This window comes from Sphingomonas sp. Leaf20, assembly GCF_001421535.1.
In the GTDB taxonomy this organism is placed as follows: domain Bacteria; phylum Pseudomonadota; class Alphaproteobacteria; order Sphingomonadales; family Sphingomonadaceae; genus Sphingomonas.
In genome coordinates this window covers 171,379-285,725 of record NZ_LMKN01000009.1, presented here as the reverse complement: position 1 = coordinate 285,725, position 114,347 = coordinate 171,379, and the positions used below count along the sequence as shown (strand labels likewise).

The following is a 114,347-nucleotide window of genomic DNA, read 5'->3' as shown; positions in this document are numbered from 1 at the left end:
GCGACGAGATGGCCGAGATCAGCGGTATCCGTACCGCCATCGTCGATCCCGGCGCGACCCGCACCAAGATGCGCGCGCGCGCCTATCCAGGCGAGGACCCGAAATCGGTGAAGGATCCGCAGGTCGTCGCCGACCGCATCGTCGCGCTGGCCATCGACGGGTTCGAACCCGGCCATTTCGAACGCGTAGCCTGAAACCTGCCCCTTGCGGGGCAGACCTTCAGCGTCGTTTCACCAGCGTGACCTGCGCGACGTCGATCCCGCCCCCGCGGAACCCGCCTTCGCAATACATCAGGTAATAACGCCACAAAGCGACGAACTTCGCGTCGAGCCGCGCCGGCAGACGGCCCTGCGCGACGACCGCATCGAACGCGACCCGCCACCGCCGGCACGTCTCCGCATAATGCAGCCCGAACCCGCGCCGGTCTTCCCAAACGAGCCCGCGCGCCTCGGCGAGCGCGCGGAACCGCGGCTCGGACAACAGCATCCCGCCCGGAAACACGTAACGCTGGATGAAATCGACGCTTGTCGAATATGCGTCGAAGATCGCATCGTCGATCGCGATATACTGGATCGCCGCACGCCCGCCCGGCTTCAACGCCCGTGCAATCGCGTCGAGATAGGCCGGCCAATAGGCCTCGCCCACCGCCTCGACCATCTCGATGCTCGCCACCGCGTCATAGGTGCCCGTGACGTCGCGGTAATCGGTCAGCGCGACCGTGACGTTCGTCAGCCCGGCGTCCGCCATGCGGGTGTCGACCTGCCGTTTCTGCTCGGTCGACAAGGTCAGGCCGTGGACCGACACGCCGGCACGCGCCGCCAGTTCGGCAAACGACCCCCAGCCGCACCCGATCTCGAGGATCCGGTCGCCGGGCTGCGCCGCGGTGCGATCGAGGATCGCCTGCAACTTGGTCGTCTGCGCCTGTTCCAGCGTCTCCGCCTCCGACACCGGCTCGGCGAACAGCGCGCTCGAATAGGTCAGGCCGGGATCGAGCCAGAGCTCGTAGAAGTCGTTGCCCAGGTCGTAATGCGCCGCGATGTTGCGCCGCGATCCCTCGCGGTGGTTGCGGCGCATCCAGTGCCAGAGCCGCGCCGACAGCCGCGCGACCCCGCCCGACCGCGCGGTACGTCCCAGCGAACCACGGTTGCGCATGAAAAGGTCGAACAGCGGCACGGGATCGGGGCTCGACCAGTCGCCCGCGGTCCAGCCCTCGTACCATCCGACGGACCCCGCGGTCGCGAGCCGGATCAGCGCGCGCCAGCGGTGGAGCGTGACGACGGGGACCGGTCCGGGCGCGCGCCCGCCGATCAGCCGGCGCGTTCCATCGGGCAGGACCGCCTCGATCGCCCCGCTCTCCAGCCCGTCGTCGATCCGGTCGAGCATGCGGTGAAAGATCGGCGCAGCCAGACGCGCCAGCGTCGTCGCCGCGGGGGACTGGGGGTCATCGAAAGCGGGAACGGCGGTCATCGCGGCGCTCCATGCAACAGCGCCGCGACGGTGAAAAGAGACTAGCGTGCGTGGCGACCCGCATCGAGCGCGCGTTCCCGGCCTTCGCGGTGGCCGATGATCTTCGCCGGATAGTCGTCCGGCCGGCATCCGGACTCGTCGGGGTCATGGATCGCATCGCCCTTCAGTCCGGCAAGCTCGGGTACCCACGCGCGGATATAGTCGCCTGCGTCGAATTTTTCCGACTGCGACAGCGGTGCCATGATCCGCCCGAACATGTTCGAATCGACCCCCGTCCCTGCGACCCACTGCCAGTTCACCGAATTGTTCCCGTAATCGGCGTCGACCAGGCAATCCCAGAACCACCGCTCCCCCTCGCGCCAGTCGATCAGCAGATGCTTTACGAGAAAGCTCGCGGTGATCATGCGGACGCGGTTGTGCATCCACCCCGTCGTCCAGAGCTGCCGCATCCCGGCATCGACGATCGGATAGCCCGTCCGCCCCGTCTGCCACGCCTTCAAATCCGCTGCGGCCGCCTTGCCCGTGCGCCACGGCAGCGCGTCGAACTTCGGCCGCCCATTTGCCTTGCCGTAATCGGGCATCGCCAGCACCACGCCGTCGGTGAAGTCGCGCCACGCCAGCTCCTTCAGGAAGGTCGTCGCATCGCCGTGGCCCTCGACCGCATGCCACACCGTCCGCGGCGAGATCTCGCCGTGATGCAAATGCGGCGACAGGCGCGACGTCCCCTCGATCGAGGGCATGTTGCGGTCGACGTCATACGCCTCGACGATCGATGCCATCGCCTTGGCATTCTTCAACGCCTGCGCTTCACCAGGCGTCCAGTCGTCGAACCCGCCCGACCAGTCGGGCTTGGTCGGCAGCAGGTCCCAGGACGCGAGCGTATCGCTCTTCGGCCACGAACCGGGCGCATGGATCACATGGGGGACCGGCTCGGGCTCGGGCGGTGGCATCATCTGGTTGAGCGCCTTCCAGAACGACGAATAGACGCGGAACTGGCCACCCGACCCGGTCTTCACGTCCTCGACCCGCCTGAGGTGATTGCCGTCATGCAGGCACAGCCGATCGCCCAGCGCGTCCTCGGCCTTGCGCCACCAGGGCTCGTAATGCCGGATCGCATGGATCTGCGTCGCGCCTGTCTCCTCCAGCAGCGCCGTCAGAACCTCGACCGCATCGCCGCGACGCAGGATCAGCCGCGACTCCTTGTCCTTGAGCGCCTTGCCGTGCGCCGCCAGGCTATGGTGCAACCACCAGCGCTGCGCGCCGCCGATCGCCCAGTCGCCGGGTGCGTCGTCGTCGAGCACATAGACCGGGATGACCGGGCCCGCCGCGGCGGCTGCGATCAATGCGGGGTGGTCGTGAAGGCGAAGGTCCTGGCGCAGCCAGAGAATCGTGGGTGTCGTCATCGACCGTTCAACGTCGCATCCGATGATCCGGAGCCACGCCCGGCAAAAGTTTCACCGAGCGTCATGATCGCGGTGACGTGACGCTGCGCGATCTCGAGCGCTTCGTCGCCGTAACCGCCCCCCACGGTACTCGCAAGCGGCACGCCGCGCGCGATCGCAAGCCCCGCGATCAGCCGCTCGCGGCGGACCAGTCCGTCGAGCGTGAGCGACAGCCGACCGAGCCGGTCGCCCGCAAACGGATCGACGCCCGCCTGGTAGAGGATCAGGTCGGGCCGGACCTCGTCGAGCAGCGGCACGAGCGTCTGCTGCAGGATGTCGAGATAGCCGGCATCGTCGACCCCGTCGGGCAGCGCGACGTCGAGCGACGACCGCGCCTTGCGGACGGGGAAGTTCTTCTCCGCATGGATCGAATAGGTCGCGATCTCGGGCCGTCCGGCAAGCAGTGCCGCGGTTCCATCACCCTGATGCACGTCGCAATCGACCACCAGAATGCGCTGCGCATCGCCCTGCTCGACGAGCCGGACGGCCGCGACCGCGAGATCATTGAACACGCAATAGCCGGCGCCCGTCTCCGCCAGCGCATGATGGCTGCCCCCTGCGGTATTCGCGGCAAAGCCGTGGAGCAGCGCGAGTTTCGCGGCCAGCCATGTCCCGTCGGGCACCACGACCGCACGCTTCGCCACCGCCTCGGTCACTGGAAACCCGATGCGCCGCTCCTTCAGCGCGGGGACGCGCGCCTCGATCACCTCGGCGACATAATCGGGGTCGTGCACCGCCTCGAGCCACTGCCGCGGCGTCGCCCCGGGTTGATGCCACGACAGCCTGTCGCCGTGTGCGAGCAGCAGATCGCGGATCAGCCCGTTCTTGTTCCAGCGATAGGTCGAGCGCGCCGGTGCGGCTGCGACATAGTCGGGATGATGCACGACATGGATCATGCGGCGCCTATTCGTGGAGGTCGAACCACACCGGCCGCGTGACGAAGAGGTCGGCTGCCCGTTCTCCCGTCGCAAGCCGGGTGTCGCCCCACCAGTCGTCCGCCGCTCCCGCTGCGTCCATGGCAAGCGCTGCCCCGCGCAGGACGATCGCCACGCGCAGCCTGGTCCCGCCCGCGGTACGCTCGAAGGCGAGCACCTGCTCCGCGCGGTCGCCCGTCACCCCGATCGGCGTATAGGACCCTTGCGCAAAGACCAGTGGCTGGCGTTTGCGCAACGCCAGAAGTTCGGCGATCAGGCCAAGCTTGGCGCTTCCCCCGCTCGCCAGAAGTGCCCGGCGTTCGGCGTAATCGACCGGCCGGCGGTTATCGGGATCGACAAGGCTGAGATCGGCAAGCTCGGCGCCCTGATACAGGTCCGGCACGCCCGGAACGGTATAGCGCAGCGCCGTCTGGACGAGCGCGTTGGCCTCGCTCGCACGCTGCGTCGCGTCGACGAGGTCCGCCATATCCCTGAGGAACGCCGCCGACCGTTCGGGATCGAGCAGCACGCCGACGAGAGCGTGGCACCGTTCTTCGTAGGCCTCGTCCGGGTCCTCCCAGGACGAACGCAGCTTGGCCTCGCGCAACGCCTTTTCCTGCCAGCCGATGATCCGTTCGGCAAAACGGCCCAGCCCCGGTGCGTCGTCGGGCAGCAGTGCTTCGGGCCATGCGCCGAACAGCGTCTGCAACAGCATATAGGCATCGTCGGGTGCGATCGTCGCGTCGATGGCGGACACCTGTGCCAGCCAAGGGGTGACGCGCTCGCGCCACAGCGCGGGCACCTCGGACAATACCGCGAGCCGCGCGCGGACATCCTCGCCGCGCTTGTGGTCATGCGTCCCCGACGCGAGCATCGCCCGCGGCCAGTCTGCCGCACGACCGCGCATCAGGGCATGGAATTCGTCGTTGCCCAGCGCGAACGCGGCGGGATCGAACCCGACGTCGTTGCGCGAGAGCAGCCGGCCATAGCGATAGAATGCGGTATCCTCGACCGCCTTCGCCGCGATCGGGGCGGACAATTGCTGGAACCGGCGGACCGCGTCCGCAGCACGCTCGGCATCGCCCGGCCCTTCGCCCGCCAGCCAGTCGAGGATCCGGTCGACGACCACGCCTTCGCCCGGCGCGAGATGGGGCGTGACACGGTCGCGCGCGGTCGCGCGGATCGCGGCATCCGCGACCGGTGCGGCGTCGCCCGTGCCGTAGGTGCGATAGACCGGGAACACCCAGAGCAGCCGCTCGATCGCACGGCGTATCATGCCCGCGGTCAGCCCGTCGCACGCGGGTGTCGACCGGGCGAGTGCGACGAACGCCTCGACGCACCGCTGCAACTGCCCCTCGAACTGCCACGACAGCATTTCCTGCCGCGCGCGCAGTTCCTCGGGCCCGAACGTCGCGGATCGCCCGCTGACCTCCGCCCACAGCGCGGCGAGCGGTTCCGCCCCGGCCGGGTCATGGAGCAACGCCGTGACCTGCGCCATGAAGTCGTACCCGCTCGTGCCGTCGACACCCCAGTCGGTCGCCAGCGGTTCGCCCTCTGCCAGGATCTTCTCGATCACGATATAGGCCGGCCCGCGCCCCGCCTGCGGCTCGATCGCGTCGAACCTCGTGCGCAGCATCCGGCAATAGCCCGCCGGATCGGTCAGACCGTCGACATGATCGACGCGCACCCCGTCGATCAACCCTTCCGCATACAGCCTAAAGAACAGCGCATGCGTCGCCTCGAACACCGCGGGATCCTCCGCGCGCAACCCGGCGAGATCGTTGATCGTGAAGAAGCGGCGCCAGTTCAGATCGTCGTTCGCGGTCCGCCACGATGCCAGCCGGTAATGCTGGCGATCGACGAGCGTCGCGAGATCGTCGGTCGCCGCAGTCGCACGGTCCTCGGATCGCAACGGCAGCCGGTGTTCGCCATAGGCGACGAGCATGGGCGTCCCGTCGATCGTCTCGACCGCAAGCCCGCCCTCGTCGATCACCTGCCGCAGCGGATCGCCGAGGATCGGCAGCACGATCTTCTCGCGCCAGTCGATGTCGAAAAAGGCCGCGAAATCGCTTTGCTCCCCGCGCGCGAGCACGTCATGCCACCAGCGATTCTCGCCGCCCGCAACACCCATGTGGTTGGGGACGATATCGACGATCACCCCCATGCCGTGCGCCGCGAGCTGGTCGGCGAGCCGCCGAAAGCCGTCCTCGCCACCCAGCTCGGGGTTGATCCGCGTCGGATCGACCACGTCATAGCCGTGCGTCGATCCCGTCCGCGCGGTCGTGATCGGCGATGCGTAGAGATGGCTGATCCCGAGCGCGGCCAGATACGGGACCTGCGCCTCCGCATCGGCGAAGGTAAAGTCCTTGTGGAACTGCATGCGATAGGTCGCGCGTGGCGTCATGAGGGTCTCGCGGTATTGAGAAGGGCGACACGGCGTGCGGTGTCGGGATGACGCAGCAGTACGTCGACGGTGGCCGGCATCCGCCGCCGCCAGTTCGGATGTTCGTCGGTCGTCCCCGGCAGGTTGGGCTGTTCGACGAGGCCGAGCAGGTCCTCGAACGGGATGATCGCAAGCGCGCACGGTGTCCGCGCGACGTGCGCGATCGCGGCATCGATCACCGCGGCCGGGTCCTCGGGCGCCGGTTCGGGACCATCCGCACCAAGCGCCGTCCACAGCCGTGACCGATCCAGCGCCCGGTTCGCCCGGTCCGCGGCTTCGTCCGCCGCCTCGGCACTGCGGCCCAATCGCCACGTCCAGTCGATGTCGCGGCCGCGCCACCATCCGGCGATCGTCGGGAGGTCGTGAGTCCCGGTCATCGCAACCGCGTCGCGCGACCAGCGATCCGGCCGGACGAACGCGCCATCGGCGTCGCGTTCGAACCAGAGCACGCGCATGCCGAGCATCGCACGCGCGTCCATGACCGCGCGGAAACCCTCGGGCATCGTGCCCAGATCCTCGCCGATCACCACCGCCTGCGCGCGGTGCGACTCGATCGCGATGATCCGCATCAGGTCGGCAAACGGCATGTCGAGATACGCACCCTCGGCGGCCGAACCTCCGTCGGGCACGACCCAGAGCCGCCGCAGTCCGAACGCATGATCGATCCGCAACCCGCCCGCATGCGTGAGCGCAGCGCGGATCGTCGCGATAAACGGGGCAAACCCCGACCGCACCAGCGCACGCGGGTCGAACCCGGTGATCCCCCAGGCCTGTCCATCGGGGCCGAGCGGATCGGGCGGTGCGCCGATCGACAACCCCGTCAGCAGGTCGCTGCCACGGCTCCAGCCATGGCTGCCACCCGCGTCCATACCCATTGCGAGATCGGCGATCAGGCCGAGCGCCATGCCCCCATCGATCGCCGCCTTCTGCGCGGCGGCCAGCCCGGTCACCGCGCGCCACTGCAGAAAGACGTGGAAGTCACAGTCGGCACGATGCTCGTCGATGAACCGCGCGACCGCATCGCTCCCGCAATCGTGAAACGCCTCGGGCCAGTCCTGCCAGCCTCGTGCCCCCGTCGCCGCGAAGAAATGCGCGTGGATCGCATCATAGGCGGCGTGCCAGCCAAGCGCCTCGCCCCCCGCCTCGCGAAACGCCGCCAGATCGGCGCGCGATTGCTCGGACAGCGTATCGAGCGCATGCCGTAAGGCGCGCAGCTTGACCGGCGAAGCCGACAGCCAGTCGATCAGGTCATCGTCTGCCCCTCCCTCCGACCGATCGCCCATGTCCGTGCTCGCGAGCATGACGTTGACGAACTGCCGGCTCGACGGTGCATAGGGGCTGAAACGGTGCGGATCGCTCGGGAACAGCGCGTGCGTCGGGCTGATCGCGATCATGTCGGCCCCGGCCGCGGCAAAGTCGCCCGCGGCGGCTGCGAGCGAGCCGAAATCCCCGAAGTCGTTCGGTCCCGCATCGCGCAAGCTCGGGATCTGCACCGCCGGGCCCCAGAGCCGCTTGCCGGCGACGCGGTCCTCGACCGAAAAGCAGCGCTCGGGTGCGATCGCCACGCCGATACGACGGTCGCCGATCTCGAGCACATGATAGCCGGTCCGATCGATCGCCGGGACCTCGCCGGCGTCGACGAGGATGTCGCGCGCCCCCCCGTCCTCGAACCGCAGGACAGCGGGCCCGCCGATCCCGGCGATCGTGAACGGCGTTCCGGCATCGGCCGAGACAAACGCCCGCGGCGCGGCGCGCTCCGCCTCGGCCGCGGCGATGCTCTCGGCGATCGCGGCATCGTCTGTGGCCGGCAGCCCCAGCGCGGCGAGGATCGTGCGGAGCGCGTCGTCCGATACGGTTTGCGCGCGACCGCCCGCATCCTGCCACTCGGGCTGCAGCCCCGCGAGGCGCGCGAGCGCGTGGAGCCTGCTCATTGCGACAGCCACACCCTGACGCACGGCCCCGCGTCCGTCGCCCCATCGGCGAACACCACGTCGCCCTCGACCGCGGGAAACACGACCGCCTCGTCGCCCAGGTTGAGCGCGATCGTCAGCACCGCACCATCGCCCATCCGCCACCGCGCCACGACGGCGCGCTCGTCGATCGCCTCGGCGCCCATCGCCACTGCACCGCGCAGCCGCGGCACGATCACGCGGTGCCGAAGCGCCAGCAGGTCCGAATAGAGCGTGCGCCACCGTCCGGCCTCGGGTCCGTCGCGCGGGACCGACGCGGAAAACGTCGCCAGCGCATTGGGATCGGGGATCGCCGCGCGCGCGTCCTCGTCGGCGAACGCCGCGAACTTCGCGAATTCCTTGCGCCGCCCCTCCCGGACCGCATCCGCCAGCTCGTCGTGGAAGTCGGTGAAGAACAGGAACGGGGTATCGCTCCCCGCCTCGTCGCCCATAAACAGCAACGGGATCTGCGGCGACAGCAGCAGCAACGCGGTCGCCGCACGCAGCCGCGCCGGATCGGTGAGCATTGTCAGCCGCTCGCCGAGCGCACGATTGCCGATCTGGTCGTGGTTCTGCAGGAACGACACGAACGCGGTCGGTGGCAGATGCCCGCTCGGCTTACCCCGCGGCCGCCCGTCATGGTTAGGCGACCCCTCGCCCTGGTAGATGAAACCCTCGCCAAGACAGCGCGCGAGCCGCTCCGCGGGTCGATCGGCGAAGTCGGCGTAATAGGCGCTCGTCTCGCCCGTCAGCAGGACGTGCAGGACGTTGTGAAAGTCGTCGTTCCACTGCGCGTCGTACGCATCGGCGCGCAGCCGCTCGGCATCGTTGCGTTCGTTCTCCAGCACGAGGTGGACGGGCCGGTCGCCGGTCGACGCACGGATCTCGCGTGCCATCGCGTCGAGGAACGCATCGTCGTCGATCGCGTGCACCGCATCGAACCGCAGGCCGTCGATCCGGTATTCGTTGATCCACATCAGCGCGTTGTCGATGAAGAACCGCCGCACCGGCTCGCGATCGACCGCGACCGCGCCGCCCCACGGCGTGTCGACATCGGCATGGAAGAACGGGCTTGCATAGCCGCCGAGGTAATTCCCGTCGGGGCCGAAATGATTGTAGACCACGTCGAGGAACACCGCGATGCCGTGCTCGTGCGCGGTATCAACCAGGGCCTTGAGCGCGTCCGGCGTGCCATAGCTTTCGGCGACCGCATATGGCAGCACGCCGTCATAGCCCCAGTTTCGCGTGCCGCCGAACGCGTTGACGGGCATCAGCTCGATCGCGGTGACGCCCATCGCGGCCATTCCGGGGATGTGCGTCGCCACGCCGGCAAAGCCACCGAGCGCGCCGACATGGACTTCCTGGATGACCATCTCCTCCCAGGCGCGCCCCTGCCAGTCGGTCCGCCAGCGATACGCGTCGGGGTCGACGACGACGCTCCAGCCGTGGACGCCGCCATCCTGCTGTCGCGACGCCGGATCGGGGACGACATCGTCATCGTCGAGCCGGAACCGATAGCGTGCCCCCGCCGTGACCGCCGCCTCGACGGTGAACCAGCCTTCCGCATCGCGCCACATCGGCGTGGTGGGCGCACCGTCGATCTCGAGCGTCACCGCGTCGCGATCCGGCGCCCAGAGGCGGAACAGCGTCCCGTTCGCGTCGCGCCGCGGCCCCCACGCACGCTGCGTCACGGCTGCATCGTCCAGGTCAGCAACGCCGCGCCCTGCGCCGGCAGGTCATAGCTGTCGGCAATCGCCATCGGCGCCTGCTCGGGCTTGGCGCTGTCGATCAGCACGGTGCGCTCGACGTCCGCGGGTGGCGGCATCGTAAAGGTCAACGGCCCTTCCGAGGCGTTCAGGAGCAGCGAGATCACCTGTACCCTCCCGTCGGGGCATTGCGCCGCACGACGCATCACCAGCGCGCGCCCGTTGGTGTTTTCCCAGTCCTCGGGGGACAGCTGGACGCCGCGCTCGTCCCACCATTCGATATCCTTCAGGCCTTCCGCGGGCGTGTCGTCACCGTACAGGAAGTTGTTTGCGCGGAGCATCGGATAGTCGCGGCGCAACGCGGTCAGCCGTGCGGTGAAGTCGATCAGCGCATCGCCCTCGGCCGACTTCGCCTGTGTCCAGTCGAGCCAGCTGATCTCGTTGTCCTGGCAATAGGCGTTGTTGTTGCCACCCTGCGTCCGTCCGAACTCGTCACCCGCCACCAGCATCGGCGTGCCGAGCGACGCGAACAATGTCGTCAACATCGACCGCGCGACGCGCTTGCGCGTCTCGGCGATCTCGGGATCGTCGGTCGGTCCCTCGACACCCCAGTTACGCGAACAATTGTTCGAATGGCCGTCGCGATTGTCCTCGCCATTGGCGGCGTTGTGCCGCTCCTCGTACGTCGTCGTATCGGCGAGCGTGTATCCGTCATGCGCACCGAGCAGGTTGACGCTCGCCCAGGGCCGCCGCGCACGCCGGTCGAACAGGTCGCCCGACCCCGTCAGACGCGCCGCCAGATCCGCACGCTGCGCATGATCGCCACGCCAGAACTTGCGCACCGTATCGCGGTACTTGTCGTTCCACTCGGCAAAGCCCGGCGGGAAATTGCCGAGCTGATACCCGCCCGGCCCGATGTCCCACGGCTCGGTGATCAGCTTCAACCGGCCTAGTACAGGATCCTGCCGCAGCACGTCGAAGAACCCGGCACCCGGATCGAACCCGTCATCCGTCCGCCCCAGCGTCAGCCCGAGATCGAACCGGAACCCGTCGATCCCGAAGCTCGTCGCCCAGTAGCGCAGCGAATCCGCGACCATCTGGATCACGCGCGCCTTGGTCAGGTTGAGCGTGTTCCCCGTTCCCGTATCGTTGATCGAGAAGCGCGGCTGATCCTTGACCAGCCGGTAGTAGCTCGCATTGTCGAGACCGCGCCACGACAGCGTCGGCCCCTGCTCGGACCCTTCGCAGGTATGGTTGTAGACGACGTCGAGGATGACCTCGATTCCCGCCGCATGCAGCCGCCGGATCGACCGCCGCAGTTCATTGTGGCTGTCGGTCGCGAAGAACGACCGCTCGGGGGTGAAGAAATTGAGGGTGTTGTAGCCCCAATAGTTCCGCAGCCCCTTCTCCTGCAGGAACCGATCCTGCGTATAGGTATGGATCGGCAACAGCTCGAGCGCGGTGACGCCGAGCCGCTTCAGGTGATCGATCACCTTAGGGTTGCCCAGCGCCGCGAACGTCCCGCGCTCCGACGGCTGGACCTCCTCGAACAGCTGCGTGAGGCCCTTGACGTGCGCTTCGTAGATTACCGTCTCGGACCAGGGCGTGTTCGGCCGCACGTCGCGCGACCAGTCGAAATGACTGTCGGTCACGACGCCCTTGGGCATCGTCAGCGCATTGTCGCGGCGGTCGAAGCTCAGATCCTCGCGCGACGACTTCACCTGATAGCCGTACATCGCATCGGTCCAGCGCAGCTCGCCCGTCATCGCCTTGGCATAGGGGTCGAGCAGCAGCTTGTTGGGGTTGAACCGGTGGCCTTCCTCGGGCGCATAGCGCCCATAGGCGCGGTAGCCATAGGCGAGGCCCGGCTGCGCATCGGGAAGATAGCCGTGCCAGACCTCGTCGGTCCATTCGGTCAGCGGATAGCGCTTCAGCTCGCGCCGACCATTCTCGTCATAGACGCACAGCTCGATCTTCTCGGCGTTGGCCGAATACACCGCGAAATTGACCCCCAACCCGTCGAACGTGGCACCGAGCGGATAGGCCGAACCGGCCTCGAGCGTATCAGGCAGAATATGCAATGCGGACCCCCAGGAATTTTCACCGACACACGGTATTTTAGCCGTAGATCGGCATGTCAGGGCGAGAACCCGCCTGCTCGCGCCAATGTTCCCGCTTCGGCTGCTTTTCGCGCCCACCATAACTGCGCATCGCAGCACGGTCATGGTGGAGCGAATTGGCGGGTCGCGCACCGGCTCCTATTGCAGCGCGGCGCGTTGTCCCGGCGTGTCCATGTCGAAAGGCTCCACCATGCATATCCGTCACTCCGTCGAGGCCATGTCAGCATGAGCGGCCCAAAGCTTTTCACGCCCGCCAGGGTCGGCCAGCTCGAACTCGCCAACCGCATCGTCATCGCGCCGATGTGCCAATATTCCGCAGTCGACGGGTGCATGACCGACTGGCACCTGATCCATCTCGGCAACCTCGCTCTGTCGGGTGCGGCGCTGCTGATGATCGAGGCCGCCGCGGTCACGCCCGAGGGGCGGATCACCTACGGCGATGTCGGGCTCTACGACGATGCCAGCGAGGCGGCGATCGCGCGGACGCTCGACAGCGTGCGGCGCTGGTCGGACATGCCGATCGGTATCCAGCTCGCGCATGCCGGTCGCAAGGCGTCGTGCGAGGTGCCGTGGAACGGCGGCAAGCAGATCGCGCCCGACGCGCGCAACGGGTGGCAGACCGAAGCCCCTTCGGCGACCGCGTTCCTCCCCGACGAGAACCCGCCGGTCGCGCTCGACCGCGACGGCCTCGCGCGGCTGCGCGATGCGTTCGCCGCGGCCGCGGTGCGCGCGGCGCGGCTCGGGATCGACGCGATCCAGCTTCACGGCGCGCACGGCTATCTGCTCCACGAATTCCTGTCGCCGCTCTCGAACCGCCGCGACGACGATTATGGCGGCAGCCTCGAGAACCGGATGCGCTTCCCGCTCGAGGTCTATGATGCCGTACGCGCCGCCTTCCCCGCCGATCGCCCCGTGACGATGCGCGTGTCGGGCACCGACTGGGTCGAGGGTGGCTGGGACGGCGAACAGACGGTCGCCTTCGCCAAGGCGCTCGAGGCGCGCGGCTGCGACGCGATCCACGTCTCGAGCGGCGGTCTGAGTGCGGATCAGGACATTCCGGTCGGCCCCAGCTACCAGGTCCCGCTCGCGCGGCAGGTCAAGCAGGCGGTATCGATTCCGGTCGTCGCGGTCGGGCTGATCACCGACTATGAGCAGGCCGAGGCGATCATCGGAACGGGGGATGCGGACTTCGTCGCGCTCGCCCGCACGATCCTCTACGATCCGCGCTGGCCGTGGCACGCCGCCGCGCATCTCGGTGGCCATGTGAAGGCACCGAACCAGTATCTCCGCTCGCAGCCGCGGCAGTTCAAGGACCTGTTCTCGACCTGATGCAGAAGGGCCGGCGGTCGCCGCCGCCGGCCCCTCACCTCATGCCCACGCCTTGGGGCCGCCATCGTCGAGCGCACGATCGAGATAATAGGCGGCGCTGATCAGCGCGAGATGGCTGAACGCCTGCGGGAAGTTCCCCAAGAAGCTGCCGTCCTCCGCAATCTCCTCGGCGAACAGGCCGAGATGGTTGCCATACGCCATCAGCTTTTCGAAATTCCACCGCGCCTCGTCGAGCCGTCCCGCGCGGGCAAGGCATTCGACATACCAGAACGAGCACGCAACGAACGATCCCTCGCGCCCCGGCAGGCCGTCATCGATCTTGTACCGATAGACATGGCCATCGTCCGACAGGTCCTTGGCGATCGCCTCGAGCGTCGCGAGCCATTTCGGATCGACCGGCGAGACGAACCGCACCAGCGGCATCATCAGCATCGCGCCATCGACCGCGAGATCTTCGGGGGTATCGCCCTTGCTGCGGACGAAGCGGCCGAGGTCCTCGTTCCAGAAGCTGTTCCAGATGTCCTGATGGATCTGCGTCCGCGTTTCGGCCCAGCGAACGAACGGCGCGGGCAGCGAGCGCTTTTCGGCAAGCCGAAGCGCACGATCGACCGCGACCCAGTTCATCAGCCTCGAGTGGAGGTAATGGCGCGGCGGCCCGCGTACCTCCCAGATCCCCGAATCGGGCTGCTCCCACGTGGCGCAGACCTTGTCGACGACATCGACGATCGCCATCCAGCCGTCGTGCGAGACCGTCCCGCCATATTTGCTGCTGAGATAGGTCGCGTCGAGCAGCGCCCCGTAGATGTCGTGCTGGATCTGGTCGTGCGCGTCGTTGCCGACGACGATCGGCGTCGCTCCCCCGAAACCGCCGAGATGGTCGAGCGACTGTTCCTCGGCGATCGCGCCGCCGTCGAGCGCGTACATCACGCCGAGCCGGCCATCGTCCTCGCGCACCCGCCCCATCACCCAACGCGTGAACGCCTGCGCCTCCGCCCCGAACCCCATGCGCAGCAGCGCGTAGACGGTGAACGACGAGTCGCGGATCCACGTCGCGCGATAATCCCAGTTGCGGACACCGCCCTTCGCCTCGGGCAACCCGAACGTCGCCGCCGCCGCGATCGAGCCGTGCCGCCGCGACGTCAGCAGTTTCAGCACCATCGCGGATCGCTCGACGGTCTCGCGCCACCGCCCGCGATAGGTCGACTGCCGGCTCCAGCCGCGCCAATACTCGATATCGGCATCGATGATCGCGTGCGCGGCCTCGGCATCGATCCGCACGTCGTCGGGATTGCTCAGCACGATCGCCGCCCGCTCGCCCGCGGACATGGTGAACCGCGCCGTCAGGTCGCAATCCTCCGCGATCAGCGCGGCATTGGCATGCAGCGTCAGCGCGAGCCCGCTGTCATGGTCGAACTGGCCGCGCGAATAGCCCTCGTCGCTCGGCAGGATCGTGGCCTTGCGCCCTTCGCGACCATAGTCGAACCGTGGCGCACAGCGCATGTCGATCGTCACCGTTCCCCGCGTGCAGATCACCTGCCGCAACAGTCGCGGCGGCGTGTCGTCGTCTTCGACATTGACGGGCATCAGGTCGATCAGGTCGACGCTCGCCTCGTCGTTCATCCACCGCGTCATCAGCACGTTGGTCTCGGGCACGTACATCTGGATGACGCGTGCGTCGGGAAGCTCGGGGCGCACCCAGAAAAGACCCCCCTGACCGGCATCGTCGAGCAGCGCGGTGAAGACGCTCGGGCTGTCGAGGTTCGGCCAGCACAGATAATCGATCGCCCCGTCGCGGTCGACGAGCGCCACCGTCTCGAGATTGCCGATCGCACCATGATCGCGGATCGCCGATGGCTGGCGCGTCTCGGCGGACCGCTCGCCGGGCCGGTCATCCATTGTTGCGGAACCCGGGATAGAGGCTCATCCCGCCGTCGATCGTCAGCGTCGACCCGACGATATAGTCCGCCGCGTCCGAGACGAGGAACAGCGCCGCGCGTGCGACGTCGTCGACATCGCCGATCCGGCCATAGGGGATGAGCTCGAGAAGCTTGTCGGCGTCCTCGGTCGCATCGGCATTGATGTCGGTGCGGATCGCGCCAGGCGCCAGCGCATTCACGCGTATCCGGTCTTCGGCGACCTCCTGCGCGAGCGTCCGCATCAGCATCCCGCTGCCGCCCTTCGACGCGGCGTAATTCGCATGCCCCGTCCAGGGGATCGTCTCGTGGACCGAACTCATGAACAGGATCTTGCCGATCGCCCGGCCGAACCCGCGATCGCCCTGCGCGCGAAACCGCCGCACCGCCTCGCGCGACACCAGGAACTGTCCCGTCAGATTGACGTCGATCACGCGCTTCCAGTCGTCGAGCGACAGGTCGGCGTACGCGGCGTCCTTCTGCATCCCGGCATTGGCGAACACCACGTCGACCCCGCCGAACCGCGCGACCGTCTCGTCGAACATGCCGATCACCGCATCCTCGTCGGATGTATCCGCCCCGATCGCGAAGGCCGTACCGCCGCCCGCGACGATCCGGTCGACGACGTCGTCGGCGGCATCCTTGTTGCTGTTGTAGTTGACCGCGACCTTGGCACCCGCCTGCGCGAACAGCAGCGCGGAGGCTCTGCCGAGGCCCGAGCTCGCGCCGGTGACGATCGCGGCCTGTCCTGTCAGGTCGATGTTCATGAAGCTGGCTTTCGTTGAAGACTAAGCGTGTCCAACGCGTGCTCCGGCTAAATTATCCCACGCATCGCGACCGCTGATCGCGGGGGCGGGCGAACCGCGTTCAGTCGTCGCCATCGTCGACCGAGCGCAGCGCGCGGACATAGCGCAGCGCTGCGGCGCGCTCGGCGGGCGACTTGAACGCTGTTTCGGGATCGGGCGCATCGCCGAACGCCGCGAGCATCGACCAGAGCGCGAACCGCCGCCCGGCGTCGCGCTCGGTCGAAAAGTCGATCAGCACGCGCGCCCTGCCCTCGTCGATCGCGGCCGGCGTCAGCGCATCGACGTCGTCGGCACCGAAATAATGATAGAGCAGAGCGTCGAGATCCATCGCGCCCCGCTGCCCGACGCGGCGCGAAAGCGCAACCGCCACGCCGGGCCGATCATGATGATGGAAATATCGGAGAACAGCCCGGACGGGGTGGGATTCGAACCCACGGTAGAGTTGCCCCTACGGCGGTTTTCAAGACCGCTGCCTTAAACCACTCGGCCACCCGTCCCGGCTGTCGGCGCCCCTACCGCAAGCCGGTTGCGATTGCCAGTCCCTCGCGCGCCCGGGCGTTGCCGCGTTCCCGGGTGGTGGGTTCCTGCCCGGCGACCGGCACCGACCCCCGTGGTGGCAATATAGGATACCGGAAAATCTAGCCCCGACCTTGCTCGTCGACGCGCAATAGCTTCCGAAACGACCGCTTATCATGCCGGCATGGCTCGCCCGCGCCGCAGATCAATCCCCCCGCCTGGCCACGTCTGACGCGCCAAGTTTAATCGCCCGGAAAGCTCAATGTCCCATAATTTGCTATCGATTGAGCACTTTAATCATTTTCACGGGTGTTATTTTCATTCGTTCAGGTCTAACCGCTGCGGCGGAGGGGATCATTTTCATCTTCGAGGATACCGTGTGACTGATACAATCAATGTTGTCGAACTTGCTGCCGAGCTGACCGCCGCCTGGCTTGCGAACCCCAATACGCGTACGACGGCTGAAGACGTACCGGCATTTCTGATGTCGATGCACGCTGCCGTCACCAAGCTGTCGACCGGCACGTCGATGGAGACCGAAGCCACCGACGGCCAGACCTATGAGCCTGCCGTGACGGTGCGCAAGTCGCTTTCGTCGCCCGACCATATTGTTTCGATGATCGACGGCAAGAAGTACAAGACGCTGCGCCGTCATCTGTCGACGCACGGCATGACGCCGGAGCAGTATCGCGAGCGGTTCAACCTCAAGGCGGACTATCCGATGGTCGCTGCGACCTATTCGGAAGCCCGTCGCGCAATGGCCAAGTCGATCGGTCTGGGTCGCAAGGCCGGCTCGAAGGTCGAGGCTGCGGCTGGCGACGCCGTCAAGTCGGTCCGCAAGTCCGGCAAGACCGCGATCGAGGCCGCCAAGAAGACGCTCGGCAGCGAGGGCTGAGGCTCGATGGGGAGGGCACGCCCCTCCCCGTTTCATGATTAAATCCGGCCGGGCTGGCTGCAATCGCCCGTCGTGCGTTACGTCGGTCAGATGACCGCAAACCCGCCGCCCGACATGCCCCCCGCAATCCCCGCTGCGACGCTCGTGATCTTTCGCGAGCAGCGCCCGGGTCCGCCCGAACTGCTGTTCGTCGAGCGGGCGGCGTCGATGGCATTTGCCGGTGGTGCGCTCGTCTTTCCGGGCGGCCGGATCGATCCCGGCGACCATGATCTGGCGGCACGACTGCTTCACGATCCCGCGGTCGATCGTGACGTCGCCGCGCGGATCGCCGCGATCCGCGAGACGATCGAGGAAGTCGGACTGGCGATCGGCCTGACCCCGCTACCCACAGCACCCGACCTCCGCATCCTGCGCGACGCACTGGGCAGCGGCCGCTCGCTCGCCGACGCGATCGACATGGCAGGCACCGCGATCGACCCGATGGCGCTCGAATATTTCGCGCGCTGGCGCCCCGCGCACGCGCATGCCCGGATCTTCGACACGCGCTTCTATCTGGTGCGGCTGCCGGCCGAGATGCCCGACCCCGTCGTCGACGGCACCGAGAACAGCCGCCTGCTCTGGGCGACCGCGCAACAGATCCTCGACGACGCCGACGCGGGACGCGCGCAGATCATCTTTCCGACGCGCCGCAATCTCGAACGCCTCGCAAGGTTTGCGGATTTCGACGCGGCGGTCGCGGATGCGCGGCGTCACCCGGTCCGCACCGTCACACCGTGGTCGGAGACGCATGAGGGCGAGGCCTATCTGTGCATCCCCGACGACCTTGGCTATCCCGTGACGCGCGAGCGCCTGTCGAGCGCCGTGCGCGGGTGATGCGGGCGCTGCGCAGAACGCTCGGGTGGCTGACGGGGCTTGTCATCGTTGGCGCGCTCGGCCTGCTGCTCTGGGCGACGCTGCGCGGCCGGCCGCAGGACCTGCCATGGACCCCGCTCGATCTCGGCCAGCCCGTCGGCATGATGACGGGGCGCAAGCTCGTCGCGCTCCGGCAGGACTTCCCCGCCTGCCGCGCGCTCCTCGATGCTGCGGGCGTCGCCTACACCGCGCTGCCGCCGCGCTCGGGCGAGGGCCAGTGCGGCTATAGCGACGGCGTCCGCTTTGCCCCCGGCGGCGCGCGGCGCATCGCCTTCGCACCCGCCGGGCTCGGGATCGCATGCCCGGTCGCCGCGGCGTTGACGATGTGGGAATGGACCGTCGTCCAGCCTGCCGCGCAACGCCATTTCGGCAAGGCGGTCGCCAGCATCGACCATTTCGGCAGCTATAGCTGCAGACGTATCTATGGCCGCGACGCGGGAACGTGGAGCGAGCATTCGACCGCGAATGCCGTCGACGTCGCGGGCTTCCGCCTCACCGACGGCACGCGCATCACCGTCGCGGGCGACTGGAAGGGCGACGATCCGAAGGCCGGCTTCCTGCACGACGTCCGCGACGGCGCCTGCACCGTCTTCGCGACGATGCTCTCGCCCGACTATAACGCGGCGCACGCCGATCACCTGCACCTCGACCAGGCCGAACGCGGCGCGATGGGCTGGCGCGCCTGTCGCTAGCGCCCGCGCGACCTACTGCGCGAGCGAGGTTCCGCCGTCGACCTTCTCGACCCAGTGCGGAAAGAACGCCGGCTGCAGGTTCGACCATCCCGACGCGGTCGCCGCCGACTCGCTGATCGACTGGAGCAGGGCCCGCCGCAATTCGGGGTGAAGATGCGGCAACGCCGCTGCCGCGCAGAAGGCGGACGGCAGCCACGGCCGGATCTCGGCACCGACCAGCCGCTCGTAAAGGAACCGGAATGCGGAGAAACTCGTCAGTCGCCCCTGCCCGAGATCGAACGCAGCAAAGGTCACCAGCCGCCCCAGGAATGGCTCGACCGCGTTGAGCCCCGTGTCGTCCGGGATGATCTGCCGCAGCTCGGGCAGGCGCTCGTATAAACGGGCCTGTGCACGGATACTCGCCGCCTCGACGACGTCGCGCGACCAGCGGACCATGGCATCCTCGCGCTCGAGGCCGACGTCGAGCGACCGGCGGATGAACCGCTGCGTCGCACTCGAGAAGCCCGCGAATTCCTTCATCTCGGCGAGGGTCGTGATCCCCCGGGCCGGTTTCATTCTGGAAGCCATATCATCACCCCGCCTTGAAACATCACGGGAAAGACGGCGCTTGTGTTCGAGATCAGCAAACCAGCCGCGTCATCCTGCCACGCGGTCAAGGCATCATGAAACGCATTGCGCCGCAACATGATAGCGACCAACCGAGGCGATTGTGACAGATTAGTGCTAAATTCCGGCGAACCGGCGGGGGAAAAGTCTCAAGAGATGGTGCCGTCGCGCTGGCGGGTCAGCGACGACGACACCGACATGCGTCAGTTCGACTTCTCGGCGAGCTTGCGTTCGGCCTCTTCGTCATAGCCCGACGACTTCGCCGGCCCCTGGTTGTGGACGGGCTGCGTCGATGCGGGCGGATCGCTCGCGTCCATCGACTCGTCGAGCGCGTTGTCGAGGCGGGCGTCGTTGCTCGACGGGTTCTTCTGCAGGCGCTTGCCGATCGACTTGTCCTGCCCGGCCTCCTGACGGGGATCGCGGCCGCCGGTCTTGGCATCCGGATCCGCCGCAGGCGCGACGGAGAGACTGTCGAGCGCGCTCTTGTCGATGTCGGTCATGGGGTCTTCCTCGTATATTGTTCCGGGTGTCAAACGGTCCAGCGTGGCGGGTGTTCCTGCTCGAGCGCGCGGACCTTGACCGTCTGCGTCCACAGCGTCGCCTGCCCGAAGACGGTCATGAACGCGATATCGGTCGCATCGCGGCCGACGCATACGCGCGCGATGTCGCCGCACGATGCCATCCCGGTCGGGTCGACCAGCCGCCACGCGTCGTCGAGCCACAATTCGGCGACCGCGTGGAAGTCGGGCGGATCGACCCCCGGCGCATAGGCCGACACGCACCGCGCCGGGATCCCGCCCGCGCGCGCGAGCGCGACGAGCAGATGCGCGTAATCGCGGCACACCCCCGATCGCGACGCAAACGTATCAAGCGCGGACGTCTCGCCCGAACTCGATCCCATCCGGTAATCGAGCGCGTTGCCCACCCATGCGCTCAGCGCCGCGGCGAGCGCGCCGCCCTCGAGCCCGGAAAACTGCCGCCCGACGAACCCCTCGAACCGGTCCGACTGGCAATAGCGGCTGGGCAGCAGATAGGCGGTGACGTCGCCCGGCAGCAGCCGCGGCGGCGTTACCCCATAGGCCCCCAGCGCGACGACGGGGCGCTCGACCCGGACGATCGCGTTATACTCCGCGGTCAGCCTGCCATGTCCGCGCGCCCAGCATCGCTGTCCGATACCGTCCTCGCCCGGCACCGCGCGGATCGGGCTGTCCGACCACAGCGTCAGCGACTGGTGCTCGATGCGCTGATCGGCCATCGCCGCCGCCTCGATCTGGAGCAATACGTCCGCGTCGCCCAGGATCCCGTAGTCCAGACGCACTTCGATCGACAGCCGCATCGCGGATCGTCATCCCTTCAGTTGAGCTTACAAAAAAACCCGGCGGTTTCCCGCCGGGTCCAGTACCGTCATGGTCGCATCGACTAGTTGCGGCTGCTGCCGAACAGGCGGAGGACGAACATGAACATGTTGATGAAGTCGAGGTACAGGCTGAGCGCCGACATGATCACGACCTTGCCGACCATGTCCGTGCCAGCGACCTGCATGTACAGGCTCTTAGTACGCTGCGTATCATAGGCCGTCAGACCCGCGAACAGCAGCACGCCGACGCCGCTGATGACCAGCTGCATGATGCCCGACTGCAGGAACAGGTTGATAAGGCTCGCCACGATCAGACCGACGACACCGATGATCAGGAACGTACCGAACGCCGACAGATCGCGCTTCGTGGTGTAGCCGTAGAGGCTCAGCCCGGCAAAGCCTGCCGCGGTCGCGAAGAACGCGCCGGCGATCGACGTGCCGCTATACACCAGGAAGATCGTCGAGAGCGACAGCCCCATCAGGACCGCAAAGCCCCAGAACAGCATCTGCAGCGTCGCGGTGCTCATCCGGTTCTGACCGAAGCTCATCCCGAACACGATCGCGAGCGGCGCGAACATGATCACATACTTCAGCGGGCCGCCACCCATGAAGACCTGTGCGGCGGGCGAGGTCGCACCACCCCAGGAGAACAACAGGGCGACGATGCCCGTCAGCAGGACGCCGGATCCCATATAGTTGTAGACCGACAACATGTACGACCGCAGTCCGGCGTCATAGGACGACGATCGATCGGTGCTGGCCGTCGTTCCGAACGACGCGGCGCCGGGCCGGGGGTCAGACCAATTAGCCATGGTGAATATAACTCCTCTGTCCGGCATAACGCCGGTTACCGCAAATATCGTCCCTTGCTCGACGTTTTTCAAGCGCCGTGGTTCCTTCGCGCCGCGGCGAGGCGTAGCATCGGCCGGGTCATGATACGCCTGTTCGTCGCCCTGCGTCCGCCCCGTTCCGTCCGCGACGGCCTCCTCGACGTGATGGACGGCGTCGCGGGCGCGCGCTGGCAGGACGACGAACAGCTCCACGTGACGCTGCGCTTCATCGGCGAGGTCGAGCGCGCGGTCGCCGAAGACGTCGCGGACGTGCTGGCGCAGGTCCATGCCGATGCGCCGACGGTCGCGATCGCGGGCGTCGGCACGTTCGAGAAGCGCGGGCGGATCGACACGCTCTGGGCGGGCATCAAGCCCGCCGCGCCGCTCGCGGCGCTCCACCGCAAGATCGATCACGCGCTCGTCCGCGTCGGCATTGCGCCGGAACGGCGTGCGTATCTGCCGCATCTGACGATCGCCAGGCTCGCGCGCTCGCTCGGCGATCGCGCACAGATCGAGGCCTGGATCGCGCGCAACGCCGCGCTGGCGAGCGACCCCTTCGTGCTGCCGCATCTGATCCTGTATCGCAGTCATCTCGACCATGCCGGCGCGACCTATGAGCCCGTCGCACGCTGGCCGCTCGTCACGCGATCGGAACCGGGGGATCGCTGACGGGTTCGCATGCTATCAAGGCTAACAACAGGGAGACGACCATGCGCGTAGTGACCATGATGACGATCGGAGCCGCGGCTCTGGGGCTTGCCGCGTGCGAGCAGAAGGGTCTCGACACGGGCACGCCGGTGGCCGGTGGCGGGCGCGCAGGTGCGATGCTGATGACCGCGGCGGGGGTCGATGTCGGCCGTGCGACCGCGACCGAGGTTGCGGGCGGGCTGCGCTTCACGGTCGATGCCAAGGCGATGCCGTCGGGCACGCACGGCGTCCATGTCCACACCACCGGCCGCTGCGACGCGCCCGACTTCACCACCGCGGGCGGGCATTGGAACCCGACCTCGATGAAGCACGGCTCGATGAACCCGCAGGGCCCGCATGAGGGCGACCTGCCCAACCTCATCATCGGCACCGATGGCCGCGGCACGGTCGGCGTGACCATCCCCGGCGCGACGATGGCGGGGCTGCTCGATGCCGACGGCGCCGCGTTCGTCGTCCATGCCGGTCCCGACGATCTCATGACCGATCCAGCGGGCAATAGCGGCGGCCGCATCGCCTGCGGCGTGTTCCAGCCCGCCTGACCGGTCTACCACCCTTGCCGCAAACCGGCAGGGGTGGTTTCACCTGCCCTCAGAGCACCTCGCCGGCCGCGCGCGCACGCGCCTCGCGCGATGCCTCCGCAGCGGGCGCCATCCGGCACGCCGCGATCGCGGCCACCAGCGTGATCGGCACGCTCGCCAGCAGCGACAGCATCCCGATCGACAGGCTTCCCGTCAGCGTCGACACGCGCCCCGCCAGATAGGGCCCGAGCGCGAGACCGATCAGCGTCGTGCCGATGAAGAACGTCGCCGTCGCCGTACCCCGCATCCGCGGCAGGACGAGGTCCTGCGTAGTAGCAGCCGCGGCGCCGAGCGCTCCGCTCGCGGTGATCTGCGCGATAAACAGGCCGATATAGAAGGGCACCGGCGACGTCGCGGTGAACGCCAGGATCAGGAACGGCGTCGGCACGACCGCCCCGAAGATCACGACCCACAGCCGCCCGCCGGGATGCCGCCTGCGCAGCCGGTCGGACACCACCCCGCCGATCGTCAGGCCGAGGAACCCGGCAAGCGCGCCGAGCCCGCCGATCATGAACCCCGCGCTCGACGGCGCGACGTTCAGGACGCGCAGCGCATAGGGCGCCGCCCAGAAACTCGCCGCATAGCTCAGGAATGCGTTCAGCCCGTACGCGACGACCGTGAACAGGAAGGCGGGCGTGCCGACGATCAGCGCGAAGGTCGGCGCGTCGCGACGCTTGAGCGCGCACGCCCAGGAAAAGACCGCGTAGACGCCGATCCCGATCGCGGTCCATTGCGGCCATGGCTCGCCGAGCGCGATCAGCCCCAGCACCCCCGCGACGACGACCACGAGTCCTGCGATGTTGAGCGCGAACGCCCGCGCGCCACCCATCGCCGCGCCGATCAGCGTGAAGGGCGGGACGATCGTCAGCAGCTCTCCGGCAAACGCCCTGAACGGCGCCGGGTGCTTTTCGGGCTCCGGCAGGCCCTCGACGAGTCCGCGGATCGGCTCCTTGAGCGTCGCGATCCAGCAGGCGAGCAGCAGACCCGGGATCCCGACCGCCATGAACGCCGCCTGCCACCCGACCAGCCCCAGCGGACCGCCGCCCGGATACATCCGGTTCCAGTTCTGGACGATCAGACCGCCGATGAAGAGGCTGAAGCCCCCGCCGACGTACAGCCCCGCCGAATAGATCGACAGCGCGGTCGCGCGCAGCCGCTTGGGAAAATAATCCGAGATGAGCGAATAGGCCGAGGGGCTCGCGGTCGCCTCGCCGATCCCCACCCCGATCCGCGCCGCGGCGAGATGCCCTCCGCTCTTCGAGAGCCCCGACAGTGCCGTCATCACCGACCAGAGCGACAGCCCGATCGTCATCAGCCGGACGCGGTGCCAATTGTCCGCGAGCCGGCCGAGCGGAATCCCGAACAGCGAATAGAAGACGCCGAACGCGGTGCCGTACAGGAATCCGAGATCCTGGTCCTTCAGCCCCAGGTCCCGCTTGATGTCCTCGGCCAGGATCGAGATGATCTGCCGGTCCACGAAATTGAGGATGTACACGAGGAACAGGATCGACAGGACGTACCAGGCATAGGGCGTCGCGCCCGGCTGCGTATCGATCGCCTCATGCCGGTCGGGTCCGCCCCCTATACCCCCCTGCCCGACTGCCGCGTCCGTCCTTCGTACGCTATCCGTCATGACCTCTCCCTTGCGCTTTTCGAGCAATGGGTATCAGAGGCCGCCTGCGATCCGAAGCGGTTTCACAGGGGACGGGTATGCCCGACAACTCAGCCGGCGCTGCGCCGCTGCCGACGCATGCTGCCCTGCTCGAGCCGGCGCAGCAGCGACTCGATCGAGGGCTCCGTGTCGCCTCTGGCGGAGACCGGCGGATCGGCTCGGACCGGGGCCGGCGTATCGACGACCAAAGTCGGCCCCGACCCGATCGCCGTCACCCCGCGCTCGGCTGGCCAGTACAAGGTTGGCGCCGCGTTCGACGTCGCGACGTGCGACACCGCGACGGGTTCGGGCGCGACCGCGACGGTTTCCAACTCGTCGTCCTGATCGATCCGGAGATCGACTGCGGGATCCTCGACGATCGCACCCGACGCGACCACTGCGGGGCGTGGGTCCGCGATCGTGAGCAGCGGCGCGACGGGGCGCACCGGTTCCATCGGCACCGGCAGGATCGCGAGCGGATCGAACGCGGCAAGCGGCTGGTCGAGATCGGTCGGGATCGGCCGCTCGGGCTCGTCGGTCTTGGCGGCGTGGACGTCCATCATCGGCGTGCCGAGATCGGCGGCGGTCATCGGCCGGCGCGGCGGCGCATCGGGATGCGCGTCCGCACGCCGCACGCTCGGCGGTTCGCTGGGTATGTCGGTCGCGCGGTGCCGCTTGGGTGCGAGCAGGCCGCCGGGTCCGACCAGCAGGAACAGCGCGGACCACGTCACCGCCGCACCGACCGCCGCAAATGCGAGCGCGAGCACCGCGCGCGCGGTCGATCCCAGCGGCGGCTGCGCTGCGGGGATCAGCGCGGCGATCCCGCTGCGCCAGACCGTCTGCTCGAGCGCGTCCGCCGGCATGAGCGCGAAGACGCCGGCCGCGATGACCGCGACCGCAACCGCGGCGCCGACGGGAAGGTGGCGGATCAGGGGATTGGGACTAAGCGCTGCCATGCGACTTTCCGTTGATCGGCCGGGACAGCCGATGGTAAATGGGTTCGTAACGCAAAATGTTTGACGACCAGTTACGCTCTTTGTCGACAAAATCCCGCGCCCGCACGCGGCGCGCGTTCCAGCCCGACCGGTCCGCGAACAACGCCGACAGTGCCGCGGCGATCGCGTCGGGATCGTCCGGCGGGAACAGCGTCCCGGTCTCGCCGTCGCGGATCAGTTCGCGGTGCCCGCCGACGTCCGATGCCGCCACCATCCGCCCCTGCGCCATCGCCTCAAGCGGTTTGAGCGGCGTGACGAGATCGGTCAGCCGCATCCGCTTGCGCGGATAGGCAAGGATGTCCACCAGCCCGTAATAGCGCTCGACCTCGGCATGCGGCACGCGCCCGACGAAATGGATCGCACGGGCCACCGGCGATTCGCGCGCCTGCGTCGCGAGCGCCTCCGCCATCGGCCCGCCGCCGACCATCAGCAGCCGCGCCTCGGGCCGTCGCGCGATCAGCGCGGGCATCGCGGAAATTAGGTCGTCGAGGCCTTCATAGTCATAGAAGCTGCCGATGAACCCGACGACGTCCGCGCCGTCCAGCCCGAGCTGAGTCGCCAGCGCATCGTCGCGCGGGGGCACCGTTCCGAACAGCGAGAGATCGACGCCGTTCGGCGACACCATGATCTTGTCACCCGCGATTCCCCGTTCGATCAGGTCGCCGCGCAACCCGTCGCAGATCACCGCAACCGCGTCGGCGCGCCTGACGGCCCATGTCTCGAGCGTCCGCGTCGTCCGATACGCCAGCGACCCTTCGCGCCCGGTGCCATTGCCGACCGCCGCATCCTCCCAGAACGCGCGGATCTCGTACACCAGCGGCAGCTTGCGGCGCCGCGCCACGATCAGCCCCGCCAGCGCGTCGAGCACCGGCGAATGCGCGTGGAGAATGTCGGGCCGGAACGCGGCCACCGCCGCCTCGATACGGCTGGCGAACGCGCGGATGCCCGCCAGCTCGCCGATCGGTCCGCCGCGCCGTTCGGCCTGCGTGCGGTAGAAGGTCAGCCCGTCGACGCGCTCGACCGCAGCAGGCGCGGCGCCGTGCCGCTGGCCGGTGACGGCGGCGACGCTCCAGCCCTGCGCCTCCTGCGCTTTCAGGATCGCGCGGGTCCGGAACGTGTAGCCGCTCTGCAATGGCAGGCCGTGGTCGAGGATATGAAGAATGCGCATCGTGATGGCGTCTTGCCATGACAGCGCTTAACGGCGCGTCAACCGCCGCGCGCTAGACCCGCGCTGCGACACCGGGCACGCCGCCCGGCGATGACAGCTGCGCAGCCCCATGGCGCGCGGCAGGAGGGAGGCCGGCAGATGATCGACAATTTCGCGCTTGGCCTGACGCACGGCCTGATGATGCTCGCCGCGTTCCTGCTGTTGCGCCGCCCCGATCTCGACCGCGAGCCCCGCGAAACGCCCGATGCGAAACGGGAGTCGCCGCCGCGTGCGTGATCTCGCGTTCATCGCGTTTCTGGCCGCGTTCTTCGCGCTCGGGTTCAAGCGGCCGTTCCTGCTCGTCCTCGCCTATGTCTATATCGACATCGTCTCGCCCCAGCGGCTGACCTACCTGCTGCTCAACACCGTGCCGATCTCGCTGATCGCGGTTGCGCTCGCGGTCGGTGGATGGGTGATCGCCGACGACAAGCGCGACACGCGCGTCGCGCCGCGCCAGGTGCTGATCGTCGTGCTGCTGCTCTATTGCTGGGCGACGACGCTTGCCGCCGATTTCCCCGTCGAGGCAAAGGAGAAATGGGACTGGGTCTGGAAGGCGCTCGCCTTCGCCGCGTTCCTGCCGCTGACGCTGCGGACCCGGCTCAGGATCGAGGCGCTGCTGCTGTTCATGATCCTGTCGGCGGCCTCGATCATCATCGTCGGCGGGATCAAGACGATCGCCAGCGGCGGCGGCGGCTATGGCCAGCTCAACCTGATGGTCGACAATAATTCGGGGCTCTACGAAGGCAGCACGATCAGCGCGGTCGCGGTCGCGATCATCCCGATCATTCTCTGGTTCATGCGCCACGGCACGATCTTCAAACCCGACCGCCGCGTCCAGGCGTTCTGCATCGCGCTCGTGTTCGCATGCCTGCTGATCCCGGTCGGCACCTCGACGCGCACCGGGCTACTCTGCATCGGCCTGCTCGCGATCCTGTCGCTGCGCGTCGTGAAGCGCAAGATCCTGTATCTCGGCGGCCTCGCGACGCTCGGACTGATCGCGATCCCGTTCCTGCCCTCCACCTTCACCAACCGGATGAACACGATCAAGACCTACCAGGCCGACGAATCCGCATCGACGCGGATCGCGGTGTGGCAATGGACGATCGACTATGCCCGGTCGCACCCGTTCGGCGGCGGGTTCGAGGCGTATCGCGGCAACCGGATTCGCTACGATCTCGCCGGCGCGGAGGGCGGTGCGGCGCCGGGCAAGGTCGAGGAGGACAAGGCGCGCGCCTATCACAGCGCCTATTTTGAGATGCTCGGCGAACAGGGCTATTTCGGGCTCGCGCTCTGGCTGCTGCTCAACGTCGCCGGTCTGGTACGGATGGAGGTGCTGCGCCGCCGCTACGCCGATCCCGACGGCGCGTTCGCATGGGCCGGCCCGCTCGCCGCCGCGTTGCAGAGCGGCCATCTCGTGTACCTGCTCGGCGCCGCGTTCATCGCGATCGCGTTCCAGCCGTTCATCTACATGCTGCTCGGCGCGCAGATCGGCCTCGATACCTATCTCACGCGCAAACGCCGCGAAGCGAGCTTCCGGTCGATGCGCCAGACCCGCGACCCCGCGCACGGCGCCCTCCCCGTATGACCGAGCTGCGGGCGTTGACCGGTGCGCGCGGGTTGGCCGCGTGGTTCGTGGTGCTCTACCATCTGCGCTTTTCGCTGGGGGTCCCCGACGCGGTGCTGCGCGTGCTCGCCAAGGGCTATTTCTCGGTCGACTTCTTCTTCCTGCTTTCGGGCTTCGTCATCTGGCTCAGCTATGCCGACCGGATCGGGACACAGCGATGGGCGAGCATCCCGTCGTTTCTGCTCCGCCGCGTCGCGCGGATCTGGCCGCTGCATCTCGTCCTGCTCGGCTTCGCGCTGGTCATCGTGCTCGGACTGTCGGTCACCGGTCGCCCCGCCGATCCGCAATTTCCGCTGGACATGCTGCCGCTCCACGCACTGCTCCTGCAATGTTGGCCCGTCGCGCGCGAGGCGTTCGGCGTTGCGGCGCTGCAGTGGAACGACCCGGCCTGGTCGATCTCGTGCGAGATGGCCGCCTATCTCGCCTTCCCGCTGCTACCGCTCGCGATCGACCTGAAGCGGACACCGACGATCGTCCTGCTGATGGCGATCGCGGGCAGCTTCACGATCCTCGCCTATGTCATGCTCTCGCGGCAGGCCCACGAGCTGGGTGACGGCATCCCGTATTTCGGCATGGTCCGCTGCCTGACGCAGTTCGCGGCCGGCGCGGCGCTTGGTGCGCTGTGGTTGCGGTTTCGCGACAAACGCACGCCCGCGCTGGCCGTCGCCCTTGTCGTCAGCGCGGCCGCATTCGTATCGTTCGGGACAGGACTGCTGGGCGAGATCGCGATCATCCCGACCGCGCTTGCCGGACTGCTGTTCGCAATCGCGTTGACGGCCAATCACCCGGCAAACCCGCTCGGCTGGCGCGTCGTCCACTATCTCGGCGAGATCAGCTTCGCCACCTATCTCAGCCATTCCCTGTTATGGAAGGCCTACAGGATGGCGTTTGTCGGCGACCCCGCCCATGTCGCGCCGCCGATCATGGCGGTATTCCTCGCGCTGGTCCTCGGCGCGTCGATCATGCTCTATCACGGCGTCGAGCGCCCCGCGCAGCGCTGGATCAACCGGCTTCCGTCCTGGCGACGGGAACGGCTCGGGGAGAGCATCGCCTGACGCCGACGCGACGGCGCGGCCCTCCCCGACCCCGGCCAGATCAGTCGACCGGCTCGTCCGCGAGTTCTTCCTCCAGCGCCGCGATGATCGCCTTGTTGAACGCGGGAATGTCGTCGGGCTTGCGGCTCGTGATCAGATTGTCGTCGACCACGACCTCCTCGTCGACGACCTCGGCACCAGCATTCTCGAGATCGGTGCGGATCGAGGGGTAGCTCGTCAGGCGGCGGCCATCGATCACGTCGGCCTCCGCGAGCAGCCACGGTGCGTGGCAGATCGCCGCGACGATCTTGCCGTCCTCCATGAACTCGGTGACGATCTCGATCGCGCGTTCCTCGAGCCGCATCACGTCGGGATTGGCGACGCCGCCCGGCAGGATCAGCGCATCATAATCGTCGGTATCGACCTCATCGAGCGTCAGGTCGGGCGTGGCGGTCTCCGCCTTGTTGATATCGCCCTTCATGCCCTGGATCGGATCGGTCTTGATCGACGCGAGCGTTACCTTCGCGCCCACCGCCTCGAGCGCCTTTCTGGGTTCGAACAATTCGACCGTCTCGAAACCATCGGTTGCGAGGATCAATACGCGTGCCTGGGACAGGTCGGCCATCTGACGTCTCCAATGAAATGCAGGATGAATTCGGTGTCCCCTCAACACCGCGCCGCCCGCGTCGTTCCGGAACGATGCGCCCTCCCGAACATTTCGAAAGGCGGTCGGATATTCCTCCGCCCCCGGGAGAAATGCGTGCCGACCCGAATCGTGTATTCCGATGACTCGAAGCCCGGCATCACGCGCAGGAAGATGCGGCATGGCTGGGGCTATTGGACTGCGAAGGGCGAGCGCATCACCGATCGCGACGAGATCGACCGGCTGAACGCGGTCGGCCTGCCCCCCGCGTATGGCGACGCCTGGTTCTGCCCCAAGCCGAACGGCCATATCCAGGCGGTCGGCTGGGACGAGAAGGGCCGGAAGCAATATCGCTATCACCCCGGCTTCCGCGAGGCGCAGGACGCGGCGAAATACGAGCGCTGCGCTGATTTCGGCCATGCGCTCCCCAAGCTCAGGAAGACCGTCGAGGCCGATCTGCGGAAACGCTCGCTGACCCGCGAGCGCGCGGTCGCCGCGGTCATCCGCCTCCTCGACGGCGGGCATATCCGCGTCGGCAACGAAGCCTATGCCGAAGCGAACGAGAGTTTCGGCGCGACGACGCTGCGCAAGCGCCACGGCGAGGTCAAAGGCGCGACGCTCAAACTTCAGTACAAGGGCAAGGCGGGCAAGCTGCGGACGCTCCGGATCACCGATCGCTCGCTCAGCAGCTTCGTCAAGAAATGTCAGGATCTCGACGAGCAGCATCTGTTTGCGTGGCTCGACGACGCGGGCGTGGCGCACCCCGTCACCTCGACCGACGTCAACTGTTATATCCGCGACGCCACCGGTACCGATTTCAGCGCCAAGCACTTCCGGACCTGGGCCGCGAGCGTCGCCGCGTTCGAGGCGCTCGCGTCCGCCGAGCGCGACCTCAGCCTGAAGGCGATGCTCGAGCCCGTCGTCGCACGGCTCGGCAACACGCACGCGATCGCGCGCAAGAGCTATGTCCACCCCTCGCTGATTGCCCTGGTCAAACAGGGGCAGTCGGCGTTTCGCAAGGCGCTCCGCCTTCCACGCGCCAAGCGCTATCTCAGCCGGGAGGAATGCGGCCTGATCGCGTTCCTCGAAGCCGGAACGCCCGCAACCATCGCCATTGCGGCCTGACGAGTATCCCGATGTCCACGACCAACAGCGTTGCCAAAGCCCCGATCTTCAACGCCGGCGATGTCGGCAACCAAGCGCAGGAATTCGTTGCCGCGAGCATTGCCTGGATCCAGGCCTATTGGCTGCAGATCCTGATCGCGTTCGGCGCGGGGGCGCTAATCGTCCTCGCGCTCCACACCGCCCGGCGCTTCGGCAGCAGCCTGTGCGAACGGCCCCGCGCGCTCAACGGCTGGGGGATCGTCGTCGGCAAGGCGATCGCGCGGACCAGCAACTTCTTCATCGTCATGCTCGCCGCAAAGCTGGTCGACGGCTATTCCGCCGCTCCCGGCCAGGTCGCGACCACGGTCAACTTCCTCTTCACCGTCGCCGCGGTCTTCCAGGCGGCGGTCTGGGTGCGCGAGATCATCCTTGGCGCGATCGAGCACCGCACGCAGTCCGAACATTATTCGGGCGAGGCGCTGCTGTCGGCGATGGGGCTGATCCGCCTGCTCGTCACGTTCGTCGTGTTCGCGGTCGCGCTCGTGGTGGTGCTCGACAATCTCGGCGTCAACGTCACCGGCCTCGTCGCGGGCCTCGGCGTGGGCGGCATCGCGATCGGTCTGGCCGCGCAGGGGATCTTCGCCGACCTGTTCGCCGCGCTCGCGATCATCTTCGACCGCCCGTTCCGCCGCGGCGATTCGATCAGCTACGACACCGCCTCGGGCAGCGTCGAGGCGATCGGGCTGAAATCGACGCGCATCCGCGGCATCGACGGCGAGGAGCGCGTCATCTCGAACAAGAACCTCCTCAACAAGGAGATCCTCAACAACACGCAGCGCAACCACCGCCGCGCGAAGTTCCTGATCGGCGTCACCTATTCGACCCCGCCCGAGGTCTGCTCGCGCATCCCCGCGATGCTGAAGGAGATCGTCGAGGCCAACGACAAGATCTTCACGCGCGCAGGCTTTACCGGCTTCGGCGCGTCGAGCCTCGATTTCGAGGTCCAGTTCGACAGCAAGGGCCCCGATTATGCGAGCTTCTACGACGGCCGCACCGCGGTCGGCATCGCCATCCTGAAGCGCTTCAACGACGAGAAGATCGAGATCGCGTTCCCGACGCAGGTTAACATGATGGCCGCGCCCGACGGGTCGATGGTGATGCCGTACCCCGAGATGCCGACACCGCGCGAAGCCGAGGCGACAAGGGGCTGATAAAGCGTCTCATAGCCCCCCCTCCGTCATCCCTGCGGAAGCGGGGATCCATAGACCCAACGGGTCGCGATACCCCTCCCGGCCAGCCAATATAGATCCCCGCCTGCGCGGGGATGACGAGGCGGGTGTAATTGCAAACGAACGGGATCAGCTCAGATCCCGCCCTCATCCAGCGACAGCAACGTCGCATTCCCCCCAGCCGACGTTGTATCCACCGACACCGCCCGCTCCGCACAGAACCGGTAGAGATAGCGCGGCCCGCCCGCCTTGGGCCCGGTCCCCGACAGCCCCTCGCCGCCGAACGGCTGCGATCCGACCACCGCGCCGATCATCGACCGGTTGATGTACAGGTTGCCCACCGCCGCCTCGGCCTCGATCACCTCGGACGCACGCGCGATCCGGCTGTGCAGCCCCATCGTCAGCCCGTAGCCCTTGGCGTTGACCCGCGCGATCGTCTCGCTCAGCTTGCCCGCCTCCCACGTCGCGACGTGGAGGATCGGCCCGAACCACTCCTCGTTCAGATCCTCGACCGCACCGATCCGTACCAAAGTCGGCGGCACGAATAGACCGTCCGCGGGCACGTCGAGCGTCTTGACGGTCTTCGCCGCCACGCGCGCGCGATACGCCATCAGCCGGTCATAGGCGGCCTGGTCGATCACCGGCCCGACATCGGTCGCCGGATCGCCCGCACGGCCGATCCTCAGCGTATCCATCGCGCCCGACAGCATCTCGATCACGCCGTCCGCGATATCCTCCTGCACCAGCAGCAGCCGCAGCGCCGAGCAGCGCTGCCCCGCCGAACGGAACGACGAGGCGATCACGTCCGCCACAACCTGCTCAGGCAGCGCGGTCGAATCGACGATCATCGCGTTGATCCCGCCCGTCTCCGCGATCAGCGGAACGATCGGCCGGCTGTCGTCCTCGAGCAGCGCGCGTGCGATCTTGCGCGACGTCGCGGTCGATCCGGTGAACGCGACGCCCTGGATGCGCGCGTCCGCGGTCAGCGCCGCGCCGACCTCGGGTCCGCCCGTGACGAGGATCAGCACGTCCGCCGGCACGCCCGCCTCATGCGCGAGTTCGACCGCGCGCGCGGCGATCCGCGGCGTCTGCGGCGCGGGCTTGGCCGCCACCGCATTGCCCGTGACGAGCGCCGCCACCGTCTGCCCCAGGAAGATCGCCAGCGGGAAGTTCCACGGCGCGATCGTCGCCCAGACGCCGCGCCCCTCGATATGCAGCATGTTGCGCTCGCCCGTCGGCCCCGGCAGCTCGATCGGCTGCAGCTTCGCGCGCGCCTGCTGCGCATAATAGCGGCAGAAATCGACCGCCTCGCGCACCTCGCCGATCGCGTCGGGGATCGTCTTGAACGCCTCCTGCACACAGATCGCCATCAGCTCGTCGCGATGCTTTTCGAGCAGGTCGGCCAGCCGGTCGAGACACGCCGCCCGCTCCTCGACCGGCGACCGCGACCAGCCCGGAAACGCCGCATGCGCGCGGGTGATCGCATCACTCACCGTTCCCCCGCGAAGGCGGGGGTCCAGCCCCTCCGGCTCACGCGCGGCAGCGCGGTCGGCGCCCTGCGCCGAGTCTGGGCCCCCGCCTTCGCGGGGGAACGCGCCCTGTGGCAATGGCGCATTCACGACCTTCACGGTCGCCGCCAGCGTATCCACGTCACTCAAATCGAGCCCCGCCGAATTCCGGTGCCCGTCCGCCCCGAACAGGTCGACCGGCAGCGGAATGCTCGGATGCCGCTTGCCCCCAACCGCCGCGATTTTCGCCACCGGATCCGCGAGGATCTCCCCCTCGGTCAGCCGCTCGTCCGCCAGCTGGTGCACAAAGCTCGAATTCGCCCCATTCTCCAGCAGACGCCGGACGAGATACGCCAGCAGGTCGCGGTGCCCACCGACCGGCGCATAGACGCGGCAGTGATAGCCATTCTCCTGCACCAGCCGCTCGTACAGCCCGTCGCCCATGCCGTGCAGCCGCTGGAACTCGAAATCGCGGCTGTTGCCCGCCCATTCCATGATCGTCGCGACGGTCAGCGCATTGTGGCTCGCGAACGCCGGCCGGATATTCTCCGCCGCCAGCATGTCCTTGGCAACCGCCAGATACGACACGTCGGTCGCCGCCTTGCGCGTGAACAGCGGATAGTCCGCCAGCCCCTCGACCTGCGTCCGCTTGATCTCGCTGTCCCAGTACGCGCCCTTGACCAGCCGCACGTTCATGATCCGGTCGAGCCCGTTCGCCCATGCGATCACCGGCCGCGCGCGCTTGCCGTACGCCTGCACCGCCATGCCGAACCCGTCCCAGCCCTTGAGCGACGGCAGCCCGGCGACCGTGCCGATGATGTCGAGGCTCATCTCGAGCCGCTCGGATTCCTCCGCATCGACGGTCAGCGCAATGCCCTTCGACGCCGCCTGCACCGCCAGCGCCTCGAGCATCTCGGTCAGCGCGGGTACGCACTCGCTCCACCGCGCGACCTCGTAGCGCGGGTGGAGCGCCGACAGCTTGACCGAGATCGAATGCCCCGCCGCGGGATCGCGCCCGACCGCGTCGACCGCGCCCACATAGGCCTGGAAATAGCGCTGCGCATCGGCATGCGTCCGCGCCGCCTCGCCGAGCATGTCGAAGCTCGCGGTAAATCCCTTGTTCTCGGGCCGCCGCATCCGCTTCATCGCCTCGTCGATGGTCCGGCCCATCACGAAGATCTCGCCCATCATCTTCATCGCGGCACCCACCGCCTGCCGCACGAACGGCTCGCCCGCGCGGCTGATCAGCCGGCGCAGCGGCCCGGTCGCACCCTCGCCGACCAGCACGCGGCCGACCACCAGCCCCCAGGTCGCCGAATTGACGAGCTTCGAATTCGACTTGCCCGCATGCGCACGCCAGTCGGCATCGCCCAGCTTGTCCGCGATCAGTAGGTCCGCGGTCTCGGGATCGGGCACGCGCAGGAACGCCTCGGCAAGGCTCAGCAACGCGACGCCTTCGGACGAATTCAGCCGATACTCCTGGAGGAACTGGTTCACCCACCCCTTGCTCTGCGCCGCGCGCAAATCGGCGAGCAGCCCGAGCGCATGACCCATCACCCGCTCGCGCGAATCCGAATCGAGCGCGGCACGCTCCAGCAGCGGTTTTAGAACATCGGGTTCGCTCGCCCGATACAGCTTTGCCATGGTGTTACGGGCATTGGACGTTACGGCAGTCGACATTTTCCAGCTTCCGGTTGGGTGAGGCTTGCGGTCGGCCAGCCTGTACGCCTAGAGACGTCGCAGCGCTTAGCGCCAAACAGGCTTGGAGGGGAATGCCGTGTCGACGATCAGCACCGCCGAGATGCAGAAGCGGATCGGTACCGAGACGCTGTCCGACTGGGTCGAGGTCACGCAAGCCATGATCGACAAGTTCGCCGACGCGACCGGCGACCACCAGTTCATCCATGTCGATCCCGCCCGCGCGGCGCAGACGCCGTTCGGCGGGACGATCGCGCACGGCTTCCTCACGCTCTCGCTGATGCCGCTCCTGTCGTCGAAGATCCCCGACGCGCCGAAGATCGAGGGCGCGAAGATGGGCGTCAATTACGGCGGCAATTCGGTGCGGTTCCTCACGCCCGTCCGCTCGGGCTCGAAGGTCCGCGGCCGCTTCAAGCTGCTCTCGTTCGACGAGAAGCGCCCCGGCCAGTGGCAGCAGACCAACAGCTTCGCGGTCGAGATCGAGGGCCAGGACAAGCCCGCCCTGATCGCCGAATGGATCAGCCAGGTTTTCGTTTGACCATTTCTTCCCGCCCGCTCGCGGGAGGGGACTTCAGAAAAAGGATAGCATCATGCGTTCAGCCGTCATCGTCTCCACCGCGCGCACCCCGATCGGCCGCGCCTATCGCGGTGCCTTCAACAACACCCCCGCGCCGACGCTCGCCTCGCATTCGATCAAGGCCGCGGTCGAGCGTGCCGGGATCGACGGCGGCGAGGTCGACGACGTCGTCTTCGGCTGCGCGCTGCAGCAGGGGCATCAGGCGGGCAATATCGCGCGCACCTCGCTGCTCCGCGCGGGGCTGCCGACGACGGTCAGCGGCATGTCGCTCGACCGCCAGTGCGCGAGCGGGCTGATGGCGATCGCCACCGCCGCCAAGCAGATCATCACCGACCAGATGGACATCACGATCGGCGGCGGGGTCGAGAGCATCAGCCTCGTCCAGACGCCGCAGATGCGCGTCGCCCCCGATCCCGAGCTGATCGCGATGCACCGCGACGTCTACATGCCGATGCTCCAGACCGCGGAGGTCGTCGCCAAGCGTTACGGCATCTCGCGCGACGCAATGGATGCCTATGCACTCCAGTCGCAGCAGCGTACCGCCGCCGCGCAGGCCGCGGGCTATTACGACGCCGAGATCGTGCCCGTCACCGCGAACATGGCGATCGTCAACAAGGAGACTAAGGACGTCACCTACAAGGAGGTGACGATCGCGCGCGACGAGGGCAACCGCGCCGACACGACGCTCGAAGGCCTCCAGTCGCTCAAGCCCGTGATGGGCCCCGACATGACGATCACCGCGGGCAATGCCAGCCAGCTGTCCGACGGGTCGTCCGCCTCGGTGCTGATGGAGGAGAAGATCGCGTCGCAGCGCGGGCTGCAGCCGCTAGGCCGCTATATCGGCATGGCCGTCGGCGGCACCGAACCCGACGAGATGGGGATCGGCCCGGTCGTTGCGATTCCCAAGCTGCTCAAGCGCTTCGGCCTCAAGATGGACGATATCGGCCTGTGGGAGCTGAACGAGGCGTTCGCGGTCCAGGTGCTCTATTGCCGCGACACGCTCGGCATCCCCGACGAACGGCTCAACGTCAGCGGCGGCGCGATCTCGATCGGCCACCCCTATGGCATGACGGGCGCGCGCGCGACCGGGCATGCGCTGATCGAGGGCAAGCGTCGCGGTGCGAAGCATGTCGTCGTGACGATGTGCGTCGGCGGCGGCATGGGTGCTGCCGGCCTGTTCGAAGTCCTGTAATCTTCGGCGAGCGGGGGCCGCAACCATCCCCCGCTCCACCCGTTCATTGTCGCAATCCAAATCCACAGGAGATCGATGATGGCCGACAAGGACACCCCCCAGGAAGTCGCACACAAGTTTATCGAAAAGCTGAAGTCGAGCCCGTTCGTGATGATCGGCCTAACCGATGGCGCGCATTCCGAGCCGATGACCGCGCAGATCGACGACGATCAGCCCAACGTGCTGTTCTTCTTCGCGGGTCGCGACAACCGGATCGCCAAGGGCGGCGACGCGATGGCGCAGTTCGTCGGCAAGGGGCATGATTTCTTCGCGTGCATGGCCGGTACCGTGTCGCAGATGAACGACCGCACGCAGATCGACAAGCTGTGGAACAACCAGGTCGAGGCATGGTTTCCCGGCGGCAAGGAAGATCCCAACCTGACGCTGCTCCGCTTCGACATCGATAGCGCAGAGCTGTGGGAAACCGACATCTCGCTGACCGGCCGCGTCAAGATGCTGTTCGGCGGCACGATTACGTCGAGCGAGTCGAGCAGCCACGCAGTCGTCGACTCGATCGGCTAAAATTGACGGTATGAAGAGGCTGCGGGCGGGGACACACACCCGCCCGCGCCCGCATACACCTTCCCTTTAACCCCCTACCCCGTCATCCCAGCGAAAGCTGGGATCTCCCGGTTCGGGCCGACAGGCCTGACAACAGGGATACCCAGCATTCGCCGAGGTGACGGCGGGGCGGGCGGACCGGAGAGGCCCGCCGGCATCGCGCACAGATCACCCGTGCGCGGTAATGAACTCCTCGACGACCGGCGCGATGATCGTGCGCCAGCGTGACCCGTTGAAGATGCCGTAATGGCCCGCACCATCGGCCATCAAATACCGCTTCTTGTCCTCTGGCAGCGCGGTGGCGAGCTTCAGCGCTGCCTTGGTCTGCCCAAGCCCCGAAATGTCGTCCCGCTCCCCCTCGATCGCCAGCAACGCGACGTCGGTGATCGCGCCCACGTCGATCGTCTTGCCGCGGTGCATCATCGTGCCGCGCGGCAGCGCATGGCTCTGGAACACCACGTCGATCGTCTGGAGATAGAATTCGGCGGTCATGTCGCAGACCGAGCGATATTCCTCGTAAAACGCCTGGCTCGCCGCCGCACTCTCGCCGTCGCCCTGGACGAGATGCTTATACATCTCCCAGTGCGAGACCATATGGTTGCCAAGGTTCATCGACATGAACCCCGCCAGCTGCAGGAACCCCGGATAGACCTTGCGTCCCGCACCCGGATAATTGCCCGGGACGGTGGCGATGACATTCTGCTCGAACCACGCATGCGGCCGCTCGGTGGCGAGCGTATTGACCGCGGTCGGCGCCTCGCGCGTATCGATCGGCCCGCCCATCATCGTCAGCGTCTTCGGCCGACAGGGGTGCTTGTCCGCGCTCATGACCGCGGCCGCGGCGAGACACGGAACCGAGGGCTGACAGACCGCGAGCATGTGCAGCCCGCCGTCCTCCTCGTTCGCACCGATCGTCTCGAGGAACGCGATCAGATAATCGATATAATCGTCGAGATCGAACCGTCCCGCCGATGCCGGCACCTGCCGCGCGTCGCGCCAGTCGGTGATGTAGACATCCGCCGACGGCAGCATCCGCTCGACTGTACCGCGCAACAGCGTCGCATAATGTCCCGACATCGGCGCGACGATCAGCAGCTTCGGCCCCGCCTGGACGACGCCCTCCGCATCGGTCCGCACGAACCGCTTGAGCTGCCCGAAATCCTTGCGCAGCACGATCTCCTCGCGGACCGCGATCTCGCGTCCGTCGATCTCGGTCCGATCGAGCCCGAACTCGGGCTTTCCGCGAGTCGCATTCGCATGTGCGAACACCTCGAGCGCCGACGCAACGACCGCCCCGCCGCCTAAATAGGCGAACGGGTTTGCCGAATTGTTGAGCATATCTGCGCCGAAACGCGCCATTTTACTGGCACTCGACAGCATCGAGCGCTGGAATTCATAAGCATCATAGAGCATGCGGTATCCTTTGCTCCATTATGGGCGCTTGCCCGCGTAATGCAAATGCCCTGCGATGCACTATCGGCGCCGGCTCCCGGATCGGGTCACATCCGCCATCCACGCGGCAGCTTTCATGTCTTATAGCCGATCGGCGGGCACGACGGCCGTCATTGAGTGGTAATCGTGCCGCTGCTACGCGGTCGGCATGGCCAAGCCGACACCCGAAGACAAAACGCCCCGCCGGATCGGCGACCTCGCAATGGTATGGCGCCACGCCGTCGCCTATCCACGCCAGATCACGATCGCAGGGCTCGCGTTGATGACGACCTCGGCGGCGACGATCGGGATTCCCTACGGGTTCAAGCGCGTCATCGACCGCGGCTTCGGCCCCGGCGCGAGCGGGTCGGTCGGAACCTCGTTCCATTACCTGCTGATGATCGTGGTCGTGCTCGCGCTCGCGACCGCGGTCCGCTTCTACTACGTGTCATGGCTCGGCGAACGCGTCGTCGCGGACATCCGGACCGACGTGCAGCGGCACCTGCTCCGGCTCACCCCGCGCTTCTTCGAGGAGAACCGCCCGTCCGAGATCGCGTCGCGGCTGACCTCCGACACCGCGCTCATCGAACAGGTCGTCGGCAGCACCGCGTCGATCGCGCTGCGCAACACCTTCACCGGCATCGGCGGTCTGATCTATCTGTTCGCGATCTCGCCAAAGCTCGCGGGGCTGCTGATGGTCGGCATCCCGCTGATCATCCTGCCGATCGCGCTGCTCGGCAAACGCGTCCGCAACCATTCGCGCACTTCGCAGGACCGGATTGCCGATGTCGGCGCGATCGCCACCGAAACGCTCGGCGCGATGAAGGTCGTGCAGGCGTTCGGCCAGGAAGACCGCGAGGCGGCACGCTTTGCCAAGGCCGTCAGCGACACCTTCGCCGCGGCGCGCGCGCGCATCCTGCTTCGCGCCGTCATGACCGCGATCGTCATCGGGCTCGTCTTCGGCTCGATCACGCTGGTGCTCTGGGAGGGCGCGATCGACGTCGCCGCGGGACGGATCAGCGGCGGCGCGATCGCGGCGTTCGTCCTCACCGGCGGGATCGTCGCGGGCGCGTTCGGCGCGCTGACCGAAGTCTATGGCGACCTGCTCCGCGGTGCGGGCGCCGCCGGGCGGCTGTCCGAGCTGCTCCGCGAACGGCCTGAGATCGCGACGCCCGCACAGCCGCGCGCGCTTCCGCAGCCCGCGGTCGGTGCGCTCGTGTTCGACGATGCCCGCTTCCATTACCCCACACGACGCGACGTCGCCGCGCTCAACGGCTTCTCGCTCGACGTGAAGCCCGGCGAGACGGTCGCGGTCGTCGGTCCGTCGGGCGCAGGCAAGACCACGTTGTTCCAGCTCGTCCAGCGCTTCTACGATCCCGACGCCGGCCGCGTCATGCTCGACGGCGTCGACCTGCGCGATGCCGATCCGGCGGAGGTGCGGTCGCGGATCGCGATGGTGCCGCAGGACACGGTGATCTTCGGCGCCTCGGCGCGCGACAATCTGCGCTATGGCGACTGGTCGGCGACCGACGACCGGCTCTGGGCCGCGGCGGAGGCCGCCAATGCCGCCGAATTCCTGCACAAGCTCCCCGACAAGCTCGACACCTTTCTCGGCGAGGGCGGTGCGCGCCTCTCCGGCGGGCAGCGCCAGCGCGTGACGATCGCACGCGCGCTGCTTCGCGATGCGCCGATCCTCCTGCTCGACGAGGCAACGAGCGCGCTCGACGCGGAGAGCGAGCGGCTCGTCCAGGAGGCGCTCGAGCGCCTGATGGCGAACCGCACGACGCTCGTGATCGCGCACCGCCTCGCGACCGTCCGCGCCGCCGAGCGGATCATCGTCATGAACGACGGGCAGATCGTCGAGGAGGGCTCGCACGGGTCGCTGATGACCAACAGCGGGCTCTATGCCCGGCTCGCGAGCCTCCAGTTCAACGAGGCGGCCTAGGCTTCGGCGTCTTGGGCACTTTGGGTTTGGGCGCTTTAGGTTTGGGCAGGGGCAGTTCCGCCGCCGAGATTCGGACGAGACCGGCGAGCCAGTCGGCGTCGTCCCAGCGATCGGCATCGATCAGCAGGCACGGCTTTGCCCCCGGATAGCGCGGTGCCTCGTCGACCGCGCCCGCATCGGCGCCCGCGCTCACATAGGCACGACCACCCGGCGTCGGCTTGACGAACAGCTGGTCGTCGCAGACCATCGCGACCATCCTGTCGTCGCAATAGAGCCCGTATTCGCCGAACATCGGCCGCGCGCGGACATCGCCCGCGCTCGCGATCTGCTCGAGGATGAACGCGACGATGCCAGGATCCGATGCCATGTTCGGATGATTGCAGATCCGCGCGGCCTTGGCGAGACGCGCGCCGCGGTCGCGTTTCGCTTGCGATGCGGCGCGGGCACGGGCAAAATCGCGGCGCAACGGGAAACCCCGCACAACAGGAGACGGATATGCGCGAGTTCGACGTCGTCATCTATGGCGCAACGGGGTTCACCGGCCGGCTCGTCGCCGAACATCTCGCGCAGACTTACCCAACCGGGGTGCGCTGGGCGATGGCCGGGCGTTCGCCCGGCAAGCTGGAGGAGGTTCGCGCGCTGATCGGCGCCCCGGCGGACACGCCGCTGATCACCGCCGACTCGGACGATCCGGCAAGCCTGCGCGCGATGGTCGAGCGTGCGACCGTGGTAATCACGACGGTCGGCCCCTATCAGCTCTACGGGTCCGCACTCGTCGCCGCCTGCGCCGCGACCGGCACCGGCTATGTCGATCTGTGCGGCGAGCCCGCATGGATGCGCCACATGATCGACGCGCACGAGGCCGAAGCCAGGCGCACCGGCGCGCGGATCGTCTTCTCCTGCGGGTTCGACAGCATCCCCTTCGATCTCGGCGTGCTGACGCTCCAGGAGGCGGCAAAGGCGCGCTACGGCAGGCCGGCGCCGCGCGTGAAGGGACGCGTTCGCAGCATGCAGGGCACTTTCTCGGGCGGCACCGCCGCGAGCCTCAAGGCAACGCTCGCCGCCGCCGCGCGCGATCCCGCGATTGTCCGGCTCCTCACCAGCCCGTTCGCGCTCACGCCCGGATTTACCGGCGCGCACCAGCCGACCGGGCTGATCCCCGAATATGACGCGACGCTGCAGGCCTGGGTCGCACCATTCGTGATGGCGCCGATCAACACCAAGAACGTCCATCGCACCAACGTCCTGCTCGGCGAGGCCTATGGCGCGGACTTCGTCTATGACGAGATGATGGTCGCCGGGCTCGGCGACATCGGCAAGGCGGCTGCCGAGGCGATCGCCAGGTTCAACCCGTTCGCGGGCGACAAGGCGCCCAAACCCGGCGAAGGCCCGTCCAAGGCCGAACGCGACGCAGGCCATTACGACATCCTCTTCGTCGGCATCATGCCCGATGGGTCGCGGATCGACACCGTCGTCACCGGCGACCGCGATCCCGGTTACGGATCGACCAGCAAGATGATCGCCGAAACCGCCTTGTGCCTCGTCGAGGACGACACGACGCGTGGCGGCATCTGGACGCCCGGCGCGCTGCTCGGTGCGACGCTGCGCGACCGGCTGATCGCCAAGGCCGGCCTCGGCTTCGTGACGAGCTGAAACCATGCTCGGCGATGCATCCGGAACCGCGTCTGAAACGTATGGTATCTGGCATGCGCACGTAACCGGAGGAACCAAGCTGCAGCTCGTCGGCCATTCGATGTCGGACCAGAACGGTGTTCTGCTGTCCATGGACTCCGCGGTCGAAGCGTTGCTTCAGCGGTGCGAAAGCGAACTCATCGGTCGATCGTTCGCGGAGATCACGCATCCCGACGACCGGACCCGAAACGTCGAGATGATCCGGCGTCTCGGCCCCGACGATGGCCCGATACGGATCCGCAAGCGCTATCTGATCCCCGACGCCGCGCCGATCTGCGTCGATCTCCAGGTCTCGCGTCTCGGCCGCGGCATCGACGCCGGGCGTCTCGTCGGCACCTTGTACGTTCCCGATACCGCGTCGATCCTGACCACGGGCGACGGCATCATGCCCGACCGGCTCTGGACGGTCGCGGCCAAGGTCGACGTGATGCTGCAGAAGCGCCGCGCGCATCTCGGGGACGATCTGTTCGGCGACCATGCGTGGCTGATCCTCGTCCAGGTCTATCTGGCGGAGGCGGAAGGCCGCCTCATCGATGCCGAGGAGATCGCCGACCGCACGCGGATGGACACGCCGCGCGTCGCCCGCTGGATCGCGGCGCTGACGGGCAAGCATCTGCTCGACCATCCCGAGGAAACGGGGCGAACGATCCAGTTGACCGCGCAGGGTCTTTCCAGCATCGAGACGCTGCTCGGCAACTACGCGAATTTCTGAGGCGGCAACGCCGGCTCGCGTCAGGCCTGCCGCCCCTCGTTCTGGACGTTCCTGCGTAATGACGCCCCCATCCGACGCCCCCCGCCAGGCTTCCCCCGACGACGCCCCGATCCGCGTCGCCGCGCTGTATCGCTTCACGCGCCTTTCGGATCTCGCGGCGATCAAGCCCCCTCTCGCGCAGCTCTGCTGCGCCAACGGCGTCAGGGGGACTTTGCTGCTGGCGAACGAGGGGATCAACGGGACGATCGCGGGGACCGACGACGGGATCGACGCGGTGCTCGCGCATATCCGCACGCTGCCCGGCTGTGCCGATCTCGAGGTCAAGGATTCGCGCGCGGCGACGATGCCGTTCCACCGGATGAAGGTCCGGCTCAAGCGCGAGATCGTGACGATGGGCGAGCCCGATATCGATCCGCTCGAAGACGTCGGCCATTATGTCGACCCCGCCGACTGGAACACGCTGATTGCCGATCCGGGGACGATCGTGATCGACACGCGCAACGACTATGAGGTCGCGGTCGGCAGCTTTGCCGGCGCGCTCGACCCGAAGACGCGCAGCTTCCGCGACTTCCCCGCCTGGTTCCGCGAGCACCGCGACGAACTCGTCGGCGACGGCCCGCCGCCAAGAATCGCGATGTTCTGCACCGGCGGGATCCGCTGCGAGAAGTCGACCGCGTTCCTGAAAGCGGAAGGGCTCGACGACGTCTATCACCTGAAGGGCGGCATCCTCAAATATCTCGAAACCGTGCCCGAGGCGGAAAGCCTGTGGGAGGGCGAATGCTTCGTCTTCGATCAGCGCGTCGCGGTCGGCCACGGCCTCGCGCCCGGTACGCACGGGCTGTGCCACGCCTGCCGCATGCCCGTCAGCGCCACCGACCGCGCCTCGCCACTCTATGTCGAGGGGATCAGCTGCCCCGCCTGCCACGACGCCCGCGACGAGGTGCAGCGCGCCGGCTACGCCGAACGCGAACGCCAGATGCGCCTCGCCAAAGCCCGCGGCCAGACGCACGTCGGCGCGGTCCTCCCCCAGACGCACGCGGATGACGACGGCCTCACTCCGTCATCCTGACGAAAGTCCGGATCCACACCCCCTTCCCGTCATCCTGACGAAAGTCAGGATCCAGAGTAACGGGCGGCACCCTTGTGGCTCTGGATCCTGACTTTCGTCAGGATGACGGAGTTTGGAGCACCTTCATCTTCGTCAGGATGACGGGGTTTGGATTTCGGATCCCAACCCGTGCGAACCCTCGGCAAACCGCGCCGCCAGCCCCGCATTCCCCTGCGACAGCGCCAGCGACGCCACACTGTTCCCCGCCGCATCGACCACCGCCGGATCCGCACCCTTCTCAAGCAGAAGGTCGATGATTGCCCCCTGGTTGAACAACGCCGCCATCATCAGCGCAGTCTGCCCGACGCCGTTGCGCCGGTTCACGTCCGCCCCTGCCGCGATCAGCATCCGCGCGATCCGCGTATAGCCCTTGAAGCACACCCCCATCAGCGCGGTATTGGCGGTGCTCGCCGGATCGCCATCGACCCGCGCGCCCGCGTCGAGCAGCAGCCGCGTCGTTGACTCCTGCGCATTGTAGCTCGCCAGCACGAGCGGGGTGTACCCCCGCGCATCGGTCACCTCGATATCGACCCCGGCCTGCAGCAGCGCGGGGATTATCTCGTCGCGCCCCATCCGCGCGGCATCGAACATCAGTTCGACCAGCCGCTCGATCGGCGGCAGCGGGGGCAGCTCGCGTACGTCAGTCATCATTCGCCTCGATGATATGCGGGACGAAGCGCGCCATGTTGCGCGTCACCACCGTCTCATCCTCCCGAACGCCGATCCCCGCGGCTTCGTTGCCGACGATCCACGCGCCGATCACCGGATGCCGCCCGTCGAACACCGGCGGCGGCGCATAGGCCTGGAGGATCGCGCCCTCCGCGCCATAGCCCTGGTCGAGAATGGCGGGCGTGCCGCCCTCCCCGCCGACGATCTCGACATTCGCCCCCTCGCGCGAGAAGAGCGGCTTGCGGACATGGCGCGGCCCCAGAATGCTCGCCGCCGGATCGCCGTCGAAATACGCCGGCAGCAGGTTCGGATGCCCGGGATGCCGCTCCCACAGCAGCGGCAGGATGCCCTTGTTCGACAGGATCGATTTCCACGCCGGCTCGATCCAGCGCACGTCCGCGCGCGACAGGTTCGGCGCATAGGGTTCGCGCAGCATGAACTCCCACGGATAGAGCTTGAACGCCGCCTGCACTTCGAAGCCCTCGGGATCGACGAACCGGCCGTCGGCGGCGAGGCCGATATCCTTCATCTCGACGAACTTGGGCTCGATCCCGACCTGGCTCGCCAGATCCTCGAAGAACCGCACCGTCTGCCGGTCCTCGATCGCGGTCGCGTCGGCGGCGAAATGGACGAAGCCGCCGCTCGGGAACAGCGCGCGGAACCGTTCGCGCAGCTTGTCGAACAGGCTGTTGAACTGGTCGGTCCCCGCCGGCATCGCCCCGCTCGCGAGCAGGTCCTCGAGCCACATCCACTGGAACGTCGCGCATTCGAACACCGATGTCGGCGTGTCGGCGTTATATTCGTAGAGCTTGGCCGGCCCCGTCCCGTCATAGGCGAAGTCGAACCGGCCATAGAGCGACGGCTGGCGCGTCCGCCACGTCTCGGCGACGTAATTCCACTGCTCGCGCGGGATCGCGAGCCGCTCCATCAGCTGCTGGTCGCGCACCACCTCGTCGACCAGTTCGAGGCACATCGCGTGCATCTGTTCGGCGGCGGGTTCGAGATCGTCCTCGATCTCCGCCAGCGTGAAGGCATAGGCGGCGCTCTCGTCCCAATAGGGCTCGATCGCGTCGCCGACCGCCGTGCCGTGATAGACGAACCCGATCGCGTCGGCCCGTTCGCGCCAGTCGCCGCGCGGGTCGACCGCGATCCGGCGCATCAGTTGTCCTGCGTCTTGCTATCGTCGCGCTGCTCGATCCGCAGCGTCTGGCCGAGCTGGTCGGTCTTGGGCGCGGTCAGCCGGGCGAGCACGTCGTCCGCGGACGACTGGCCCGGCAGGATCCCCGCCTGGCGCAGCTTCTCGTCGAGATCCGCGCCGGTGCGCCGGTCCTCGAGCTCGCCCGCCGCCTTGATCCGCTCGCCGCGGATCGCCTGCCGCTCGCGGATCCGCGCAAGGCTGTCCGCCGCGGAGCCCAGCTTGTTGCCCGCGCCGATGCTGCCCGATGCGACGGTCGCCTGCGCCTTCTGCACCGACTCGTTGACCTTGACGACCTCGACCTCGCGGCGGAGCTGCTCGATCTTGCGGTCGGTCTGCGCGACCGCGGTGTGGATCTGCTCCTCGGCGGCGCGCATGTCCTCGACCTGCGGGCTCTTCAGCGCGATGTCCTGTTCGAGATCGGCGATCCGCTGCGCGACCTGCCGTGCAAGGTCCATATTGCCCTTCTCGACCGCGATCCGCGCCGAGGCCTCGTATTTCGCGGCCTGCGCGCGGAAGCTCTCGACCTCGGTCTCGAGGATGCGACGGCGGGCGACGAGCCCGGCGAGATCGTCGCGCGCTTTCCCTTGCGCCTTGTCCGCGTCGCGGATCTCCTGGTCGAGAATCCGCAGGGCGTTCGCGTCGACGACCGCCGCGCCGGCTTCATGCGCGCCCGCCCGGCCGAGGGTAAAAATCTTGCTCCAGATGGCCATGCCAGTCTCTCCGTATGATGCTTTGGGTCAGGCGGCGGGGATCTGCGCGTTGCGCAGGTCGGTGGCCGCATCGATCGCGTTCTCGGCCAGCGTGCGCAGCTCGATCACTACCGTGTCGAGCCGGCTCGACGTCGCGAGTTCGCCGAACAGTTCGTAGTAATCGCGCCCCTCGACGCTGCCGATCCCGAAGTTCGACAGCGGCACGAGCTTCTGCGATTTCAGCAGGAACGCGTTGAACGCATTCTGGTCCTCCTGCTCGTCGCACGGCCAGAGCAAGGTCGAGGCGGAGATCTGCGCCTCGCTGACGTTGACGAACAGTTCGAGGTCGCCATGCTCGTGCATCGTGACGAGCAGGATCGGATCGGCCCCCTCGACGATCCGCGCGGTCAACTCACCCGTCTTGGCGGGCTCGGACGTATCGAGCGCGGCCTTCAGGCTGCGGACGGTCCAGGTGTCGGTCAAAGCAGAAACTCCCGTTCGTGTCTCTCCCGCCCACATAGGACGTGTCGCGAACCCTTGCTATGCCGTTCGCTCGCGAAAGCGGCGGCATCCGCATCCCCACTCCGCCCCCCCCCCCACTCCGTCATCCTGACGAAAGTCAGGATCCAGAGTAACAAGGCGCACCGCATCGTAACCCTGGATCCTGACTTTCGTCAGGATGACGGGAGGCGTGACGAAGCCGCGCCGACCAAGAACACCAACCCCGCCGCCCTTTGCGCCCCTCCCCGCTTTGCCCTATGCAGACCGCCAACACAGAAGCGAGGATTGCATGTTCGATCGCCTGTTCGGCCGCAAGCAACCGCTTGAGGGAACCGGACTCCCCGTCATCCGCAACGTCACGCTCGGCCGCACGGTGACGGTCGATCCGCTCGCGTGGCGCCGGTTCGGGGACGAACTGCTCTTCCCGTTCGACCGCGACACGCTCGTGATCGTCGCGCAGGGCCTCGTCGACCTCAACGAGGGCGGGTTCGTCCACCGTTTCTACACCGACGACGACATCATGTTCCAGGCGGTCTCGAACGACCGCGCGGGGCAGGACGTCACCGACGTCACGATCTTCGCGCCCTGGGACAGCGCCTACCCCTCCTCCGCCGCCCAGCGTCCGGCGTGGAAGACGCGGCTCAAGGCGCGCAGCTTCACCGCCGAGGGCCTCCCCGACTATGACCGCGTCTGGTTCGGCCCCGAGGCGAGCGAGCAGGAACCGGTGACCTTCTGGGAGGACATTCACGACGACCGCGACGGTATCGTCGACCGCCGCATCTTCCAGACCTGCATGCTGTTCGGCCGCGACCTGCCCGGCGACGACGGCCGCGAACTGCTGCTCGCCATCGACCAGGAGAACGAGGCGGGCGACGTCTCGTTCGAGATCATGCTGGGCATGGCACTGGAACTCGGCGAATTCCGCGCCTAGCATTGCACCAACGGCTTCGGGGATAGCAGATGTTCGATTATTACGGCTTCGGCGCCAGCGTGGGAGCCTTTCTGATCGCGTTCGTCGCGGCGGGTCTCTTCACGATCGCGTTCAAGATCATCTTCCAGGCGACCACGCCGTACAATGAGAAGGCGCTGATCCGCGACGGCAATACCGCTGCGGCGATCACGCTCGGCGCGGCGTTGCTGGGCTATGTCCTGCCGCTCGCGTCCGCGCTGACGCACACCGTCAGCCTCGTCGAATTCGCGGTGTGGGCGGTGCTTGCGGGCGTGATCCAGATCATCGCCGCGCTCGTCGTGCGCCGGCTCGTGATGCGCGACATCCACGACCGGATCGTCCGCGGCGACGTCGCCGCCGCGACCTATATGGCGAGCATCTCGCTGTGCGTCGGCATCCTCAACGCCGCGTGCATGACGAACTGAGAGGCAAAGACATGAAGCGTTCCAGCTCGATCGTCCTCACCGGCCTGATCGCGGGATCGGGGATCTCGCTGACCGCGTGCGACGGCGATGTCGGCGGCAAGCCCGTCGACGCGCAGAGCTACACCTCGGTCGCCGAGTGCCGCTCGGCAGGCGCGATCCCCGCGGTCCAGTGCGACGCCGCGTTCGAACAGGCCAAGACCGACGCCGCCAAGACCGCACCGCGGTTCGAGGACAAGCAGACCTGCGAGGAACAGTTCGGCGCGGCGCAGTGCGAACCGCGCAACAACGGCAGCGGCGGCAGCTTCTTCACGCCGTTGCTCACCGGCTTCATCATCGGCCAGGCGCTCAACGGCGGCTATGGCTATCGCGGCGCGCCGATGTACCGTGATCGCGCGGGCAATTATTACGGCGGCGCCGGCGGGCGTATCAGCCGCGACTATGTCACCGGCCGCACGCGCGTCGGCTCGGACGCCTTCACCCCCACTACCGCGCGCGCGCCGGCCCGCGTCCAGTCGCGCAGCTCGGTCATCTCGCGCGGCGGGTTCGGCGGCGGTTTCGGCGGCCGCGGCGGGTTCGGCGGTTGACCCCCTGATCCTCCCCCGCCCGAGGGGAGGGTCACGCGTCGCGCGCCACGCGCAGCATCGCCAGCGAGGCCACCGTCATAACCCCCGCCGCGATCAGCATCGCCCAGACCGGATCGCCCGGGAAGAACGTCCGCACCACCTGCCCCATCACCGACGACACGATCAGCTGCGGCAGCACGATGAAGATGTTGAACAGCCCCATATAGACGCCCAGCTTGCCCTGCGGCAGCGCGTTCGACAGCATCGCATAGGGTATCGTCAGGATCGACGACCAGGCGATCCCGATCAGCACCATCGACCCGATCAGCATCAGCGGATCGCGGATGACGAGGAACGAGGCAAACCCCGCCGCGCCGCTCAGCAGCCCGACGATATGCGCATCGCGCCGCCCGATCCGTGCCGCCAGCCACGGCATCACGAACGCCCACAGCGTCGCCACGCCGTTATACACCGCGAACAGCACGCCGACCCAGTTCGCCCCCTCGTTATACGCGGCGCTCGTTGTGTCGGTCGTCCCGAACACGTGCTGCGTGACGATCGGCGTGGTGTAGATCCACATGATGAACAGCGCCGACCAGGTGAAGAACTGGACCAGCGCGAGCCGCTTCATCGTGCCCGGCATGCTGCCGAGATCGCCGACGATCTGGCTGAGCACGTTCGACGCGCGTCCCGATCGCACCAGCGCGGCACTCACCAGCAACGCGGTCCCGAACGCGATCAGCCCGCCACCCAGCAGATAGACCGGCTTGTCGAGCCCGAAGCGCGAGACCGCGGCGATCACGATCGCCCCGAGCGCGATCCACACCGGCGCCAGCCGCGCCCGCGACGGGACGACGACCTCGTCGCGCACCGGGCTCTCGTCGGTGAACGCCGCCATCTGCGCGGGCGAATATTCGCGCGTCGTGAGGACGGTCCACAGCACCGCGAAGAACAACGCAAGTGCGCCGATATAGAAGCCATATTGCACCGAGGGCGGGATCCCCCCCGCAGGCGCGGTGTTAGCGACCTGGAATATGTCGGTGAGGATCATCGGCGCGAGGCTGCCGATCACCGCGCCCGCGCCGATGAACCCCGTCTGGAACGCATAGCCCGCGGTCCGCTGCCGGCTGCCCAGCATGTCGCCGACGAACGCGCGGAACGGCTCCATCGCGACGTTGAGCGACCCGTCGAGCATCCACAGCAACGCCGCCGCGACCCACAGCACCGGCGCATTGGGCATCGCCAGCAGCGCGACCGTCGCCAGCATCGCCCCCGCAAGGAAATAGGGTCGCCGCCGTCCCAGCACGCCCCAGGTCCGGTCGCTGTAATGCCCGATCACCGGCTGGACGAGCAGCCCCGTCAGCGGCGCCGCGATCCACAGGAAGGCGAGATCGTCGACCGACGTGCCGAGCGACTGGAAGATCCGGCTGACGTTCGCGTTCTGCAACGCAAAGCCGATCTGGATACCGAAAAAGCCGAACGAGATGTTCCACAGGCCCCAAAAGCCCTGCACGGGTTTCTCACGCGTCATGCCGTCCCCGTATCTGCATTCGTATCCGTATCCCCGTCCGATTCCGTCGCCACCGGCACGCCGGACGACCGACGCACGACCAGCGTCGTCGGCAGGACCGTGCTCGACACCGGCCGGTGGTCGATCCGCGCGAGCAGCATCTCGACGAGCCTGCGCCCGCCCTGCACCGTGTCCTGCGCCACCGTGGTCAGCGGCGGGTTCGCAAGGCTCGCCGCGGGTATGTCGTCGAACCCGATCACCGCGACGTCGCGCGGCACGATCAGACCGGCACCCGCCAGCACGCGCATCGCCGCCAGCGCGATCAGGTCGCTCGCCGCCACGATCCCGTCGAACGGCACGCCGCGCGCGATCAGCGCCTGCGCCGCGCGCGTACCGTCGTCCTCGGTAGTGATCGCATCGACCTGCAACCGCGGATCGACCTCGAGCCCCTCCGCGGCGATCGCCTTGACATAGCCGCGGTGCCGGTCGCGAAATTCGGGATAGTGATCGGTCGCATCGCCGAGGAACGCGATCCGGCGGCATCCGCGCTCGATCAGGTGGCGTGTCGCGACGGCACCACCTGCGACATTATCGCACCCGACCGTCAGCCCGGGCTCGTCGGGCTGGACCGATCCCCAGCGAATGAAATGCGTCCCCTGCGCGACCAGCAGGTCCAGCCGCGCGCGATAATCGGCATAGTCGCCATAGCCGAGCAGGATCAGCCCGTCGGCGCGGTGGCTGTCCTCGTAATCGGTATGCCAGTCCGACGAATAATTCTGGAACGACACCAGCAGGTCATAGCCGTGCTCGGCGCACGCCCCCATCATCGACCCCAGCATGCCGAGGAAGAACGGGTTGACCTCGGTCTCGTCGGGCGTCGGATCGCGAAAGATCAGCAACGCCAGCGTCCGCGTCTTGCCGCTGCGCAGGTTCGATGCGCTCCGGTCGACGGTATAGTTGAGCTGCTTGGCGATCGCCTCGATCCGCTGGCGCGTCGCGGTGCTCACCGTCGGGCTTCCCCGCAGCGCGCGCGACACCGTCGGCTGCGACACACCCGCGGCCTGCGCGATGTCGAACGACGTGGCTTTTCGCTGGGCACTCAAGACGGGATCCTCTCGCGGTCGCTCGGGCGGCGGCACGGTCGATCATCACTCCAGAAATGCCGTGAGGTCAACGCATTGGCGGCCGCTCTCTGTTGCAATTGGGTGACACAGCCGAAACGGCCGCATTGAATACGTATGTCGATCGATTGGCTTTCGCCCGGCGGAATTCCAATGGAGCGCCACACAGTGTCCAGCGCGCGAAAGATGCAGCGGGACGTTCAGGGGAGTTGAACATGACGACGTCGAAGCGTTTCCCGGCATCTGCCGCCCATAATATCCTCAACCTCTCGGCCAGCGGCGGCGCGCTCGCGGCCGCGCTGTTCGCGGCATCGGTCGCCGATGCGCAGGTTGCCGCCCCGACCGACCAGGCCGTGTCCGCGTCGCCATCGGCACCCGAGCCGACCGCCGCACAGCCCGACCAGACGCCCGCGACGACCGAGACCGCGTCAGACGACATCGTCGTCACCGGCTTCCGCGCCAGCCTGCGCTCGTCGATCGCGGTCAAGCGCAACCTCGACGTCGTCGCCGAGATCGTCTCGGCCGAGGATATCGGTCGTCTTCCCGACGTCTCGATCGCCGAGTCGCTCGCTCGCCTGCCCGGCGTCACCTCGCAGCGTACCGGTGGCCAGGCGTCCGCGATCAACATCCGCGGACTCAGCCAGGATCTCGTCTCCGCCACGCTCAACGGCCGCGAACAGGTCGCGACCTCGGGCAACCGCGTCATCGAATTCGACCAGTATCCCTCCGAGCTCATCAACCAGGCTGCGGTCTACAAGAGCCCCAAGGCCTCGCAGATCGAGGGCGGCGTCGCCGGCAAGGTCGAACTCAGCACCGCGCGTCCGCTCAGCATCCCCGGCAAGACGCTCGTCAGCGTCAACGTCCGCGGCGTCTATAACGACCGCGCCGGCCAGAATCCCGACGCCAGCGAGTTCGGCTATCGCGGCAGCGCCTCGATCCAGACCAAGCTGCTCGACGACACGCTCGGCCTCGCGGTCGGCTATGCCCGTCTGAAGCAGGCGAACGTCGCCACGCGCTTCGTCGGCTACGACTATACCGCCACCGGCCAGAACGGCAGCCCGGCGATCCGCGACCTCGACAGCAACGGCCGCGCCGACGCGATCGGCTATGGCTTCGAGGCGGTCCAGTCGGGCGGCAACGAGACCCGCGACGGCGTGCTCGGCAGCATCCAGTATGAGCCGACCGACACGTTCCGCGTCCTGCTCGACGGCTATTATTCGCGCTTCAAGTCGGACGTGTTCCGCCGCGGCATCCGGATCGAGAACCTGCAGCAGACCAGCAGCAACATCACCGACCCGACCGTCATCGGCAACACGATCGTCGGCGGCAACGCCTCGGGCATCCGCACGCGCACGATCCAGCAGAACGAGAACCGCCTCGACAAGCTCTACACCTTCGGCGGCAACGTCCAGAAGGACATCGGCCAGCTCACGCTGACCGCCGACGGCTCCTATTCGCGCGCGTCGAGCTTCTTCAACAATTCGGGTCTCGACGACAACGGCAACACGACCGCGACACCGACGACGCTCAGCTACAAGCTCGACGGTCTGAACGTCGGCTCGTTCTCGACCAACGCCAACTACACCGATCCCGCCGCGAACACGTTCGAGGGCTTCTACATCGTCCCGCAGAAGGACACCGACCGCCTCTATGCATTCGCGGGCAGCGCGCTGCTCAAGATCGACGGTCCATTCCTCAAGTCGTTCGAGGTCGGCGGCCGCTACGGCAACCGCAAGGCAGAGCGGGTGATCACCAGCTTCAACGCGTTCAGCTTCGCTGCACCCGTCACGCTGACCAGCGCCAATTCGACGACCGCGGGCTTCAAGGGCAAGTTCTCGTCCTTCCCCGACTTCATTGTCGCCGACATCGGCAGCATCTTCGACTCGCAGCTCGGCCCCGACCGCGTCGTCGACCAGGCGCAGGCGTTCACGCAGGACCAGAGCTTCACGATCGACGAGAAGACCTATGCCGGCTACGGCCAGCTCAACTTCGACACGATCGCCGGCTCGCTGCCGTTCAAGGGCAATATCGGCCTGCGCGTCGTCCACACCGACCAGAGCTCGTCCTCGACGATCTCGGACGGCGGCACCGGTCGCTACCTCAACACCCGCGGCCGCAAGTTCACCGACTGGCTGCCCCAGGCGAACTTCATCCTCGGCCTGACCGAGAACGACCAGGCCCGCCTGTCGCTCTCGCGCCAGATCTCGCGCCCGCGCTTCTTCGACTTCCGCAACTCGATCAGCACCAACCTCGTCAGCATCGGCGGCACCGCGGCGCGGCTCGACGGGTCGGGCGGCAACCCCGCGCTCCAGCCGTTCCGTGCCAACCAGTTCGACGCCACCTATGAGCATTATTTCGGCAACAGCGGTTCGCTCGTGCTCGGCGCTTTCTACAAGGACGTCCGCAGCTTCGTGATCGGCGGCGTCATCCCGAACTACGACTTCGCCGCCAACGGCATCAGCACCCCGCCGCTCGCGGGGACCGGCTTCACCAGCGTCGTCACGACCGGCAACCTGTTCGCACCGATCAACGGCAATGGCGGCTATGTCTATGGTTTCGAAGGCGCCATCACCAAGACGTTCGACTTCCTGCCGGCGCCGTTCGACGGCCTCGGCGCGGTGCTCAACATCTCGTACAACCAGTCCGACGTCAGCATCACCAACGCGATCAGCGGCAACACGCTCTCGCTGTCGCTGCCCGGCCTGTCGAAGATCGTCTCCAACCCGACGCTCTTCTACGAGAAGAACGGCTTCCAGACGCGCGTCTCGATGCGCTACCGCTCGAAGTTCGTCGCACCGCAGTTCGGCCTCAGCGAGCAGATCGTGACCAACGCCGCAGAGACCGTGTTCGACGCGCAGATGAGCTATGAATTCCCGCAGGGCAGCCCGCTCGCCGGGATGACGTTGCTCGCACAGGCGAACAACCTGACCGACCAGCCGACCCGCTCCTATTTCGGCCAGACCGCACAGACGGGCACGCTGCAATATTTCGGGCGTCAGTTCTATCTGGGTGCGAGCTTCCGCTTCTAACTGCCTGCAATACCGCCGTCCGCCCGGAGTCATCCCGGCGGACGGCGACCCGGCGCCGGTGGCGCCGTCACCGATTCCGGTGCGAAAAGGACATCCGATGATCAAGAGCGTCGCCACCATCCTGGCAGGGTTGCTCGCGCTCTCGCCCGCCATCGCAGACCCGGGCCCGGCACCTAGGGCAACACCGGCCACCGACTATCGCACGCGACTGCCGCAGGACGAGGTCATCTATTTCGTCCTCCCCGACCGCTTCGAGAATGCCGATCCCGCCAACGACCGCGGCGGCCTCACCGGCGATCGCCGCGTCACCGGCTTCGACCCGACCGCCAAGGGCTTCTATCATGGCGGCGACCTCAAGGGCCTGACCAAGCGGCTCGGCTATCTGCAGGATCTCGGCGCGACCGCGATCTGGCTCGGTCCGATCTTCAAGAACAAGCCCGTCCAGGGCGCGCCCGGCCGGGAGTCCGCGGGCTATCACGGCTATTGGATCACCGACTTCACGCAGGTCGATCCGCATCTCGGCACCAATGCCGACATGACCGCGCTCGTCACCGCGGCGCATGCGCGCGGGATGAAGGTCTATATGGACATCATCATCAACCACACCGCCGACGTGATCCAGTACCGCGAATGCACCGAGGGCACCCCTTGCGCGTATCGCGACCGCGCCAACTATCCCTATCAGCGCAAGCTCGGGCTGCGCGGAAAGCCGATCAATCCCGGTTTCGCTGGCGACGCCGTCCGCACGCCTGAAAACTTCGCGCGACTGACCGACCCCGGCTTCGCCTACACGCCCTATGTGCCTGCGAAGGAACGGACCGTGAAGGTCCCCGCCTGGCTCAACGACCCGATCTATTACCACAACCGCGGCGACTCGACCTTCACCGACGAGAGCTCGACGATGGGCGATTTCTCCGGCCTCGACGACCTCGCGACCGAGAACCCCCGCGTCGTGTCGGGCATGATCGACATCTTCGGCAGCTGGATCGACCGCTTCAAGGTCGACGGCTTCCGCATCGACACCGCGCGCCACGTGAACCCCGAATTCTGGCAGGCCTTCACGCCCGCGATGCTCGACCGCGCCAAAGCGAACGGCATCCCCAATTTCCACATCTTCGGCGAGGTCGCCTATGGGACGATGGATCCGGGCTATCTCGCGCGCTTCACCCGCGTCGACAAGCTCCCCGCAGTGCTCGACTTCGGCTTCCGCTGGGGCGTGACCGACGTCGTCGCGGGCAACAAGGGCACCAACGAGCTTGCCGCCTTGTTCGACGGCGATGCGCTCTACGAGCACGGCGCCGACACCGCGATGATCCTGCCGACCTTCCTCGGCAATCACGACCAAGGCCGCTTCGCGCGCGACGTCCGCCGCCTCAACCCGAACGCAAGCGAGGCCGAGGTGCTCGCCCGCGTCAAGCTCGGCCATGCGATGCTGCTGACGATGCGCGGCGTGCCGACGATCTATTCGGGCGACGAGCAGGGCTTTGCCGGCGACGGCGACGACCAGGACGCACGCGAGGACATGTTCGCCTCGAAGGTCGCGGTCTATAACGACAACCGCCTCGTCGGCACCGACGCCACCACCGCGACCGCCAATTTCGGCACGACCCACCCGCTGTTCCGCCAGATCGCCGAGCTCGCCCGCCTCCGCGTCGCGCACCCGGCGCTGACCCGCGGCCGCACGCTCGTCCGCGCGCGCGGCGACACGCCCGGCCTGTTCGCGGTCTCGCGCTTCGATCCCGTGACCGGCGCCGAGATGCTCCTTGCGTACAACACGAGCGCCAAGCCGCTGACCAGCGCGATCCAGGTCGAGACTCGCTCGACCCGCTTCGATACGCTCGCCGGCGCTTGCGCCGCGCGCGCGACCGCCCCCGGCAGCGTCACGCTGACCATCCCCGCCTTTGGCTATGCGGTCTGCGCCGCGGAGACCCGCTGATGCCCGACGATACGAGCCTGCCCGTGCACCGACCCTGGTGGAAGGGCGCGGTCATCTACCAGATCTATCCGCGCAGCTTTGCGGATTCGAACGGCGACGGCATCGGCGACCTGCCCGGCATCACCCGCCATCTCGACTATGTCGCGAGCCTCGGCGTCGATGCGGTCTGGCTGTCGCCCTTCTTCACGTCGCCGATGAAGGACTTCGGCTATGACGTTGCGAACTACCGCGATGTCGACCCGATCTTCGGCACACTCGCCGATTTCGACACGCTGATCGCGCGCGCGCACGCGCTCGGGCTCAAGATCATCATCGACCAGGTCTACAGCCATACCTCGGACGAGCATCCCTGGTTCGTCGAGAGCCGTTCGTCGCGCACCAACCCCAAGGCCAACTGGTATGTCTGGGCCGACGCCAAGCCCGACGGCAGCCCGCCGTCCAACTGGCAGTCGGTCTTTGGCGGCCCCGCCTGGACCTGGGACGCGCGCCGTCGCCAATATTATCTGCACAATTTCCTCAAGGAGCAGCCGCAGCTCCACCTCCACGACGCGGACGTGCAGGACGAGATCGTCGACACCGCCAAATTCTGGCTCGACCGCGGCGTCGACGGCTTCCGGCTCGACGCGATCAACTTCGCGATGCACGACCCCGCGCTGACCGACAATCCGCCGGTCACCGACAACAGCCTGAAGACGCGCCCCTTCGACTTTCAGGCGCATGTCCACAACCAGAGCCACCCCGACATCCCCGCCTTCCTCGAACGGCTGCGGCGGCTGATCGACGGGTACGGCGACCGCTTCACCGTGGCCGAGGTCGGCGGCGCCGACAGCGACCGCGAGATGAAGCTGTTCACGCGCGGCCAGACGCGGCTCAACAGCGCGTACGGCTTCGACTTCCTCTACGCCAACGAGCTCAGCCCGAAGACCGTCGCCGACGCAATCACGCTCTGGCCGTCGGATGCGGAGATGGGCTGGCCGAGCTGGGCGTTCGAGAATCACGACGCGCCGCGCGCCGTCTCGCGCTGGATCGCGCCCGACCAGCGCGACGCGTTCGCGCGGATGAAGATCGCGCTGCTCGTCTGCCTGCGCGGCAACATCTTCCTCTATTACGGTGAGGAACTCGGGCTGACGCAGGTCGAGGTGCCGTTCGACCAGCTCCAGGATCCCGAGGCGATCGCCAACTGGCCGCTGACGCTGTCGCGCGACGGCGCGCGCACGCCGATGCCGTGGCAGGCCGATGCGCCGCATGCGGGCTTCACGGACGCGACGCCGTGGCTGCCCGTCGGTGCGGACCATCCCGCGCTCGCGGTCGACCGGCAGGAGGGCGATCCCGACTCGCTGCTCGCGCTCACCCGCCGCCTGCTCGCGCTGCGCCGTGCAATCCCGGCGCTCGCGATCGGCGATCTGGTCCTCACCGAGGTCACCGACACGCTGCTCGCCTTCGAGCGCCACGACGGCGACCGGACGTTGCTCTGCGTTTTCAACATCGGTGCGGAGCCGATCGACTGGAGCCCCGCCGATCCCGGCGACTGGCGCGTCCTCGAAAGCATCAACGACGCCACGACAGGGCGACTGGGTGGCTATGCCGCGCTGATCGCCGAAAGGACCGGATCATGAAGACCCTCTCGCTCACGCTGGCGACGTTGCTCGCGACCACCGCGCCCGTGGTGGCGCAGGACCAGGCCGCCCCCGCCGTCACCACAAACGAGACGATCAAGCCGCAGCCCGTCCCGACGATCCCCTCGGCGATCGCGACCTCGCCCGACGGCAGCATCGCGGTCACCGTCGCGACCGACGGCGAAGGCCATGCGACCTACAGCGTCACGCGCAAGGGCACGCTGATCGTCAAGCCGTCGCGGCTCGGCTTCCTCTTCACCGACGCGCCCAAGTTCGACCGGCATCTGAAGATCGAGACCGTCACCCGCGACAAGGCGGATTCGACCTGGACGCAGCCCTGGGGCGAGTGGAAGACGATCCGCGACAACCACACCGAGATGCGCGTCCGCCTGCGCGAGACCGACCGGCTGCAGCGCGCGATCGACGTCGTCTTCCGGCTCCAGGACGACGGCATCGGCTTTCGCTACGTCTTTCCCGACCAGCCCAATTTCAAGACGGTGAACATCGCCGAGGAGCTGACGCAGTTCGCCTTCGCCGAGGACGCGACCGCCTGGTGGAAGCCCGGCTTCGAATGGAACCGCGAGGAATATCTCTACAACCGCACGCCGCTCGCCGATGTCGGCACCGCCGCGACGCCGATCACGCTGAAGCTCGCGGGCGGCACGCATGTCGCGCTGCACGAGGCCGCGCTGGTCGACTATGCCGGCATGAACGTCGCCAAGGTCGAGGGCAACACGCTGAAGGCGGTGCTGACCCCCGGCGCCGGCGCGCCCAAGGTCGCGCGGAGCGGCGCGTTCGCGACACCCTGGCGCACGCTGATCCTGTCGGACGACGCGCCCGGCCTGTACATGAGCCATATCGAGCTCAACCTCAACGAACCCAACAAGCTGGGCGATGTGAGCTGGGTGAAGCCCGGCAAGTTCGTCGGCGTCTGGTGGAACATGATCACCGGCAAGTGGAGCTGGGCGACCGGTCCCAACCACGGCGCCACCACCGCGCATGTGAAGACCTATATCGACTTCGCCAGCGCCAACAAAATCCCCGGCGTCCTCGTCGAGGGCTGGAATGTCGGTTGGGACGGCGACTGGTTCGGCGACGGCACCGCGATGCAGTTCGACACGCCGACCCCAGATTTCGACGCCGGCTATCTCGCCAAATACGCCAAGTCGAAGGGCGTCTACCTGATCGGGCATAACGAGACCGGCGGTTCGGCGAGCCATTATGACGGCCAGCTCGACCGCGCCTTCGCCTTTGCACGCGATCACGGCATCCCCGCGATCAAGACCGGCTATGTCACCGACGCGGGCCAGATCGAGCGCGTCGATCCCGACGGGTCGCAGCACCGCGAATGGCATGAGGGACAGTGGATGGTGAACCATTATACCCGCGTCGTCACCACCGCCGCCAAGTACAAGGTGTCGATCGACAGCCACGAGCCCGTCAAGGACACCGGTCTGCGCCGCACCTATCCCAACTGGGTCGCGCGCGAGGGCTCGCGCGGCATGGAATATAACAGCTGGGCCGGCAAGAACCCGCCCGAGCACGAGGCGAACCTCGCCTTCACGCGCATGCTCGAGGGGCCGATGGACTTCACCCCCGGCGTGCTCAGTCTCAAGGGGACCGACGACAGCGATCTCCTGTCGACGATCGCCAAGCAGCTCGCGCTCTACGTCGTGCTCTATTCGCCCGTCGTGATGGCGGCGGACACGCCCGAGAACTACGCGAAATATCCCGCCGCGTTCCAGTTCATCAAGGACGTGCCGACCGACTGGTCCGACACCCGTGTGCTCAACGGCGAGGTCGGCGACTTCGTCACCTTCGCGCGCAAGGATCGCACGTCGAACGACTGGTATGTCGGCAGCGTCACCGACGAGAATGCCCGGACGCTCACCGTCGCGCTCGACTTCCTCGACGCCGGTCGGACCTACACCGCGCAGATCTACCGCGACGGCCCCGGCGCGGACTACAAGACGACCGCACGCCACGCGATCACGATCGAGACCAAGCGCGTCCGCAAGGGCGACACGCTGACGCTCGCGCTCGCTCCCGGTGGCGGTCAGGCGATCCGCTTCAAGGCACGCTGAGCCGGCAGGACCGGCGCTGCGGTATCGCAGCGCCGGTCCCGTCACCCGTCAGCGCCGCGGTGGCGAAAGCGGCCCGCCGATCTCGATCGCCTTCTGATAGCCCGGCACCGCCTTCAACCGCTCGAAATACGCGCCCACCGCCGGCTGGTCCCTGAGCAGCCCCGCGCTCTCCGCGGTGGCGAGCAAATACGACATCTGGATATCCGCCAGCGTCAGCTTCGCCCCCATCAGATACGGCCCCTCGCCGACCCCGTCGGCGATATACGCAAACGTCTTGGCGACCTCGGGCTCCGAGAATTTGCCGAGGCCCTCGGGCAGCCCGCCCATCATCTTGCCGATCACCGTCATCATGATCGGGAACGCCGCCGAACTCTCGACATAATGCAGCCATTCGTCATGGATCGCCGCCTCGGGCGTGCCCTCGGGCGGGCTGAGCCGCGCGCCACCGTACTTGCGATCGAGATAGGACAGGATCGACGCGCTCTCGGCAAGCGTCAGGTCATCGTCCTGCACGATCGGCGCCTTGCCCAGCGGATGCACCGCCTTCAGCGACGCGGGCGCGCGGAAGCCCGCATCGCGCTCGTACCGGACCAGCTCATAGGGCAGCTGCAGCTCCTCCAGCAGCCACAAGATACGGAAAGACCGGGAAAAATTCAGATGATGGACGGTCAGCATGGCGGGTCCTCGGATCGTGGTGATTATCGGATCGGCATGCGGAACGGGTCAGGCGGTTGGAAGGTTTCGCTGCCATGACCGGAATGCTCCGGAGACGGAGTCGATCATGCCGAACACCAGCCCAGATCTTACCTGCGACGTTGCAATAATCGGCGCAGGCACCGCCGGTCTCGCGGCCGAACGCAACGCGCGACGCAACGGCGCGCGCACGCTGCTGATCGACGAGACCTTTTCGGGCACCACCTGTGCCAGCGTCGGCTGCATGCCCTCCAAGCTGCTGATCGCCGCCGCCCACGCCGCGCACGCGGTCCGCCAGGCATCGGTCTTCGGCATCGCCGCCGAGCCGAAGATCGACGGCGCCGCGGTGATGGCGCGCGTCCAGCGTGAACGCGACGCGTTCGTCGCGGGCGTCTGCGACTCGCTCGACAAGCTCCCCGACGGCGTGAAGGTCGAGGCCCGCGCACGCTTCGTCGACGCGACCACGCTCCGCCTCGACGACGGCCGCACTGTGACCGCCAAGGCAATCGTGATCGCGACCGGCTCCTACCCGAACATCCCCGACAGTTTCGACGCGGTCCGCGACCGCGTACTCACCAACGAGACGATCTTCGACCTGCCGACCTTGCCCGGCTCGGTCGGCGTGATCGGCGCGGGCCCGATCGGCCTCGAACTCGCCCAGGCGCTCGTCCGGCTCGGCGTCGAGACGGCGGTGTTCGACCAGTCCCCCGGCCTCGCCGCGCTGAAGGACGAGAAGGTCTCGGCGGTGCTGCACGCTATCCTCGACAAGGAACTGCCGATCCATCTCGAGATGAAGCTGAAGGCGGAACCCGACAGCGGCGGCGTCCGCCTGTCCTGGTCGGGCGAGCAATCGGGATCCCGCCGCTTCGACTATCTGCTCGTCGCGACCGGCCGCCCGCCGCGGCTCAAGGGCCTCGGGCTAGAGACCACCGGGATCGCGCTCGACGATCACGGCACGCCGGTCTTCGACAGGACGACGATGCAGTGCGGCGACGCGCCGATCTTCATCGCGGGCGACGCGGATCACGACCGCACCGTGCTCGGCGAAGCGTCAGCCGAGGGGATGATCGCCGGCCGCAACGCCGCGCAGTTCCCCGACGTCACCCCGGGCCCGCGAATGGTCCCGCTCGCGATCATGTTCACCGACCCGACCGTCGCGGTCATCGGCGACATCACCCCCGACGACCAGGACGACATCGTCATCGGCGAAGCCTCCTACGACGATCAGGGGCGCGCCAAGGTCATGGCGCGCAACGCCGGGCTGGTCCGCTTCTATGCGGAGGCGGGCACCGGCCGGCTCACGGGCGCGACGATGGCGGCCCCCGGGGTCGAGCACAGCGCGCACCTGATCGCCTGGGCGATCCAGCAGGGCCGCACCGCGACAGACCTGCTCGACATGCCCTTCTATCACCCTACCCTCGAGGAGGGGCTCAAGCCCGCGCTCCGGGCGATCTGCAAGGCAGTCAGCGCGCCCGTCCCGGCCGACCGCGACGACGGCTTCACCGCAGGCGCCTGAGCCTCAGTCGTCGAGGTCGAAATAGGCGACGACGTCGTTCTCGGTCGCGATGTACAGCCCCGCCTGGACGTCCGCGTCCTGTTGCGCGGCGATCGCCAGCGCCTCGCCGAGCGGCCCGTAGAACAAGGTCGTCGCCGCCCCGCCCTCGAGCGCATCGTCGAGATGATAGAGACGAACGCCGACGGCGGAGGAGATGGTACGCATCCCGCGTCCCTGCCGCGCTGCGCCGCGCGGTGCAACCGCCGCGCGTTACCCGCCGGTCAGGACGCGATCCGCTCGAGCGCCTGCGCCTCGATCTTCTCGAGCTCCGCCAGCGTCTGCGCGATCGCATCCTGCTGCTGCTGCAGATCGTCGATCCGCTGGCGGCAGCGTTCGGCGAGCGCGCGCATCTGTTCGACATGCTGCGGATCCGCGTCGTACAGATCGAGAAACTCCTCGATGTCGCGCAGCGAGAATCCCAGCCGCTTGCCGCGCAGGATCAGCTGCATCCGCGCGACGTCGCGCCGCGTATAGACGCGCGTCGTCCCGATCCGGCACGGCTCGATCAGCCCCTTGTCCTCATAGAAGCGCAGCGTCCGCGCGCTGACCCCCAGCGCCTGCGACACGTCCTGTATCCCGGTAAGATCGTCCTGCCGCTCGTTCACGGTGTCGCTCCCCTCTCCCCCGACGCCGCCCCGGCCGGCATTGCGCCCGCCAGCCTGGCCTCTTCCTCCGCGACAAGTTCCTTTTTGGATAGCTTGCCGATCAGCGTCTTGGGCAGAGTGTCGCGGATTTCGACCTCGCGGGGAAGCTCGATCTTGCTGATCTTGTCGCGCAGAAAATCGCGCAATTCCACAGGGGTTGCGACCGCACCCTCGACCAGCGTGACGAACGCCTTGGGCGCCTGTCCGCGATAGGCGTCGGCGACACCGATCACCACCACCTCGGCGACCGCGGGGTGCTCGTACAGCGCCTCCTCGATCACGCGCGGATAGACGTTGTAGCCGCCGCACAGGATCAGGTCCTTGATCCGGTCGACGATGAACAGATAGCCGTCCGCGTCGAGATGCCCGACATCCCCGGTGCGCAGCGCCCCGTCCGCGAACAGCGCCGCGCTCGCTTCCGGCTTGTGCCAATACCCCTGCGTAACCTGCGGGCCACGCGCGCAAATCTCGCCATTCTCACCGACCGGCAGCAACCGGGTCGGGTCCTCGCGGTCGCGGATCTCGATGATCGTGCCCGGGAAGGGCAGCCCCGCCGACCCCGGCTTGTTCAGCCCCTCGATCGGATTGCAGGTGATGATCGGCGACGCCTCCGACAGGCCATAGCCCTCGACCAGCTTCGACCCCGTCGCCGCCTCGAACGCGGTGCGGACTTCCGCGGGCAGCGGCGCGCCGCCCGAGATGCACGCATGGATCGACGACAGGTCGATCGGCTGCGTCTCCGCCGCCTTGGTGATCGCCGCATAGATGGTCGGCACCGCGGGGAAATAATTCGGCCTGGTCCGGACGATCGTCTTCAAGAGCTGCTGCAGCTCGAACCGCGGCAACAGGATCATCTGCGCGCCCGCGCGGATCGAATAGGTGAGCACCGTCGTCAGCGCAAAGACGTGGAACAGCGGCAACGCGCCCATCACCCGATCCTGCTCGGGCGTCTCGCCGCCGACGAACGTCATCATCGCATCCGCGTTCGACACCAGATTGGCATGGCTCAGCATCGCCGCCTTGGGCTCGCCCGTCGTCCCCCCGGTATATTGCAGCACCGCGACCTCGTCCGGCGACACCGCGACCGGCGCGGGCGTGCCCTTTGCATGCACCAGCGAGTCGAAGCTGCGATGCCGCGCGTCGTTCGGCGCGCGCGCGATCTCGGCGCGCTTGAATATGCGGTAGGCGATCGACTTCAGCGTCGGCAGCGCGCCCGCAATCGGGCAGGTGATGACATGCCGCACCCCCGTCTCGCCCGCGACCTTCAGCACGCGCGCATGGATCTCGGCGATATCGCAAGTCGCGATGATCTCCGCGCCCGAATCCTTCAGCAGGTGACACAGCTCGCGCTCGACATAGAGCGGGTTGACGTTGACGACGATCCCGCCCGCCTTCAGCACCGCGAAGAACAGCACCGGATAATAAGGCGTGTTCGGCAGGCACAGCGCGACGCGCGTTCCCTTCACCACGCCCAGATCCTGCAACCCCCGCGCCGCATGCGTGACCGCATCGCCAAGCTCGGCATAGGTCATCGTCGACCCAAGGAAATCGAGCACCGTCCGCGACCCGAATCGACGGACCGCCGTGTCGAGCATGTCGCCCAACAAACGCGCTTCGCCTTCTAGCGGTACGCCGATCGCACGGCCGACGGTGTCCAGCATCTCTCTCTCCTTTTCGGCGTGCGCTCTCGACTGATATTGTAGCCCGCATCACCTTGACGTATAGGAGAGGTATCGCACCTTAAGGGTAGCCCGCAAGTCTTAAGCGGACCGATTGCAATTGGAGAGGATCATCGTGACCAACGTCGTCATCGCCGGGTACGCCCGCTCGCCGTTCCACCTTGCCGGCAAGGGCGACCTCGCCCGCGTCCGCCCCGACGATCTCGCGGCGCAGACGATTCGCGGGCTGCTCGACAAGACCGGCGTCGATCCTGCCGAAATCGAGGACATCATCCTCGGCTGCGCCTTCCCGGAGGGCGAGCAGGGCCTGAACGTCGCGCGGATGATCGGCCTGCTCGCCGACCTGCCGCTGTCGGTCGGCGGCATGACGGTCAACCGCTTCTGCGGCTCGTCGATGAGCGCGATCCACATCGCGGTCGGCCAGATCAACATCGGCGCTGGCGACGCGTTCATCTGCGCCGGGCTCGAATCGATGAGCCGCGTACCGATGGGCGGCTACAACCCGCTCCCCAACCCCGATCTCTTCAAGAAGAACGCGGGCGCGTACATGGGCATGGGCGAGACCGCCGAGAACGTCGCGCGCGATTACCAGATCACGCGCGCCGAGCAGGATGCGTTCGCGGTGAAGAGCCAGGACAAGGCCGCCGCCGCGCGCGCCGATGGCCGCCTCTCCGACGAGATCGTGACGATCCAGACCAAGGCGGGCCCGGTCAGCCAGGACGGTACGATCCGCGCCGGCACGACGACCGAAGCGCTCGCGGGTCTCAAGCCTGCGTTCAGCGCGGACGGCTCGGTCACCGCCGGCACCTCCTCGCCGCTGACCGACGGCGCCTCCGCCGTCCTCGTCACCTCGGAAGAGTTCGCGACGAAGCACGGCCTGACCATCCTCGCGCGGATCAAGTCGGTCGCGGTCTCGGGTAACGAGCCGTCGACGATGGGCCTCGGTCCGATCTACGCCTCGCAAAAGGCGATGGAGCGCGCCGGCATCACCGTCGCCGACCTCGACGTGGTCGAGATCAACGAGGCGTTCGCCAGCCAGGCGATCGCCTGCATCCGCGACCTCGGGCTCAAGGACGAGACGATCAACCTCGATGGCGGCGCGATCGCGATCGGCCATCCGCTCGGCGCGACCGGCGCGCGCATCGTCGGCAAGGCTGCAGCCCTGCTCGCGCGCGAAGGTGGCCGCTACGCGCTCGCAACTCAGTGCATCGGCGGCGGTCAGGGCATCGCAACGGTGCTGGAGCGCGCATGATGTCGGACCAGATCAAAAAAGTCTGCGTCATCGGCGCAGGCGTCATGGGCGCAGGGATTGCGGCACAGGTCGCCAATGCCGGCATCCCGGTGCTGCTGCTCGATATCGTGCCCCGTGAGGGTGACGATCGCGATGCGGTCGCCAAGGGCGCGGTCGCGAAGATGCTCAAGACCGACCCCGCCCCCTTCATGTCGAAGCGTGCGGCCAAGCTGGTCGAGACGGGCAACATCGACGATCATCTCGACCGCGTCGCCGAGTGCGACTGGATCGTCGAGGCGATCGTCGAGCGGCTCGACATCAAGCAGGCGCTTTATGCCAAGCTCGAGGCGCTGAAGCGTCCGGGCACCGCGGTCTCGTCGAACACCTCGACGATCCCGCTCGGCCATCTTGTCGACGGCCGCTCGGACCAGTTCAAGGCCGACTTCCTCATCACCCATTTCTTCAACCCGCCGCGCTACATGCGGCTGGTCGAGATCGTCCGCGGCGAGCATACCGACGTCGCGGTCGCCGGGAAGGTCGAGGATTTCGTCGATCGCTTCATGGGCAAGCGGATCGTCCGCGCAAAGGACACGCCGGGCTTCATCGCCAACCGCATCGGCACCTACTGGCTGGCGATCGCGATCAACGCCGCGATGGACCAGGGGCTGACCGTCGAGGAGGCCGACCAGATCGGTGGCCGTCCGATGGGCGTGCCCAAGACCGGGATCTTCGGGCTCGTCGATCTCGTCGGCGTCGACCTGATGCCGCTGCTGTCGAAGAGCCTCTCCTCGACGCTCCCCGCGGGCGACCCCTATTTCGACACGGTCCGCGACATGCCGCTCGTCGACAAGATGATCGCGGAGGGCTTTACCGGCCGCAAGGGCAAGGGCGGCTTTTACCGTTTCGACAAGGCGACGCGCACCAAGCTCTCGCTCGACCTCGCGACCGGCGACTATCGCCCCGAGACCAAGCCCGCCGAGCTGCCCGGCAAGACCGGCAAGGATCTCGCCGCGCTGATCGCCGAACCCGGCAGGATCGGCACCTATGCCTGGACGATCCTCGGCAACACGCTGTCCTACGCCGCCATGCTCGTCGGCGAAGCGGCGGACGATATCGTCGCGATCGATGACGCGATGAAGCTTGGGTACAACTGGAAATACGGGCCGTTCGAGCTGATCGACCGGATGGGGCCGGGCCTGCTTGCCCAGCGTCTCGCTGCCGAGGGCCGCGACGTGCCTTCGATCCTGACGACCGCGGGCGACCGTCCCTTCTACCGCGTCGAGAACGGCAACCGACAGTATCTGACCACCGAGGGCGACTATGTCGACGTGCCGCGCGCCGACGGCGTCGAACTGCTCGAGGACATCAAGCTCCGCTCGCAGCCCGTCCTGACCAACGCCTCGGCGTCGCTCTGGGACGTCGGCGACGGTGTCGCCGCGCTCGAATTCCACACCAAGATGAACGCGCTCGACGACCAGGTCATCGCGCTCATCGAGGAAGCGGTCCCGGTCGTGCGCGAGCGCTTCAAGGCGCTGGTCGTCTATAACGAGGGCAGCAACTTCTCGGCGGGCGCCAATCTCGGCGCGGCGATGTTCGCGGTCGGTGCGGGCCTCTGGGACATGGTCGAGGCCAGCGTTGCGCGCGGCCAGCAGGCGTATAAGGCGCTGAAATACGCGCCCTTCCCCGTCGTCAGCGCCCCCGCCGGGCTCGCGCTCGGCGGCGGGTGCGAGATGCTGCTTCACTCGGACGCGGTCCAGGCGCATGCCGAGACCTATGCCGGCCTCGTCGAATGCGGCGTCGGGCTGGTGCCGGGCTGGGGCGGCAATGGCGAGATGCTCGATCGTTGGACGAAGTCGCGCACGCTCCCCAACGGCCCCATGCCCGCGCTGACCAAGGTGTTCCAGGCGGTCTCCACCGCACAGGTCGCCAAGTCGGCGGCGGAGGCCAAGGAGATGATGATCCTGCGCAAGGACGACGGCATCACCATGAACCGCGATCGCCTGCTCGCCGACGCCAAGGCGAAGGCGCTTGCGCTGGTCGAGGGCTATGTCGCCCCCGAGCCGCCGACCTTCCGTCTGGCGGGCGCGAGCGGTCGCACCGGGCTGTCGATGGCGGTGTCCGACTTCCACAAGAAGGGCATGGCGACCGACTATGACGTGGTGGTCGCCGACCGCCTCGCCGAGGTGCTGACCGGCGGCGAGGCCGACCTCGTCGACACCGTCACCGAGGCGCAACTCCTCGACCTCGAACGCGCCGCCTTCATGGCAAGCGTCAAGGACCAGCGCACCCAGGCGCGCGTCGTCCACATGCTGCAAACGGGCAAGCCGCTGCGCAACTGAGGCAGTTCCCCCGCGCGAGCGGGGGAACACCCGCATGAACGCTTTTTCACCCGCCCGGATCAGTAAGAACACTTGACTATTGTTCGTACAAATCTAGGCGGGGCGAAGAGCTGCCGTATACGGCAGCAGGCTCGCGATTAGGTCGCGGGTCTCGCCAAGACAGCGGATGACCGTACACATGCGGCGTCCCGACACCAGGAGAGGATAGACGATGTCGCTGATGATGATCGCCGCGCTGCTCGCCGGCGCCCCCGCAACCGCCGACACCGCGATCGGCCGCTGGCGGACCGAGACGCACAACGCCATCGTCGAGATCGCGCGCTGCGGCCCCTCGATCTGCGGCAAGATCCTGACTTCCGACGCGCTGCGCGCCAACCCGTCGATGAAGGACGCCAACAACAGCAACGCCGCGCTGCGCAACCGCCCGATCCAGGGCATGCAGATGCTCAGCGGCTTCAAGCCCGACAAGGACGGCGTGTGGAGCAGCGGCCAGGTCTACAATGCCGAGGACGGCAAGACCTATAGCGGCAAGATCACCCCCGTCGGCGCGAACCAATTGAAGCTGCGCGGCTGCGTCTTCTTCCCGCTCTGCAAGACCCAGACCTGGACGCGCGTCCGCTGATCCCAGGTCTCCCCTCACGTTCCCCTAAAAGTTAGCGTTCAGGAATTTTGTAAATGTCGTTTCGTACCAAGGCCCCGTTGCTGGCCGTGACCGCGCTCGTCTCCGCTTTCGGGTTCGCCAGCACCGCCTATGCCGACGCCTTCTACCTCCAGGCGCAGTCGGCACGCGGCGCGGGCCGTGCGTTCTCGGGCGAGGCCGCCGATACCGGCGCCGCGTCGCTCTGGTGGAACCCCGCCGCGATCGCCGGCATCCGCGACGGCAGCGCGACGCTCAGCGCCAGCGCGATCATCCCGCGCGGCGACGTCATCGACACCGGCTCGCAGATCTGCCGCCCGGGCGGCCAGCCCTGCACCGCGATCAGCGGCCAGTCGAACTCGAGCGACCCGGTCAACAAGGGCGTCGTCCCCTCGGGCGCCGTCGCCTATCCGCTGACCGACCGGATCGCGGTCGGCCTCGTCGTCACCTCGCCGTTCAGCTTCACGACCAACTATGACGCCGACAGCTGGGCCCGCTACAGCGCGGACAAGACGCGCCTGCGCACGATCGACATCCAGCCCTCGATCGGCGTCGAGCTGACCGACTGGCTCCGCGTCGGCGGTGCGCTCAACGTCGAATATACCGACGCGATCCTCAGCAACGCGCTCCCCAACGTCTCCGCGGCGCAGCCCGACGGCCGCCAGGAACTCAGCGGCGACGGCTGGGATCTCGGCTGGACCGCCGGCGTCCAACTCCACAACGACTTCGCCACCGTCGGCGTCACCTACAAGTCGAGCATCCGTCACAAGCTGAAGGGCGACCTCGTCGTCACCGGCCTGCTCGGCCCGCTCGCCGGCGGCAACACCGACATCTCGGGCGCGACCGCAGAGTTCAACACCCCCGGCCAGGTCATCGTCGCGGGCCGCGTCCGCGCCACCGACCAGCTGACGCTCAACGCGCAGGTCATCGCGTTCAACTGGAGCAAGTTCGACACGATCGATCTCGGCGCGCCGCTCAACACGTCGATCCCCGAAAACTACCGCGACAGCTGGAGCCTCGCGGGCGGTCTCGACTATGACGTCACGACCAAGCTGACGGTGCGCGGCGGTGTCCAGCGCACCAAGACGCCGACCCAGGACGGCCAGCGCGACGCGCGCGTCCCCGACGCCGATCGCTGGACCTATGCCGCCGGTGCCTCCTACCAGCTGACGCCGCGCATCGCGGTCGACGCCGCCGCGCAATATGTCGACTTCGAGAACACGACGATCGACCGCGCCACTTTGGTCGCGGGCAGCATCATCCGCACCAACGGCGCGCTCCGCGACGCCAGCGCGATCGTCACCTCGCTCGGCGCCCGCGTCTCGTTCTGACGCGCCCAGCCCCTCCCCGCACCGGGGAGGGGCACCCTACCCCTTCATCCGGATCGTCAGCCCGGACACCGCGAGATCGACCGTCTCCACCGTAGCCGCGACCCGCTGGTTGAGCATCCCGGCCAGATCGCGGAACCGCCGCGCCATCGCATTGTCGGGCACGATCCCCATCCCGACCTCGTTGGTGACCAGCACCAGCCGCCCCGTGACGCGACCGATCGCGTCCAGCAGCGCGGCGATCGCCGTCTCCGCATCCGCCTCCGCCTCCGCCAGCATCAGGTTCGACGCCCACAAGGTCAGGCAGTCGACCAGTATCACCCCGTCCGGCGCATCCGCCTCGGCGATCGCCGCCGCCAGCGCGAGCGGTGCCTCGACCGTCCGCCACCGTTCGTCCCGCTCGGAGCGATGCCGCGCGATCCGGTCGGTCATCTCGCCGTCGAATGCCTGCGCGGTCGCGATATAGACCAGCGCGTGGCCACCTGCCGCCTCTGCCCCCGCCTCTGCCAAAGCCTGCGCATGGCGGCTCTTGCCGGAGCGCGCACCGCCGGTCACCAGCACCGTCTTTCCAAACCCCTGCACGCCCGTCTCCTCCATCGCCTCTTGCGCTATCCCCGGCGAATGGCGAAGGCCAGCAGCAACGCCGCGGCATCGCCGGCGCAGGGGACGCATGTGCACGCGCTGATGGAACATGGCGGCCGGATCGACAGCGCGCAGGCGCTGTACCCGCACGCGCCGCGTCCCTGGCTCGACCTGTCGACCGGGATCAACCCCTGTGCGTGGGAGCCGCCCGCCGATCTCGCGGTCGACCTGCGCAGCCTCCCCTCGCCCACCGCACTCGCCACGCTCGAGGCCGTCGCCGCGCGCCACTTCGGCACCGACCCCGCGCGCGTCGTCGCACTGCCCGGCACCGAGATCGGCCTGCGCCTGCTCGGCGAGCTCGGCCTGCCTGCCCCCGCCCGCCATGTCGGCCCCAGCTACGCGACGCACGAAGCGGCCTTCCCCGCGCGTATCTCGATCGACAGCCTGACCGACGAAGCGACACACGGCGGCACCATCCTGCTCGCCAACCCGAACAACCCGGACGGCCGGCTGGTCAGTCCGGACGCGCTTCGGCCAGTGATCGACCATCTCCGCGAGAATGCAGGCTGGCTGGTGGTCGACGAGGCCTTCGCCGACACGCTCCCCGACGCCGGCCTGGCCTCGCACCTGTCCGCAGAAGATCCCGTCATCCTGTTCCGATCATTCGGAAAGTTCTTCGGACTCGCGGGCGTGCGGCTCGGCTTCATGATCGCACCGCCCGGCATCGTCGCGCGGGTCCGCGACCGTCTGGGCAGCTGGCCGATCTCCGCCACCGCGCTCGCGATTGGCACCGCCGCCTATGCCGACCGAGCCTGGATCGAGACCACGCGCAGACATCTCGTCACCCGCGCGGCCGAGCTCGACGCGGTGCTTCTCCGCCATGGGCTCGCCGCGACGGGCGCCTGCCCGCTCTTCCGCCTCATCGTAACAGACGACGCCAAGTCCCTGTTCGAACGCCTGAATATGACGGGCATCCTGACGAGGCCCTTCACCTATGACCCCCGCTGGCTGCGTCTCGGCGTCCCCGCCGACGCAGCCGCGCTGGCGCGTCTCGACACGGCGCTCGCGCATGGCTGATCCCGTCGCGCTCCTTGCGCTCGCGCTCGACGCCGCGTTCGGCTGGCCGGAACGGCTCTACCGTCGGATCGGTCATCCCGTTGGCGCGATCGCCGCGATCATCGGCGCGCTCGAAAAGGCACTCAACCGTCCCTCATGGCCCGACGCGACGCGCCGCATCGCCGGGGTCGCGACGCTCGCGATCACGCTCGCGGTAACGGGCGGGATCGCCTGGGGCGCGACCTGGCTGATGACGACCTATCTCGGCGGCTATGCCTGGATCGGCATCGGCCTCCTCGCCGCCCCCGGTCTCGCGCAGCGCAGCCTCAACGATCACGTCGCGCCGATCGCCGCCGCGCTCGGCAAGGGCGACGTGCAGGGTGCGCGAATCGCGGTCGGCAAGATCGTCGGCCGCGACACCTACCGGCTCGATTCCGCCGGCATCGCCCGCGCCGGAATCGAAAGCCTTGCCGAAAGCTTCTGCGACGGCGTCGTCGCGCCGCTCTTCTGGCTGCTCGTCGGCGGGCTTCCCGGGCTGTGGATCTACAAGGCGATCAACACCGCCGACAGTTTGATCGGTCACCGCGAACCCCGTTGGCGCGCGTTCGGCTGGGCCTCGGCGCGGATCGACGATCTCGCCAACTGGATCCCCGCGCGGATCAGCGGCGCCTTGCTGTGTCTCGCCGGTCCCGGCGGCTGGCGCGTGATGCGGCGCGACGCGCGCAGACATGCCTCGCCCAATGCCGGCTGGCCCGAGGCGGCGATGGCGGGCGTGCTCGACCTCCGCCTCGCCGGCCCGGTTAGCTATGACGGCGTCACCCAGCTGAAGCCCTGGATCGGCAGCGGTCGCCCCGCCGCCACCGCCGCCGACATCGCCCGCGCGCTGCAGGTCTATCGCCGCGCCTGCCTGCTGCTGTGGATCGTCACGGGGGCGCTGCTGTGGGTGCGGTGATGCTTCAGGGCACCGGCTCGGACGTCGGCAAGTCGGTGCTCGTCGCCGGGCTCTGTCGCGCGCTGGCCAATCGCGGGCTTTCCGTCCGCCCCTTCAAACCGCAGAACATGTCGAACAACGCCGCCGTCACCGCCGATGGCGGCGAGATCGGCCGCGCGCAGGCGACCCAGGCGATCGCCGCGCGCATCGCTGCGACCACCGACATGAACCCCGTTCTGCTCAAACCGCAGGGCGACCGCAGCTCGCAGCTCGTCGTCCACGGCAAGGTCCGCGGCATCCTGCGCGCGAGCCGCTGGCGCGAGGGGCGCGCGGGGCTGATGGACGACGTGCTCGCCAGCTATCACCGGCTCCGTGCGCAGGCGGACATCGTCGTCGTCGAGGGCGCGGGCAGCCCGGCCGAGATCAACCTGCGCGCCGCCGACATCGCAAACATGGGCTTTGCGCGCGCCGCGGGCGTCCCCGTCATCCTGATCGGCGATATCGACCGCGGCGGCGTCATCGCCTCGCTCGTCGGCACGCGTGCGGTGATCGACCCCGCCGATGCCGCGATGATCCACGGCTTCCTCGTCAACAAGTTTCGCGGCGACCCCGCGCTGTTCGACGACGGCTATCGCGCAATCGAGGCGCGGTCGGGCTGGCGCGGCTATGGTGTCATCCCCTGGCTGCCCGAGGCCGCCCGCCTGCCGAGCGAGGACGCGGTCATCCTCGAACGCCAGACCGGTCACGGCCGGCAAGACGGCCAGATCGTCATCGCCTGTCCGATCACCCCGCGCATCGCCAATTTCGACGATCTCGATCCGCTGCGGCTCGACCCCGGCGTTACGCTCGTCATGGTCCCGCCCGGCGAACCGATCCCCGACGCCGACATGATTATCCTTGCCGGCTCCAAGGCGACGATCCCCGACCTCGCCTTTCTCCGCGCGCAGGGCTGGGACATCGACATCTATGCGCATCGCCGCCGCGGCCGCACGGTGCTCGGGCTTTGCGGCGGCTATCAGATGCTCGGTCGCAGCATCGCCGATCCGGACGGGCTGGAAGGGCCCGCCGGTATCGCCCCCGGGCTCGGCCTGCTCGACGTCGCGACGCTCCTGTCCCCCGCCAAGACGCTCGAGCGCGTCGCCGGCACCGCGATCGGCGCACGGTTCGACGGCTATGAGATCCATATCGGCGAAACCACCGGCCCCGACACCGCGCGCGCACTCACGACTCGCGACGATGGCCGCCGCGACGGCGCGGTCAGTCCCGACGGGCTCGTCTCTGGCAGCTATGTCCACGGCCTGCTCGGCCTCGCGGATCAGCGCCGCGCCTGGCTCAGCCGGCTCGGGGTCGACGCGGTCGGTCCCGACCATGCGGCATCGATCGACGCCGCGCTCGATGCGATTGCCGAAACGCTCGAACGGCATCTCGATATCGACGCGCTGATCGCGCTGTCGAAGCTCGCGGGCTCAGACGCGGCCGGCGATGGCGAGCGCGACTAGCATTCCGGTCTCGACGAATTCGATCCCCGCGCCGTGGCAATCCCCCGATACGCCCCCGACCCGCCGGATCAGCCACCAGCCGAATACCGCGATCAGTGCAGGGGCCCCTGCAACGGCATGCACAGGCACCCCTAAACACCCTGTTACGCACCCCCAAAAGACCAGATCGTGCACCCTGATCTTCCCTGCCACCATCCCTCCCAGCCCGCCCTCGCGGAGCAGCGGCACCCACCGCGCCCAGCACAACGGCCCAATCCGCGCGAGCATCGGGACGACGATCACGACCGCCCATCCCTGCGCGGAGACAGCATGCAATAAGACAAGTTTTGCAAGGAGTTGCAGCGCGATCATCACAACACCGAAGCTGCCGATATGCGGATCCGCCATCACCGCGATCAGCCGGTCGCGATTGCCATGCGCGGCACCCAGCCCGTCTGCCAGATCCGCCAGCCCATCCAGGTGTAAGGCCCCTGTAATCGCTACCCAAATTGTCAGCGCGGCGAGCGCCCCGGTCCACGGATCGACCTGCGCGCCGACTGACCCCGCGCCCGCGACGACCACCCCGATGCACGCCCCTACGACCGGATACCACCGGATCGCGGCGGCAAAATCCTCAGCGTCCGCAGTGACTTGCGGCATCGGCACGCGCGTCAGGAAGCCGAAGGCGACGATCAGCCGCTTCACGAAACCGGATCCGTCTGCAGCCCCACGATCTGCGCCGTCCGGTCCGGCCAGATCCGTAGCGTAACGAGCGCCGCATAGGGCAAATCGAACGCCCAGAGCTCGCGCAACCCGAATCCGCACAGCGATCTCAACGCCGCACGGATCGCCCCGCCATGTGTCACGATCAATGAGGTTTCAGGTGTAAGATCTTCTATCGCATCGGTAATTCTAGCGACCAAATCACTCCACCGCTCGCCACCCGGTGGCGCTGCCCCATCCGGATCGTCCCAGAACCGCTGCAACGCCGCAGCGTCGATCTCCGCCGCAGCCAGCCCGTCCCAGTCCCCGAAATCCAGCTCCCGCCACCGCGCATCAGTCGTCGGAGCGAGCCCACGCTCCCGCCCGATCGCATCCGCAATAGCCTGCGATCGTATGAGATCAGAACAGACCAACGCCTTGAAATCCCGAGACTTTACCCGCGCCACACAGGCCGCCAACCCCTCCGCCGTGACCGGACTATCGGTCCGCCCCAGCATCCGCCCGGTCAATTCAGGCGCCCCATGCCGCAACAGGTGGAGCAGGAAAGGCGCGCTCACGCCACCGACACCCCCGCCTCGGCAAACGTCGCCATCCCGTCATGCGCCGCCAGCGCCGACCGGATTACGCCCACCGCAACCGCCGCCCCGCTACCCTCCCCCAACCGCATTCCAAGTCTCAGTAAAGGCTCGAGTTTTAGCGCGGCGAGCAGTAGCTCATGCCCCGGCTCCGCCGAACAATGCCCGGCAATGCAATGCTCCACAATGCCAGGATACGCCGCCGCGATCGGTGCAATCGCCGCCGACGAAATGAATCCGTCGAGCACAACCGGCACCCCCGCCACCCGCGCCGCCACCACCGCGCCAGCGATCGCGACGATTTCACGCCCCCCGACCCGCCGCAACGTCTCGAACGGCGTGCGCGGGCAATCATCATGCCGCCCAATCCCCGCCTCAACTACCGCGATTTTCCGCGCGATTCCCGCCACATCAACCCCCGTCCCCGGCCCAACCCAGTCCGCGGCGGTTCCGCCGTAACTGCGCAGACACAGTGCTGCGGCCGACGTGGAATTCCCGATCCCCATCTCACCCACGACAAGCATGTCGAGCCCCGGCACGACGACGCCCGCTCCGATATTGAGCGCAGCGAGACACGCGGCTTCGTCCATCGCCGCTCCCGTCGTGAAATCCGCCGTAGGGGCTTCCAGATCGATGTCGGCGATGATCAGCTCGAGCCCGACGGCATCCGCCAGCGCATTGATCGCCGCGCCCCCATGGCGGAAATTCTCGACCATCTGTGCAGTTACGGAGACCGGGAAAGCGCTGACCCCGTGCACCGCAACACCGTGATTTCCGGCGAAAATTGCCGCCCGCGCGCGCTCGAACCGCGGCCGCTCGCGCCCTTGCCAGCCCGCCATGAAGACCGCGAGGTCTTCCAATCGGCCAAGCGACCCGGGCGGCTTGGTCAACTGGCCCTGCCGCAGCGATGCGGCCCCTCGCGCGGCTTCGTCTGCCGCGGGAAGGGCCTGCAGCGCCGCCTCGAACGCTGCGACCGTCGGGAACAGCGTCACTGCGCGACATAGCCGGCGGGTGGCGTCCGGGTGATGAAATGCCCCTTGATCCCGGCCGGCCACTGCCGGAACGGCACCTGCCCCTCCGCACTCTCCGCATGCAGCACGGCATAATCGAGGATCGCCCGCGCCGCGTCCTCGTCAGGCGTGAAGCGCCCCAGCACATAACCGATCTTCGCGGGGCCGCGGACATGGATGGTGCAAAAGTCCTGACACGCGAACAGGCACGGCATCGCCTGGACCGCAATCCCGGCATAGCGCGGATCGCTTGCCTGGACCGCCTGCAATGCCGCGACGAGTCTTGCACCACCCCGCATGCCCTCGGCATCGTCCTTTGCATCGGTGGAAGCGCGGCAGGTGCTGCAAGCGACGACGGCCGCACCGTCTTCGGCGGGAACCAGAATATTTGGCATTGAAACCCCATGACATACGCGCCCGCGGCCTTGGACCGCAGGCTGGTTATGTCGTCGCTCGGGTTCACCCCCGTCCGCTCGGCGCACCCTGGCCGGACGAAAGACGACTGCGACGGGCAGGTCTCCTGGCTCACGGGTCACAGCCCTCCGCACCGCCTTCTCGGGACCGGGATCCCAATGGCATGATGGCACGATGGCTCGCCGCTTACAGTTGCAGGGGCAGCCGGGGTTCTCCCGTTCCCTTTTCATCCCCGTCGCCGGGGAACCTGTCGCAGCACCCCGAATAGGCGTGTCGCCGGGCGCGGGTCAATCGTGCCGTGACGTCGCGCGCGCGATGGGAACGATGAGCGGCACGTTCGCCGCCGATCCGAACCAGGCGCGGATACCATAGGTCTCGCGCAGGCGTTCGGGCGTCAGCACGGCGTCCGGCGTGCCATCCGCGACCAGCCGCCCGCGGTCGATCATCATCAACCGGTCGCAATAGCGTGCGGCAAGGCTCAGATCATGAAGCACCGCGACTACCAAGACCCCGCGCGTAGCCTGATCCCGCAGGATTTCCATCACGCGCATCTGGTGCGCAGGATCGAGCGACGCGAGCGGCTCGTCGACGATCAGCGCGGGCGCCTCGACCGCGAGCGCGCGGGCAAGCAGGACCCGGGCGCGTTCGCCGCCCGACAATTCGGTCGCCGTCCGCGTCGCGAGCGCCCTTACGTCCGCCGTCGCCATGGCCCGGTCGACCGCGGCCCGGTCTTCCGTCGTGATGCGCGACAGCGGCGCCAAATGCGGCAACCGTCCCAGCGCGACGAGCCGGTCGACACTCAATGGCCAATGCAGGCTCTGGCCCTGAGGCAGATACGCAATCGTTCGCGCGATCTGCGCCCGCGAGCGTCGGCCAAGCGGCTGTCCATCGAGCAGGATATCCCCCGTCGAGGCGACAAGCCCCAACAGCGCCTGCACCAGCGTCGACTTTCCTGCGCCGTTGGGACCGACGATACCGATCAACGCCCCGCCATCGGCGGAAAAGCTGACCTGTTCGACGACGTCCACGCCAGCGCGACGAACGACCAGACTTTTTGTGGCGAGGCTCACCATGACCGCCGCTCGCGCATCAGTTGGACGACGAACACCGGCACGCCCAGAAACGCGGTGACCACGCCGAGCTTGAGTTCGCTCGAGGTGGGGATCACGCGCACCAGGACATCGGCGAAGGTCAGCAGCGCGGCGCCACCGATCGCGGATGGCAGCAGGATCGCCGATGGCGACCGGTCGGTCAGCGGACGGATCAGGTGCGGGACGATCAGCCCGATGAACCCGATCGCGCCCGAAACCGCCACGGCACCGCCGACACCAACGGCGATCCCGACGAGTATCCGGGCACGCGTGTAGCGGAGATTGACACCGAGTGCGCGCGCGCCATCTTCTCCGAGCGTCAACGCATCGAGCGCGCGCCCGTCCCACGCCACCGACACGATCCCGACCGCGATACACGGTAGCGCGAGCATCACGTGCGTGAACGAACGATCCTCAAGCGATCCGAGCAGCCAGGTCATGATCTCCATCGCGGCAAAGGGGTTAGGCGAGAGGTTCAGGGCAAGGCTGACCCCGGCAACGGCGAGCGTTCCCACCGCGATGCCCGCAAGGATCAGCGACAGCGCACTTTCCGACCCAGCCGACAGCACGAACAACAAGCCAAGCGCGGCGAACGCCCCGATGATCGCCAGCGCCGGCAACATCGCCGGGTGTATCTCCGCGACGCCGAAGTACAGCGCGATCACCGCCCCGAGCGACGCGCCGTTCGAGGCGCCGAGAACCGATGGCTCGGCAAGCGGATTGCGCAGAAACCCTTGCAGGGCGGCACCTGACAGCCCAAGCATCGCGCCGACCGCCAGCCCGAGAATGGCGCGCGGAAGCCGCAGCTCGAGCAGGATCGCGCGCTCGATCGGGTCGCCATGTCCGATCAGCGCTTCGAAAACGCGACCCGGCGGGATCGCGGCGCTCCCGATCGCGACCGACGCCACCCCCGCCATCGCGGCAAGCAGCATCAGTCCGCCGAGCAACCGTCCGCGCGTCACGCGCCTGATCCTGACCGCGTCTGTCTCATCGTTTCCGCCTAGCGCATATGTCATCGCTGCGGCAGGACTTTGCGCATGCGCCACGTTTTCCCGCTGATCGCCCTGACGACGCTGGTATTACCGACGTCGACCGCCGCGGCGCCGACCTTGCCGCGCAGGATCGTGTCGCTCAATCTGTGCGCCGACCAGTATCTGATCGCGCTTGCCGATCCGTCGCAGATCGCGGCGCTCACGAGGTTCGCGCGCGACCCCGACATGTCCGCCGTCGCGGCTCAGGCGAAGCACATGCCGTCGAGCCGCGGCAGTGCAGAGGATGTGCTGATGCTGCGCCCCGATCTTGTCATAGCCTCGCCGTTCCGCCGCAAGACCATCGCCGATGTGCTGGGTCACCAGCGTATCGCGACGCTCGATCTTCCCCCCGCGGACAGCTACGCCGCGATCGTCGCGCAAGTCCGCCAGGTTGCGGCGGCAGTGGGACATCCCGACCGGGGCGAGAGGCTGATACGCCGGATGGACACCGCCTTGGCACGTATACCACCCGCTGTCGGCCGGGGACGCGTCGCCGCCTATTACCAGCGCCGCGGATTTCTGACGGGCAAGGGAACGTTGATCGACGATCTCATGCAGCGTCTGGGCTTGACCAACCTGGCCACGAGGCTCGACAAGCCGGCGCTATCGCAGCTGTCGCTCGAGCAGATGGCGCTCGCGCGTCCGGACTATCTGGTCGTCGAGAGCGCGACGGACCGCGTCACCGATCAGGGTACCGAGATGCTCCACCACCCCGTACTCGCACGGATCAAGCGCCTGCGCATCCCTGAGGCCTGGACGGTGTGCGGTGGCCCCGCCTATGTCCGCGCCGCCCGGAGCCTCGCAGCGCAACTGCAGGAATAGCGGCGCGGCCGGCGCTGGGACGACCATCGGGTCGCCCGCGCGGGCAGGCTAGAACTCGACCCCCGCCTGCGCCTTGACGCCGCCTCGGAACGGATGTTTGACCTGCCCCATCTCGGTCACGAGATCCGCCGCGGCGATCAGCGCGTCGGGGGCATTCCGCCCGGTCGCAACGACATGCGTCATCTCCGGACGCGCCGCAAAACCGCTGAGCACCTCGTCGAGCGGCAGATAATCGTACCGCAGGACGATGTTGATCTCGTCGGCGATGACCATCGCATAGGACGGATCGGCGATCATTCGCCGAACCTCGTCCCAGGCCTCGCGCGCGACGGCAATGTCGCGCGTCCGGTCCTGCGTATCCCAGGTGAAGCCCTCGCCCATCGGTCTGAACGCGACCAGGTCGGGGAATGCGTCGAAGATCACCTTCTCCCCCGTCGTCATCGCACCCTTGACGAACTGGACGATCCCGACCTTTCGCCCATGCCCCATCATCCGGACCGCCATGCCGAGCGCCGCCGTGGTCTTCCCCTTGCCGGGCCCGGTATGGACCATGAGCAGGCCCTTCTCGATCGTCTTGGCTGCGACGATCCTGTCTTGGACGACCTTTTTCTTGGCCATCCGCGCCTTGTGATCCGCCTCGCTGCGCATCAGAACGCCGCCTTGATGCCGGCGTAGGCACCGCGGCCCTGCCCGACATAGCTGAACACTTCTTCGTATCGCTCGTCGAACAGGTTCTCGACGCGCCCGAAGACCGATAGCGTCGGGCTCAGTTGATAGGCTGCGTTGAGATTGACCAGGACATATTCCTGGAGCGCCAGCCGGACCGGCACATAGCTCGGATCGGTATACGCATCGTCCTGCTGGCGGCCATTGTATCGCACCGTCAACGTTCCCGATGAACGCTCGTCACGACTGAACGCGGTCATGTTGACGCTGCCGATATGGCTCGGCCGGCGAATCTCGACGCTGCCGTCCTCGCGCGCACGCAGATAGGTGTAGGCAAGATCAAACCGCAGTTGCGTGATCGGCCGCGCGCTGGCGAACACCTCGACGCCTCGCTGCTTCGACCGCGTATCGCGGTTGCCGGGCGTCGCGACGAAATCCGGCTCTGGATAGGTGGTGAAGATCTCGTTCGTCAGGCGACTGTCAAAATAGGTCGCGCCGATCGTCGCGCGGTCACCCCCGAAACTCTGTTCGAGCCCGGCTTCCCAACCCTTCGACTTCTCGGGCTTGAGGTTCGGATTGCCGATATAGCGACCATCTGAATAGCCGAAGAGATCGAAATAGCCGGGGTTCTTCACCCCCGTCCCATAGGCGCCGCGAACGCGTGTCCCCGTGGCGAAGCGATAGCTTGCCTGCGCACGGTAGGTGGTGGTGTCGTCGAAGCGCGTATTCTCGTCGCGGCGGACGGAAGCGCCAATCGCCAGCGCGTCATCGATCACCACGTCATACTGGCCGACGATCCCGACATTGTCGGTATGGCGTCGTCCGGTGAATACGAACTCCGAGGGAACCGGGCTAAGCGTCTGGAATTCTTCTCGCTCTACATCGACGGCACCCGTCAGGCGGTGCTGGATCCGGTCGGTCCCGAACCGGAACGCACTTTCGAACGAGCCCTTGTACCGCCGGCCCTTGTTGCCAAAATTGAGCGCGTCGTCGACAAGTGCCCGGCGCGTCGTATCGGCGAACTGCCCGCTCAGCGCGTTCGTCCAGCGGCCGTCCGCGAGTGCCACCTCGGCGCGGACGAGCCCGTAATAAGCGTCCACCGTACTGCGGGCGCCTGGCGTGTCGACGACTGTGCCGAACTGCGGGCCACTCAACGCCGTGTCGTTGCTGTCTGCGTCTGTATGGCTGTAGCGGCCGACCGCGGTTACCTTGAGCGTATCGCCGGGCGACCAGATGAACTTGCCGGTCGCGCCGACGCTGTTTGCGCCGATGTCGCGCGACCCGCCGCGTGCGGTCGGCGTGCCGTCGGTGAGATAGGTCGAACCCGACAGCGCGTAGTCGAGGTTCCCGGAAACGCCTGCGACGCGGGCGCCGCCCGAGAATGTGCCGAACGATCCGCCCTCGGCGCGCAGCGTTGTGCCCGGCGCTTCCGCGCCGCTCAGCGTCAGATACTGGATGACGCCGCCGATCGCGTCCGATCCGTACAGCGCCGATTGCTGGCCGCGCAGCACCTCGACCCGCGCCGCCTCGTCCGCGATCAGCGTCCCGAAATCATATTCACCCTGATAGGGATCGGACACTTCGATCCCGTCGATCAGGACGAGCACATGGTTGCCCTCCGACCCGCGGATGCGCACCTGCGTCGTACCCCCGATCGCGCCCGTCCGACTGACCGCCAGGCCAGGCACGTCACGCAGCACATCGGACACGATCCGGGTTTGCCGCCGGTCGATCGCGGCGGCATCGATCACCGTCACCGACGCGCCAAGCTGGTCGACCGGCACGGCATCGCCCGAACGCGAGGCGGTGACGACGACCTCGGCACCATCAACCGCGCGCTCGGCCGCCCCTGGCGTCGCCCGATCGGCATCGGCGAACGCCGGCGATGTGGCGGACGCTGCGGTGGCGAGCGCCATCAGCGATACGAAAACTCTGGTCATGAAACGATACCCCCCGGCGTCACGAGCGACCGGCGGGGGCGTGCCGTCCGATGATTCGGACGGTCGGCGCGACGCTTGGGATGGACACCGAACAGCATCCGCCACGCGCACCGATGCGGCCCCCGCCGCATGGTTCGTCGCTCAGACGGAGTACCGTGCCGCGGTCACCCCCTGGACCAAGGCAAGAGCGACCGAGCGCCGGCAGGTCTCCTGGCTCGCGGGTCGACACCCGGTGCACGACCTTCCCGGGCCATGTGCTTGCGCTTCGGCCTAGTGGTCGTCCCCTCGTGACGAGGAGACCTGCGCACCGCGCTCACCGCTTACAGTTGCAGGGACAGCCGCGGCATTGGACGCGCGAACGTCCGCACCGCATTCCCCTTCAAGCCCCGAGGGGCACCGACGCGATCTGCGACACGGTCTTCACCGGATCGCGACGCCCCGGTAGAACAGATTTTCCGCGCCGCCAATGGGCGCGCGCTACACCCGTGCGAGGATCGCCTGCGCCTGGCGCAGATGCGGCGCATCGATCATCCGCCCGTCGAGTTGCAGCGCCCCCGCCTCCGGCGCCGCCGCGAACGCCGCGACGATCGCCTCGGCCCGCGCGACCGTCGCCGCATCGGGCGTGAAGGCCGCGTTGATCGTCGCAACCTGGGTCGGGTGGATCGCCATCATTCCCGTAAACCCATCCCGGCTTCCTCGTGCGGCATAGGCCGCCAGCCCGTCGAGATCGGCGATCGCGGGATACACCGTCTCAATCGCCGCCACACCCGCTGCATGCGCACCGAACAGCAACAGCGACCTGACCATCCGATAGGGATCGGTATAGTGACCGTCCGCCTCGCGACTCGTCGCCGCGCCGATCGCAGCCGGCAGATCCTCCGCCCCCCACGTCAATCCGCAGAGCCTGTCCGACACCGCCGCATATTCGCCAAGCGTGAATATCGCTGCCGGAATCTCGGTGGCGATCGGCAGGATGGGCGGACAGTCCGGCCCATAAGCCTCGACCAGCGCCGCGACCGTTGCCTTCCCTGCCGCCTTGGGCAGCATGATCGCATCCGCGCCGCGCGCCGCCGCGATATCGTCGCGGCGATCGTCCGCATCGAGCGGATTGATCCGGACCAGCCGAATGACACCGGCCGGCTCGCCGAGCGCTGCCCGCACCGCATCGCGCGCGAACGCCTTGCGCGACGGCGCAACAGAGTCCTCGAGATCGAGGATGATCGCATCCGTGCCGCTTGCCGCCGCCTTGCCGAACCGCTCGGGTCGGTCCGCCGGCACGAACAGCAGCGACCGCAGCCTCATGCCGGCGACCGGAGCAACAGCGCGGAGCGGAGGCATTGGCACACGATCTCGTCGCGCTGGTTGATCAGCCGGTGCATGAACGTCACGATTCCCGCATTCGGGCGCGACTTGCTGTCCTTGAGGTCGGCGACGACGGTCTCGGCGCGCATCGTATCACCGATGAAGACCGGTTGCGGATGGACCAGCTTGTCGTAACCGAGATTGGCGACGAGCGTACCGAGCGTCGTCTCGCCCACCGACAGTCCCACCATCAGCGCGAAGGTGAAGGTCCCGTTGACCAGAATTTGGCCGAACTCGCTCGCCTTGGCCGCTTCGACGTCGAGATGAAGCGGCTGCGGGTTGTGCGTCATCGTCGAGAACAGCAGATTGTCCGTCTCGGTGACGGTGCGGCGGATTTCGTGGACGATTGCGTCGCCGACCGACCATTGATCGTAATAGCGTCCGGCCATCAGGCGTCCTTCTCGATCCGCACGAGTATCGTGCCGTCGCTGACCTGCCCCCCCTCGACGGCGACGAGCTCGGCGACGACCCCGTCAAACGGGGCTGTCAGCGAATGCTCCATCTTCATCGCCTCCAGCGTCACCAGCTTCTGCCCTGACACAACGCGGTCACCCTCGACGACATCGACCGCGATGATCCGCCCCGGCATCGGCGACAGGATCGCGCCATCGGCCGCGGCCCCCTCGGCCACCCCCGATGCGCGCCAGCGTTGCAGCAGCCATGTCTGCCCGGCGTCGGAGACGAGGGCCTCGTCGGCGGGCGTACCCTCCGCGCCATATGCATCGAGATCGATCAAGATCGCCTCGTCGTCGAGCAGGAAGCGCGCAGCGCGCCTCGGCGCGGCGTTCAGACGGAAACCGGCGATCGGATCGGCCGCTACCAGCGCCCGCGCGGCCTCGATCAACGCTTCCTCGCGCGGCTGCGTCGCCGGCATCAGCGCTTCGTTTTCGCGCGCGATCAGCCCGGTATCGACCGTGCCCGCGACGAAATCGGGATGATCGAGCGCCTGAACCAGGAACCCCGCATTCGACAGCACAGGCCAGACGACGGCCCCGTCGAGCGCAGCCGCAAGCGTTTCGCGTGCGGTCGCGCGATCGGGGCCCCATGCGATGACCTTTGCGATCATCGGATCATAGAAGGGCGATATCTCCGCCCCCTGCTCGACCCCGGTATCGACGCGCGTGCCATCGCCGAGATCGAAGGCGACGAGCCTGCCGATCGATGGCAGGAAGCCCCTTGGAGGGTCCTCGGCATAGAGCCGCGCTTCCATCGCCCAGCCGTCCATCGCAAGCTCGTTCTGCCGTCGGGGCAGCGGCTCGCCGCTCGCGACGCGCAACTGCCATTCGACCAGATCCTGCCCCGTGATCTCCTCGGTTACCGGATGCTCGACCTGGAGCCGGGTATTCATCTCCATGAACCAGATCCGGTCCGCGCGCAGGCCTTCGCTCGCATCGGCGATGAATTCGATCGTCCCCGCACCGACATAGTCGACCGCCTGCGCCGCGCGGACGGCTGCGGCGCAGATCGCAGCGCGCGTCTCGGCGTCCATCCCCGGTGCCGGCGCCTCCTCGATCACCTTCTGGTGCCGGCGCTGGAGCGAGCAATCGCGTTCGAACAGGTGCACGACGTTGCCGTGCATGTCCCCGAACACCTGCACTTCGATATGCCGTGGCGAGAGAATGTATTTTTCGATCAGCACATCGCTGTTGCCGAACGACGACGACGCCTCGCGCTGGCACGAGGTCAGCGCATCGGCAAAATCGGTCGCGCTGTCGACGCGACGCATGCCCTTGCCGCCGCCGCCCGCGACCGCCTTGATGAGCACTGGATAGCCAATCGCATCCGCCTCGCGTTGGAGACGATCTGGCGCCTGATCCTCGCCAAGATATCCAGGCGTGACAGGAACGCCCGCCGCGATCATCCGCTGCTTGGCCGCGTCCTTCAGCCCCATGGCGCGAATGCTGTCGGGATGGGGACCGACCCAGACCAGCCCCGCATCGCGCACCGCCTGCGCAAAATCGGCATTCTCTGACAGGAAACCGTACCCGGGATGGATCGCATCCGCACCGCTCTCCCGCGCAGCGGCGATGATCCTCTCGCCGACCAGATAGCTTTCGCGCGCGGGGCTCGCGCCGATATGCACGGCCTCGTCTGCGTGGCGGACGTGAAGCGCGTCCCGGTCGGCATCCGAATACACCGCGATCGTGCGGATTCCCATGGCACGCGCCGTGCGGATGATCCGGCAGGCGATCTCGCCCCGGTTGGCGATCAGCAACGAGCCGATCATCGCGCCGGGCATCCGGTGGTGCGCTTCGACCAGGTGATGTTCAGAATTTTCCACCGGCCGGCCTCGCGCACGAGGTCGAAGTGATCGGTGCCGCAATGCGCGACCCTGCCGTCGACCGTGAAGATATACGGCGACCAGACCATCGCGATGTCGCCGTCGATATCGACCGCCGCGTCGGTCAGCTTTTCGGCGTAGCGCTCGGGCCCCGGTTTGAGACCGGCCGCGAACTCGGCCCAGCCGGTGCGCCGCACCGTGCGCGCGCCGTCAGGGCCCTCCTCGGCGACGGTGGCGCTGCCGTCGGCACGCACCTGCGCGAGGATCGCCTGGCCGTCGCGCGCAGCAAGCGCGGCGAACAGGCCGTTGATCGGCGCCATGACGCCGGCCTCCTCCGTCATCACGGCCGGGGGCAGACCGGTGCCCTTGACGATCGGAGCAACGGGCGTGACCTGACCCGCCGCGAGCAAGAGAGATAGCAGGATCATTCGATTACATCCTGAACACGCCGAACGCGGGGCGTTCGGGAATGGGGGCGTTGAGCGTAGCGGCTAGAGCCAGGCCGAGCACGTCGCGCGTCTGGGCCGGATCGATGATCCCGTCGTCCCAGAGCCGCGCGCTGGCGTACCAAGGATTACCCTCGTCCTCGTATTTCTGACGGATCGGCGCCTTGAACGTCTCGAGGTCTTCCGGCGTCCATGTGTCGGCGTCGCGATGCACCGTCGCCAGCACCGAGGCTGCCTGCTCGCCGCCCATCACGCTGATCCGGCTGTTCGGCCAGCTGAAAAGGAAGCGCGGCGAATAGGCGCGTCCGCACATGCCGTAATTCCCTGCGCCGAAGCTGCCGCCGATCAAGACGGTTATCTTGGGAACGGTCGCCGTGGCGACGGCGGTGACGAGCTTTGCACCATGTTTGGCAATGCCTTCCGCCTCATACTTGCCGCCGACCATGAAGCCGGAGATGTTCTGGAGGAACAACAGGGGGATCCGTCGCTGGCACGCCAGCTCGATGAAATGCGCTCCCTTTTGCGCGCTCTCGCTGAACAGAACGCCGTTATTCGCGAGGATCGCGACGGGCAGGCCGTGGATATGCGCAAAGCCGCAGACCAGCGACGTGCCGTACAGCGCCTTGAACGCGTGAAACTCGCTGCCATCGACCAGACGTGCAATGACTTCGTGGACGTCATAGGGCGCGCGGACGTCCGAAGGGACGATGCCATACAGGTCTTCCGTCGCGTATCTGGGCGCCTTTGGCGCCTGCGCATTCACCACGGCGGGAGTTTGCGGCTGCAATGTCGAGACGATGTCGCGAACCAGCGTCAACGCATGCTCGTCATCCTCGGCAACGTGATCCACGACGCCCGACCGGCGTCCATGCGTATCCGCGCCCCCCAGTTCCTCCGCGGAGATCACCTCACCCGTGGCGGCCTTGACCAGCGGCGGGCCCGCGAGGAAGATCGTCCCCTGCCCGCGGACGATGATCGTCTCGTCGGACATCGCCGGGACATAGGCGCCCCCCGCGGTGCAGCTGCCCATGACGCAGGCGATCTGCGGTATGCCCAGCGCGGACATCTGCGCCTGGTTATAGAAGATACGCCCGAAGTGATCGCGGTCCGGGAACACCTCCGCCTGATGCGGCAGGTTCGCGCCGCCACTGTCGACGAGGTAGATGCATGGAAGGCGGTTTTCCTGCGCAATCTCCTGCGCGCGGAGGTGCTTCTTCACGGTCAATGGGAAGTAGGTCCCGCCCTTTACCGTCGCGTCGTTGCACAGGATCATGCACTGGCGACCCGAGACGCGTCCGATCCCTGCGATGACACCCGCGCCCGGAACCTCGTCATCATACAGACCATAGGCTGCAAGCTGACCGATCTCGAGAAACGGCGAACCGGCATCCAGCAGCCGTTCGACACGGTCGCGGGGCAGCAGCTTGCCGCGCGCGGCATGCCGCACGCGCGATTTCGCATTTCCGCCTAGCGCCGCCCGTGCGACATCGTCGCGCAGCCGCGCCGCGAGGGCGCGATTATGCTCGGCATTCGCGCGAAAGCCATCGCTTTCGACAGACAGCCTCGTGGGCAGGACGGGACCGCTCATCGCCCGCTCCGTCCGGCAATGACCGTTCTGATCACTGCATCACCTTCGGCGCGGCGCCGATGAGCTCGCGGCCGATCAGCATCCGCCGGATCTCATTCGTACCCGCGCCGATGTCGAGCAGCTTGGCATCACGCATGAACCGCTCGACCGGCCAATCCTTGGTATAGCCCGCGCCCCCCAGCGCCTGGATCGACTCGAGCGAGACCTTTACCGCGCTCTCGCTCGCAAGCAGGATCGCGCCCGCCGCATCGAACCGCGTCGTCTTGCCCGCGTCACATGACCGCGCAACCGCATAGACATAGGCGCGCGCCGAACTCAGCGCGACGTACATGTCGGCGACCTTTGCCTGGATCAGCTGGAACTGCCCGATCGGCGTGCCGAACTGCTTGCGCTCGCGGACATAGGGAATGACCACGTCGAGGCACGCCTGCATGATGCCAAGCTGGATCCCGGCCAGCACCGCGCGCTCGTAATCGAGACCGGACATCAGCACACCGACGCCGCCATTTTCGGGGCCCATCACCGCCTCGAAAGGCACCTCGCAATCGGCGAAGACCAGCTCGGCGGTCGGCGAACCACGCATCCCCATCTTGTCGATCTTCTGGCCGATCGCAAAGCCCGGCATGTCCTTCTCGATCAGGAAGGCGGTGATGCCCTTCGATCCCTCGCCCGTCTTCGCATAGACGACGAGCGTGTCCGCGTACGCAGCGTTGGTGATCCAGAACTTCGTGCCGTTGAGGACATAGCCGCGATCCGTCTTGACGGCCTTCAGCTTCATCGAGACGACATCCGACCCTGCCCCGGCCTCGGACATGGCGAGGCTGCCGACATGCTCGCCCGAAACGAGCTTGGGCAGGTATTTCGCCTTTTGTTCGGGATTGCCCCAGCGGCGGATCTGATTGACGCACAGGTTCGAGTGCGCACCATAGCTCAGCCCGATCGATGCCGATGCACGACTGACTTCCTCGACCGCAACGACATGCTCCAGATAGCCAAGACCAAGCCCGCCAAACTCCTCCTCGACGGTGATGCCGTGAAGCCCCAGCTCACCCATGGCCGGCCACAGTTCGCGCGGGAACCAGTCGTCGGCGTCGATTTTCGCGGCGAGGGGGGCGATCTTCTCGTTTGCGAAACGCTGCGTCGTGTCGCGGATCATGTCCGCGGCTTCGCCCAGGGCGAAATCGAAATCAGGCGTCAAGAAACTCTCCTCAAAGTCATGTTTCCCGTGGCTTAGCGGGGATTGTTCGCCAATATCTCAAACGTCTTGTGCGTGCGGTTCCGGCGGTCCGCAGGTTTTGAGCACGCCGTGTACGATTTCGACCGGCCAGGCTGCAAGCGATTGCCCGATGCACGGTCCGCCGACACACCGGCCGTCCTCGATCGCAAACATCGCCGAATGCCACCCGCAGACGATCAGGTCGCCACGCGGTGTCAGATAATCGTCGAGGGCGTGCGCAAGCGGAAGGCCGGCGTGCGGGCATCGATCGACATAGCCGAACACCGCGTCGCCGCGCCTGACGACGAAACCGTGGAATCGCCCCGCGCGCATCTGCACCACATAACCGCGCGCAGCACCCGGCAGGACCGCATCGACCGGCCCGAGAGCGATGCCTGCCGGCGTCGCGAACAGCCGGTCCGAGGCGGGAACGACAGCGCCCGCGTCGTCGGGTGTGTCAATGTCAGTGTCGGACATGGTCATGCACAAAGGGTGATCGTAGCGCCGCCCAAGGCATGAGGCAGCCTCTCCATTTAGTATCGTTGGATACCAACTGTCCGTTTGCGCCAACCGTGTCAACCGCTACTATCCGCGATCATGCCAACGCCGCTCCCCCAATCAGGTCCCGCGGACCCGACGTCTGTCCGCCCCCTGCTGCTCGACGATTTCATTCCGTTCCGGCTTTCGTTCACATCGAACCTCGTCAGCGACACGATTGCGCGAAGCTATGAAGCGCTGTTCGGCCTCTCGATCCCCGAATGGCGGCTGATCGCGGTCGTCGCGGAAACGGGCGGCATCACGCAGGCCGAGATCGGTCACCGCACGCGGATGGACAAGGTCACCGTCAGCCGCGCCGCGATCGCGCTGGTCGAACGCGGGCTGCTCGAACGGAGCGCCAATGCGGCGGACCGGCGATCGCACCTGCTGATGCTGAGCGACGCAGGACGGACGCTGTATGCAGCGATCGCGCCCAAGGCGCAGGATCTCGAAGCGCGCATATTCGCGCAGTTCGACCCGGCAGAGGTCGCGGCGTTCACGGCCATGCTGCGACGGATCGATGCGGTCACCGCCGCGCTCGATCAGCCCCCCCAGGGCGGCGTCGGTAGCCACAACCCGCGCAGATAGCCGAGCAACGCATGGACCGCGGTCGGCGCGACACGCGCATGGACCGCGTAGATGCCGACATCCGCGCTGCCCTCGAACGCCGGCAGAACACGGACCAGCCGCCCCGACGCGAGATCGCCGCTGACGTCCCAGAGCGAGCGCAGCGCGATACCCACGCCGGCCACCGTGAGTTCGCGCACCACCTCGCTCGAGTTCGTCCGGACATGGCTTTCACCATCGATCGTGAGATCGCCGCGCGGTCCGGCGAGCCGCCACGGCAATTGTCCCCGCGCCGCCAGCAGCCGGTGGCCTTCCAGCGCCGCCACCGTCCCCGGCGTTCCCGCCGCCTCCAGATACGCTGGCGCGGCACACAGAACGCGACGACTGTCGGATAGGCGATGCGCGACAAACCCCGGCGTGGCGACGCCTGGCTCGGCCGAGGGCGCGATCCTGATCGCGAGATCGACACCGTCGCCGAGCAGATCGGAAAACCCGTCCGACAGATCGAGGTCGAGGGCAACGTTCGGATGCGCGTCGAGAAACGGTTTCAGACGCGGCGCCAGGTGCAGACGCCCGAACGACGTCGGCGCGCTGACTCGCAACGGACCGGTCGGGCCGGCACCGTCCTCCATGATCCGCGCTTCTGCCGCACGGATCGCAGCGACGACCGCGACCATGTCGGTATGATAGAGTGCGCCGCGCGCCGTCAGTTCAAGCCGACGCGTCGTCCGGTTGAGCAGACGCACGCCCAGTCGGGTCTCGAGCCGCGCGATCCGCTTCGATACCATCGCGGGCGACACGCCGCGCCCGCGCGCCGCCCCGCTCAGGCTTCCCGCCGCGACGACCTCGACGAACAAGGCAGTATCGGGGTCCATTGTTTCTCCCGGCGATCGACAGTTTCAACAATCGATCGTCTACCGAACAGACGGCCGTTCGTATAGACGGGGCGCCATCGTTAGGAGAGAGATTGATGGACAGCACGGCGCAGGCGATGATCGACAAGGCTGGGCTGCGCGTGGCCGAACGCCTCGCGCAGTTCCTCGAGACTCAGGCATTGCCCGGGACCGGCATCGATCCCGCAAACTTCTGGCGTGGGGTTGCCGCGATCTACGCGCGCTTCGCGCCCGAGAACCGCGCGCTGCTTGCCCGCCGCGACGAACTTCAGGCGAAGATCGACGCATGGTACGCGGCGCGGGGGGGGCAGTCGCAGGATCCGGCGGCGCAGCAGATGTTCCTGCGCGAGATCGGCTATCTCGTCCCCGAACCCGAACCCTTCGAGGCCACGTCGACGCGTGTCGATGCCGAGGTCGCCACGCTCGCCGGACCGCAGCTCGTCGTGCCGATCCTCAATGCCCGGTTCGTCCTCAACGCGGCCAACGCGCGCTGGGGCAGTTTGTACGACGCGCTCTACGGCACCGATGCGATTCCCGGCACGCCCGATGGCGGGGGATATGATGCGGTGCGCGGCGCAAAGGTCATCGACTGGGCCAAGGCCTTCCTCGACGATCATGTCCCGCTCGCCGATGGGTCGTGGCGCGATTGGGACGGCGACCAGCCTGCACTTGCCGATCCCTCACAGTTGCTGGGCCAGGCCGGGCGCAATTTCCTGCTTCGCCACAATGGCCTGCACATCGAACTTGTCATCGATCCCGATCACCCGATCGGTCGCGGCGACCCGGCTGGTCTTGCCGACGTGCTCCTCGAGTCCGCGCTCACGACGATCGTCGACCTCGAGGACTCGGTCGCAGCCGTCGATGCCGACGACAAGATCGCCGCCTATGCCAACTGGCTGGGCCTGATGAAGGGCGACCTGTCCGCCAGCTTTGCCAAGAACGGGCAAACGCTGACGCGCACGCTCGAGGCGGACCGGCGATACGCGGCGACCGATGGATCGGAGATCGTCCTGCCGGGGCGAAGCCTGTTGTTCGTTCGCAACGTCGGCCATCTGATGACCACGCCGGCGGTCCTGCTCGCCGACGGCACCGAGGCGCCGGAGGGTATCCTCGACGGCATCGTCACCGCGCTGATCGCGATACACGACCTGAAAGCCACCGGTCCGGTACGGAACAGCCGCGAGGGCTCGATCTATATCGTCAAGCCCAAGATGCATGGCCCCGACGAAGCGGCGTTTACCAACCGGCTGTTCGACGCGATCGAGGACCTGCTCGGGCTCGACCGCCATACGATAAAGGTCGGCGTGATGGACGAGGAACGCCGCACGTCGGCCAATCTGGCGGCCTGCATCCACGCGGTGAAGGACCGTATCGTCTTCATCAACACCGGCTTCCTCGATCGCACGGGTGACGAGATGCACACCGCGATGCGCGCCGGCGCGATGATCCGAAAGGGCGAGATGAAGACCAGCGCCTGGATCACGGCGTATGAGAACCGCAACGTCCAGATCGGGCTGGCCTGTGGCCTGAGCGGCCGTGCGCAGATCGGCAAGGGAATGTGGGCGGCGCCCGACCGAATGGCGGACATGCTCGACCAGAAGATCGCGCACCCACGCACCGGCGCAAACACCGCCTGGGTGCCCTCCCCGACCGCTGCGACGCTCCACGCGACGCATTACCATGCTGTCGACGTCTTCGCGCGCCAGGCCGAGCGACGGGACGAGCCCGTCGCGCCGCTTGATGCACTGCTGTCGATCCCGCTCGCCGAGGGACACAATTGGTCGCCAAGCGAAATCCGCGACGAGCTCGACAACAACGCGCAGGGGATACTCGGTTATGTCGTGCGCTGGATCGATCAGGGCGTCGGCTGCTCGAAGGTCCCTGATATTCACGATATCGGGTTGATGGAGGACCGCGCGACGTTGCGGATCAGCGCGCAGCACATGGCCAACTGGCTGCTCCACGGGGTCGCCTCGGCGCACGAGATCGACGCCGCGTTCGCCCGCATGGCGGTCAAGGTCGATGCGCAGAATGCACACGATCCGCTTTACCGCGCGCTTGCGGGTAACGCGGGCACCAGCCTCGCCTACCAGGCCGCGCGCGCGCTCGTGTTCGAGGGCGTCGACCAGCCGAACGGCTATACCGAGCCGCTGCTTCACCGGTTCCGTCTGCTGGCAAAGCAGGATGGTAGCAATTGACACCATCCCGGCCGGGGCGCAGCGTTGCCGCAGACGTCCCGGCAAACGGCGCGTCGCGGGCAGCGGCGATCGCAAAGCTGCCCCGCATCTCTCGCGAGGTCGATGAAATCGTGCTGACGACTGCTCCACTATGCCGGCCCGCAATCGCATGATCCTGCACGGCTATTGGCGGTCGACGACGTCGTATCGCGTTCGCATCGCACTCAACCTGAAGGGCATCGCGTTTCAGCAGCATACGCACGACCTTCGGACGGGCGCGCACCATGACGAGGGCTACCGCGCGGTCAACCCACAGGGCCTCGTCCCCGCGCTCGATATCGGCGGCACGATCCTGACGCAGTCGCCCGCGATCCTCGAATGGCTCGAGGCGACCTACCCCGATCCGCCGCTGTTACCGGAGGCGGCGGTCGATGCGGCGCTCGTCCGCGCGATGGCGGCGACGATCGGGTGCGACATCCACCCGGTCAACAACCTGCGCATCCTCGAGACGCTGCGCACGACGCTGAAGGCGACGCCCGATGACGTCACGCACTGGATCGGGCGCTGGATCCATGAGGGGTTTGCCGCGCTGGAATCGATGATCGCGCGCCATGGCCGGGGTTTCGCGTTCGGCCCGACGCTCACGCTCGCGGATTGCTACCTCGTCCCGCAAGTCTATTCCGCCGAACGGTTCAAGGTCGACCTGGCGCCTTACCCGCGCCTGCTTGCCGCGGCCGAACGGGCGCGCGAACATCCGGCATTCGTCGCGGCGCATCCCGATCGACAGCCCGATAGCGACCCGACCTGATCACCCGAAGACTATCCGTCGGTAGTCTTGATCCACATCACTTCGAAATCGCTTGATTTGGATCATCAAGAACGTGTCGTGTCACGCGAGACTTATTTCGTCCGAACGCGTTTCCACTCGCAGAGCCGACGGAGATCGGAGAAACGTCGATAAGGGGCCTGAATGCGCATTGCGATTATTGCCCATCTCAAACATGCGATCCGCGAGCCATTTGCCGGTGGGCTTGAAATGCATACGCACCTGCTTGCGACGTCGCTGAAAAAACGCGGGCATGCGGTCACGGTCTTCGCATCGATGCAGTCCGACCCTGCACTCGGTCTCGAGGCGATCTGCGACGAGACGTCGTTGCTGGAGACGGGCACCGCAGAGGCGAACGACGTCACCTTCTTTCGCGAGCATCACGCGTATCTCCGCCTGATGAGCATGCTTCGCTCGCGACGTTTCGACGTGATCCACAACAACTCGCTCCATTATCTGCCCGTGTCGATGGCGGAGACGCTCGAGACGCCGATGGTGACGACGCTCCACACGCCGCCCTTCTGCTGGCTCGAAAGCGGGATCCGGTTATGCAAGGCGCCGAACATGCGGTTCGTCGCGGTATCCGACAGCATCCGGGCGATGTGGGGTCACGTCACCGCGATCGACCGGACGATCGCCAACGGCATCGATCTCGATTGCTTCCCCTTCCAGCCCGCACCCGCTCCTGACCCGTATCTGATCTGGTATGGCCGGATCGTCCCCGAGAAGGGGCTTCACATGGCGATCGACGCAGCCCGGCTCGCGGGGCACGCATTGAGGATCGCCGGGCCGATCTCGGATCCCGCCTATTTCGATGCCGAGATTGCGCCCCGCCTCGGGACTGACGTGACGCATGTCGGGCATCTCGACCATGCCGCGCTGGCGGACCTGGTCGGCGGCGCGCGGGCATTCCTGTGCACGCCGCGCTGGGAAGAGCCTTACGGGCTCGTCGTCGCGGAGGCGCTCGCCTGCGGCACGCCAGTTGCGGCGTTCGCCCGTGGCGCGATTCCCGCGCTTCTCGATGAGACTTGCGGGACACTGGCCCCGGGCGACGACGTCGCGGCACTGGCCAAGGCCGTGACCCGCGCCGTCACGCTCGACCGTGGCGCATGCCGTCGCCGTGCCGAGGCGATCTGCGATGCCGACGTGATGATCGACCAGTACGAAGCGCTCTATGCCGACATGACCCGGTCGCGGCCGGCATCGCGCAGCAGGATGCGCCGGTCCGACCCGGTGTCGCTCGCGGGTGCCGCGTGACCGCACCACGCTTCTGCATCTGTATCCCCGCGCGCGACGAAGCCGAGCGGCTGCCGGTCCTGCTCGACGCGCTCGCTGCGCAGGACGTCGTCGGCCGCGTCCCGGTCGCGTTGTGCATCAACAACAGCACCGACGAGAGCCTCTCCGTCGCGACGCAGCGCCAGGCACGCTGGGCTGGCCGGCTCGACATGGTGATCACGTCGCATGATCTTCCGCCTGCCGACGCGCATGCCGGCATGGCGCGAAGGCTGGCGATGGACGCCGGATTGGCGCGCGTCGATTCCGTCGACGGTGTGCTGATCTCGACCGACGCCGATACGCGGCCGCCGCCGGACTGGATCGGAAACGCTCTCCGAGCGATCGACTGCGGACTGGACATGGTCGGTGGCCGGATCGTGCTCGACGAGGAGGAGCGCGTGGCGGCCGACGTCGTGGCGATGCGCACCAAGCTCGATCGCTACTGGAGTTGCGTCCGTGCGATCGAGGAAGAGATCGACCCGTGCCCCTGGGACCCCGCCCCTCGTCACGGCGACCACACGGGGGCAAGCCTCGCAATCACCGCCGCGCTGTATCGGGCCGCTGGCGGAGTGCCCATACTCCCCTCGGGCGAAGACCGTGCGCTGGTCGAGAACGCGATCGCAGCGGGAGGACGTCTAGGTCATCCCATGAACGTCTGGACACGCGCGTCGGCGCGCACGTCGGGCCGCGCGGCCGGGGGAATGGCCGACTATATGCGTGACCTGGAGGACCGCCTGATCCGGGACGAGCCGACGCTCCTGCCCTCGTTCGACCAGTGGCGGACGCGCGCCGAGTGGCGGCGTACGGCCCGGCAAGTCCAGGTCGGGGAGCGCGTTCCGGATGAACGCGATCTCCCGCCGATGATCTGCGACATGCCGTTGGCGCTCGACCGTTGAGCCGCAGTGATCCCACTGACGCCCAAGCGCCGGATCTTGCGCGGACGCTCGCGACCTTGGGCGCGCGGTACGACGCCGATCCCTGCTTCCCGCGGGACAGCATGGCGGCGCTGGTCGACCATGGCCATCACCGTCGCTTCGCACCGCGCGCCCTCGGCGGACAGGCCAACGCCCAACCGCGCGCGCTTCTGGACGCGCTGCGCGAAGTCGGTCGCGGCGATCTGAGTGTTGGGCGGTTGTTCGAAGGCCATGTCAACGCGCTCGCGCTGTTCGACTGGTACGCCGGTCCCGATCAGCTCGAATGGCTCGCAAGCGAACTCGACCGCGGTGCGTGGTTTGGCGTCTGGGCGACCGAGCCCGTGCCGGGCGTGGCGATCGTCGACGGTGCCGATGGCCCCGCGCTGACCGGATCAAAGCATTTCGCGAGCGGCGCAGGCGGTATCGATTACGCGATCGTCACCGCGCGGCCCGCGTCGGGCCACCGACCGATCGTCGTCATCCCGGCCAACGACCCCGACCGGACCGACCTGTCGGGATGGCGCGTGCGCGGGATGCGCGCGAGCAGCAGCGGACGGTACGACTGTTCGGGCTACCCGGCCGGTCCATCGCACATCCTCGGCGCACCCGGTGACTATGACCGCGAGCCCCGTTTCACCGCGGGCGCATGGCGGTTCCTGGCGGTGCAGCTGGGTGGCATCGAGGGATTGCTGATCGAGGTCCGGCGCGCGCTGTCGGACACGGCACGCGGCGACCCCGTCCAGCGCGCGCGCTTTGCCGACGCCGTGGCCGCCACGCGCACCGCGTATCTCTGGGTCCGCGAGGCCGCCGGCCGCGCCGCGCGGGAGGATGCCGATGCGCCCGTCTTCGTTCAGATGTCTCGGGGCATCGTCGAACGTGCAGCACTCGACGTGATGGAAGCGGCCGCGCGTCTGCTCGGCACGCGCAGCGCGTTCGACGGCGAGCGCGCCGACAAGATCATTCGCGATCTGAGCCTTTATCTGCGACAGGCGGGGCCGGACTATGCGCGCGACCAGGCGGCGCTCGGGTGGCTCGACCGCGATGTCTGGGGCGATGGCGACCGATTGTGGTGACGCAGGCGACGCCGCTCGCGCAAAGTCCGTGGCGCGATGCGAGATGGCTCGTCCTTGCGCCGCATGCCGATGACGAGACGCTTGGCACCGGTGCGCTGATTGCCGACACAGCGTCACGCGATCGGCTGGCGGGGGTCGTCTTCCTGACCGACGGATCCGGCTCGCACGCCTGCGAAACGCGCGCCGAGAGGACCGCGCTGGTTCGTCGCCGACGACACGAAGCGGCGCGCGCGCTGTCGCGCCTGACCGCGCACGCGAATGTCCAGCCGGCATTCCTCGACTGGCGCGACGCGCATCCCTATCCGCCGCACTCAGCTGACTTCGCGCGGTCGGTACGCCGGATCGCGGCGATACTGCGCCATCAGCGGATCGATGCGATCGCCACCACTGCCGCAGGCGAACCACACTGCGACCACGCGGCGTGCTTCACGCTCGCGGTCCACGCAGCACGCGCGGCCCGACGACCCGTGTCGATCTTCGAATATGCCGTCTGGGGTGAGCGCCCCGCAGCGACGCGTGTCGTGCGCACCCGGTCGATGCCGCCCGCCATTCGCACGGCCGCACTGCGCGCGCATCGTAGCCAGCTGACGGGGCTGATGGGCGAAGGATTCCGCCTGCCCCGCGCGCAGCAGCGCATGCCTGCCACCGACCTGCTCTATCTGGTGAGACCCGATGCGACCCGACCATAGCCTCAACGCGCGCTATTTCGACGACGTGTTCGCCTCGACCGATGATCCCTGGTCACTCGCATCGAGCCGCTATGAAGCAGCAAAGTTCGATACGAGCATCGCGGCGATCGACGATCGGCGCTACGCGGCGTGCCTCGAAATAGGCTGCGCGCACGGTGTCTTCACGCAGCGGCTGGCGCAGCACTGCGACACCGTCACGGCCGTCGACATCAGCCAGCGTGCAGTCGACCTTGCCCGTGTGCGGAACGCGGCGTCTTCCAACGTTCTCGTCGAGCGGCTGGCCTTCCCCGCCGACGTGCCTGCGGGCCGGTTCGACCTCATCGTGTTGTCCGAGGTCGTCTATTACTGGAGCGATGACGATATCGCGCGCGCCGCCAAGGCGATCCGTCGCGTTGCCGCTCCCGATTGTCGGCTGCTGCTGGTGCACTGGACCGGCGAGACCGACTATCCTCAGACCGGCGATGCGGCCGTCAACAAACTCGATGCCGCGCTAGGGTCGGCCATCGTCGAATGCGCCGACCGCCACGCTGAATTCCGGCTCGACCTGTGGCGGCTTGCATGACCGGTGTCTCGGTCCTCACGCTCGTCAAGAACCGCGAGCCGCACCTAGCTCAGCTGATCGAAGGCCTGCGTCGCAGCGAAAAACAGCCGGCCGAGCTGATCATCGTCGACATGAGCGATACGCCGGTCCCGCAACCCGAAGCCGACTTCCCGGTCATCGTCCACCGCCTCGAAACGACCGCATTGCCGCTCGCCGCCGCCCGCAACCTCGCCGCGCGTGATGCCACCGCACCACATCTCGTCTTCCTCGACGTCGATTGCATTCCCCTGTCGCGCTGCATCGGGCGGCTGAGCGAGACGCTCGACAGCGAAGACGCGCTGCTGTGCGCCGATGTCCGGTATCTCGGCGCCGACGACGCACGCACGACCTGGGACGACGCTGCACTGCTCGATCGCGGAACCCGACACCCGGTCCGCGATTTCCCCGATGCGGGCTTGCGCCGCGAGACCAATCCGGGCCTGTTCTGGTCGCTCGCCTTCGCGATCCGCCGCACCCGCTTCACCGCGCTGGGCGGTTTCGACGAGGCGTTCACCGGCTATGGCGCGGAGGATACAGATTTCGGGTTCCGCGCCGACCGCGCAGACACGCCGCTGCTGTTCGTCGGCGGCGCGATCGCCTGCCATCAGCATCACGAGAGCTTCGAGCCCCCCGTCCAACACCTCGACGACGTCGTCCGCAATGCGGCGCTGTTTCGCCAGCGCTGGGGGTGGTGGCCGATGCAGGGCTGGCTCGATGCCTTTGCGGCGATGGGCCTGATCAGCCAAAGCGAGGATGGCATCCGCATTCGTCGCCGCCCCAACGCCAGCGACAGGGCAATCGCCGCTACCGCGCACCCGCGATAGGCAACGTCACCGTCGCGGCCAGTCCCCCGCCCGGTGCCTCCTCCAGGACCAGCGCGCCACCGTGAAGGACCGCCAGCTCGCGGGCGATCGCAAGTCCGAAGCCATGTCCGTCATCGCGCTCGTCGAGCCGTACGCCGGGCGCCGTCGCGCGCGCGCGATCCTCTGCCGCGATCCCCGGGCCGTCGTCGACGACACGCAGCCGGATCCGACCCCCGTCGATCGCACCCTCCGCGGTGGCATCGATACGCACGGCGGACACCGCATGCCGCATCGCATTGTCGATCAGGTTACCCGCGAGCTCGTCGAGATCGGCGGCATCGACCGCGACCATCAAGCCCGGCTGCACCGTCCGGGTGATCGCGACCGCGCGGCCAGCGTGGAGCCGCATGATCGTGGACGCCAGATCGGCAAGCGCAGGCTCCAGAGCCGTCGATGCGCGCCGGTCGACCGCGGCACTGCGCGCCCGCGCGAGGTGATGCCGGATCGTCGCATCGATCCGTGCAACCTGCGCCGCGGCCGCGGCATCGTCGCGGACGGCGAGCGCAAGCGTTGCCACCGGCGTCTTCAGCGCATGCGCGAGATTGGCTGCCGACGCGCGGGCCGTCGCCAGCGCGGTCGACGTGTCGCGTGCCAGCGCGTTGAGCTCCTGCGCGAGCGGCCGCAGTTCCTCCGGCTGGTTTTCGGACACGCCGTCAGCACCCCGCCGCATCGCCGCCACCCCGTCGCGCAACGCCCGCAACGGGCGCAACCCGATCCGCAATTGCAATGCCGTCGCGATGCCCAGCAGCACGCCGAGGATCGCGAGCGTCGCCAGTAACGGCAGGATCGCCGCGCGGATCGGCCGCGCCACGACGTCACGCGGCGCAGCCGCGGTAAGTGTCACCGGCCCGGCGCTCGTCGTCAACGTGATCTGACGCGCGTGCAGCCCGGTCCCGCGCGCCTGCACGGCGTCGAGCGGATACGGGCGACCGGGCTCATCGAGCGGCGGTCGCTCGCCATGCGGCCCCCCGCGAAGCGGAGGCCTGCGGTCGAGATCGGCAAGGACGTCCGACCCGATCGTGCCCGTCGGCGCGACGATCTGCCATCGCCACTCGGGACCGGCATCCAGCAATCCGCGCAGCCGCGTCAGTTTCGCGCGGTCGATACGACCATCGGCGCCGACCGCGCCCGCCAGCAACGACAATTCCGCGTCGAGCCGCTGGTCGAGCCCCTGCGTGACGAAGCGTTGCAACACGCCAGCGATCGCCGCGCCCGCGACCGCCAGTGCGACCAGCGTCGCGAGGACGGACAGCGCGAGCATCCGGCCATGGATCGATCGCGGGATCAACCTCATGCCGCACTCGGCGTCGGCGACGCGAGACGGTAGCCACGGCCTCGCACCGTATCGATCAAACTCGCGCCGATCTTCTTGCGAAGCCGCCCGATGATCACCTCGAGGCTGTTCGAGTCGACATCCGCATCGCCCTCATACACGCGTTCGGCCAGCGCGAGCCGCTCGATCACCACGTCCCTGGACAACATCAGCGCGGACAGCACGCGCCATTCGAGCGCGGTCAGTTTCAGCGGCAGGCCGTCGAGCTCGAACTGGCCCGTCTGCGTCTCGAATGCGAGCGGCCCACATTCGAGCCGCGTTGCTGCATGGCCTGCGGATCGCCGGACCAGCGCGCGCAACCGCATCACGAGCTCCTCGACACGGAACGGCTTGGTCAGGAAGTCGTCGGCACCCGCCTTGAACCCGGCGACCTTGTCCGACCAGCCATCGCGCGCGGTCAGGATCAAGACCGGCAGGTCGCGCCCCGCCGCGCGCCAGTCGCGCAGGATCGCGATGCCGTCCCGACCCGGCAATCCCAGATCGAGAACCGCCGCGTCATAGGTCTCGGTATCACCCAGATGGCCCGCGTCGACGCCGTCCGCGGCAAGATCGACCGCGCAATTCTCCCCGCGCAACGCCTTGGCGATGGCGGGGCCAAGATCCGGATCGTCCTCGACGAGCAATATACGCATGACGACCTCGCTAGCTTCGATCGCTAAACCCAATCTGAACGGGGAAGTTCAGCGTGGCGTGGGGCGGCGTCCTCTAGAAGCGGGACATCGACACGAAGGAGACGTTGAATGCCCCGCTTTACCGACAGAATGCCCCGCGCCACGCAGCTCAAGCTGGGCGCCGCCGCGTTGCTCGCCATCGGCGTCGCAGGGGGTGCCGGTGCCGTATCTCTCACGCGTCCGAGCATCGAGATGGCGCCGACGACACCGACCGCGATCGCGCGCCTCGCCACCACGGACGGCGTGGTCACCGTCAAGGGTCGCGTCGCCGAGGTGTTCGGCGACCGCTTCGTCCTCCAGGATGGGACCGGTCGGACGATGATCGATGCCGGGCGCGATGCCAAGGCGGTCAGCAAGGGTGCAGCGATGACCGTGCAGGGCCGCTACGCCGATGGCCAGGTCCGCGCGTCCTATCTGGTCGATCCCGCTGGCCGCATCGATGCGGTTGGTCCGGCCGGCGGACGGCCACCGCATCACCCGGAAGGTCCCGGCGGCCCGGGCGGTCCCGGCGGTCCGGGCCGTGATGGTCCGGACGGTGCCCCGCCGCCGCCTCCCCCGGGCGGCCCGGGCGCTCAGCGTCCGGACGCTCGCGGACCGGGCAACGGCGCACCGCAGCCCGGCTGTGCACCGGCGCCCGTCACTGGCGCCCTGCCCCCCGCCCCGGTCGCAGGTGCGCGTGCACCCGCTCCCGCAACGCCGGTCGCGGTCCGTTCGACCAGCACTGCCGCGCAATAAGCGCAGGTGCTGCCGGCACCCGTCACCCCGACCACGGTCGGGGTGACGGGATCGCCGTGGATGCGGCGTGAAACGACGGCGCGCGAGCCCGCTTGCGTCGCGCCGTGGCCCGGTTAAGCTCCTGCCCTATCGTCGGCTGGGGGTTCGGTCTTGAAACACGTCATCGTCACAACATTGCTGATCGTCGCGGTCCCCGCGAGCGCGCAGGACTTCTCGAAATACAGCGACGCAGCAGCCGCGCAGGCCCTGGCCGAGCAGGCGACGCTCGAGACGATCGTGATGGTGCCGATGCGCGATGGCGTCGGCCTTGCGACCAACATCTATCGTCCGCGCGGTGCCAAGGGTCCGCTTCCGACCATCCTGTCGAAGACGCCGTATAACGAACTCGGCAACAAGCCGTCCTCGCAGCGCGCGGCACTGAAGGCCGTCAGTCGCGGCTACGCCTTCATCATCCAGAACGAGCGCGGCCGATATTTCTCCGAAGGCAAATACGAGATTCTCGGCAAGCCGCAGACCGACGGCTACGACATGCTGACATGGGTCGCCAAACAGCCCTGGTCGAACGGGAAGGTCGGCACGCTCGGCTGTTCGTCCTCCGCGGAGTGGCAACTTGCGCTCGCCGGTCAGAACCATCCCGCGCATGCGGCGATGGTGCCGATGGCGTCGGGCGCGGGGATCGGCAAGGTCGGCCGGTTCCAGGAGCAGGGCAATTGGTACACCGGCGGCGTGCCGCGGACGCTGTTCTATGTCTGGCTCTACGGCGTCGACAACCCGCTGCGCCCCCAGCTGCCAGGCGGGCTCGATCAGGCAACGCGGTCGCGGATCGCGCAGTATAACGACCTCGATGCAAAGAAGCCCGAGGTCAACTGGACGCAGCAGATCAAGCATCTTCCCGTCGCCACGATGCTCTCCGACCTCGGCGAACCACCCGCGACGTTCGAACAGTTCATCACGCGTACGCCCGCCGATCCCGGCTGGACTCGGGGCGGACTCTATCACGAGGGGATGGGCTGGGGCGTCCCGGCTTTGTGGTTCAACAGCTGGTACGACGTGTCGATCGGTCCGAACATGGAACTGTTCAACCATGCCCGCGCCGCGAACACCGACCGCGAGGCGAGCGCGAACCAATATGCCGTGATCGGCCCGAACAATCACTGTGCGTTCGGCGCGCTCAAACCGGGCTTCGTGTCCGGCGATCGCGCGCTCGGCAACCCCAGCTTCGATACCGATGCCGAGATCTTCGCGTTTTTCGATCGGTTCCTGAAAAGCGATGCCAAGGCGTTCCCGAACACCACGCCGCACGTCCGCTATTACACGATGGGCCTGAACGCGTGGCAATCGGACGCGGCATGGCCGCCCAAGGCCGCGCGGATGGTCCGGATGTATCTGCGCAGCGGCGGTCGCGCGAACGGGCTCAACGGCGACGGGCGGCTGCTCATGACCGCCCCGGCAAGCGGCGAGCCCGCGGATCGCTTCACCTATGATCCGATGAACCCCGTCCAGACGATCGGCGGCGGCGATTGCTGCAACGGGGGTATCGTCACTGCGGGTGCGTTCGATCAGCGCGTCATCGAGGCGCGCGACGATGTGCTCGTCTACACGACCGACGCGCTCACCGAGCCCATGGAGGTATCGGGGTTCGTCGATTCCGTCCTGAAGATCTCGTCCGACGCGAAGGACACCGATTTCGCGGTCAAGCTCGTCGACGTCGCCCCCGACGGCACTGCCTATATCCTCGGCGACACGATCGTCCGCGCCCGTTACCGCGACGGCTATGCCTCCCCGGCGCCGATGCAGCCCGGCACGGTCTACACGCTGAAGCCCACGCCGATGACCACCAGCAACCGCTTCGAAAAGGGCCACCGCATCCGCGTCGAGGTGACCTCGTCGAACTTCCCCAAATTCGTCCGCAACCTCAACACCGGCGGTCCGAACGAGAGCGAGAGCAAGGGAATCGTCGCGCACAACGTCGTCGTGCACGACGCCGGCAACGCGTCCTATATCGACCTTCCGGTCGTCAAATGAGGCGGCTCAGCGCTCGCGCGGGGTGATCTCGTCCCGCCGAGCGCGCGCCGCGTCGCGCACCGCTGCCCACAGCGCCTGTTCGGCACGCGCATCGGGCAGCGCCCGGTGTGCTGGCGCGCCGGCCGCGCGGACATCGACGAGGACCATCACCGTCTCGATCTCGGCGTCCAGTGCCGCTGCGGGAACCACCTCGCGCAGGATGCTCCGCGCGACGTCCGCAAGCGCCTCGTCGGTATCGCGGAGCCGAAGCGTGTGTTTGGGATATCCCGTCGCGCGGAACAGGACGTTCAGCCACTTGCCGTCCCAGGACGGCGCGCTGGCATAGAGACTGTGGCCGGCAAGCACCGCGACCATGCGATCAGCGACTTGCTGCGCCGGCGTCCCCTCGTCCACCAGCGTCGCACGATCGATATGGTGGATCGCCTCCGCAGCAAAATCCCAGTCGGTCCACGCGGGCGCCGGCGCTATGAGATGCGTTTCGGACGTCCCGTCCTCGAAAACCCAGGCGACCTCGATTGGATAGCTCGTCTTGCCGAGAGACGACGCTTCGAAATCCAGAAAAACCAACATTCCCCGTCATGTATCAGCGCGGCTGATCGTCGCCAAGCACCGTCGGGGTCAGGCGGACCGCATGTGCGCGGGCACACGCGACGATCGATAGCCCGTCTCTGATCCTATCGAAACGATGCGGTCCGCGGCTGCACGGACCGTGCGCTGCTCTGCGACTGCCGGATCCAGCGCGCCAGCGCGAGCAGGACCGCGACCAATCGAAGCGCGGTCATCGGCGCGATCGACAAGGTCATGACCATGACGACCGCCGAGAGCGAACTTCCGCCGAGGAAGCGGACGATCCGCTCCCCGGTGACCGGTGCGCCGCAGCGCATCAGCGCGACCGCCAGCACGGCACCCGCCGCGATGCGGAGCGCGCGAACCGTCGAAGGGTTCGTGATTGCGAGATCCCGCCGGAACCGGAATGCAGACGCCGCGAGCAGCATCCAGCCGATCGCCGTGATGATCACCGTTTCAAGCATGCGATACTCCTCGTGATTGCCCGTGCGACGGGCGGCGGTGCTTCGCCTCCGGCTTTTTCGCGACGATCCATGCTGCGACCCCGAACAGCCCCGCGGTCGCGAGCATCGCGCCGTCGAACCCGGCGAACAGCAGGTCGCCCGACGCCAGCGACGCCGCCAGCCCGCGATCGGTCGTCGCTGCATTGACCAGCGGGATTGCGGCGAACGCCACCGCGGCCAGCGCGAAGCCCTCGATCCAGGCGCGCTGGGGCGAGCGGGCAAGCTGCGCGATCGCGACGCCGCCCCATAGCCAGAACATCGTTGCCACTTCGGTGTCGGCGCGCCCGACCGCGCTCGCCGGGACCAGCCGGTTCGCGAGCAGATACCCCGCCATTCCGATCGGCAACCCGGCGATGACGGCGATGTTCAGCCGTTCGACCAGACGAAGCCCGAAGAACGGCACCGCGCCCGGCTTGCGGCGCTTCGTCGTCCACAGCAGCAGCCCCGTCCCGACCATCACCGCCCCCGTCAGGCCGAGCAGGAAGTAGGCCCAGCGCAGGCCAGTGCCGGCATATTGCGCGACGTGCAGCCCCAGCATCACGCCCGCCGTGTTCAGCGCCGGCCCCACATCGCTCGAGCGTTCGAGTTCACGCCCCGTGCTTCCCGAAAAGGTCACCGAGGGCCCGCGCGCGTTGAGCGATGCGCTGGGATGCCGATAGACTGTGACCGTCGATGCGCCGTCGTTCGGATTGCGGACCACTACCCGCGTCGCCGGTGCGCCGAACACCGTCTCGGCACCGGCCACCATGGGGCCGATCGGCAGCAGCGGCGCGGCCACGCCGGTCGCCGCCCGGTCCGCCGGGATCCCGAACGCGACCGCGCCGAAGTCGAGCGGCGCCTTGTACGTCGCCATCACCGGCCATGGCATGTACATCGCGACCAGCGTGATCAGCCCGGTATAGGTGATCATCGCGTGATAGGGGAGCGCGAGCACGGCGGAGACATTGTGCGCGTCGAGCCAGCTGCGTTGGCCCTTGTTCCAGCGCAGCGTGAAGAAGTCGGCGAAGATCCGCTTGTGCGTGATGACCCCCGACAGGATCGCCGCCAGCATGAACATCGCGCACAGACCGGCGAGCCAACGTCCCCATGGATGCGGCAGCTGAAGCTGGAAATGGAACCGGTAGAAGTGCTCGCCACCGCGCGTCTCGCGTGCCGCGAGCGGCGTGCCGGTCGCGGGATCGAGGACGATCTCGGCGGGTCGCGGCCCCTTCGCCGTCGCGCTCGGCTGTTCGAAGATACGCGTCACCGCGGTGCGGGCGTCGGGCAGGTAGATGAACCACTGGACGTCGTCGGCACCGACGGTCTGCATATGGTCCATCGCGGTCTGCGCAGCCTGCGCCGCACCCACCTGCTTCGCGCGGAATTCGGGTTGCATCCACTGCGTGATCTCGGGCCGGAAATAGCTCGCGGTGCCCGTCAGGAACATCGCGAACAACAGCCACCCCGCCAGCAGCCCCAGCCAGCTGTGGATCCACGCCATGCTTTGCCGCACAGTGACGGGCTTCGTCACGGGCGCATTCCGAGCAAGTAGAGGGCGAGGACGAGCGCCGCGGTCCCGCCCCAGACGAGCAGCATCACACGCGCGACGCGCGGCTCGTGGAAGCACCACAAGGCGACACCGGCATACGCGAGGAACGACAGGTTCATGCCCCAGGCGGTCGCGTCTGCCCGGTCGACCGGCAGCAGTCGCGCGATCAGTGTCGCCACCGCGGACGCCAACGCATACCCGCCGAACAGCGCCGTCATCGACCGCGCCGCGGTCGTCAGCACGACAGGCCGGATTCGCCGCCGCGCAGGCGTTCCGCTGCGCCCGTTCGCCGGGTCCCGATGGGCTGCTGCGTCCATGGAGCGGCATTAGACGATGCTGCGACTGGTTATCAATAGCAAAGTTTTTACTGGGTTTGTGCAGGCGTCCCAGAACAAACCAGCGGAAGATTGACGTGCGCGGGATATAAAGCGCCACTGCATCGCTCAGAACTAGGCACCGCGGCGCCCTTCGCGCCGCCGACGAAAAAAAGGGTCCCCGATGCTCGCTGCCGACGTCTTCACCACGCTCGACGTGGAACTCAAACCCGATCCGTCACGAACCGTCATCCGCCCGTTCAGCTTCGCCTATCCGGACGCGTTCAAGGCCGACCGACCGACCCGGGCGATGGCGGTTGCCCAGCGCGTGCTCGACCTGAACCCGGACATGCGTGCGCGCATGATCGAACTCGTCTCGACACCGATGCGCGAGCGCCACCGCGACGCGGAAAGCGTCTTCCGCCGCCGGTTCGAGGAGATGCGACCCGAACTCGGCGACCTCGTCTGCGACCCGGACGAACAATTCCTTCTCGGTGCCTATTTCAGCCAGGAATATGCGTTCGAATCCGCCGCGCTCTTCAATCCGAGCATCGTCCGGATCGAGGACGAGCCACCATCGCAGCCCGATGCCGTCCGCTTTGCGCTGTCGCTTCGCGGCATCGGTGAGGGGCATATCTCGTCCGTGACGTTCCGGACGGGTGAATGGGCGTCGGACGGTGGACTGACGATCCATCCGGCGAGCCCGCACGGCGTCCCGCCACGGATCGAGCGCAACCACGATGGCTGGGTGCGTCTCGTCTGCGACGACAGTCGCGAGCCCTCCGAAACCGTGATCTTCCCGGTGCTTCCCAGTCAGCGCCAGGGCGTCGAGGATCTCCGGCTGGTCAATTTCACTGACCATGACGGGGTCCAGAGCCTGATCGGCACCTATACCGCGTTCGACGGCAAGGTCGCGCGGCAGGAGATGATCCGCGGCGTCGACATGCGCACCTTCGAGATGCGTCCGCTTGCGGGGGCGATGACGGGCTTTAAGGGCATGGCGCTCTTCCCCCGGCGGATCAACGGCCAGTTCGTCATGCTCGGCCGTCAGGACAGCGAAAACATCTGGCTCAACCGCTCGGACGATCTCTATACCTGGGAGACGGGGACGCGGATCATGGCGCCCAAATACCCATGGGAATTCGTCCAGCTCGGCAATTGCGGATCGCCGATCGAGATCGACGAGGGCTGGCTCGTCTTCACCCACGGCGTCGGCATGGTGCGCGGCTATTGCATCGGCGCGTGCCTGCTCGACAAGGATGACCCTGCCCGCGTCCTCGCACGGACGCCCTCCCCCCTGCTCTTCCCCAGCGCCGAGCAACGGGGCGGCTATGTGCCGAACGTCACCTATAGCTGCGGCGGGCTGCTCAACGGGCGGCGGATCCTTCTCCCCTATGCGATCGGCGACGAATATACCGCATTCGCAACCGCCGATGTCGGCGACATCCTGTCCGTGATGGTCCCCGCCTGACCCGGAGCAGGCCGTTCGAAGGTTCGGGCGCGGTACCGGCTGGTGCCGCGCCCGATCTCGTCAGAAGGTGATGTTGAAGCGTGCGTAGTAATAGCCGCCGTTGATCCCGTACGGGCTGAACGTCAGCGGTGCGTCGAGGACGTTGCCATCATTGACCGTCGAATTGGTCGACCCCGGCACGAGCCCGACATTGGGCGGTCGCTTGTTGAACACGTTGTTCGCCCCGACCGAGAGCTTCAGGTCGCGGGTCAGATCGTAATTCAGCTCGACATCGCCGATGAACGCGGTGCCGATCGTCTGCTTGTAATAGGAGCCGCCGTCGGGGCTGAGATACGCAGTCGTCTTGCCATACAGCGTACCGCGCAAGGTGGCGCCGAACTTGTCCAGCGCATAGAATATCGAGCCGATCACCTTGGTCTTGGGCGATGCGGTCTCGAGATAGCTCTGCGCTTCGAGATCGAACAACGGGATGTTGCCCAGCGTCGTCGGGGCGGCATTCAGGTTGAGCGCCTTGGTCTCGTTATAGTTGCCCGACAGCGTCCAGTTGACCTTCCCGTAATCGGCGAAGTCGGTGACGTAGCTTACCACCAGGTCGACGCCGCGCGTGCGCGTGTCGGCGCCGTTGGTGAAGATGTTGATCCCCGTCTGGTTGACGGTCGGGTCCAGCACGTTGCCATTCGCGCGGATCGCCTCGGTCACAATTGGAAAGTTGTTCGCACCGCCGCTGCCATAGATCGACCCCGTCCCCAGAATGCGATCGCGGATCTTGACCTGATACGCGTCGAGCGTGATCGTCAGCCGCTCAGCGGGCCGAATGACCGTGCCGATGCTGTAATTGGTCGACTTTTCGGGTTTCAGATTGGCGAACCCTAGCAGCTTCGCCGCTGCGGAGTTCGCCGGCAACTGGACGAATGCAGACGTCGGCGAGACGTTCGTCGCGGAATAGAACGACTCCGCCAGCGTCGGCGCGCGGAACCCGGTCGAGAACGTCCCGCGCAGTGCAAACGCGTCCGAGAAGTCGTAGCGTGTCGTCCCCTTGTAGATGAACTTGCTGCCAAAATCCGAATAATGCTCGTATCGTCCGGCGATATCGAGCTTGAGCCCTGCGACCGGCATCATCGCGACGTCGACATACGCGGCCTGGCTGTTGCGCCCGTTGACCCCGGCATCCGAAGGCCGGAACCCCGGATAGGATTGCCCGCCTTCCTTGTAGATCGATCCCGGATCGCCCGATCCGATCTCGTACACATTCTTGCGATACTCGCCGCCAAAGGCCAGGTTCAGCGGCGCTGCCATCCCCGCCTCGATCTCGCGCGTGAAATCGGCATTGGCGGTGAATTCGGTCGATTTGAAGAATCCGTTATAGAAGCTCGTCGGGGTGAATCCGGTATCCGCGTAGAGCGAGGCATTCGCCGAATCGACGGTGTAGATCAGGTTCTTGTCCTGGCCGAACGTCGTCGACAGATCGTAGTGGAAGCCGCTGACAAGTCCGCGGACGCCGCCGGTGAACGCCATGTCATCCTCGCGGATCTTCTCGCGCGGCGAGAAGCCGTTGACCGGGTTGTCGCCTTCGGGATCGAAATAGGTCGTCACACCATCCACCGTGCGCGACACGCGCGTCGGCACGCGAAGATTCTCGTACGCGCTGGCAATGCGTTTTGAATAGGTCCCGAAGCTGTAGACCTCGGCGTCCCCGAAATCATACACGGTGTTGTATTGCAGGTTGGTCAGCCGCGATTGCGCGTCCCCGTTGATCCGGTTGACGTACGGGAAGTTCGGAATGTTGGCATAGAGCCGTTGCTGAAGCGGCGTGAGCGAGGGCGACGTCGTTCCCGTCAGCAGGTTGCCGTTGATATCGGTGACGCGCCGATCGATCCCGCCGACCTGCGTGAAGTCGTGATAGCGGTGGAACGCGGTGATGTTGAAGAACCCGTCCTCGCCGATCTTGGTCCCCAGATGCAGCGTCCCCGCATAGGTGCGGCCACCCGTCTGGTAGTTCTCGCCCGCGGTCGCATACCCATCACCGCCCGCATCGTCGTCCTTCAGGATGATGTTGATGACGCCCGCAATCGCGTCCGAACCATATTGGGCCGCCGCACCGTCCTCGAGGACTTCGATCCGCTTGATCGATGACGGCGAGATGAGATCGAGGTCGGCGGTCGCCGCGCCTTGATACGGCCCGCCCAGCACGGCGAGATTGGCCGTTCCATGCCGCCGCTTGCCGTTGATGAGGACCAACGTGTGGTTGGGGCTGAGACCCCGCAACCGCGCCGACAGCGTCAGATTGGCCGTATCGCCGCCAAACGCCTGCGCCGTGAACGACGGGACGAGTTGCGCCAGGACCTGGTTGAGATTGGGTTGGCCGACATGGCTCATGATATCCGCATCGAGAACCTTGATCGGCGCCGCGCTTTCGGCGGCCGTAATCCCGGTCGCGCGGGTGCCCGTCACGATGATGTCGTCGGGAATCTGTCCAGTCGGTTGCGTATCGGTTGAGGCGATGGTCTGGGCGACGTCTTGCCCGAATGCCGCGGCATGCCCCCCGGCGACCATGGCTATCACAAGTGCACTGCGTGAAATGCTATGAACTATCTTCATTAGGCTACCCCCACATGATGAGCGCCTTTCGGATACTTCTCCCAATCCATCGACGATTTACGCCGTCTGCCCACGCGTTACTGCACTGCCGATCGAAACCTTTCGCTTGCCCTGCATCGACCAGATTCGATGTCAGGGTTACATGCTCGTATCTTGTTTTGTGCGATGCAACAGATTCACGCGGCAAATCGTCGGATGGCGTCGAATGTTCGCGCGATCGAAAGAATCGTTACCTTTTTGCAACAATCCGGTGACGGCTCGAAGTCAGCGGGTTCGCGTCGATCCGGCCCTGCGCGCGCCACCGCGGCCGCCAATCGATAAAAACCCGCGACCTGGTCAACCAAAGCGGCGCCAGGCGCGTTTTCGATGTTCATCGTGCCCGGCCAACGCGCCCGGCCGGCCCGCTCACCGAGCCCGGAGTTTCCTGATGTCGAAGACCACGATCGCGGACCTGTTCGCGGATACCCTGCACCTCGCGGGCGTCGAGCGCATCTACGGCGTCGTCGGCGACAGCCTCAACGGGCTGACCGACAGCCTGCGGAAACGCGGCAAGATCGAATGGGTCCATGTTCGCAACGAGGAGGCCGCCGCCTTTGCGGCCGGCGCGGAGGCGCAGTTGACCGGCAAGCTCGCGGTCTGTGCGGGTTCCTGCGGCCCCGGCAACATGCACCTGATCAACGGGCTGTACGACTGCCACCGGACGCGCGTCCCGGTCCTCGCCATCGCCGCGCAGGTGCCGAGCGGCGAAGTCGGCTCGAACTACTTCCAGGAGACACGCCCCGAAGCGCTGTTCCGCGAATGCAGCGTGTACTGCGAGACGATCGCCGATGCGGATCAGATGCCGCGCACGCTGGATACCGCGATCCGCGCGGCGGTCGGACGGCGCGGCGTGTCGGTCGTCGCGATGCCGGGCGACGTTGCCTTGCGCACTACCACGGGGCAGATCGCACGCTCGGCGACGGCGCTGCTGCCCGAGCCCGCCAAGATCGTCCCCGATGCCGGGACGCTGGCGGAACTCGCGGCGATGCTCAACGACGCGGGCCGCGTGACGATCCTCGCAGGGCGCGGCTGCCGTACCGCGCATGCCCAGCTCGTCGCGCTGGCAGCGGCATTGCAGGCGCCCGTCGTCCATGCGCTCGGCGGCAAGGAGTTCATCGAATACGACAACCCCTACGACGTCGGCATGACCGGGCTGATCGGCTTCTCCTCGGGCTATGATGCGATGATGGGCTGCGACACGCTGTTGATGCTCGGCACCGACTTTCCGTATCGCCAATTCTATCCCGAAAAGGCCAAGGTCGTGCAGGTCGACCTGCGCCCCGAGTCGCTCGGTCTCCGCACCGCGATCGATCTTGGGGTGGTCGGCGACGTCGGCGCGACGATCGACCATCTGCTGCCGCTCGTCACGCGCAATCGGGACGATGCGTTCCTGAAGGAGTCGCGGGCCAACTATGCCGAAGCGCGCAA

The 114,347-nt window shown here is 67.3% G+C and carries 104 protein-coding genes, 1 tRNA gene and 2 riboswitches (2 of these 107 only partly in view); of the genes, 48 read left to right on the top strand and 57 right to left on the bottom strand.

What is annotated here, in order from left to right; all coding sequences use genetic code 11:
* Window positions 1–194: the 3' portion of an SDR family NAD(P)-dependent oxidoreductase gene (locus ASE72_RS14750; RefSeq protein WP_056022979.1), read on the top strand. It extends 517 nt beyond the left edge of the window; the window shows 194 of its 711 coding nt (coding positions 518–711); its start codon lies off the left edge, out of view; its stop codon occupies window positions 192–194.
* A gap of 25 nt (window positions 195–219) precedes the next feature.
* Here ASE72_RS14750 and ASE72_RS14745 read toward each other — a convergent pair whose 3' ends face one another.
* Genes ASE72_RS14745 through glgX form a run of 7 tightly spaced genes read right to left on the bottom strand, consistent with a single transcriptional unit; the run spans window position 220 to window position 12,002 of the window.
* A complete protein-coding gene (locus ASE72_RS14745) occupies window positions 220–1,467 on the bottom strand; it encodes an SAM-dependent methyltransferase (RefSeq protein WP_082446110.1) in 1,248 nt (415 codons plus the stop codon).
* Window positions 1,468–1,508: 41 nt separating this feature from the next.
* Window positions 1,509–2,870, bottom strand: a complete 1,362-nt coding sequence (locus ASE72_RS14740) for a cryptochrome/photolyase family protein (protein WP_056022976.1) — start codon at window positions 2,868–2,870, stop codon at window positions 1,509–1,511.
* Window positions 2,867–3,805: a histone deacetylase family protein gene (locus ASE72_RS14735; protein WP_056022973.1), complete on the bottom strand. Its 939-nt coding sequence runs from the start codon at window positions 3,803–3,805 to the stop codon at window positions 2,867–2,869. Before ASE72_RS14735 ends, ASE72_RS14740 begins: the two co-directional genes overlap by 4 nt.
* 7 nt (window positions 3,806–3,812) lie before the next feature.
* On the bottom strand, window positions 3,813–6,227 hold the full coding sequence (treY, locus tag ASE72_RS14730; RefSeq protein WP_056022970.1) for a malto-oligosyltrehalose synthase: 2,415 nt from the start codon (window positions 6,225–6,227) through the stop codon (window positions 3,813–3,815).
* Window positions 6,224–8,197, bottom strand: coding sequence for a 4-alpha-glucanotransferase (gene malQ / locus ASE72_RS14725; RefSeq protein ID WP_056022967.1), 1,974 nt, complete (start codon window positions 8,195–8,197; stop codon window positions 6,224–6,226). The genes treY and malQ overlap by 4 nt, the downstream gene beginning before the upstream one ends.
* A complete protein-coding gene (treZ, locus tag ASE72_RS14720) occupies window positions 8,194–9,906 on the bottom strand; it encodes a malto-oligosyltrehalose trehalohydrolase (RefSeq protein ID WP_056022964.1) in 1,713 nt (570 codons plus the stop codon). The genes malQ and treZ overlap by 4 nt, the downstream gene beginning before the upstream one ends.
* Window positions 9,903–12,002 carry a glycogen debranching protein GlgX gene (gene glgX / locus ASE72_RS14715; RefSeq protein WP_235532374.1) on the bottom strand — a complete coding sequence of 700 codons (2,100 nt, stop codon included), beginning with the start codon at window positions 12,000–12,002 and terminating at the stop codon, window positions 9,903–9,905. The genes treZ and glgX overlap by 4 nt, the downstream gene beginning before the upstream one ends.
* A gap of 264 nt (window positions 12,003–12,266) precedes the next feature.
* Between glgX and ASE72_RS14710 the strand changes: the two genes are divergently transcribed.
* A complete protein-coding gene (locus ASE72_RS14710) occupies window positions 12,267–13,370 on the top strand; it encodes an NADH:flavin oxidoreductase/NADH oxidase (RefSeq protein ID WP_056022961.1) in 1,104 nt (367 codons plus the stop codon).
* 39 nt (window positions 13,371–13,409) lie between these two features.
* On the opposite strand, the gene ASE72_RS14705 is transcribed toward ASE72_RS14710, so the two are convergent.
* From ASE72_RS14705 to ASE72_RS14690, 4 genes are all read right to left on the bottom strand, one after another.
* On the bottom strand, window positions 13,410–15,266 hold the full coding sequence (locus ASE72_RS14705; RefSeq protein WP_056022957.1) for a glycoside hydrolase family 15 protein: 1,857 nt from the start codon (window positions 15,264–15,266) through the stop codon (window positions 13,410–13,412).
* Window positions 15,259–16,050 carry an SDR family oxidoreductase gene (locus tag ASE72_RS14700; RefSeq protein WP_056022954.1) on the bottom strand — a complete coding sequence of 264 codons (792 nt, stop codon included), beginning with the start codon at window positions 16,048–16,050 and terminating at the stop codon, window positions 15,259–15,261. Before ASE72_RS14700 ends, ASE72_RS14705 begins: the two co-directional genes overlap by 8 nt.
* A 100-nt stretch (window positions 16,051–16,150) precedes the next feature.
* A complete protein-coding gene (locus ASE72_RS14695; RefSeq protein WP_235532373.1) occupies window positions 16,151–16,459 on the bottom strand; it encodes a hypothetical protein in 309 nt (102 codons plus the stop codon).
* Between the two features lie 40 nt (window positions 16,460–16,499).
* Window positions 16,500–16,586: transfer RNA gene (locus ASE72_RS14690), tRNA-Ser, on the bottom strand.
* A 398-nt stretch (window positions 16,587–16,984) separates the two neighbouring features.
* On the opposite strand from ASE72_RS14690, the gene ASE72_RS14685 reads away from it, so the two are divergent.
* From ASE72_RS14685 to ASE72_RS14675, 3 genes are all read left to right on the top strand, one after another.
* On the top strand, window positions 16,985–17,500 hold the full coding sequence (locus tag ASE72_RS14685; RefSeq protein ID WP_056022951.1) for a MucR family transcriptional regulator: 516 nt from the start codon (window positions 16,985–16,987) through the stop codon (window positions 17,498–17,500).
* 90 nt (window positions 17,501–17,590) lie between these two features.
* Window positions 17,591–18,373, top strand: a complete 783-nt coding sequence (locus tag ASE72_RS14680) for an NUDIX hydrolase (RefSeq protein WP_056024197.1) — start codon at window positions 17,591–17,593, stop codon at window positions 18,371–18,373.
* Window positions 18,373–19,104: an extensin-like domain-containing protein gene (locus tag ASE72_RS14675; protein WP_156350509.1), complete on the top strand. Its 732-nt coding sequence runs from the start codon at window positions 18,373–18,375 to the stop codon at window positions 19,102–19,104. The genes ASE72_RS14680 and ASE72_RS14675 overlap by 1 nt, the downstream gene beginning before the upstream one ends.
* A gap of 12 nt (window positions 19,105–19,116) precedes the next feature.
* Here ASE72_RS14675 and ASE72_RS14670 read toward each other — a convergent pair whose 3' ends face one another.
* From ASE72_RS14670 to ASE72_RS14655, 4 genes are all read right to left on the bottom strand, one after another.
* Window positions 19,117–19,659: a hypothetical protein gene (locus tag ASE72_RS14670; RefSeq protein ID WP_235532372.1), complete on the bottom strand. Its 543-nt coding sequence runs from the start codon at window positions 19,657–19,659 to the stop codon at window positions 19,117–19,119.
* A gap of 254 nt (window positions 19,660–19,913) precedes the next feature.
* Window positions 19,914–20,210, bottom strand: a complete 297-nt coding sequence (locus tag ASE72_RS14665) for a hypothetical protein (protein ID WP_056022945.1) — start codon at window positions 20,208–20,210, stop codon at window positions 19,914–19,916.
* Window positions 20,211–20,239: 29 nt separating this feature from the next.
* Entirely contained in the window at window positions 20,240–21,046 is an 807-nt protein-coding gene (locus ASE72_RS14660) for a transglutaminase-like domain-containing protein (protein ID WP_056022942.1), read from the bottom strand.
* Window positions 21,047–21,129: 83 nt separating this feature from the next.
* Window positions 21,130–21,879, bottom strand: coding sequence for a Bax inhibitor-1/YccA family protein (locus ASE72_RS14655; RefSeq protein WP_056022939.1), 750 nt, complete (start codon window positions 21,877–21,879; stop codon window positions 21,130–21,132).
* Between the two features lie 120 nt (window positions 21,880–21,999).
* On the opposite strand from ASE72_RS14655, the gene thpR reads away from it, so the two are divergent.
* Both thpR and ASE72_RS14645 read left to right on the top strand, forming a co-directional pair.
* The gene (gene thpR, locus ASE72_RS14650; protein WP_056022936.1) at window positions 22,000–22,566 is read left to right on the top strand and encodes an RNA 2',3'-cyclic phosphodiesterase; all 567 of its coding nucleotides are present in this window, start codon (window positions 22,000–22,002) and stop codon (window positions 22,564–22,566) included.
* A gap of 41 nt (window positions 22,567–22,607) precedes the next feature.
* Complete coding sequence (locus ASE72_RS14645) at window positions 22,608–23,144, top strand: superoxide dismutase family protein (RefSeq protein WP_056022933.1); 537 nt, start codon at window positions 22,608–22,610, stop codon at window positions 23,142–23,144.
* Between the two features lie 49 nt (window positions 23,145–23,193).
* Here ASE72_RS14645 and ASE72_RS14640 read toward each other — a convergent pair whose 3' ends face one another.
* From ASE72_RS14640 to ASE72_RS14630, 3 genes are all read right to left on the bottom strand, one after another.
* Window positions 23,194–24,816: a spinster family MFS transporter gene (locus tag ASE72_RS14640; RefSeq protein ID WP_082446206.1), complete on the bottom strand. Its 1,623-nt coding sequence runs from the start codon at window positions 24,814–24,816 to the stop codon at window positions 23,194–23,196.
* Window positions 24,817–24,905: 89 nt separating this feature from the next.
* Entirely contained in the window at window positions 24,906–25,790 is an 885-nt protein-coding gene (locus ASE72_RS14635; RefSeq protein WP_056022930.1) for a hypothetical protein, read from the bottom strand.
* Entirely contained in the window at window positions 25,777–26,997 is a 1,221-nt protein-coding gene (locus ASE72_RS14630) for a TIGR04063 family PEP-CTERM/XrtA system glycosyltransferase (RefSeq protein WP_056022927.1), read from the bottom strand. Before ASE72_RS14630 ends, ASE72_RS14635 begins: the two co-directional genes overlap by 14 nt.
* A 138-nt stretch (window positions 26,998–27,135) precedes the next feature.
* Between ASE72_RS14630 and ASE72_RS20700 the strand changes: the two genes are divergently transcribed.
* From ASE72_RS20700 to ASE72_RS14620, 3 genes are read left to right on the top strand one after another with little or no spacing between them, the layout of a single operon-like run.
* On the top strand, window positions 27,136–27,273 hold the full coding sequence (locus ASE72_RS20700) for a hypothetical protein (RefSeq protein WP_200916308.1): 138 nt from the start codon (window positions 27,136–27,138) through the stop codon (window positions 27,271–27,273).
* Entirely contained in the window at window positions 27,266–28,621 is a 1,356-nt protein-coding gene (locus tag ASE72_RS14625; RefSeq protein WP_056022924.1) for a putative O-glycosylation ligase, exosortase A system-associated, read from the top strand. The genes ASE72_RS20700 and ASE72_RS14625 overlap by 8 nt, the downstream gene beginning before the upstream one ends.
* Window positions 28,618–29,715: an acyltransferase family protein gene (locus ASE72_RS14620; RefSeq protein ID WP_056022921.1), complete on the top strand. Its 1,098-nt coding sequence runs from the start codon at window positions 28,618–28,620 to the stop codon at window positions 29,713–29,715. Before ASE72_RS14625 ends, ASE72_RS14620 begins: the two co-directional genes overlap by 4 nt.
* A gap of 40 nt (window positions 29,716–29,755) precedes the next feature.
* Here ASE72_RS14620 and ASE72_RS14615 read toward each other — a convergent pair whose 3' ends face one another.
* On the bottom strand, window positions 29,756–30,319 hold the full coding sequence (locus ASE72_RS14615) for a type 1 glutamine amidotransferase domain-containing protein (protein ID WP_056022920.1): 564 nt from the start codon (window positions 30,317–30,319) through the stop codon (window positions 29,756–29,758).
* Between the two features lie 192 nt (window positions 30,320–30,511).
* On the opposite strand from ASE72_RS14615, the gene ASE72_RS14610 reads away from it, so the two are divergent.
* Window positions 30,512–31,462, top strand: coding sequence for a DNA topoisomerase IB (locus ASE72_RS14610; RefSeq protein WP_056024189.1), 951 nt, complete (start codon window positions 30,512–30,514; stop codon window positions 31,460–31,462).
* 11 nt (window positions 31,463–31,473) lie between these two features.
* A complete protein-coding gene (locus ASE72_RS14605; protein ID WP_056022917.1) occupies window positions 31,474–32,652 on the top strand; it encodes a mechanosensitive ion channel family protein in 1,179 nt (392 codons plus the stop codon).
* A 152-nt stretch (window positions 32,653–32,804) separates the two neighbouring features.
* Here the strand turns inward: ASE72_RS14605 and putA are convergent, their stop codons facing one another.
* Window positions 32,805–35,822, bottom strand: coding sequence for a bifunctional proline dehydrogenase/L-glutamate gamma-semialdehyde dehydrogenase PutA (gene putA, locus ASE72_RS14600; RefSeq protein WP_056022914.1), 3,018 nt, complete (start codon window positions 35,820–35,822; stop codon window positions 32,805–32,807).
* 157 nt (window positions 35,823–35,979) lie between these two features.
* Between putA and ASE72_RS14595 the strand changes: the two genes are divergently transcribed.
* The 3 genes from ASE72_RS14595 to ASE72_RS14585 all read left to right on the top strand — a co-directional run bounded on the left by ASE72_RS14595 (window position 35,980) and on the right by ASE72_RS14585 (window position 38,206).
* The gene (locus ASE72_RS14595) at window positions 35,980–36,414 is read left to right on the top strand and encodes a MaoC family dehydratase (protein ID WP_200916339.1); all 435 of its coding nucleotides are present in this window, start codon (window positions 35,980–35,982) and stop codon (window positions 36,412–36,414) included.
* A 52-nt stretch (window positions 36,415–36,466) separates the two neighbouring features.
* Window positions 36,467–37,645, top strand: a complete 1,179-nt coding sequence (locus ASE72_RS14590; RefSeq protein ID WP_056022907.1) for an acetyl-CoA C-acyltransferase — start codon at window positions 36,467–36,469, stop codon at window positions 37,643–37,645.
* A gap of 78 nt (window positions 37,646–37,723) precedes the next feature.
* Window positions 37,724–38,206, top strand: a complete 483-nt coding sequence (locus ASE72_RS14585; protein WP_056024186.1) for a pyridoxamine 5'-phosphate oxidase family protein — start codon at window positions 37,724–37,726, stop codon at window positions 38,204–38,206.
* Between the two features lie 207 nt (window positions 38,207–38,413).
* Here the strand turns inward: ASE72_RS14585 and ASE72_RS14580 are convergent, their stop codons facing one another.
* Window positions 38,414–39,658, bottom strand: a complete 1,245-nt coding sequence (locus ASE72_RS14580) for a polyhydroxyalkanoate depolymerase (protein ID WP_056022904.1) — start codon at window positions 39,656–39,658, stop codon at window positions 38,414–38,416.
* Between the two features lie 187 nt (window positions 39,659–39,845).
* Between ASE72_RS14580 and ASE72_RS14575 the strand changes: the two genes are divergently transcribed.
* Window positions 39,846–41,621 carry an ABC transporter transmembrane domain-containing protein gene (locus tag ASE72_RS14575; RefSeq protein WP_056022901.1) on the top strand — a complete coding sequence of 592 codons (1,776 nt, stop codon included), beginning with the start codon at window positions 39,846–39,848 and terminating at the stop codon, window positions 41,619–41,621.
* Here ASE72_RS14575 and ASE72_RS14570 read toward each other — a convergent pair.
* Window positions 41,605–41,988 (bottom strand): TfoX/Sxy family protein, encoded by a 384-nt coding sequence (locus tag ASE72_RS14570; protein ID WP_056024182.1) that lies wholly within the window; start codon window positions 41,986–41,988, stop codon window positions 41,605–41,607. The genes ASE72_RS14575 and ASE72_RS14570 overlap by 17 nt on opposite strands.
* 128 nt (window positions 41,989–42,116) lie before the next feature.
* Here ASE72_RS14570 and ASE72_RS14565 point away from each other — a divergent pair, with 128 nt between their 5' ends.
* From ASE72_RS14565 to trhO, 3 genes are all read left to right on the top strand, one after another.
* Complete coding sequence (locus tag ASE72_RS14565) at window positions 42,117–43,274, top strand: saccharopine dehydrogenase family protein (protein WP_056024179.1); 1,158 nt, start codon at window positions 42,117–42,119, stop codon at window positions 43,272–43,274.
* Between the two features lie 100 nt (window positions 43,275–43,374).
* Window positions 43,375–44,025, top strand: coding sequence for a PAS domain-containing protein (locus ASE72_RS14560; protein ID WP_156350507.1), 651 nt, complete (start codon window positions 43,375–43,377; stop codon window positions 44,023–44,025).
* A 58-nt stretch (window positions 44,026–44,083) separates the two neighbouring features.
* The gene (trhO, locus tag ASE72_RS14555) at window positions 44,084–45,094 is read left to right on the top strand and encodes an oxygen-dependent tRNA uridine(34) hydroxylase TrhO (protein WP_056022895.1); all 1,011 of its coding nucleotides are present in this window, start codon (window positions 44,084–44,086) and stop codon (window positions 45,092–45,094) included.
* Window positions 45,095–45,226: 132 nt separating this feature from the next.
* Here the strand turns inward: trhO and ASE72_RS14550 are convergent, their stop codons facing one another.
* The 4 genes from ASE72_RS14550 to ASE72_RS14535 are packed head-to-tail and all read right to left on the bottom strand — an operon-like array spanning window position 45,227 to window position 48,172.
* Window positions 45,227–45,781 (bottom strand): ankyrin repeat domain-containing protein, encoded by a 555-nt coding sequence (locus tag ASE72_RS14550; protein ID WP_056024176.1) that lies wholly within the window; start codon window positions 45,779–45,781, stop codon window positions 45,227–45,229.
* Complete coding sequence (locus ASE72_RS14545; RefSeq protein ID WP_056022893.1) at window positions 45,774–46,961, bottom strand: glutathionylspermidine synthase family protein; 1,188 nt, start codon at window positions 46,959–46,961, stop codon at window positions 45,774–45,776. Before ASE72_RS14545 ends, ASE72_RS14550 begins: the two co-directional genes overlap by 8 nt.
* Window positions 46,961–47,710, bottom strand: a complete 750-nt coding sequence (locus ASE72_RS14540) for a PspA/IM30 family protein (protein ID WP_031440688.1) — start codon at window positions 47,708–47,710, stop codon at window positions 46,961–46,963. Before ASE72_RS14540 ends, ASE72_RS14545 begins: the two co-directional genes overlap by 1 nt.
* A 27-nt stretch (window positions 47,711–47,737) precedes the next feature.
* Window positions 47,738–48,172: a YjfI family protein gene (locus tag ASE72_RS14535; RefSeq protein ID WP_056022889.1), complete on the bottom strand. Its 435-nt coding sequence runs from the start codon at window positions 48,170–48,172 to the stop codon at window positions 47,738–47,740.
* A gap of 307 nt (window positions 48,173–48,479) precedes the next feature.
* On the opposite strand from ASE72_RS14535, the gene ASE72_RS14530 reads away from it, so the two are divergent.
* Genes ASE72_RS14530 through ASE72_RS14520 form a run of 3 tightly spaced genes read left to right on the top strand, consistent with a single transcriptional unit; the run spans window position 48,480 to window position 50,148 of the window.
* Window positions 48,480–49,121 carry a DUF2491 family protein gene (locus tag ASE72_RS14530; protein WP_056022884.1) on the top strand — a complete coding sequence of 214 codons (642 nt, stop codon included), beginning with the start codon at window positions 48,480–48,482 and terminating at the stop codon, window positions 49,119–49,121.
* Between the two features lie 29 nt (window positions 49,122–49,150).
* Entirely contained in the window at window positions 49,151–49,564 is a 414-nt protein-coding gene (locus ASE72_RS14525; RefSeq protein WP_056022881.1) for a DUF350 domain-containing protein, read from the top strand.
* Between the two features lie 11 nt (window positions 49,565–49,575).
* Complete coding sequence (locus tag ASE72_RS14520) at window positions 49,576–50,148, top strand: DUF1190 domain-containing protein (RefSeq protein ID WP_056022878.1); 573 nt, start codon at window positions 49,576–49,578, stop codon at window positions 50,146–50,148.
* A gap of 31 nt (window positions 50,149–50,179) precedes the next feature.
* Here ASE72_RS14520 and ASE72_RS14515 read toward each other — a convergent pair whose 3' ends face one another.
* Window positions 50,180–51,658: an MFS transporter gene (locus ASE72_RS14515; RefSeq protein WP_056022875.1), complete on the bottom strand. Its 1,479-nt coding sequence runs from the start codon at window positions 51,656–51,658 to the stop codon at window positions 50,180–50,182.
* On the bottom strand, window positions 51,655–52,740 hold the full coding sequence (locus ASE72_RS14510; RefSeq protein ID WP_056022871.1) for a LacI family DNA-binding transcriptional regulator: 1,086 nt from the start codon (window positions 52,738–52,740) through the stop codon (window positions 51,655–51,657). Before ASE72_RS14510 ends, ASE72_RS14515 begins: the two co-directional genes overlap by 4 nt.
* A gap of 233 nt (window positions 52,741–52,973) precedes the next feature.
* Between ASE72_RS14510 and ASE72_RS14505 the strand changes: the two genes are divergently transcribed.
* The 4 genes from ASE72_RS14505 to ASE72_RS14490 all read left to right on the top strand — a co-directional run bounded on the left by ASE72_RS14505 (window position 52,974) and on the right by ASE72_RS14490 (window position 61,423).
* Window positions 52,974–55,787, top strand: coding sequence for a TonB-dependent receptor (locus ASE72_RS14505; RefSeq protein WP_056022868.1), 2,814 nt, complete (start codon window positions 52,974–52,976; stop codon window positions 55,785–55,787).
* Between the two features lie 97 nt (window positions 55,788–55,884).
* Window positions 55,885–57,723, top strand: a complete 1,839-nt coding sequence (locus ASE72_RS14500; protein ID WP_056022866.1) for an alpha-amylase family glycosyl hydrolase — start codon at window positions 55,885–55,887, stop codon at window positions 57,721–57,723.
* The gene (locus ASE72_RS14495) at window positions 57,723–59,339 is read left to right on the top strand and encodes an alpha-amylase family glycosyl hydrolase (RefSeq protein WP_056022863.1); all 1,617 of its coding nucleotides are present in this window, start codon (window positions 57,723–57,725) and stop codon (window positions 59,337–59,339) included. The genes ASE72_RS14500 and ASE72_RS14495 overlap by 1 nt, the downstream gene beginning before the upstream one ends.
* On the top strand, window positions 59,336–61,423 hold the full coding sequence (locus ASE72_RS14490) for a glycoside hydrolase family 97 protein (RefSeq protein ID WP_082446102.1): 2,088 nt from the start codon (window positions 59,336–59,338) through the stop codon (window positions 61,421–61,423). The genes ASE72_RS14495 and ASE72_RS14490 overlap by 4 nt, the downstream gene beginning before the upstream one ends.
* A 48-nt stretch (window positions 61,424–61,471) precedes the next feature.
* On the opposite strand, the gene ASE72_RS14485 is transcribed toward ASE72_RS14490, so the two are convergent.
* Window positions 61,472–62,098: a glutathione S-transferase family protein gene (locus ASE72_RS14485; RefSeq protein WP_056022859.1), complete on the bottom strand. Its 627-nt coding sequence runs from the start codon at window positions 62,096–62,098 to the stop codon at window positions 61,472–61,474.
* A 106-nt stretch (window positions 62,099–62,204) separates the two neighbouring features.
* Between ASE72_RS14485 and ASE72_RS14480 the strand changes: the two genes are divergently transcribed.
* Complete coding sequence (locus tag ASE72_RS14480; RefSeq protein WP_056022856.1) at window positions 62,205–63,632, top strand: dihydrolipoyl dehydrogenase; 1,428 nt, start codon at window positions 62,205–62,207, stop codon at window positions 63,630–63,632.
* A 3-nt stretch (window positions 63,633–63,635) separates the two neighbouring features.
* Here the strand turns inward: ASE72_RS14480 and ASE72_RS14475 are convergent, their stop codons facing one another.
* Genes ASE72_RS14475 through ASE72_RS14465 form a run of 3 tightly spaced genes read right to left on the bottom strand, consistent with a single transcriptional unit; the run spans window position 63,636 to window position 65,976 of the window.
* On the bottom strand, window positions 63,636–63,836 hold the full coding sequence (locus ASE72_RS14475; protein ID WP_056022852.1) for a hypothetical protein: 201 nt from the start codon (window positions 63,834–63,836) through the stop codon (window positions 63,636–63,638).
* 56 nt (window positions 63,837–63,892) lie between these two features.
* On the bottom strand, window positions 63,893–64,276 hold the full coding sequence (locus tag ASE72_RS14470) for a MerR family transcriptional regulator (protein WP_056022849.1): 384 nt from the start codon (window positions 64,274–64,276) through the stop codon (window positions 63,893–63,895).
* Entirely contained in the window at window positions 64,273–65,976 is a 1,704-nt protein-coding gene (locus tag ASE72_RS14465; protein ID WP_056022846.1) for a long-chain-fatty-acid--CoA ligase, read from the bottom strand. Before ASE72_RS14465 ends, ASE72_RS14470 begins: the two co-directional genes overlap by 4 nt.
* A gap of 133 nt (window positions 65,977–66,109) precedes the next feature.
* On the opposite strand from ASE72_RS14465, the gene ASE72_RS14460 reads away from it, so the two are divergent.
* From ASE72_RS14460 to ASE72_RS14445, 4 genes are all read left to right on the top strand, one after another.
* Window positions 66,110–67,246: a thiolase family protein gene (locus tag ASE72_RS14460; RefSeq protein WP_056024169.1), complete on the top strand. Its 1,137-nt coding sequence runs from the start codon at window positions 66,110–66,112 to the stop codon at window positions 67,244–67,246.
* Window positions 67,246–69,564 carry a 3-hydroxyacyl-CoA dehydrogenase/enoyl-CoA hydratase family protein gene (locus ASE72_RS14455; protein ID WP_056024166.1) on the top strand — a complete coding sequence of 773 codons (2,319 nt, stop codon included), beginning with the start codon at window positions 67,246–67,248 and terminating at the stop codon, window positions 69,562–69,564. Before ASE72_RS14460 ends, ASE72_RS14455 begins: the two co-directional genes overlap by 1 nt.
* A 211-nt stretch (window positions 69,565–69,775) precedes the next feature.
* On the top strand, window positions 69,776–70,186 hold the full coding sequence (locus ASE72_RS14450; protein ID WP_056022843.1) for a DUF2147 domain-containing protein: 411 nt from the start codon (window positions 69,776–69,778) through the stop codon (window positions 70,184–70,186).
* A gap of 53 nt (window positions 70,187–70,239) precedes the next feature.
* A complete protein-coding gene (locus ASE72_RS14445) occupies window positions 70,240–71,532 on the top strand; it encodes an OmpP1/FadL family transporter (protein WP_056022841.1) in 1,293 nt (430 codons plus the stop codon).
* A 36-nt stretch (window positions 71,533–71,568) separates the two neighbouring features.
* Here ASE72_RS14445 and cobU read toward each other — a convergent pair whose 3' ends face one another.
* Window positions 71,569–72,126: a bifunctional adenosylcobinamide kinase/adenosylcobinamide-phosphate guanylyltransferase gene (gene cobU, locus ASE72_RS14440; RefSeq protein ID WP_056022838.1), complete on the bottom strand. Its 558-nt coding sequence runs from the start codon at window positions 72,124–72,126 to the stop codon at window positions 71,569–71,571.
* Between the two features lie 87 nt (window positions 72,127–72,213).
* On the opposite strand from cobU, the gene ASE72_RS14435 reads away from it, so the two are divergent.
* Genes ASE72_RS14435 through ASE72_RS14425 form a run of 3 tightly spaced genes read left to right on the top strand, consistent with a single transcriptional unit; the run spans window position 72,214 to window position 75,597 of the window.
* Window positions 72,214–73,188, top strand: a complete 975-nt coding sequence (locus tag ASE72_RS14435) for a threonine-phosphate decarboxylase (protein ID WP_156350581.1) — start codon at window positions 72,214–72,216, stop codon at window positions 73,186–73,188.
* Window positions 73,181–74,119: an adenosylcobinamide-phosphate synthase CbiB gene (cbiB, locus tag ASE72_RS14430; RefSeq protein ID WP_056022834.1), complete on the top strand. Its 939-nt coding sequence runs from the start codon at window positions 73,181–73,183 to the stop codon at window positions 74,117–74,119. The genes ASE72_RS14435 and cbiB overlap by 8 nt, the downstream gene beginning before the upstream one ends.
* Window positions 74,107–75,597, top strand: coding sequence for a cobyric acid synthase (locus ASE72_RS14425; RefSeq protein ID WP_056022831.1), 1,491 nt, complete (start codon window positions 74,107–74,109; stop codon window positions 75,595–75,597). Before cbiB ends, ASE72_RS14425 begins: the two co-directional genes overlap by 13 nt.
* On the opposite strand, the gene cobS is transcribed toward ASE72_RS14425, so the two are convergent.
* The 6 genes from cobS to ASE72_RS14395 all read right to left on the bottom strand — a co-directional run bounded on the left by cobS (window position 75,565) and on the right by ASE72_RS14395 (window position 80,321).
* The gene (gene cobS / locus ASE72_RS14420) at window positions 75,565–76,281 is read right to left on the bottom strand and encodes an adenosylcobinamide-GDP ribazoletransferase (protein ID WP_056022828.1); all 717 of its coding nucleotides are present in this window, start codon (window positions 76,279–76,281) and stop codon (window positions 75,565–75,567) included. The genes ASE72_RS14425 and cobS overlap by 33 nt on opposite strands.
* A complete protein-coding gene (locus ASE72_RS14415; RefSeq protein ID WP_082446100.1) occupies window positions 76,278–76,856 on the bottom strand; it encodes a histidine phosphatase family protein in 579 nt (192 codons plus the stop codon). Before ASE72_RS14415 ends, cobS begins: the two co-directional genes overlap by 4 nt.
* On the bottom strand, window positions 76,853–77,866 hold the full coding sequence (cobT, locus tag ASE72_RS14410) for a nicotinate-nucleotide--dimethylbenzimidazole phosphoribosyltransferase (protein ID WP_056022826.1): 1,014 nt from the start codon (window positions 77,864–77,866) through the stop codon (window positions 76,853–76,855). The genes ASE72_RS14415 and cobT overlap by 4 nt, the downstream gene beginning before the upstream one ends.
* Entirely contained in the window at window positions 77,863–78,270 is a 408-nt protein-coding gene (locus tag ASE72_RS14405) for a DUF1636 domain-containing protein (protein ID WP_056024157.1), read from the bottom strand. The genes cobT and ASE72_RS14405 overlap by 4 nt, the downstream gene beginning before the upstream one ends.
* A gap of 107 nt (window positions 78,271–78,377) precedes the next feature.
* Window positions 78,378–78,564: riboswitch (cobalamin riboswitch) on the bottom strand.
* 21 nt (window positions 78,565–78,585) lie between these two features.
* Window positions 78,586–79,371: an ABC transporter ATP-binding protein gene (locus tag ASE72_RS14400; protein ID WP_056022823.1), complete on the bottom strand. Its 786-nt coding sequence runs from the start codon at window positions 79,369–79,371 to the stop codon at window positions 78,586–78,588.
* Window positions 79,365–80,321, bottom strand: coding sequence for a FecCD family ABC transporter permease (locus ASE72_RS14395; protein ID WP_056024154.1), 957 nt, complete (start codon window positions 80,319–80,321; stop codon window positions 79,365–79,367). Before ASE72_RS14395 ends, ASE72_RS14400 begins: the two co-directional genes overlap by 7 nt.
* A 105-nt stretch (window positions 80,322–80,426) precedes the next feature.
* On the opposite strand from ASE72_RS14395, the gene ASE72_RS14390 reads away from it, so the two are divergent.
* On the top strand, window positions 80,427–81,242 hold the full coding sequence (locus tag ASE72_RS14390) for an ABC transporter substrate-binding protein (RefSeq protein ID WP_056022820.1): 816 nt from the start codon (window positions 80,427–80,429) through the stop codon (window positions 81,240–81,242).
* Window positions 81,243–81,290: 48 nt separating this feature from the next.
* Here the strand turns inward: ASE72_RS14390 and cobO are convergent, their stop codons facing one another.
* From cobO to ASE72_RS14345, 9 genes are all read right to left on the bottom strand, one after another.
* A complete protein-coding gene (gene cobO, locus ASE72_RS14385) occupies window positions 81,291–81,890 on the bottom strand; it encodes a cob(I)yrinic acid a,c-diamide adenosyltransferase (RefSeq protein WP_056022817.1) in 600 nt (199 codons plus the stop codon).
* Window positions 81,890–83,848 carry a TonB-dependent receptor plug domain-containing protein gene (locus tag ASE72_RS14380; protein WP_056022814.1) on the bottom strand — a complete coding sequence of 653 codons (1,959 nt, stop codon included), beginning with the start codon at window positions 83,846–83,848 and terminating at the stop codon, window positions 81,890–81,892. The genes cobO and ASE72_RS14380 overlap by 1 nt, the downstream gene beginning before the upstream one ends.
* A gap of 183 nt (window positions 83,849–84,031) precedes the next feature.
* A riboswitch (cobalamin riboswitch) is annotated at window positions 84,032–84,264 on the bottom strand.
* A gap of 61 nt (window positions 84,265–84,325) precedes the next feature.
* On the bottom strand, window positions 84,326–85,150 hold the full coding sequence (locus tag ASE72_RS14375) for an HpcH/HpaI aldolase/citrate lyase family protein (protein WP_056022811.1): 825 nt from the start codon (window positions 85,148–85,150) through the stop codon (window positions 84,326–84,328).
* The gene (locus tag ASE72_RS14370; protein WP_056022808.1) at window positions 85,147–85,599 is read right to left on the bottom strand and encodes a MaoC family dehydratase; all 453 of its coding nucleotides are present in this window, start codon (window positions 85,597–85,599) and stop codon (window positions 85,147–85,149) included. The genes ASE72_RS14375 and ASE72_RS14370 overlap by 4 nt, the downstream gene beginning before the upstream one ends.
* On the bottom strand, window positions 85,599–87,437 hold the full coding sequence (locus tag ASE72_RS14365; RefSeq protein ID WP_056024151.1) for an acetyl/propionyl/methylcrotonyl-CoA carboxylase subunit alpha: 1,839 nt from the start codon (window positions 87,435–87,437) through the stop codon (window positions 85,599–85,601). The genes ASE72_RS14370 and ASE72_RS14365 overlap by 1 nt, the downstream gene beginning before the upstream one ends.
* The gene (locus ASE72_RS14360) at window positions 87,434–87,919 is read right to left on the bottom strand and encodes a nuclear transport factor 2 family protein (protein ID WP_056022805.1); all 486 of its coding nucleotides are present in this window, start codon (window positions 87,917–87,919) and stop codon (window positions 87,434–87,436) included. Before ASE72_RS14360 ends, ASE72_RS14365 begins: the two co-directional genes overlap by 4 nt.
* Window positions 87,920–87,923: 4 nt before the next feature.
* Window positions 87,924–89,525 carry a carboxyl transferase domain-containing protein gene (locus ASE72_RS14355; RefSeq protein WP_056022802.1) on the bottom strand — a complete coding sequence of 534 codons (1,602 nt, stop codon included), beginning with the start codon at window positions 89,523–89,525 and terminating at the stop codon, window positions 87,924–87,926.
* A 31-nt stretch (window positions 89,526–89,556) separates the two neighbouring features.
* Complete coding sequence (locus ASE72_RS14350; protein WP_327196483.1) at window positions 89,557–90,723, bottom strand: isovaleryl-CoA dehydrogenase; 1,167 nt, start codon at window positions 90,721–90,723, stop codon at window positions 89,557–89,559.
* Window positions 90,724–90,780: 57 nt separating this feature from the next.
* Window positions 90,781–91,218: a Rieske (2Fe-2S) protein gene (locus ASE72_RS14345; protein ID WP_056024144.1), complete on the bottom strand. Its 438-nt coding sequence runs from the start codon at window positions 91,216–91,218 to the stop codon at window positions 90,781–90,783.
* Between the two features lie 120 nt (window positions 91,219–91,338).
* Between ASE72_RS14345 and ASE72_RS14340 the strand changes: the two genes are divergently transcribed.
* The gene (locus ASE72_RS14340; RefSeq protein ID WP_056022799.1) at window positions 91,339–91,866 is read left to right on the top strand and encodes a MarR family winged helix-turn-helix transcriptional regulator; all 528 of its coding nucleotides are present in this window, start codon (window positions 91,339–91,341) and stop codon (window positions 91,864–91,866) included.
* Here the strand turns inward: ASE72_RS14340 and ASE72_RS14335 are convergent.
* Window positions 91,821–92,720 carry a LysR family transcriptional regulator gene (locus ASE72_RS14335; protein WP_056022796.1) on the bottom strand — a complete coding sequence of 300 codons (900 nt, stop codon included), beginning with the start codon at window positions 92,718–92,720 and terminating at the stop codon, window positions 91,821–91,823. The genes ASE72_RS14340 and ASE72_RS14335 overlap by 46 nt on opposite strands.
* Before the next feature lie 95 nt (window positions 92,721–92,815).
* Here ASE72_RS14335 and ASE72_RS14330 point away from each other — a divergent pair, with 95 nt between their 5' ends.
* From ASE72_RS14330 to ASE72_RS14295, 8 genes are all read left to right on the top strand, one after another.
* A complete protein-coding gene (locus ASE72_RS14330; protein WP_056022793.1) occupies window positions 92,816–94,936 on the top strand; it encodes a malate synthase G in 2,121 nt (706 codons plus the stop codon).
* Window positions 94,937–95,066: 130 nt separating this feature from the next.
* The gene (maiA, locus tag ASE72_RS14325; protein WP_200916306.1) at window positions 95,067–95,723 is read left to right on the top strand and encodes a maleylacetoacetate isomerase; all 657 of its coding nucleotides are present in this window, start codon (window positions 95,067–95,069) and stop codon (window positions 95,721–95,723) included.
* Window positions 95,724–95,885: 162 nt separating this feature from the next.
* Window positions 95,886–96,998 carry a glycosyltransferase family 4 protein gene (locus tag ASE72_RS14320; RefSeq protein ID WP_056022790.1) on the top strand — a complete coding sequence of 371 codons (1,113 nt, stop codon included), beginning with the start codon at window positions 95,886–95,888 and terminating at the stop codon, window positions 96,996–96,998.
* A complete protein-coding gene (locus ASE72_RS14315) occupies window positions 96,995–97,912 on the top strand; it encodes a glycosyltransferase (protein ID WP_056022787.1) in 918 nt (305 codons plus the stop codon). The genes ASE72_RS14320 and ASE72_RS14315 overlap by 4 nt, the downstream gene beginning before the upstream one ends.
* Entirely contained in the window at window positions 97,909–99,003 is a 1,095-nt protein-coding gene (locus tag ASE72_RS14310) for an acyl-CoA dehydrogenase family protein (RefSeq protein ID WP_056022784.1), read from the top strand. The genes ASE72_RS14315 and ASE72_RS14310 overlap by 4 nt, the downstream gene beginning before the upstream one ends.
* Window positions 98,997–99,692, top strand: coding sequence for a PIG-L deacetylase family protein (locus tag ASE72_RS14305; RefSeq protein WP_056022781.1), 696 nt, complete (start codon window positions 98,997–98,999; stop codon window positions 99,690–99,692). The genes ASE72_RS14310 and ASE72_RS14305 overlap by 7 nt, the downstream gene beginning before the upstream one ends.
* Window positions 99,676–100,254, top strand: a complete 579-nt coding sequence (locus ASE72_RS14300) for a class I SAM-dependent methyltransferase (RefSeq protein ID WP_056022778.1) — start codon at window positions 99,676–99,678, stop codon at window positions 100,252–100,254. The genes ASE72_RS14305 and ASE72_RS14300 overlap by 17 nt, the downstream gene beginning before the upstream one ends.
* Window positions 100,251–101,096, top strand: coding sequence for a glycosyltransferase family 2 protein (locus ASE72_RS14295; protein ID WP_056022776.1), 846 nt, complete (start codon window positions 100,251–100,253; stop codon window positions 101,094–101,096). The genes ASE72_RS14300 and ASE72_RS14295 overlap by 4 nt, the downstream gene beginning before the upstream one ends.
* Here ASE72_RS14295 and ASE72_RS14290 read toward each other — a convergent pair.
* Window positions 101,077–102,429 carry a sensor histidine kinase gene (locus ASE72_RS14290; RefSeq protein WP_056022775.1) on the bottom strand — a complete coding sequence of 451 codons (1,353 nt, stop codon included), beginning with the start codon at window positions 102,427–102,429 and terminating at the stop codon, window positions 101,077–101,079. The two genes, ASE72_RS14295 and ASE72_RS14290, sit on opposite strands and share 20 nt — an antisense overlap.
* Entirely contained in the window at window positions 102,426–103,100 is a 675-nt protein-coding gene (locus ASE72_RS14285; RefSeq protein WP_056022774.1) for a response regulator, read from the bottom strand. Before ASE72_RS14285 ends, ASE72_RS14290 begins: the two co-directional genes overlap by 4 nt.
* A gap of 108 nt (window positions 103,101–103,208) precedes the next feature.
* Here ASE72_RS14285 and ASE72_RS14280 point away from each other — a divergent pair, with 108 nt between their 5' ends.
* Window positions 103,209–103,874, top strand: a complete 666-nt coding sequence (locus ASE72_RS14280; RefSeq protein ID WP_235532370.1) for a hypothetical protein — start codon at window positions 103,209–103,211, stop codon at window positions 103,872–103,874.
* Between the two features lie 150 nt (window positions 103,875–104,024).
* Window positions 104,025–105,899 (top strand): CocE/NonD family hydrolase, encoded by a 1,875-nt coding sequence (locus ASE72_RS14275; RefSeq protein WP_056022770.1) that lies wholly within the window; start codon window positions 104,025–104,027, stop codon window positions 105,897–105,899.
* A 6-nt stretch (window positions 105,900–105,905) separates the two neighbouring features.
* On the opposite strand, the gene ASE72_RS14270 is transcribed toward ASE72_RS14275, so the two are convergent.
* The 4 genes from ASE72_RS14270 to ASE72_RS20560 all read right to left on the bottom strand — a co-directional run bounded on the left by ASE72_RS14270 (window position 105,906) and on the right by ASE72_RS20560 (window position 108,715).
* Window positions 105,906–106,469, bottom strand: coding sequence for a 3'-5' exonuclease (locus ASE72_RS14270; protein WP_056022767.1), 564 nt, complete (start codon window positions 106,467–106,469; stop codon window positions 105,906–105,908).
* A gap of 104 nt (window positions 106,470–106,573) precedes the next feature.
* The gene (locus ASE72_RS14265; RefSeq protein ID WP_056022764.1) at window positions 106,574–106,930 is read right to left on the bottom strand and encodes a hypothetical protein; all 357 of its coding nucleotides are present in this window, start codon (window positions 106,928–106,930) and stop codon (window positions 106,574–106,576) included.
* Window positions 106,923–108,479, bottom strand: coding sequence for a PepSY-associated TM helix domain-containing protein (locus tag ASE72_RS14260; protein WP_162235480.1), 1,557 nt, complete (start codon window positions 108,477–108,479; stop codon window positions 106,923–106,925). The genes ASE72_RS14265 and ASE72_RS14260 overlap by 8 nt, the downstream gene beginning before the upstream one ends.
* The gene (locus tag ASE72_RS20560) at window positions 108,476–108,715 is read right to left on the bottom strand and encodes an iron transporter (protein ID WP_235532369.1); all 240 of its coding nucleotides are present in this window, start codon (window positions 108,713–108,715) and stop codon (window positions 108,476–108,478) included. Before ASE72_RS20560 ends, ASE72_RS14260 begins: the two co-directional genes overlap by 4 nt.
* A 280-nt stretch (window positions 108,716–108,995) precedes the next feature.
* Here ASE72_RS20560 and ASE72_RS14250 point away from each other — a divergent pair, with 280 nt between their 5' ends.
* Window positions 108,996–110,282 (top strand): glycoside hydrolase family 130 protein, encoded by a 1,287-nt coding sequence (locus tag ASE72_RS14250; protein ID WP_056022756.1) that lies wholly within the window; start codon window positions 108,996–108,998, stop codon window positions 110,280–110,282.
* A gap of 60 nt (window positions 110,283–110,342) precedes the next feature.
* On the opposite strand, the gene ASE72_RS14245 is transcribed toward ASE72_RS14250, so the two are convergent.
* Both ASE72_RS14245 and ASE72_RS20310 read right to left on the bottom strand, forming a co-directional pair.
* The gene (locus tag ASE72_RS14245; protein ID WP_235532368.1) at window positions 110,343–112,733 is read right to left on the bottom strand and encodes a TonB-dependent receptor plug domain-containing protein; all 2,391 of its coding nucleotides are present in this window, start codon (window positions 112,731–112,733) and stop codon (window positions 110,343–110,345) included.
* 323 nt (window positions 112,734–113,056) lie between these two features.
* Entirely contained in the window at window positions 113,057–113,254 is a 198-nt protein-coding gene (locus ASE72_RS20310) for a hypothetical protein (RefSeq protein ID WP_156350505.1), read from the bottom strand.
* 53 nt (window positions 113,255–113,307) lie between these two features.
* Here ASE72_RS20310 and poxB point away from each other — a divergent pair, with 53 nt between their 5' ends.
* Window positions 113,308–114,347, top strand: the 5' portion of a protein-coding gene (gene poxB / locus ASE72_RS14240) for a ubiquinone-dependent pyruvate dehydrogenase (protein ID WP_056022750.1). 709 nt of this gene lie beyond the right edge of the window; 1,040 of the gene's 1,749 nt are visible here — the first part of the coding sequence; the start codon lies at window positions 113,308–113,310; its stop codon lies beyond the right edge, outside the window.

Coding starts and splice junctions, on each gene's coding strand:
- ASE72_RS14745 (WP_082446110.1), bottom strand. CDS start 1,467: ATGACCGCCGTTCCCGCTTTCGATGACCCCCAGTCCCCCGCGGCGACG.
- ASE72_RS14740 (WP_056022976.1), bottom strand. CDS start 2,870: ATGACGACACCCACGATTCTCTGGCTGCGCCAGGACCTTCGCCTTCAC.
- ASE72_RS14735 (WP_056022973.1), bottom strand. CDS start 3,805: ATGATCCATGTCGTGCATCATCCCGACTATGTCGCAGCCGCACCGGCG.
- treY (WP_056022970.1), bottom strand. CDS start 6,227: ATGACGCCACGCGCGACCTATCGCATGCAGTTCCACAAGGACTTTACC.
- malQ (WP_056022967.1), bottom strand. CDS start 8,197: ATGAGCAGGCTCCACGCGCTCGCGCGCCTCGCGGGGCTGCAGCCCGAG.
- ASE72_RS14710 (WP_056022961.1), top strand. CDS start 12,267: ATGAGCGGCCCAAAGCTTTTCACGCCCGCCAGGGTCGGCCAGCTCGAA.
- ASE72_RS14705 (WP_056022957.1), bottom strand. CDS start 15,266: ATGGATGACCGGCCCGGCGAGCGGTCCGCCGAGACGCGCCAGCCATCG.
- ASE72_RS14700 (WP_056022954.1), bottom strand. CDS start 16,050: ATGAACATCGACCTGACAGGACAGGCCGCGATCGTCACCGGCGCGAGC.
- ASE72_RS14680 (WP_056024197.1), top strand. CDS start 17,591: ATGACCGCAAACCCGCCGCCCGACATGCCCCCCGCAATCCCCGCTGCG.
- ASE72_RS14675 (WP_156350509.1), top strand. CDS start 18,373: ATGCGGGCGCTGCGCAGAACGCTCGGGTGGCTGACGGGGCTTGTCATC.
- ASE72_RS14670 (WP_235532372.1), bottom strand. CDS start 19,659: ATGAAACCGGCCCGGGGGATCACGACCCTCGCCGAGATGAAGGAATTC.
- ASE72_RS14665 (WP_056022945.1), bottom strand. CDS start 20,210: ATGACCGACATCGACAAGAGCGCGCTCGACAGTCTCTCCGTCGCGCCT.
- ASE72_RS14660 (WP_056022942.1), bottom strand. CDS start 21,046: ATGCGGCTGTCGATCGAAGTGCGTCTGGACTACGGGATCCTGGGCGAC.
- ASE72_RS14655 (WP_056022939.1), bottom strand. CDS start 21,879: ATGGCTAATTGGTCTGACCCCCGGCCCGGCGCCGCGTCGTTCGGAACG.
- thpR (WP_056022936.1), top strand. CDS start 22,000: ATGATACGCCTGTTCGTCGCCCTGCGTCCGCCCCGTTCCGTCCGCGAC.
- ASE72_RS14645 (WP_056022933.1), top strand. CDS start 22,608: ATGCGCGTAGTGACCATGATGACGATCGGAGCCGCGGCTCTGGGGCTT.
- ASE72_RS14640 (WP_082446206.1), bottom strand. CDS start 24,816: ATGACGGATAGCGTACGAAGGACGGACGCGGCAGTCGGGCAGGGGGGT.
- ASE72_RS14635 (WP_056022930.1), bottom strand. CDS start 25,790: ATGGCAGCGCTTAGTCCCAATCCCCTGATCCGCCACCTTCCCGTCGGC.
- ASE72_RS14630 (WP_056022927.1), bottom strand. CDS start 26,997: ATGCGCATTCTTCATATCCTCGACCACGGCCTGCCATTGCAGAGCGGC.
- ASE72_RS20700 (WP_200916308.1), top strand. CDS start 27,136: ATGATCGACAATTTCGCGCTTGGCCTGACGCACGGCCTGATGATGCTC.
- ASE72_RS14620 (WP_056022921.1), top strand. CDS start 28,618: ATGACCGAGCTGCGGGCGTTGACCGGTGCGCGCGGGTTGGCCGCGTGG.
- ASE72_RS14615 (WP_056022920.1), bottom strand. CDS start 30,319: ATGGCCGACCTGTCCCAGGCACGCGTATTGATCCTCGCAACCGATGGT.
- ASE72_RS14610 (WP_056024189.1), top strand. CDS start 30,512: ATGCGGCATGGCTGGGGCTATTGGACTGCGAAGGGCGAGCGCATCACC.
- ASE72_RS14605 (WP_056022917.1), top strand. CDS start 31,474: ATGTCCACGACCAACAGCGTTGCCAAAGCCCCGATCTTCAACGCCGGC.
- putA (WP_056022914.1), bottom strand. CDS start 35,822: ATGGCAAAGCTGTATCGGGCGAGCGAACCCGATGTTCTAAAACCGCTG.
- ASE72_RS14595 (WP_200916339.1), top strand. CDS start 35,980: ATGCAGAAGCGGATCGGTACCGAGACGCTGTCCGACTGGGTCGAGGTC.
- ASE72_RS14590 (WP_056022907.1), top strand. CDS start 36,467: ATGCGTTCAGCCGTCATCGTCTCCACCGCGCGCACCCCGATCGGCCGC.
- ASE72_RS14585 (WP_056024186.1), top strand. CDS start 37,724: ATGGCCGACAAGGACACCCCCCAGGAAGTCGCACACAAGTTTATCGAA.
- ASE72_RS14580 (WP_056022904.1), bottom strand. CDS start 39,658: ATGCTCTATGATGCTTATGAATTCCAGCGCTCGATGCTGTCGAGTGCC.
- ASE72_RS14575 (WP_056022901.1), top strand. CDS start 39,846: ATGGCCAAGCCGACACCCGAAGACAAAACGCCCCGCCGGATCGGCGAC.
- ASE72_RS14570 (WP_056024182.1), bottom strand. CDS start 41,988: ATGGCATCGGATCCTGGCATCGTCGCGTTCATCCTCGAGCAGATCGCG.
- ASE72_RS14565 (WP_056024179.1), top strand. CDS start 42,117: ATGCGCGAGTTCGACGTCGTCATCTATGGCGCAACGGGGTTCACCGGC.
- ASE72_RS14560 (WP_156350507.1), top strand. CDS start 43,375: ATGTCGGACCAGAACGGTGTTCTGCTGTCCATGGACTCCGCGGTCGAA.
- trhO (WP_056022895.1), top strand. CDS start 44,084: ATGACGCCCCCATCCGACGCCCCCCGCCAGGCTTCCCCCGACGACGCC.
- ASE72_RS14550 (WP_056024176.1), bottom strand. CDS start 45,781: ATGACTGACGTACGCGAGCTGCCCCCGCTGCCGCCGATCGAGCGGCTG.
- ASE72_RS14545 (WP_056022893.1), bottom strand. CDS start 46,961: ATGCGCCGGATCGCGGTCGACCCGCGCGGCGACTGGCGCGAACGGGCC.
- ASE72_RS14540 (WP_031440688.1), bottom strand. CDS start 47,710: ATGGCCATCTGGAGCAAGATTTTTACCCTCGGCCGGGCGGGCGCGCAT.
- ASE72_RS14530 (WP_056022884.1), top strand. CDS start 48,480: ATGTTCGATCGCCTGTTCGGCCGCAAGCAACCGCTTGAGGGAACCGGA.
- ASE72_RS14525 (WP_056022881.1), top strand. CDS start 49,151: ATGTTCGATTATTACGGCTTCGGCGCCAGCGTGGGAGCCTTTCTGATC.
- ASE72_RS14520 (WP_056022878.1), top strand. CDS start 49,576: ATGAAGCGTTCCAGCTCGATCGTCCTCACCGGCCTGATCGCGGGATCG.
- ASE72_RS14515 (WP_056022875.1), bottom strand. CDS start 51,658: ATGACGCGTGAGAAACCCGTGCAGGGCTTTTGGGGCCTGTGGAACATC.
- ASE72_RS14505 (WP_056022868.1), top strand. CDS start 52,974: ATGACGACGTCGAAGCGTTTCCCGGCATCTGCCGCCCATAATATCCTC.
- ASE72_RS14500 (WP_056022866.1), top strand. CDS start 55,885: ATGATCAAGAGCGTCGCCACCATCCTGGCAGGGTTGCTCGCGCTCTCG.
- ASE72_RS14495 (WP_056022863.1), top strand. CDS start 57,723: ATGCCCGACGATACGAGCCTGCCCGTGCACCGACCCTGGTGGAAGGGC.
- ASE72_RS14490 (WP_082446102.1), top strand. CDS start 59,336: ATGAAGACCCTCTCGCTCACGCTGGCGACGTTGCTCGCGACCACCGCG.
- ASE72_RS14485 (WP_056022859.1), bottom strand. CDS start 62,098: ATGCTGACCGTCCATCATCTGAATTTTTCCCGGTCTTTCCGTATCTTG.
- ASE72_RS14480 (WP_056022856.1), top strand. CDS start 62,205: ATGCCGAACACCAGCCCAGATCTTACCTGCGACGTTGCAATAATCGGC.
- ASE72_RS14475 (WP_056022852.1), bottom strand. CDS start 63,836: ATGCGTACCATCTCCTCCGCCGTCGGCGTTCGTCTCTATCATCTCGAC.
- ASE72_RS14465 (WP_056022846.1), bottom strand. CDS start 65,976: ATGCTGGACACCGTCGGCCGTGCGATCGGCGTACCGCTAGAAGGCGAA.
- ASE72_RS14455 (WP_056024166.1), top strand. CDS start 67,246: ATGTCGGACCAGATCAAAAAAGTCTGCGTCATCGGCGCAGGCGTCATG.
- ASE72_RS14450 (WP_056022843.1), top strand. CDS start 69,776: ATGTCGCTGATGATGATCGCCGCGCTGCTCGCCGGCGCCCCCGCAACC.
- ASE72_RS14445 (WP_056022841.1), top strand. CDS start 70,240: ATGTCGTTTCGTACCAAGGCCCCGTTGCTGGCCGTGACCGCGCTCGTC.
- cobU (WP_056022838.1), bottom strand. CDS start 72,126: ATGGAGGAGACGGGCGTGCAGGGGTTTGGAAAGACGGTGCTGGTGACC.
- ASE72_RS14435 (WP_156350581.1), top strand. CDS start 72,214: ATGGAACATGGCGGCCGGATCGACAGCGCGCAGGCGCTGTACCCGCAC.
- cbiB (WP_056022834.1), top strand. CDS start 73,181: ATGGCTGATCCCGTCGCGCTCCTTGCGCTCGCGCTCGACGCCGCGTTC.
- ASE72_RS14400 (WP_056022823.1), bottom strand. CDS start 79,371: ATGGTGAGCCTCGCCACAAAAAGTCTGGTCGTTCGTCGCGCTGGCGTG.
- ASE72_RS14395 (WP_056024154.1), bottom strand. CDS start 80,321: ATGCTGCTTGCCGCGATGGCGGGGGTGGCGTCGGTCGCGATCGGGAGC.
- ASE72_RS14390 (WP_056022820.1), top strand. CDS start 80,427: ATGCGCCACGTTTTCCCGCTGATCGCCCTGACGACGCTGGTATTACCG.
- cobO (WP_056022817.1), bottom strand. CDS start 81,890: ATGCGCAGCGAGGCGGATCACAAGGCGCGGATGGCCAAGAAAAAGGTC.
- ASE72_RS14380 (WP_056022814.1), bottom strand. CDS start 83,848: ATGACCAGAGTTTTCGTATCGCTGATGGCGCTCGCCACCGCAGCGTCC.
- ASE72_RS14375 (WP_056022811.1), bottom strand. CDS start 85,150: ATGAGGCTGCGGTCGCTGCTGTTCGTGCCGGCGGACCGACCCGAGCGG.
- ASE72_RS14370 (WP_056022808.1), bottom strand. CDS start 85,599: ATGGCCGGACGCTATTACGATCAATGGTCGGTCGGCGACGCAATCGTC.
- ASE72_RS14365 (WP_056024151.1), bottom strand. CDS start 87,437: ATGATCGGCTCGTTGCTGATCGCCAACCGGGGCGAGATCGCCTGCCGG.
- ASE72_RS14360 (WP_056022805.1), bottom strand. CDS start 87,919: ATGATCCTGCTATCTCTCTTGCTCGCGGCGGGTCAGGTCACGCCCGTT.
- ASE72_RS14355 (WP_056022802.1), bottom strand. CDS start 89,525: ATGAGCGGTCCCGTCCTGCCCACGAGGCTGTCTGTCGAAAGCGATGGC.
- ASE72_RS14345 (WP_056024144.1), bottom strand. CDS start 91,218: ATGTCCGACACTGACATTGACACACCCGACGACGCGGGCGCTGTCGTT.
- ASE72_RS14340 (WP_056022799.1), top strand. CDS start 91,339: ATGCCAACGCCGCTCCCCCAATCAGGTCCCGCGGACCCGACGTCTGTC.
- ASE72_RS14335 (WP_056022796.1), bottom strand. CDS start 92,720: ATGGACCCCGATACTGCCTTGTTCGTCGAGGTCGTCGCGGCGGGAAGC.
- ASE72_RS14330 (WP_056022793.1), top strand. CDS start 92,816: ATGGACAGCACGGCGCAGGCGATGATCGACAAGGCTGGGCTGCGCGTG.
- maiA (WP_200916306.1), top strand. CDS start 95,067: ATGCCGGCCCGCAATCGCATGATCCTGCACGGCTATTGGCGGTCGACG.
- ASE72_RS14320 (WP_056022790.1), top strand. CDS start 95,886: ATGCGCATTGCGATTATTGCCCATCTCAAACATGCGATCCGCGAGCCA.
- ASE72_RS14300 (WP_056022778.1), top strand. CDS start 99,676: ATGCGACCCGACCATAGCCTCAACGCGCGCTATTTCGACGACGTGTTC.
- ASE72_RS14295 (WP_056022776.1), top strand. CDS start 100,251: ATGACCGGTGTCTCGGTCCTCACGCTCGTCAAGAACCGCGAGCCGCAC.
- ASE72_RS14290 (WP_056022775.1), bottom strand. CDS start 102,429: ATGAGGTTGATCCCGCGATCGATCCATGGCCGGATGCTCGCGCTGTCC.
- ASE72_RS14285 (WP_056022774.1), bottom strand. CDS start 103,100: ATGCGTATATTGCTCGTCGAGGACGATCCGGATCTTGGCCCCGCCATC.
- ASE72_RS14280 (WP_235532370.1), top strand. CDS start 103,209: ATGCCCCGCTTTACCGACAGAATGCCCCGCGCCACGCAGCTCAAGCTG.
- ASE72_RS14270 (WP_056022767.1), bottom strand. CDS start 106,469: ATGTTGGTTTTTCTGGATTTCGAAGCGTCGTCTCTCGGCAAGACGAGC.
- ASE72_RS14265 (WP_056022764.1), bottom strand. CDS start 106,930: ATGCTTGAAACGGTGATCATCACGGCGATCGGCTGGATGCTGCTCGCG.
- ASE72_RS20560 (WP_235532369.1), bottom strand. CDS start 108,715: ATGACGGCGCTGTTCGGCGGGTATGCGTTGGCGTCCGCGGTGGCGACA.
- ASE72_RS14250 (WP_056022756.1), top strand. CDS start 108,996: ATGCTCGCTGCCGACGTCTTCACCACGCTCGACGTGGAACTCAAACCC.
- ASE72_RS20310 (WP_156350505.1), bottom strand. CDS start 113,254: ATGAACATCGAAAACGCGCCTGGCGCCGCTTTGGTTGACCAGGTCGCG.